The organism is Meridianimarinicoccus sp. MJW13 (assembly GCF_014901205.1).
Classification (GTDB): Bacteria; Pseudomonadota; Alphaproteobacteria; order Rhodobacterales; family Rhodobacteraceae; genus Meridianimarinicoccus.
In genome coordinates this window covers 112,658-225,317 of sequence record NZ_JACNMU010000005.1, presented here as the reverse complement: position 1 = coordinate 225,317, position 112,660 = coordinate 112,658, and the positions used below count along the sequence as shown (strand labels likewise).

109 protein-coding genes and 1 riboswitch (1 of these 110 only partly in view) are annotated in these 112,660 nt (G+C 65.5%); of the genes, 55 read left to right on the top strand and 54 right to left on the bottom strand.

What is annotated here, in order from left to right; all coding sequences use genetic code 11:
- The 6 genes in view from H8B03_RS10825 to H8B03_RS10800 are tightly spaced (at most 46 nt apart) and all read left to right on the top strand, a layout consistent with a single transcriptional unit that may run on beyond the window.
- A protein-coding gene (locus tag H8B03_RS10825; protein WP_193141758.1) for an NADH-quinone oxidoreductase subunit M crosses the window boundary here: on the top strand, positions 1–892 show its 3' portion. 653 nt of this gene lie to the left of the window's left edge; the window shows 892 of its 1,545 coding nt (coding positions 654–1,545); its start codon lies off the left edge, out of view; it ends in the stop codon at positions 890–892.
- Positions 893–901: 9 nt separating this feature from the next.
- Entirely contained in the window at positions 902–2,341 is a 1,440-nt protein-coding gene (gene nuoN, locus H8B03_RS10820) for an NADH-quinone oxidoreductase subunit NuoN (protein ID WP_193141757.1), read from the top strand.
- A gap of 1 nt (position 2,342) precedes the next feature.
- Positions 2,343–3,092: a biotin--[acetyl-CoA-carboxylase] ligase gene (locus H8B03_RS10815; protein WP_193141756.1), complete on the top strand. Its 750-nt coding sequence runs from the start codon at positions 2,343–2,345 to the stop codon at positions 3,090–3,092.
- Between the two features lie 19 nt (positions 3,093–3,111).
- The gene (locus H8B03_RS10810; RefSeq protein WP_193141755.1) at positions 3,112–3,891 is read left to right on the top strand and encodes a type III pantothenate kinase; all 780 of its coding nucleotides are present in this window, start codon (positions 3,112–3,114) and stop codon (positions 3,889–3,891) included.
- On the top strand, positions 3,888–5,558 hold the full coding sequence (locus tag H8B03_RS10805; RefSeq protein ID WP_193141754.1) for a ribonuclease J: 1,671 nt from the start codon (positions 3,888–3,890) through the stop codon (positions 5,556–5,558). The genes H8B03_RS10810 and H8B03_RS10805 overlap by 4 nt, the downstream gene beginning before the upstream one ends.
- Positions 5,559–5,604: 46 nt before the next feature.
- Positions 5,605–6,018 (top strand): VOC family protein, encoded by a 414-nt coding sequence (locus H8B03_RS10800; protein WP_193141753.1) that lies wholly within the window; start codon positions 5,605–5,607, stop codon positions 6,016–6,018.
- A 111-nt stretch (positions 6,019–6,129) separates the two neighbouring features.
- Here the strand turns inward: H8B03_RS10800 and H8B03_RS10795 are convergent, their stop codons facing one another.
- Positions 6,130–7,533, bottom strand: coding sequence for a DEAD/DEAH box helicase (locus H8B03_RS10795; RefSeq protein WP_193141752.1), 1,404 nt, complete (start codon positions 7,531–7,533; stop codon positions 6,130–6,132).
- Between the two features lie 277 nt (positions 7,534–7,810).
- On the opposite strand from H8B03_RS10795, the gene H8B03_RS10790 reads away from it, so the two are divergent.
- On the top strand, positions 7,811–8,926 hold the full coding sequence (locus H8B03_RS10790; protein WP_193141751.1) for a rhamnan synthesis F family protein: 1,116 nt from the start codon (positions 7,811–7,813) through the stop codon (positions 8,924–8,926).
- Positions 8,927–8,941: 15 nt separating this feature from the next.
- On the opposite strand, the gene H8B03_RS10785 is transcribed toward H8B03_RS10790, so the two are convergent.
- On the bottom strand, positions 8,942–10,549 hold the full coding sequence (locus tag H8B03_RS10785; RefSeq protein WP_193141750.1) for a peptide chain release factor 3: 1,608 nt from the start codon (positions 10,547–10,549) through the stop codon (positions 8,942–8,944).
- Between the two features lie 301 nt (positions 10,550–10,850).
- Here H8B03_RS10785 and H8B03_RS10780 point away from each other — a divergent pair, with 301 nt between their 5' ends.
- Both H8B03_RS10780 and H8B03_RS10775 read left to right on the top strand, forming a co-directional pair.
- On the top strand, positions 10,851–11,474 hold the full coding sequence (locus tag H8B03_RS10780; protein WP_193141749.1) for a ParA family protein: 624 nt from the start codon (positions 10,851–10,853) through the stop codon (positions 11,472–11,474).
- A gap of 80 nt (positions 11,475–11,554) precedes the next feature.
- Positions 11,555–11,944: a nuclear transport factor 2 family protein gene (locus H8B03_RS10775; RefSeq protein ID WP_319022469.1), complete on the top strand. Its 390-nt coding sequence runs from the start codon at positions 11,555–11,557 to the stop codon at positions 11,942–11,944.
- Between the two features lie 50 nt (positions 11,945–11,994).
- Here H8B03_RS10775 and H8B03_RS10770 read toward each other — a convergent pair whose 3' ends face one another.
- Both H8B03_RS10770 and H8B03_RS10765 read right to left on the bottom strand, forming a co-directional pair.
- Positions 11,995–13,104 carry a glycosyl transferase gene (locus H8B03_RS10770; RefSeq protein ID WP_193141748.1) on the bottom strand — a complete coding sequence of 370 codons (1,110 nt, stop codon included), beginning with the start codon at positions 13,102–13,104 and terminating at the stop codon, positions 11,995–11,997.
- The gene (locus H8B03_RS10765) at positions 13,101–14,108 is read right to left on the bottom strand and encodes a hypothetical protein (protein ID WP_193141747.1); all 1,008 of its coding nucleotides are present in this window, start codon (positions 14,106–14,108) and stop codon (positions 13,101–13,103) included. The genes H8B03_RS10770 and H8B03_RS10765 overlap by 4 nt, the downstream gene beginning before the upstream one ends.
- A gap of 175 nt (positions 14,109–14,283) precedes the next feature.
- Between H8B03_RS10765 and H8B03_RS10760 the strand changes: the two genes are divergently transcribed.
- From H8B03_RS10760 to H8B03_RS10725, 8 genes are all read left to right on the top strand, one after another.
- Complete coding sequence (locus tag H8B03_RS10760) at positions 14,284–16,425, top strand: hypothetical protein (protein ID WP_193141746.1); 2,142 nt, start codon at positions 14,284–14,286, stop codon at positions 16,423–16,425.
- Positions 16,422–18,668 (top strand): glycosyltransferase, encoded by a 2,247-nt coding sequence (locus tag H8B03_RS10755; RefSeq protein ID WP_193141745.1) that lies wholly within the window; start codon positions 16,422–16,424, stop codon positions 18,666–18,668. The genes H8B03_RS10760 and H8B03_RS10755 overlap by 4 nt, the downstream gene beginning before the upstream one ends.
- A 332-nt stretch (positions 18,669–19,000) precedes the next feature.
- Positions 19,001–19,780, top strand: coding sequence for an SDR family oxidoreductase (locus tag H8B03_RS10750; RefSeq protein WP_193141917.1), 780 nt, complete (start codon positions 19,001–19,003; stop codon positions 19,778–19,780).
- Between the two features lie 116 nt (positions 19,781–19,896).
- Positions 19,897–20,988, top strand: coding sequence for an ABC transporter ATP-binding protein (locus H8B03_RS10745; protein WP_193141744.1), 1,092 nt, complete (start codon positions 19,897–19,899; stop codon positions 20,986–20,988).
- A gap of 393 nt (positions 20,989–21,381) precedes the next feature.
- Positions 21,382–21,597, top strand: coding sequence for a twin-arginine translocase TatA/TatE family subunit (locus H8B03_RS10740; protein WP_193141743.1), 216 nt, complete (start codon positions 21,382–21,384; stop codon positions 21,595–21,597).
- Between the two features lie 31 nt (positions 21,598–21,628).
- Positions 21,629–22,060: a Sec-independent protein translocase protein TatB gene (tatB, locus tag H8B03_RS10735; RefSeq protein ID WP_193141742.1), complete on the top strand. Its 432-nt coding sequence runs from the start codon at positions 21,629–21,631 to the stop codon at positions 22,058–22,060.
- Entirely contained in the window at positions 22,057–22,947 is an 891-nt protein-coding gene (gene tatC, locus H8B03_RS10730; RefSeq protein ID WP_193141741.1) for a twin-arginine translocase subunit TatC, read from the top strand. The genes tatB and tatC overlap by 4 nt, the downstream gene beginning before the upstream one ends.
- Entirely contained in the window at positions 22,944–23,843 is a 900-nt protein-coding gene (locus tag H8B03_RS10725) for an ATP-binding protein (RefSeq protein ID WP_193141740.1), read from the top strand. The genes tatC and H8B03_RS10725 overlap by 4 nt, the downstream gene beginning before the upstream one ends.
- Here H8B03_RS10725 and H8B03_RS10720 read toward each other — a convergent pair.
- From H8B03_RS10720 to radA, 8 genes are all read right to left on the bottom strand, one after another.
- A complete protein-coding gene (locus H8B03_RS10720) occupies positions 23,797–24,357 on the bottom strand; it encodes a manganese efflux pump MntP family protein (RefSeq protein ID WP_193141739.1) in 561 nt (186 codons plus the stop codon). The two genes, H8B03_RS10725 and H8B03_RS10720, sit on opposite strands and share 47 nt — an antisense overlap.
- Positions 24,358–24,406: 49 nt before the next feature.
- A riboswitch (yybP-ykoY riboswitch) is annotated at positions 24,407–24,525 on the bottom strand.
- 159 nt (positions 24,526–24,684) lie between these two features.
- Positions 24,685–25,833 carry a LysM peptidoglycan-binding domain-containing protein gene (locus H8B03_RS10715; RefSeq protein WP_193141738.1) on the bottom strand — a complete coding sequence of 383 codons (1,149 nt, stop codon included), beginning with the start codon at positions 25,831–25,833 and terminating at the stop codon, positions 24,685–24,687.
- Positions 25,834–25,875: 42 nt separating this feature from the next.
- Entirely contained in the window at positions 25,876–26,517 is a 642-nt protein-coding gene (locus tag H8B03_RS10710) for a protein-L-isoaspartate(D-aspartate) O-methyltransferase (RefSeq protein ID WP_193141737.1), read from the bottom strand.
- On the bottom strand, positions 26,514–27,299 hold the full coding sequence (gene surE, locus H8B03_RS10705; RefSeq protein WP_193141736.1) for a 5'/3'-nucleotidase SurE: 786 nt from the start codon (positions 27,297–27,299) through the stop codon (positions 26,514–26,516). The genes H8B03_RS10710 and surE overlap by 4 nt, the downstream gene beginning before the upstream one ends.
- Before the next feature lie 124 nt (positions 27,300–27,423).
- Positions 27,424–28,077 (bottom strand): SDR family oxidoreductase, encoded by a 654-nt coding sequence (locus H8B03_RS10700; RefSeq protein ID WP_193141735.1) that lies wholly within the window; start codon positions 28,075–28,077, stop codon positions 27,424–27,426.
- 333 nt (positions 28,078–28,410) lie between these two features.
- Positions 28,411–29,931 (bottom strand): amidophosphoribosyltransferase, encoded by a 1,521-nt coding sequence (purF, locus tag H8B03_RS10695; protein WP_193141734.1) that lies wholly within the window; start codon positions 29,929–29,931, stop codon positions 28,411–28,413.
- 107 nt (positions 29,932–30,038) lie between these two features.
- Positions 30,039–30,599: a CvpA family protein gene (locus H8B03_RS10690; protein ID WP_193141733.1), complete on the bottom strand. Its 561-nt coding sequence runs from the start codon at positions 30,597–30,599 to the stop codon at positions 30,039–30,041.
- 20 nt (positions 30,600–30,619) lie between these two features.
- Positions 30,620–31,981, bottom strand: a complete 1,362-nt coding sequence (gene radA, locus H8B03_RS10685) for a DNA repair protein RadA (protein ID WP_193141915.1) — start codon at positions 31,979–31,981, stop codon at positions 30,620–30,622.
- 118 nt (positions 31,982–32,099) lie between these two features.
- On the opposite strand from radA, the gene H8B03_RS10680 reads away from it, so the two are divergent.
- A complete protein-coding gene (locus H8B03_RS10680) occupies positions 32,100–33,053 on the top strand; it encodes a homocysteine S-methyltransferase family protein (RefSeq protein ID WP_193141732.1) in 954 nt (317 codons plus the stop codon).
- On the opposite strand, the gene H8B03_RS10675 is transcribed toward H8B03_RS10680, so the two are convergent.
- From H8B03_RS10675 to alr, 5 genes are all read right to left on the bottom strand, one after another.
- On the bottom strand, positions 33,050–33,487 hold the full coding sequence (locus H8B03_RS10675) for a paraquat-inducible protein A (protein WP_193141731.1): 438 nt from the start codon (positions 33,485–33,487) through the stop codon (positions 33,050–33,052). The genes H8B03_RS10680 and H8B03_RS10675 overlap by 4 nt on opposite strands.
- On the bottom strand, positions 33,484–34,023 hold the full coding sequence (locus tag H8B03_RS10670; protein WP_193141730.1) for a hypothetical protein: 540 nt from the start codon (positions 34,021–34,023) through the stop codon (positions 33,484–33,486). The genes H8B03_RS10675 and H8B03_RS10670 overlap by 4 nt, the downstream gene beginning before the upstream one ends.
- Before the next feature lie 4 nt (positions 34,024–34,027).
- Positions 34,028–34,774: an ABC transporter ATP-binding protein gene (locus H8B03_RS10665; RefSeq protein ID WP_193141729.1), complete on the bottom strand. Its 747-nt coding sequence runs from the start codon at positions 34,772–34,774 to the stop codon at positions 34,028–34,030.
- Positions 34,771–35,553: an ABC transporter permease gene (locus tag H8B03_RS10660; RefSeq protein ID WP_193141728.1), complete on the bottom strand. Its 783-nt coding sequence runs from the start codon at positions 35,551–35,553 to the stop codon at positions 34,771–34,773. Before H8B03_RS10660 ends, H8B03_RS10665 begins: the two co-directional genes overlap by 4 nt.
- A 66-nt stretch (positions 35,554–35,619) precedes the next feature.
- Positions 35,620–36,663 (bottom strand): alanine racemase, encoded by a 1,044-nt coding sequence (gene alr, locus H8B03_RS10655; RefSeq protein WP_193141727.1) that lies wholly within the window; start codon positions 36,661–36,663, stop codon positions 35,620–35,622.
- A 129-nt stretch (positions 36,664–36,792) separates the two neighbouring features.
- On the opposite strand from alr, the gene cysS reads away from it, so the two are divergent.
- The 3 genes from cysS to H8B03_RS10640 are packed head-to-tail and all read left to right on the top strand — an operon-like array spanning position 36,793 to position 40,658.
- Positions 36,793–38,190 carry a cysteine--tRNA ligase gene (gene cysS / locus H8B03_RS10650; RefSeq protein ID WP_193141913.1) on the top strand — a complete coding sequence of 466 codons (1,398 nt, stop codon included), beginning with the start codon at positions 36,793–36,795 and terminating at the stop codon, positions 38,188–38,190.
- Positions 38,187–39,872, top strand: coding sequence for a citramalate synthase (gene cimA, locus H8B03_RS10645; RefSeq protein ID WP_226925855.1), 1,686 nt, complete (start codon positions 38,187–38,189; stop codon positions 39,870–39,872). Before cysS ends, cimA begins: the two co-directional genes overlap by 4 nt.
- A gap of 15 nt (positions 39,873–39,887) precedes the next feature.
- Positions 39,888–40,658 carry a squalene/phytoene synthase family protein gene (locus H8B03_RS10640; RefSeq protein ID WP_193141726.1) on the top strand — a complete coding sequence of 257 codons (771 nt, stop codon included), beginning with the start codon at positions 39,888–39,890 and terminating at the stop codon, positions 40,656–40,658.
- 58 nt (positions 40,659–40,716) lie between these two features.
- Here H8B03_RS10640 and H8B03_RS10635 read toward each other — a convergent pair whose 3' ends face one another.
- From H8B03_RS10635 to cobA, 3 genes are read right to left on the bottom strand one after another with little or no spacing between them, the layout of a single operon-like run.
- Positions 40,717–41,940 carry an MFS transporter gene (locus H8B03_RS10635; protein ID WP_193141725.1) on the bottom strand — a complete coding sequence of 408 codons (1,224 nt, stop codon included), beginning with the start codon at positions 41,938–41,940 and terminating at the stop codon, positions 40,717–40,719.
- A complete protein-coding gene (locus tag H8B03_RS10630; RefSeq protein WP_193141724.1) occupies positions 41,937–43,250 on the bottom strand; it encodes a cobyrinate a,c-diamide synthase in 1,314 nt (437 codons plus the stop codon). Before H8B03_RS10630 ends, H8B03_RS10635 begins: the two co-directional genes overlap by 4 nt.
- Positions 43,247–44,101 (bottom strand): uroporphyrinogen-III C-methyltransferase, encoded by an 855-nt coding sequence (gene cobA / locus H8B03_RS10625; RefSeq protein ID WP_193141723.1) that lies wholly within the window; start codon positions 44,099–44,101, stop codon positions 43,247–43,249. Before cobA ends, H8B03_RS10630 begins: the two co-directional genes overlap by 4 nt.
- 108 nt (positions 44,102–44,209) lie before the next feature.
- On the opposite strand from cobA, the gene H8B03_RS10620 reads away from it, so the two are divergent.
- The 5 genes from H8B03_RS10620 (at position 44,210) to H8B03_RS10600 (ending at position 48,059) form a co-directional block, all read left to right on the top strand.
- The gene (locus H8B03_RS10620; RefSeq protein ID WP_193141722.1) at positions 44,210–45,277 is read left to right on the top strand and encodes a cobalt-precorrin-5B (C(1))-methyltransferase; all 1,068 of its coding nucleotides are present in this window, start codon (positions 44,210–44,212) and stop codon (positions 45,275–45,277) included.
- Positions 45,274–46,032, top strand: a complete 759-nt coding sequence (locus H8B03_RS10615; protein WP_319022468.1) for a cobalt-precorrin-6A reductase — start codon at positions 45,274–45,276, stop codon at positions 46,030–46,032. The genes H8B03_RS10620 and H8B03_RS10615 overlap by 4 nt, the downstream gene beginning before the upstream one ends.
- The gene (locus tag H8B03_RS10610; protein WP_193141721.1) at positions 46,011–46,640 is read left to right on the top strand and encodes a DNA-3-methyladenine glycosylase; all 630 of its coding nucleotides are present in this window, start codon (positions 46,011–46,013) and stop codon (positions 46,638–46,640) included. Before H8B03_RS10615 ends, H8B03_RS10610 begins: the two co-directional genes overlap by 22 nt.
- Positions 46,637–47,311: an alpha/beta hydrolase gene (locus H8B03_RS10605; RefSeq protein ID WP_193141720.1), complete on the top strand. Its 675-nt coding sequence runs from the start codon at positions 46,637–46,639 to the stop codon at positions 47,309–47,311. Before H8B03_RS10610 ends, H8B03_RS10605 begins: the two co-directional genes overlap by 4 nt.
- Positions 47,312–47,462: 151 nt before the next feature.
- On the top strand, positions 47,463–48,059 hold the full coding sequence (locus H8B03_RS10600; protein WP_193141719.1) for an HNH endonuclease: 597 nt from the start codon (positions 47,463–47,465) through the stop codon (positions 48,057–48,059).
- Between the two features lie 16 nt (positions 48,060–48,075).
- Here H8B03_RS10600 and H8B03_RS10595 read toward each other — a convergent pair whose 3' ends face one another.
- Positions 48,076–49,167 carry an ABC transporter ATP-binding protein gene (locus tag H8B03_RS10595; protein WP_193141718.1) on the bottom strand — a complete coding sequence of 364 codons (1,092 nt, stop codon included), beginning with the start codon at positions 49,165–49,167 and terminating at the stop codon, positions 48,076–48,078.
- Between the two features lie 121 nt (positions 49,168–49,288).
- Here H8B03_RS10595 and H8B03_RS10590 point away from each other — a divergent pair, with 121 nt between their 5' ends.
- The 7 genes from H8B03_RS10590 (at position 49,289) to H8B03_RS10560 (ending at position 55,863) form a co-directional block, all read left to right on the top strand.
- Entirely contained in the window at positions 49,289–49,990 is a 702-nt protein-coding gene (locus tag H8B03_RS10590; RefSeq protein WP_193141717.1) for a GntR family transcriptional regulator, read from the top strand.
- On the top strand, positions 49,987–50,895 hold the full coding sequence (locus tag H8B03_RS10585) for an alpha/beta hydrolase (protein ID WP_193141716.1): 909 nt from the start codon (positions 49,987–49,989) through the stop codon (positions 50,893–50,895). Before H8B03_RS10590 ends, H8B03_RS10585 begins: the two co-directional genes overlap by 4 nt.
- 30 nt (positions 50,896–50,925) lie before the next feature.
- Positions 50,926–52,140 (top strand): sugar ABC transporter substrate-binding protein, encoded by a 1,215-nt coding sequence (locus tag H8B03_RS10580; protein WP_193141715.1) that lies wholly within the window; start codon positions 50,926–50,928, stop codon positions 52,138–52,140.
- Between the two features lie 69 nt (positions 52,141–52,209).
- Positions 52,210–53,136, top strand: a complete 927-nt coding sequence (locus H8B03_RS10575; RefSeq protein WP_193141714.1) for a carbohydrate ABC transporter permease — start codon at positions 52,210–52,212, stop codon at positions 53,134–53,136.
- Positions 53,136–53,969: a carbohydrate ABC transporter permease gene (locus H8B03_RS10570; protein WP_193141713.1), complete on the top strand. Its 834-nt coding sequence runs from the start codon at positions 53,136–53,138 to the stop codon at positions 53,967–53,969. The genes H8B03_RS10575 and H8B03_RS10570 overlap by 1 nt, the downstream gene beginning before the upstream one ends.
- A gap of 14 nt (positions 53,970–53,983) precedes the next feature.
- Positions 53,984–54,871 carry a sugar phosphate isomerase/epimerase gene (locus H8B03_RS10565; protein WP_193141712.1) on the top strand — a complete coding sequence of 296 codons (888 nt, stop codon included), beginning with the start codon at positions 53,984–53,986 and terminating at the stop codon, positions 54,869–54,871.
- The gene (locus tag H8B03_RS10560; protein WP_193141711.1) at positions 54,868–55,863 is read left to right on the top strand and encodes a Gfo/Idh/MocA family protein; all 996 of its coding nucleotides are present in this window, start codon (positions 54,868–54,870) and stop codon (positions 55,861–55,863) included. The genes H8B03_RS10565 and H8B03_RS10560 overlap by 4 nt, the downstream gene beginning before the upstream one ends.
- Before the next feature lie 43 nt (positions 55,864–55,906).
- Here H8B03_RS10560 and H8B03_RS10555 read toward each other — a convergent pair whose 3' ends face one another.
- Entirely contained in the window at positions 55,907–56,854 is a 948-nt protein-coding gene (locus H8B03_RS10555; protein WP_193141710.1) for a radical SAM protein, read from the bottom strand.
- Positions 56,855–57,049: 195 nt separating this feature from the next.
- Here H8B03_RS10555 and zwf point away from each other — a divergent pair, with 195 nt between their 5' ends.
- The 3 genes from zwf to pgi are packed head-to-tail and all read left to right on the top strand — an operon-like array spanning position 57,050 to position 60,786.
- Positions 57,050–58,504 carry a glucose-6-phosphate dehydrogenase gene (zwf, locus tag H8B03_RS10550; RefSeq protein WP_193141709.1) on the top strand — a complete coding sequence of 485 codons (1,455 nt, stop codon included), beginning with the start codon at positions 57,050–57,052 and terminating at the stop codon, positions 58,502–58,504.
- The gene (gene pgl / locus H8B03_RS10545; RefSeq protein ID WP_193141708.1) at positions 58,501–59,175 is read left to right on the top strand and encodes a 6-phosphogluconolactonase; all 675 of its coding nucleotides are present in this window, start codon (positions 58,501–58,503) and stop codon (positions 59,173–59,175) included. Before zwf ends, pgl begins: the two co-directional genes overlap by 4 nt.
- 6 nt (positions 59,176–59,181) lie before the next feature.
- Entirely contained in the window at positions 59,182–60,786 is a 1,605-nt protein-coding gene (gene pgi / locus H8B03_RS10540) for a glucose-6-phosphate isomerase (protein WP_193141707.1), read from the top strand.
- A 3-nt stretch (positions 60,787–60,789) separates the two neighbouring features.
- Here pgi and H8B03_RS10535 read toward each other — a convergent pair whose 3' ends face one another.
- Together H8B03_RS10535 and H8B03_RS10530 are read right to left on the bottom strand one after the other, a co-directional pair.
- Positions 60,790–61,341, bottom strand: coding sequence for a GNAT family N-acetyltransferase (locus H8B03_RS10535; protein ID WP_319022467.1), 552 nt, complete (start codon positions 61,339–61,341; stop codon positions 60,790–60,792).
- Complete coding sequence (locus tag H8B03_RS10530; RefSeq protein WP_193141908.1) at positions 61,331–61,774, bottom strand: cupin domain-containing protein; 444 nt, start codon at positions 61,772–61,774, stop codon at positions 61,331–61,333. Before H8B03_RS10530 ends, H8B03_RS10535 begins: the two co-directional genes overlap by 11 nt.
- 200 nt (positions 61,775–61,974) lie before the next feature.
- Between H8B03_RS10530 and H8B03_RS10525 the strand changes: the two genes are divergently transcribed.
- Positions 61,975–62,406 (top strand): PRC-barrel domain-containing protein, encoded by a 432-nt coding sequence (locus H8B03_RS10525; RefSeq protein WP_193141706.1) that lies wholly within the window; start codon positions 61,975–61,977, stop codon positions 62,404–62,406.
- Between the two features lie 94 nt (positions 62,407–62,500).
- On the opposite strand, the gene eno is transcribed toward H8B03_RS10525, so the two are convergent.
- From eno to mazG, 7 genes are all read right to left on the bottom strand, one after another.
- Positions 62,501–63,775 (bottom strand): phosphopyruvate hydratase, encoded by a 1,275-nt coding sequence (eno, locus tag H8B03_RS10520; protein ID WP_193141705.1) that lies wholly within the window; start codon positions 63,773–63,775, stop codon positions 62,501–62,503.
- Positions 63,776–63,872: 97 nt separating this feature from the next.
- Positions 63,873–64,766 carry a DMT family transporter gene (locus H8B03_RS10515; protein WP_193141704.1) on the bottom strand — a complete coding sequence of 298 codons (894 nt, stop codon included), beginning with the start codon at positions 64,764–64,766 and terminating at the stop codon, positions 63,873–63,875.
- A gap of 125 nt (positions 64,767–64,891) precedes the next feature.
- On the bottom strand, positions 64,892–65,308 hold the full coding sequence (locus tag H8B03_RS10510) for a Fur family transcriptional regulator (protein ID WP_193141703.1): 417 nt from the start codon (positions 65,306–65,308) through the stop codon (positions 64,892–64,894).
- Between the two features lie 111 nt (positions 65,309–65,419).
- Entirely contained in the window at positions 65,420–66,865 is a 1,446-nt protein-coding gene (locus tag H8B03_RS10505; RefSeq protein ID WP_193141702.1) for a YdiU family protein, read from the bottom strand.
- Between the two features lie 131 nt (positions 66,866–66,996).
- A complete protein-coding gene (locus H8B03_RS10500) occupies positions 66,997–67,956 on the bottom strand; it encodes a nucleoside hydrolase (protein ID WP_193141701.1) in 960 nt (319 codons plus the stop codon).
- Positions 67,957–68,038: 82 nt separating this feature from the next.
- A complete protein-coding gene (locus H8B03_RS10495) occupies positions 68,039–69,052 on the bottom strand; it encodes a Fe(3+) ABC transporter substrate-binding protein (RefSeq protein ID WP_193141700.1) in 1,014 nt (337 codons plus the stop codon).
- Positions 69,053–69,204: 152 nt separating this feature from the next.
- On the bottom strand, positions 69,205–70,029 hold the full coding sequence (gene mazG / locus H8B03_RS10490; RefSeq protein WP_193141699.1) for a nucleoside triphosphate pyrophosphohydrolase: 825 nt from the start codon (positions 70,027–70,029) through the stop codon (positions 69,205–69,207).
- Between the two features lie 145 nt (positions 70,030–70,174).
- On the opposite strand from mazG, the gene H8B03_RS10485 reads away from it, so the two are divergent.
- From H8B03_RS10485 to H8B03_RS10470, 4 genes are all read left to right on the top strand, one after another.
- Positions 70,175–70,648, top strand: a complete 474-nt coding sequence (locus H8B03_RS10485) for a DUF1499 domain-containing protein (protein ID WP_226925854.1) — start codon at positions 70,175–70,177, stop codon at positions 70,646–70,648.
- 33 nt (positions 70,649–70,681) lie between these two features.
- Entirely contained in the window at positions 70,682–71,737 is a 1,056-nt protein-coding gene (prfA, locus tag H8B03_RS10480) for a peptide chain release factor 1 (RefSeq protein WP_193141698.1), read from the top strand.
- Positions 71,734–72,564 carry a peptide chain release factor N(5)-glutamine methyltransferase gene (gene prmC / locus H8B03_RS10475; protein WP_193141697.1) on the top strand — a complete coding sequence of 277 codons (831 nt, stop codon included), beginning with the start codon at positions 71,734–71,736 and terminating at the stop codon, positions 72,562–72,564. Before prfA ends, prmC begins: the two co-directional genes overlap by 4 nt.
- 203 nt (positions 72,565–72,767) lie before the next feature.
- Positions 72,768–73,514, top strand: coding sequence for a DUF4167 domain-containing protein (locus H8B03_RS10470; protein WP_193141696.1), 747 nt, complete (start codon positions 72,768–72,770; stop codon positions 73,512–73,514).
- An 89-nt stretch (positions 73,515–73,603) separates the two neighbouring features.
- On the opposite strand, the gene rsmA is transcribed toward H8B03_RS10470, so the two are convergent.
- The 6 genes from rsmA to lptF are packed head-to-tail and all read right to left on the bottom strand — an operon-like array spanning position 73,604 to position 81,016.
- Entirely contained in the window at positions 73,604–74,446 is an 843-nt protein-coding gene (gene rsmA / locus H8B03_RS10465; protein WP_193141695.1) for a 16S rRNA (adenine(1518)-N(6)/adenine(1519)-N(6))-dimethyltransferase RsmA, read from the bottom strand.
- The gene (pdxA, locus tag H8B03_RS10460) at positions 74,443–75,420 is read right to left on the bottom strand and encodes a 4-hydroxythreonine-4-phosphate dehydrogenase PdxA (RefSeq protein ID WP_226925853.1); all 978 of its coding nucleotides are present in this window, start codon (positions 75,418–75,420) and stop codon (positions 74,443–74,445) included. The genes rsmA and pdxA overlap by 4 nt, the downstream gene beginning before the upstream one ends.
- Positions 75,420–76,616, bottom strand: a complete 1,197-nt coding sequence (locus H8B03_RS10455) for a peptidylprolyl isomerase (protein WP_193141694.1) — start codon at positions 76,614–76,616, stop codon at positions 75,420–75,422. The genes pdxA and H8B03_RS10455 overlap by 1 nt, the downstream gene beginning before the upstream one ends.
- 13 nt (positions 76,617–76,629) lie before the next feature.
- Positions 76,630–78,795: an LPS-assembly protein LptD gene (locus H8B03_RS10450; protein ID WP_193141693.1), complete on the bottom strand. Its 2,166-nt coding sequence runs from the start codon at positions 78,793–78,795 to the stop codon at positions 76,630–76,632.
- 5 nt (positions 78,796–78,800) lie between these two features.
- Entirely contained in the window at positions 78,801–79,895 is a 1,095-nt protein-coding gene (gene lptG, locus H8B03_RS10445; RefSeq protein ID WP_193141692.1) for an LPS export ABC transporter permease LptG, read from the bottom strand.
- Complete coding sequence (gene lptF / locus H8B03_RS10440) at positions 79,892–81,016, bottom strand: LPS export ABC transporter permease LptF (RefSeq protein WP_193141691.1); 1,125 nt, start codon at positions 81,014–81,016, stop codon at positions 79,892–79,894. The genes lptG and lptF overlap by 4 nt, the downstream gene beginning before the upstream one ends.
- Before the next feature lie 125 nt (positions 81,017–81,141).
- Here lptF and H8B03_RS10435 point away from each other — a divergent pair, with 125 nt between their 5' ends.
- Together H8B03_RS10435 and H8B03_RS10430 are read left to right on the top strand one after the other, a co-directional pair.
- Positions 81,142–82,611, top strand: coding sequence for a leucyl aminopeptidase (locus H8B03_RS10435; protein WP_193141690.1), 1,470 nt, complete (start codon positions 81,142–81,144; stop codon positions 82,609–82,611).
- Complete coding sequence (locus H8B03_RS10430; protein WP_193141689.1) at positions 82,611–83,063, top strand: DNA polymerase III subunit chi; 453 nt, start codon at positions 82,611–82,613, stop codon at positions 83,061–83,063. Before H8B03_RS10435 ends, H8B03_RS10430 begins: the two co-directional genes overlap by 1 nt.
- A 19-nt stretch (positions 83,064–83,082) precedes the next feature.
- On the opposite strand, the gene H8B03_RS10425 is transcribed toward H8B03_RS10430, so the two are convergent.
- The 4 genes from H8B03_RS10425 to H8B03_RS10410 are packed head-to-tail and all read right to left on the bottom strand — an operon-like array spanning position 83,083 to position 87,198.
- On the bottom strand, positions 83,083–83,664 hold the full coding sequence (locus H8B03_RS10425) for a TIGR02281 family clan AA aspartic protease (protein WP_193141688.1): 582 nt from the start codon (positions 83,662–83,664) through the stop codon (positions 83,083–83,085).
- Positions 83,665–83,712: 48 nt separating this feature from the next.
- On the bottom strand, positions 83,713–84,336 hold the full coding sequence (locus H8B03_RS10420; RefSeq protein ID WP_193141687.1) for a MarC family protein: 624 nt from the start codon (positions 84,334–84,336) through the stop codon (positions 83,713–83,715).
- Between the two features lie 39 nt (positions 84,337–84,375).
- The gene (locus H8B03_RS10415; RefSeq protein WP_193141686.1) at positions 84,376–86,238 is read right to left on the bottom strand and encodes an ABC-F family ATP-binding cassette domain-containing protein; all 1,863 of its coding nucleotides are present in this window, start codon (positions 86,236–86,238) and stop codon (positions 84,376–84,378) included.
- A gap of 42 nt (positions 86,239–86,280) precedes the next feature.
- Entirely contained in the window at positions 86,281–87,198 is a 918-nt protein-coding gene (locus H8B03_RS10410; protein WP_193141685.1) for a LysR family transcriptional regulator, read from the bottom strand.
- A gap of 256 nt (positions 87,199–87,454) precedes the next feature.
- Between H8B03_RS10410 and ndk the strand changes: the two genes are divergently transcribed.
- The gene (gene ndk, locus H8B03_RS10405; RefSeq protein ID WP_193141684.1) at positions 87,455–87,877 is read left to right on the top strand and encodes a nucleoside-diphosphate kinase; all 423 of its coding nucleotides are present in this window, start codon (positions 87,455–87,457) and stop codon (positions 87,875–87,877) included.
- Here the strand turns inward: ndk and H8B03_RS10400 are convergent.
- The 4 genes from H8B03_RS10400 to fabA form a co-directional block, all read right to left on the bottom strand.
- Entirely contained in the window at positions 87,844–88,221 is a 378-nt protein-coding gene (locus H8B03_RS10400; protein WP_193141683.1) for a TfoX/Sxy family DNA transformation protein, read from the bottom strand. The genes ndk and H8B03_RS10400 overlap by 34 nt on opposite strands.
- A gap of 861 nt (positions 88,222–89,082) precedes the next feature.
- Entirely contained in the window at positions 89,083–89,871 is a 789-nt protein-coding gene (locus H8B03_RS10395) for an enoyl-ACP reductase (RefSeq protein WP_193141682.1), read from the bottom strand.
- Positions 89,872–89,878: 7 nt separating this feature from the next.
- Entirely contained in the window at positions 89,879–91,105 is a 1,227-nt protein-coding gene (fabB, locus tag H8B03_RS10390) for a beta-ketoacyl-ACP synthase I (protein ID WP_193141681.1), read from the bottom strand.
- Between the two features lie 35 nt (positions 91,106–91,140).
- Positions 91,141–91,653 (bottom strand): bifunctional 3-hydroxydecanoyl-ACP dehydratase/trans-2-decenoyl-ACP isomerase, encoded by a 513-nt coding sequence (gene fabA, locus H8B03_RS10385; RefSeq protein ID WP_193141680.1) that lies wholly within the window; start codon positions 91,651–91,653, stop codon positions 91,141–91,143.
- A gap of 149 nt (positions 91,654–91,802) precedes the next feature.
- Between fabA and irrA the strand changes: the two genes are divergently transcribed.
- The 9 genes from irrA (at position 91,803) to aroA (ending at position 100,666) form a co-directional block, all read left to right on the top strand.
- Positions 91,803–92,240, top strand: a complete 438-nt coding sequence (gene irrA, locus H8B03_RS10380) for an iron response transcriptional regulator IrrA (RefSeq protein ID WP_193141679.1) — start codon at positions 91,803–91,805, stop codon at positions 92,238–92,240.
- A 48-nt stretch (positions 92,241–92,288) separates the two neighbouring features.
- Positions 92,289–92,882: a hypothetical protein gene (locus tag H8B03_RS10375; RefSeq protein ID WP_193141678.1), complete on the top strand. Its 594-nt coding sequence runs from the start codon at positions 92,289–92,291 to the stop codon at positions 92,880–92,882.
- A 77-nt stretch (positions 92,883–92,959) separates the two neighbouring features.
- Positions 92,960–94,285 carry a tRNA (N6-isopentenyl adenosine(37)-C2)-methylthiotransferase MiaB gene (gene miaB, locus H8B03_RS10370; protein WP_193141677.1) on the top strand — a complete coding sequence of 442 codons (1,326 nt, stop codon included), beginning with the start codon at positions 92,960–92,962 and terminating at the stop codon, positions 94,283–94,285.
- 243 nt (positions 94,286–94,528) lie between these two features.
- A complete protein-coding gene (locus H8B03_RS10365; RefSeq protein WP_394355462.1) occupies positions 94,529–95,551 on the top strand; it encodes a PhoH family protein in 1,023 nt (340 codons plus the stop codon).
- Positions 95,532–96,071 (top strand): rRNA maturation RNase YbeY, encoded by a 540-nt coding sequence (gene ybeY / locus H8B03_RS10360; protein ID WP_226925852.1) that lies wholly within the window; start codon positions 95,532–95,534, stop codon positions 96,069–96,071. Before H8B03_RS10365 ends, ybeY begins: the two co-directional genes overlap by 20 nt.
- Positions 96,072–96,192: 121 nt before the next feature.
- The gene (locus tag H8B03_RS10355; RefSeq protein ID WP_319022466.1) at positions 96,193–96,954 is read left to right on the top strand and encodes a hemolysin family protein; all 762 of its coding nucleotides are present in this window, start codon (positions 96,193–96,195) and stop codon (positions 96,952–96,954) included.
- Positions 96,944–98,461: an apolipoprotein N-acyltransferase gene (gene lnt, locus H8B03_RS10350; protein ID WP_193141674.1), complete on the top strand. Its 1,518-nt coding sequence runs from the start codon at positions 96,944–96,946 to the stop codon at positions 98,459–98,461. The genes H8B03_RS10355 and lnt overlap by 11 nt, the downstream gene beginning before the upstream one ends.
- Before the next feature lie 33 nt (positions 98,462–98,494).
- Positions 98,495–99,211 (top strand): tRNA (guanosine(46)-N7)-methyltransferase TrmB, encoded by a 717-nt coding sequence (gene trmB, locus H8B03_RS10345; protein ID WP_193141673.1) that lies wholly within the window; start codon positions 98,495–98,497, stop codon positions 99,209–99,211.
- A gap of 99 nt (positions 99,212–99,310) precedes the next feature.
- Entirely contained in the window at positions 99,311–100,666 is a 1,356-nt protein-coding gene (gene aroA / locus H8B03_RS10340) for a 3-phosphoshikimate 1-carboxyvinyltransferase (protein ID WP_193141672.1), read from the top strand.
- A gap of 202 nt (positions 100,667–100,868) precedes the next feature.
- On the opposite strand, the gene scpB is transcribed toward aroA, so the two are convergent.
- The 6 genes from scpB to H8B03_RS10310 all read right to left on the bottom strand — a co-directional run bounded on the left by scpB (position 100,869) and on the right by H8B03_RS10310 (position 107,284).
- Entirely contained in the window at positions 100,869–101,543 is a 675-nt protein-coding gene (gene scpB / locus H8B03_RS10335) for an SMC-Scp complex subunit ScpB (protein WP_193141671.1), read from the bottom strand.
- On the bottom strand, positions 101,540–102,337 hold the full coding sequence (locus H8B03_RS10330; protein ID WP_193141670.1) for a ScpA family protein: 798 nt from the start codon (positions 102,335–102,337) through the stop codon (positions 101,540–101,542). The genes scpB and H8B03_RS10330 overlap by 4 nt, the downstream gene beginning before the upstream one ends.
- A complete protein-coding gene (locus tag H8B03_RS10325) occupies positions 102,334–103,350 on the bottom strand; it encodes a glycoside hydrolase family 3 protein (protein ID WP_193141669.1) in 1,017 nt (338 codons plus the stop codon). Before H8B03_RS10325 ends, H8B03_RS10330 begins: the two co-directional genes overlap by 4 nt.
- Positions 103,351–103,393: 43 nt before the next feature.
- Complete coding sequence (locus H8B03_RS10320; protein WP_193141668.1) at positions 103,394–104,257, bottom strand: SPOR domain-containing protein; 864 nt, start codon at positions 104,255–104,257, stop codon at positions 103,394–103,396.
- Between the two features lie 74 nt (positions 104,258–104,331).
- On the bottom strand, positions 104,332–106,074 hold the full coding sequence (argS, locus tag H8B03_RS10315; protein WP_193141667.1) for an arginine--tRNA ligase: 1,743 nt from the start codon (positions 106,072–106,074) through the stop codon (positions 104,332–104,334).
- A gap of 58 nt (positions 106,075–106,132) precedes the next feature.
- Positions 106,133–107,284, bottom strand: a complete 1,152-nt coding sequence (locus H8B03_RS10310; RefSeq protein ID WP_193141666.1) for a deoxyguanosinetriphosphate triphosphohydrolase — start codon at positions 107,282–107,284, stop codon at positions 106,133–106,135.
- Between the two features lie 76 nt (positions 107,285–107,360).
- Here H8B03_RS10310 and H8B03_RS10305 point away from each other — a divergent pair, with 76 nt between their 5' ends.
- Complete coding sequence (locus H8B03_RS10305) at positions 107,361–107,693, top strand: iron-sulfur cluster assembly accessory protein (RefSeq protein WP_193141665.1); 333 nt, start codon at positions 107,361–107,363, stop codon at positions 107,691–107,693.
- A 24-nt stretch (positions 107,694–107,717) separates the two neighbouring features.
- On the opposite strand, the gene H8B03_RS10300 is transcribed toward H8B03_RS10305, so the two are convergent.
- From H8B03_RS10300 to H8B03_RS10290, 3 genes are read right to left on the bottom strand one after another with little or no spacing between them, the layout of a single operon-like run.
- Positions 107,718–108,659 (bottom strand): glucokinase, encoded by a 942-nt coding sequence (locus tag H8B03_RS10300; RefSeq protein ID WP_193141664.1) that lies wholly within the window; start codon positions 108,657–108,659, stop codon positions 107,718–107,720.
- 22 nt (positions 108,660–108,681) lie between these two features.
- Complete coding sequence (locus tag H8B03_RS10295; protein WP_193141663.1) at positions 108,682–110,010, bottom strand: GH1 family beta-glucosidase; 1,329 nt, start codon at positions 110,008–110,010, stop codon at positions 108,682–108,684.
- Complete coding sequence (locus H8B03_RS10290; protein ID WP_193141662.1) at positions 109,997–111,049, bottom strand: LacI family DNA-binding transcriptional regulator; 1,053 nt, start codon at positions 111,047–111,049, stop codon at positions 109,997–109,999. The genes H8B03_RS10295 and H8B03_RS10290 overlap by 14 nt, the downstream gene beginning before the upstream one ends.
- 258 nt (positions 111,050–111,307) lie before the next feature.
- Between H8B03_RS10290 and H8B03_RS10285 the strand changes: the two genes are divergently transcribed.
- Entirely contained in the window at positions 111,308–112,660 is a 1,353-nt protein-coding gene (locus tag H8B03_RS10285) for an ABC transporter substrate-binding protein (protein ID WP_193141661.1), read from the top strand.

Below are 112,660 nucleotides of genomic sequence, written 5' to 3'. Positions count from 1 at the left end.
GACGCTTCTGTGGCTGGCGTTCTTCGCCTCCTTCGCGGTGAAGATGCCCATGTGGCCGGTGCACACCTGGTTGCCGGACGCCCACGTTCAGGCGCCCACCGCTGGCTCGGTGGTGCTGGCGGCGATCCTGCTGAAGATGGGCGGCTACGGCTTCCTGCGGTTCTCGCTGCCGATGTTCCCGGTGGCCTCGGACATCATGGCGCCGCTGGTTCTGTGGATGTCGGCCATTGCCATCGTCTACACCTCTCTGGTGGCGCTGGTGCAGGAGGACATGAAGAAACTGATCGCCTATTCCTCGGTCGCCCACATGGGTTACGTGACCGCGGGCATCTTCGCGGCCAACCAGCAGGGCATCGACGGCGCAATTTTCCAGATGATCAGCCACGGCTTCATCTCGGGGGCGTTGTTCCTGTGTGTCGGGGTGATCTATGACCGGATGCACACCCGCGAGATCAGCGCCTATGGCGGTCTGGTGAACCGGATGCCGGCCTATGCGCTGATCTTCATGCTGTTCACCATGGCCAACGTCGGCCTGCCGGGCACCAGTGGGTTCGTGGGCGAATTCCTGACGCTGGTCGGCATCTTCCAGGCCAACACCTGGGTGGCCGTCGTGGCGACCTCGGGCGTGATCCTGTCGGCGGGCTATGCCCTGTGGCTGTACCGCCGGGTCGTCTTTGGCGAGCTGATCAAGGAAAGCCTGAAGTCCATCACCGACATGGATCGCCGCGAGCGGGTGATCTTCGCCCCGCTGGTCGCCATGACCCTGCTGCTGGGCGTCTATCCCAGCCTCGTGACCGACATCATCGGCCCATCGGTCGAGAACCTCGTGTCGAACTATCAGACAGCCGTCCTGGAGCGCGTCGACGCCACCCAGGTCGCCACGCATCACTGAGGACGCATCATGATCGGTTCCGACCTCTCTATCATCCTTCCGGAAATCGTCCTGTCGGTTTATGCCATGGCCGCGCTTCTGGCCGGGGCCTATGGCGGCAAGGACAAGCTGGCGCCGATGCTGGTCTGGCTGACCAGCGGGCTGTTCGTCCTGCTGGCCGTCTGGATCGGCCTGGGTTCCGCAACCACGCAGGAGGCCTTCGGCGGGCTGTTCATCGACGATGCCTTCGCGCGGTTCTCGAAAACCGTGATCCTGCTGGCCGCCGCCGCCGTTCTGGTGATGAGCGAGAAATACATGGCCCGGCGCGACCTGCTGCGCTTTGAATACCCGCTGCTGATCGCCCTGGCGACCGTGGGCATGATGATGATGGTCTCCGCCGGAGACCTCATGTCCCTTTACATGGGGCTGGAGTTGCAGTCGCTGGCGCTTTACGTCGTCGCCTCGCTGCGCCGCGACAGCGTGAAATCCACCGAAGCCGGCCTGAAATATTTCGTGCTGGGCGCGCTGAGCTCGGGCTTGCTGCTGTACGGTGCGTCACTGACCTATGGCTATGCCGGCACCACCGATTTCTCGGGCATCATCCAGACCGCCCACCAGGGCGAGATGTCGCTGGGTCTGCTGTTCGGGCTGGTGTTCCTGATGTCGGGGCTGGCGTTCAAGGTCTCGGCGGCACCCTTCCACATGTGGACGCCGGATGTCTACGAAGGCTCGCCGACCCCGGTCACAGCCTTCTTCGCCACCGCACCCAAGATGGCGGCCATGGGGCTGTTTGCCCGCGTCGTGCATGATGCCTTCGGCAATGCCACCGGCGACTGGCAGCAGGTGATCGCGCTGCTGTCGGTGGTGTCGATGTTCCTGGGTTCGGTCGCGGCCATCGGCCAGACCAACATCAAGCGCCTGATGGCCTATTCGTCGATCGCACACATGGGCTATGCGCTGATGGGGCTGGCGTCGGGCACGGTCTTCGGCGTGCAGGCGATGCTGATCTACATGGCGATCTATGTGACCATGAACATCGGCACCTTCGCTTTCATCATGTCCATGAGCCGCAACGGCCTGCCGGTGACCGACATCACCTCGCTCAACGACTTCTCGAACCGTGAGCCGCTGAAGGCGCTGGCGATGCTGGTGCTGCTGTTCTCGCTGGCCGGGGTGCCGCCGCTGGTGGGCTTCTTCGGCAAGTACTATGTGCTGATGGCCGCGCTGGAAGGTGGGCTGGGATGGCTGGCCGTGGCCGGTGTCATCGCCTCGGTGATCGGGGCGTTCTACTACCTGCGCATCGTGTACTACATGTACTTCGGCGAGGCGCAGGAGCCGCTGGACAAGAGCAACTCGCCGGTGCTGACCGTGTTCCTTGTCGGTTCTGCCGCCGCCATGGTGCTGGGTGTCATCAACCTGTTCGGTGTTGAAACGCTGGCCGCTTCGGCCGCCGCCGCACTGGTTCAATAGCATGGCCCCATGGCCCGATGGGGTAGGCCGCCGGGTTCTGGCAGAGGTGGACAGCACCAACGCCGAGGCCGCGCGTCTGGCCCCTGAACTTTCCGGTCCGACCTGGATACTCGGCCTGCGGCAAACCGCAGGCCGTGGCCGTCGCGGGCGTGCCTGGCAAAGTGCCGAGGGCAATTTCGCCGCAACGCTTGTGATGCGCGTGCCGGACGGTCCGGCCGCCGCCGCCCAGCGGTCTTTCGTGGCCGCCCTTGCCTTGCAGGACGCGCTGGCCGAGGCCACCCGCCGACCCGAGGCCATCCGCCTGAAATGGCCCAACGATGTGCTGCTGAACGGCGCCAAAGTGGCCGGGATCTTGCTGGAATCCTCGGGGCAGGGCGGCGCGCCGGGCCCGCTGTGCGTGGGCATTGGTGTGAACCTGGCGCAGGAACCGGACGCCGGAACGCTGGAGCCCGACGCCTTGGCGCCGACTTCGGTCCTGTCGGCCACGGGCATCCGCATCAGCCCGGAAGAGTTCCTGGATCTGCTGGCACCGACCTTTGCCACCTGGGAGACGCGGTTGACCACCTATGGGTTCGACCCGCTTCGGCGCGCCTTCCTGGATCATGCGGCCAAGCTGGGCGAGGTCATCACCGCCCGCACCGCGAAGGACAGCCTGACCGGCACCTTTACCGATATCGACGCGACGGGCGCGCTGGTTCTGACCGGTGCCAAGGGCCGGGTGGTCCTGCCCGCCGCCGACATCTTTTTCTGATCCCAGCGCGGAGGGCGCCATGCTTCTGGCCATCGACTGCGGCAATACCAACACCGTGTTCACCCTGTGGAACGGTGAAAGCTTCGTTTCGACCTGGCGGATGGCCACCAACCACACCCGCACGGCGGACGAGTATTTCGTCTGGCTCAGTTCGCTGATGTCCTCGCAGAAGCTGACCGCCAGCGTGTCCGAGGTCATCATCTCGTCCACCGTGCCACGGGTGGTGTTCAACCTGCGGGTGCTGAGTTCGCGCTATTTCGATTGCCGCCCGCTGGTCGTCGGTCGCCCTGACTGCCTGTTGCCGGTCGATGTGCGTGTGGACGCGGGCACCAAGGTCGGCCCCGACCGGCTGGTCAACACCGTGGGCGCGTTCGACCTGCATGGCGGCGACCTGGTGGTGGTCGACTTCGGCACCGCCACCACCTTCGACGTGGTGGACATGGACGGGGCCTATATCGGCGGGGTCATCTCGCCGGGGGTGAACCTCAGCCTGGAAGCCCTGCACCAGGCCGCGGCGGCCCTGCCGCATATCGACGTGACCATGCCGGGACAGGTGATCGGCAAGAATACGGTGGACTGCATGCAGTCAGGTGTGTTCTGGGGGTACATAGGTCTGGTCAAGGAAATCATCGCCCGCATCCGGGCGGAACACGGCCGGCCCATGAAAGTGATCGGCACCGGAGGGCTTGCCCCATTGTTCCAGCAAGGCGACGTGCTATTTGACGAGTTCGACGAGAGTCTCACGATGCATGGGCTCACGGTGATTAGCAATTACAATAAGGAGTTCGCTGGCCAATGAGCGCGGACCGCTTGATCTACCTGCCCCTCGGAGGGGCCGGCGAGATCGGAATGAACTGTTATGTGTATGGTTACGGCCCCAAGGGCAAGGAACGCTTCATCCTTGTCGATCTGGGGGTGACCTTTCCCGACATGGATGGCTCGCCCGGAGTCGATCTGATCTTTCCCGATATCAGCTGGCTGGCAGAACGGGCCAACCGGCTGGACGCCATTTTCATCACCCACGCGCACGAGGATCACGTCGGCGCGGTGGGTCATCTGTGGTCGAAGCTGAAGGCGCCGATCTATTGCCGCCCCTTCACCGCCAATATCGCCAAGCGCAAGATGGAGGAGCAGGGCCAGCCCGAAAACCTGGTCCGCATCGTGCAGCCTTGGCCCGAGTCCGTGAAGGCGGGACCGTTCAGCGTGTCCTTCCTGCCGATGTCGCATTCGATTCCCGAAACCTCGGCGTTGGTGATCGACAGCCCGAAGGGCCGGATCGTGCACACCGGCGACTTCAAGCTCGACAAGACCCCGCTGGTGGGCGAAGCCTTCGATCCCGAGCTTTGGGCCGAAGTGGCCAAGCCCGGCGTGCGCGCGCTGGTCTGCGACAGCACCAACGTGATGAGCCCGCATGCGGGCCGTTCCGAAGCGACGCTGCCCGAGGAAATCACCAAGCTGATCGCCTCGGCACCGGGCATGGTGGTCGCCACGACCTTTGCGTCGAACGTGGCGCGGGTGAAAACCCTGGCCGAGGCCGGAAGGGCCGCGGGCCGGTCGGTGGTTCTGCTGGGCCGGGCCATGCGGCGCATGGTGTCGGCGGCACAGGAAACCGGGGTTCTGCACGATTTTCCCAAGACCGTTCTGGTCGAGGAAGCGGGCAACATCCCGCGCGAAGGCCTGATGCTGATCGTCACCGGCAGCCAGGGCGAACGCCGGGCGGCCTCGGCGCAACTGGCGCGGGGCAAATACCTTGGGATGTCGATGAAGGAAGGGGACATGTTCCTGTTCTCGTCGAAGACCATCCCCGGCAACGAACGCGGCGTGCTGCGCATCATCAATGCCTTCAGCGAGAAGGGCGTCGATGTGGTCGACGACAGCACCGGCCAGTACCATGTGTCGGGCCATGCCAACCGTCCCGACCTGAAGGAAATGCACGCGCTGATGAAGCCGCAGTTCCTGATCCCGATGCATGGCGAACACCGGCATCTGCGCGAGCATGTGAAGCTGGGTCTTGAAACCGGGCTGAAAGGCGTCCTAGCGCCCAATGGCACCATGGTGGATCTGGCGGGCAACGAGCCCAAGGTGGTCGAATACGTCGAAACCGGCCGCACCTATCTGGACGGCACCGTGCAGATCGGCGCGCTGGATGGCGTCGTGCGCGACCGGATCCGGCTGGCGCTGAACGGCCATGTGACCGTGACCCTGATCCTCGACGAAAACGACGAGCCGCTGGGCGAACCGTGGTGCGAGATCATGGGCCTGCCGAAACAGGGCCGCTCGGGGACACCGCTGACCGAGGTGCTCGAGCACGATCTGGATCAGGTGATGGGCCGGGCCGATGATTCGATCCTGACCGATGACGACAAGCTGACCGAGGCCCTGCGCCGGGGCGCCCGCAACTCGGCCAATGCCGAGATCGGCCGCAAGCCCGAAGTGACCGTAGTCATCAGCCGCCTGGTCGACTGATCGCAAGCGATTGACCCAAGGCAGGGCAGCGCCTTAGCCTTGGGTCATGTTGCGCCCCACCGCCATTCTGGAAACCGTCCTGTACGTCGATCGGTTGGACCGGGCCGAGACCTTCTATCGAGAGGTCATCGGACTGGACCTGCTGCACACCGATCCGCGGATGCGGGCACTGGATGTGAACGGACGCGGCGTGCTGCTGCTGTTCCAGCGCGGCGCGACCACGCAAGACGTGAATACCCCTTTCGGGACCATCCCGTCCCACGACGGGCAGGGGCCGGCGCATATGGCATTTGCCGTCGGCGCCGAGGATCTTGGTCTTTGGCGGGATCGGCTGGCGGACGCGGGGATCCCGGTCGAAAGCGAGGTCGCCTGGCCGCGCGGCGGGCGCAGTCTCTATTTCCGCGATCCGGACGACCATTGCATCGAACTGGCAACGCCGGGGCTGTGGCAGGGGTACTAAGGCATCGGGCCTTGGCGCTCGGCGGCAGCACGCCCCGAAACGGATCGGGGGCGGCCAACCTGTTCAGATTGACCGCCCCCTGGAATTCTCAGTTAGATGTTTGCGCGCCACTCAGCCGGCGCGGCGTTCCTCGAAGCTCAGCGCGATGAAGCTGGGCATGTGGTCGCCCATACCCACGACCTTGCTGTCTTCGCGGTCGTCGTAGCGATCCTTGCGGTTGCGGCCGCCACGGGTCCGGCGCGGGCGATCTTCGCGCGCAGGCTTTTCCGACTTGGCGGGCTTTTCGCGGGTTTCGGTGGCTTCAACAACGGGCGTTTCGACCACTTCGGCGCGCGGTTCGCGGCGCTTGCGCTTTGGCGGCTCGGGCAGATCCGGGCCGTCGATACGCGGGATATCCTTGGCGATCAGCTTCTCGATGGCGTCGAGATTCTTTTCGTCTACAGGGGCGCAGATCATCATCGCCTTGCCATCGCGTCCGGCCCGACCGGTGCGGCCGATGCGGTGGACATAGTCCTCGGCATGGGAGGGCACGTCGTAGTTAAACACATGGCTCACGGCGGGCACGTCCAGACCACGGGCGGCCACATCCGAGGCCACAAGGAACCGCAGGTTGCCATCGCGGAAACCCTGCAGCGTCGCGGTACGCTGCGACTGATCCAGATCACCATGAATGGCGGCGGCGTCATAGCCGTGCTTCTTCAGCGACTTGGCGACGATATCGACATCGACCTTGCGGTTGCAGAAAACGATGGCGTTGGTGCATTTATCCCCTTCGCCGTCGATCATCGCGCGCAGAAGATCGCGCTTTTCCTTGTGTGCCCGGTCGCGGCGGCTGGGTTTGAACATCAGCACGCCCTGTTCGATGGTCTCGGAGGCGGTGGCCTGACGGGCCACTTCGATGCGTTCCGGGTTCGACAGGAAGGTGTTGGTGATCCGCTCGATCTCGGGCGCCATGGTGGCCGAGAAGAACAGGGTCTGCCGGGTGAAGGGCGTCAGCGAGAAGATGCGTTCGATGTCGGGGATGAACCCCATGTCGAGCATCCGGTCGGCTTCGTCCACCACCATGATCTCGATCCCGGTCAGCAGCAGCTTGCCACGTTCGAAATGATCCAGAAGGCGGCCCGGCGTGGCGATCAGAACGTCAACGCCCTTGTCGATCAGCGTGTCCTGTTCCTTGAACGACACGCCGCCGATCAGCAGCGCCTTGGTCAGCTTCAAGTGGGTCGAATAGGTGTCGAAGTTCTCGGCCACCTGGGCGGCCAGTTCCCGCGTGGGGGCCAGCACAAGGCTGCGCGGCATGCGTGCCCGGGCCCGGCCACGCGCCAGCATCGAGATCATCGGCAGCACGAAGGCCGCAGTCTTGCCGGTGCCGGTCTGGGCGATGCCCAGCACGTCGCGCCGCTCCAACGCGGGCGGAATGGCGCCGGCCTGAATGGGGGTGGGGGTCTCGTATCCGGCCTCGGCGATTGCCTTGAGCACCTTCGGCCCCAGGCTGAGGTCTGTGAATTTCGTCATATGCATCCCAGGGATGGCATCGGGCCACCCGTTTTTTTGTATAGGACGCAATGTTCCGGGCGCCCCAGCAAGCAAGGTTAAAGGCGCCCCGAGGACGCCGTGCCGCGTGGTACCCCAATTCTGGCGAGCGGTCAACTTTATGCGGATTTCAGGGATAGTGTGAGGCTTTCGGGGCTCAGGCCGCCGCACCGGCCCGCCGCGCGCCCCTGCGAAAGCTTGTTCCTTCGCGCTCCGGCCCGTACATCTTTTCCATATTTCATTCCGGGGCATCGTGTAGATGGGTCAAAAAAGCAAGCTCACGCGCGAGGGTCAACGGCTGCAACGTCAGGTGCGCAGTGGTGTCCGGGTCCTGCAAACGGCCCTGATGCGCCCGCTCTGGCCGGTTCTGGCGCGCCGAATGGTGCGCGTGCGTCCCGGCCGTCAGCCCCGCACGGATCGGATCGCACTGGTTCTGATTTATCAGCCCGGTGGCCTGCCGGCGTCGCTGTCCGAAACCTTCGATGCGCTGACACGGCACGGTTATGCGCTGTTCTTTGTGGTGAACGGGGCGCTGCCCGAACCCGACCTCGCGGCGTTGCAGGCGCGGGGCATTGCGGTGATGACTCGACCCAACATCGGCTATGACTTCGGCGGCTACCGGGACGGGATCGCCCACCTGCGCGGCAGCGGCCCGCTGCCCGCGCAATTGCTGGTGATGAATGACACGCTGTGGCTGCCGGCCATGGATGGGCCGGACACGCTGGCGGCCTTTGACGCGCTGGACGCACCCTATGCCGCCCTGTGCAACTTCCCCTATCGCCCCGGCCGCGGACGCAATCCGGCGTTGAGCGGGCAGACTTACGCGGCGTCTTTCCTGTTCCGCGTCTCGCGAGAGGTCCTGGACAGCGCCGCCTTCGCCCGCTTCTGGGCCGGTTACCCGCTGAGCGCAGCAAAGGCGCAGGTGTTGGAACGGGGTGAGGTTGGCTTCAGCAAGGCCATGTCCGACGCCGGGTTCCCGCCGCACTGCCTGCTGGATCACAACGCCATCGCAGCCCGAATCCCGGCCCTACCGCGGCCCGAACTAGAGGATTTCCTGCGCCGCCTGCCGGTTCTGAACGCCCGCCTGCGCCCGGCCCATGGCGGGCTGATGCAGCAGCTGGCGGCGGGTACGGCCGATGACAGCGACCTGCGGGCCTTTGCCCGGACGCTGGTGGCGGCGCTGAACCCCTGGGACAGTCACGCCTACTACGGCTTGTTTCGGGGGGATGTGAATTTCATCAAGAAGGCCAACCTGAAGCATCGGGCGAACGCGCGGCGGCTTCTGGATATGGCCGCCGCCGATGGGCTGGCCCTGCGCCCCTGTGTCCGGGATGAGCTTGGCGCCATCGCGGCGCGCGCAGAACCGGGCGGCTGACCGCCGCCCCGCCTGTCAGACCATCATTTCCTTGGTCGCGCTGAGGGTCAGCTCGGGATAGTCCCGCTCGATCCGGTCGATGTCCCATTGCAACCGGGTCAGATACACGTGGTCTCCGTCGTTGTCGGTAGCCATGTGCCCCTTGTTGGTCGAGATGAACTTGTCGAGCGCCGCCTGCGGCCCCGACACCCAGCGGGCCGAGGTGAACTGTGAGCCTTCGAAACGCACCGGAAGCCCGTATTCCAGCTCGATCCGGCTGGCCAGAACCTCGAATTGCAACGCGCCGACGACGCCGACGATGAAGCCCGAGCCGATCATCGGCTTGAATATCTTGGCGGCCCCTTCCTCGGCGAATTGCATCAGTGCCTTGTCCAGATGCTTGGCCTTCAGCGGGTCCAGCGCCCGCACCGATTGCAGCAATTCCGGCGCAAAGGACGGGATGCCGGTGACACGCAGCGCTTCACCCTCGGTCAGCGTATCGCCGATGCGCAATTGCCCGTGGTTCGGGATGCCGATGATGTCGCCGGCCCAGGCCTCTTCGGCCAGTTCCCGGTCGGACGCCAAAAACATCACCGGGTTCGAGATCGCCATGGGCTTCTTGCTGCGCACATGGGTCAGCTTCATGCCGCGCTTGAAGTGGCCCGAGGCCATGCGCAGGAAGGCCACCCGGTCGCGGTGCTTTGGGTCCATGTTGGCCTGCACCTTGAAGACAAAGCCGGTGACTTTCTTCTCATCGGGCGAGATCTGGCGCGGTTGCGCCGACTGCGGCTGCGGCTCGGGGCCGTAGCTGGCGATCCCGTCCATCAGTTCCTTGACCCCGAACGAGTTGATCGCCGAGCCGAACCAGATCGGCGACATGGTGCCATCCATGATCGCCTGCGGATCGAGGCGCGGCAGCAGTTCGCGCGCCATCTCGACCTCCTCGCGCAACTGCTCCAGCTGACCTGCCGGGATGTGCTGCTCCAGCAGCGGATCGTCCAGCCCGTTGATCTCGATGCTCTCGGCGACCTTGTTGCGGTCGGCGCGATCCATCAGTTCCAGCCGGTCGTTGATCAGGTCGTAACAGCCCAGGAAATCCCGGCCCATGCCGATGGGCCAGCTGGCGGGCGTCACGTCGATGGCCAGGTTTTCCTGGATCTCGTCGACGATATCGAAAGTGTCGCGGCTTTCGCGGTCCATCTTGTTGCAGAAGGTCAGGATCGGCAGGTCGCGCAACCGACAGACCTCGAACAGCTTGCGGGTCTGGCTTTCCACCCCCTTGGCGCCATCGATCACCATGATCGCCGCATCCACAGCCGTCAGGGTGCGATAGGTGTCCTCGGAGAAATCCGAGTGGCCCGGCGTGTCCACCAGGTTGAACCGATAGGTCTTGAAATCAAAGGACATGGCCGAGGCCGAGACCGAAATGCCCCGATCCTGCTCCATCTTCATGAAGTCCGACCGGGTGCGCCGTGCCTCCCCCTTGGCCCGCACCTGACCGGCCATCTGGATGGCGCCGCCATAAAGCAGGAATTTCTCGGTCAGCGTGGTTTTCCCCGCATCCGGATGCGAGATGATCGCGAAGGTACGGCGCCGCGCCACTTCGGGCGGCAGGTCTGGGGCATTTTGAGATCGGTCCAACATGGGCGCGATATAGCGAGGCTCGCAGGGCGGGGCAATCAGCAGCGGTTGCCAGCGCCATGAAAAACGCTGCCACCGCGCGCAGCAGCCCGAAACCGGTATCCGCCAAACCCCGGTGCATTCATTCAAAGGGGGGAAGGGTGCCACGGCCACCAGATTTCTTCTTGGCAAAAATACTAAAAAAAAAAGCACCACGCAGTGGTGCCTTCCCCAACCGCCTGCGTTGTCGTCCGGATCCCGCGACCCGTTGCACACCTCAACGGCCCGCGTCTACGATCCCACACGGGGCAGGGAGAGCGACCGGATGAAGACGGTGTTGATTGCCAATCGCAAGGGCGGCTGCGGCAAGACGACGGTGGCCATTACCCTGTCTGCGGCGCTGGCCAATGGCGGCGCGCGGGTGGCGCTTGCGGACGCCGATCCGCAGAAATCGGCGACACGATGGCTGAAACGCCGACCGCCCGAAGCCGCCCCGGTCACCCGGCTGAACTGGAGTGCCGCGAAATCGGTTGGAACGGCCCCGAAAAAGACGGACTGGCTGATCGTCGATGCGCCCGGCGCGATGCAGAGGGACGGGGCGCAGGCCCTGGTGGCAGAAGCCCATTTGGTGCTGATCCCGGTGCAGCCGTCGCTGTTTGATGCCGACAGCACCCGGCGGTTTCTCGACAAGCTGGCAGAGGTCAAGCGCATCCGGAAGGGAAAGGTGCGAATCAGCCTCGTGGCGATGCGGTTGCGGCCCAGAACCCGCGCGGCGGTGCGACTGGAGGCCTTCTTCCAGACCCTTGGCGTGACCCCGCTGGCCCGCATCGGCGAACGGGCCGCCTATGGTGATCTGGCCGAAGCGGGGTTGAGCATCTTCGACATGCCGCAAGCGGTCTACAAGCCTCTGCAGATGCAATGGCAGCCCATCCTGGAGGCGCTGGAATGACCCGTGCCGGGGCCTTCACACAAACGTGAGTCTAATATCTTGAAATTGTCCCGACGCAACGTCATGCTTGGGAACACATCATGAACATCAGGGAGGGATTGCAGATGGATATGAATGACGTTGCCAGAGAACTTGTGGCCGGCTGCCGCGAAGGCCGCGCGGCTGAAAACCTGGACAAGCTTTACGCTCCCGACGCGGTTTCGGTCGAGGCCATGGACAATGGCAACGGGCGCGAAGCGGTCGGAGTCGAGGCGATCCGTGGCAAGCACGCCTGGTGGACCGAGAATTTCGAGGTCCATGGCGGCTCGGTCAGCGATCCCATGCCGCACGGCGACAACAAGTTCGCGGTGATCTTCGAAATGGATGCCACCATGAAAGCCACCGGAGAGCGCAACGAAATGAAGGAAGTGGCTGTCTACACGGTGACCGACGGCAAGATCTCGCACGAAGAGTTTTACTACGGCAGTTGATCGTCATCCGTCGGGCGGGGCTTTCAGCACGCAGCCCGACGGGGATCCTTTTATAGGCCGAGCTTGCGTTTCAGCCGGCTGAGGGCCGATTTCTTCTTTTTCTTCTTGGCGGGCGCCGGTTCGGTCGGCGCAGTTGCCATCCTTGCGCGCAAGGTTTCCCCGCCTTCGAACGGGTTCGGGAAAGCGGCCCGCAGGTCCGGTGACACCCGATAGGCCGTGCGATGCCGCGGCGGGATTTCCACGCCGTCCGCGTAAAGCCCCAGCCCCCAGGGGGCTGACATTTCGGGCCGCGCCTGATCTGCCGCCAGGCGGTTGGCATAGTCCTCTGACAAGGCATCCAGCACCTCGATCTCGGCGCACCACTGGGCTGATTGCGCGTCATAAAGGCCGCGCACGTAACTGCCCTTCTTCAGAAATCCCGAGAAATGGATGAAATCCAGCGGCTCGCCATCCACCAGCACGGTGCCATCCTCGCCACGGGTCAGCTTGCGCTGGAACGTGTTCCACCGGGCCACGTTGTAGGTCGGCCGCCGCAGCACCCGGACGCTGTCGAAGTAGACCGGCACCAGGTCGATCCATTTCTGATCGGTAAACAGGTGCCGCGATTCATCGATCAGGCAGAAGTTACGCAAACGGTGGCGCCACCAGCGAGCGAACTGGCGGCCCTCTTCGTCGTTGCGCACCCCGAAGAAGCCCAGGTTGAACGCCCCGACCTTGAGAAGGCTCAACTCGAAGAACACCCAGGGGTCCTCTTCATGGGGCAGGCAGGCGTGCGGGGTCAGGGTGATGGAGTTCTCTGACAGGCTTTGCCGGATCTCGGTGCAGGGGGAATGCACTTCGCAGTCAGGATCGAAGAACAGAACGCCATCGCAATCGTCGCGCTCCAGCAGCGCGTGCAGGACGAAGGGCTTCGACGCGGTCGCCATCTCCATGACCGTGTGCTGGAAGATCCATTGTTCCAGATCCGGGATCTGCGGGCGCAGGTCTTCCAGCGTCCAGTATTCGTCGAAGCCTTCCTGGGTCGCGTCAAACCCCTCGGGTGCGGCGTCTGTCAGGCAGAAGACAAGCCGCACGTCGGGCATGTGCCTGCGGACAGACTGCGCCAGGATACGGGCGTTCGGGAAATAGTTCAGGGCGCAGGTTGTAAAGACATAGATCACCGGTTTGTCACCTTCTCGACGAAGTCGCGGTATTTTTTCTTGCGCATGAAGTAGAGGCTGAATGGCGGTCGGGAGATCTTCTCGGCCACCGCCTTGGCGCCTTTCAGAACGCTCAAGTCGCCGATCGGCGATTTGTAGATTTCAGCCAATTGCACGTCCGCCATGCCGGCGCGGGTCTTCAGGCCGGTGGGATCATGCACCAGTGCCGAGGCGATCTCTTCGCGCGGATGCCCTTGCGCGGTGGCCCAATCGGCGTCCTCCAGCTTTTGCCAGATGTCCAGAACCGGGGCGATCAGGGTGCTGTCGCACACCGGCAGAACAGGTTCTTTCTTCGACAGGGCCGTGTGGTCGATGGTCGTGGTCGCCGTATCGGCTCCCAGCGACAGGCCCAGCCGGTCTTCGGCCACCTGAAGCGGGTTGATGCCCGCCAGAATGTGATGATGGCCCAGCACGACGCAATCGTCGGGATATTCGGCCAGAAGATCCAGCAGGTGCAGGTTGTGTTCGATCCACAGCTTCAGGGCCAGGTCGGGATCATGGTAGAACCGCCGCGCGATGTTGTCGGTGTTGTGGCTGCGCGCCATCCACAGGGCAGACCGGCGGTTCAGCGACTGCGAGGTTGCCACCGGGTGCCGGTAGACGACAAGGAATTTCAGGCCGGGAACTTCGGCCCGCCACTGGCGCATGAACCGGCACATGCGGGGATCCTTGACCGCCCAGACCGGCTCCTTGGCGTCGCGCGCCGCGCAATAGTCGCGCGCCCATTGCGCCTCTTCCGGGGTGAAGTCGATCGGGCCGTCGGGAACACGGGCCCAATCCGCATCGTTGCGGGCCAGGATGGCATCGTGAAACCGCACAACGGGCCAGTCTTCAAAATGACCGAAGCGGTTGAATTCATTTGCCCCGATCAGGTCGTCGCCCAGCGACAAGCCGCAATTGGCCAGTTGCTGCGCAACCGAGGAAGTTCCGCTTCGGTGAAATCCGGCGACGATCAGACCTGTCATGAAATATCGGGATGCCTTTGTTGGAACATGGGGCCGTTCTGGCGGGTATCCCGACAAGTTACCCACTTTCCCAAATTGCGTAAACACGATACTCAGCAGAGGTGGGAATTGCGAGCCAATGCCGCAGTGCGGTCCTGGGCCGTATCTGACAAGATGCTGAAAACGTGTCAAAAACATGACGATCGGATGTGCCGTGGAAGAGCTGGACACCAGGCAGGATTTGCAAGCCAAAGGCACCGCGCCCAGCCTGGCCTTTTCCTGTGTCGTGGATCGCAATCCGGTGATCGAACGGTCGGCGCTGATCTGGGTCACCTGTTTGCTGGACCTTGAAAACATCGCGCCCGAGAGAATTTTCGTCCACACGGTCGAGACCGATCTGGATGTCCTGCCGCAGCTTGCGGCGCGCGGGGTCAACATCGTCCCGGTGGCGCGTTTCGGTGATGGCAAGTACTGCAACAAGCTGGTGCAGCCGCTCAGCCCGGCGGACTTCGGCGCCGACATCCTCGTGATGAACGACTGCGATATTGCTGCCACGGGGCGGTTCGGCGCAGCTCTTGCGGCCGAAGCGGTGCAGGCCCGGCAGGTCAGCGGGCGTTTTGCCCTGGGCAAGACCGCCGATTTCCCCAACCCGCCGCTGGACAAGATCCGCGCCCTGATGGAGGCGTTCAAGGTCGCCCCGCCCGAGGCGCTGGCGCATGACTCGCTGTTTCATCACGCGCTGCCGCTGGGGTACTTCAATGGCGGGCTGTATGCCCTGCCGGTGGCCCTCTGTGCAGAGTTCGGCGCGGCCTGGCAGGACTGGGCGCTGCGTCTTTTGGGCGATCCGCGCACGGCAAAAATCCTTGAGCAACACGCGCATCATGTGGACCAGATTTCCTTTTACCTGGCCCTGCGCGATCTGAAGCTGCATGCCCATTGCCTGGACGAGCGGTTCAATTTTCCCACCCATTTTCTGCATCCGGAAAGCCGGAATGCCAGCGTCGAACCGGCGCTGGCGATCCATTTCCACAACAATCTCGACGACAAGGGTCTGCTTGGCCTCAGTGGAATCCGGGCCATCGACAGGGATGTGATGCGGGTGAACGACCGGCTGTCCGCGCTCGGGCTGGAAACGGACTGGGACCCGGGGGAAGACAAGCGCTTCCGTTCGTGGCGGTCGCTGGAGACAGGGGTTTCGATGACCACAAGGAACGCGCCACAATTGAAAACGCTGTTGCAGGCAGCGGGGATCGAAACCGCCGAGACCGTGACGGATGTCTGTTGCGGATCGGCGGCGCATCTGGAGGGCCTGACCCCGCGCAGCTATCGCGGGTTCGACCGGCGCGCCCGGATGGTCGAGGTCGCCGGACAGCGCCTGCCAGAGGCCCGTTTCACCACGGGCGCCGCGGATGCGCCAGGGGATCTGGTGCTGTGCCTTGACTTCGCCGAATACGCAGCAGGGTTCGACGCGCCGGATCAGGCGGTGCGGATGCTGGCGGAGCTGACCGGCGACAAACTGTTGCTGTTGGGCGAGCCGCGTTCGTCGGATCAAGGCGATCTGGCGGATCTATTGCGCCAGGACGGGGTGTTTCGCGATGTCCTGCATCTTGGCCAGTTTACCGGCCGCCCCGTGTACCTGGCGCTGAAACGCGCCGGGCTGCCGGAATCCAACCTGCTGGACCTGTCGCGGCCCGAGGCCACGCGCCTGCTGCACTATCTGTACGGGGACAGGGCGACCATTCCGGCGCGGTTCGGGGCCGAACTGGACGCTCTTTCGCGGTTGCCATCGTGGCTTGATGCCGCGCGTGTCGCGGTGGTCGGCGGCGGTTCGGATTGTGCGTTTACCATGGCCGTTGCCTTGCGCGGCGCAACGCTTGTTTCAGCCGCGAACCTTGTCCTGACCGCGGACAGTGCCGCATCAAAGCGGGCCGTCGCCAAGCTCAAGCCGGTAGACTTCCTGTTCGTGTTCTCCGGTTTTGGCGATGACGAACAGACGGGCACGGGCTTGCAACAGGTTGCGCGCAATCTGGTGCCGGGTGGACGGGGGATTGTTCTGGCTGCAACTGCGAAACGGTCCGATGCCCTGCAGCCGGGCAGCGAGGGGGCCGAAACGGGGGCCAAGGTGATCCGCCTGCTGGAAAAGCAGAACCTTGTCCTGACCCATGAGGCGCGGGTGCCCACGCCCTTCGGCACCGAGTTGGACGGGCTGGTGATCGAGGTGCTGAAGCCCCGCGATGGCACGGTTAGCAAGGCCAGAAAATCCCGCACGCCGAAGTTCCTGCGCGATTTCGAACGCAACCTGCGCCATCGGATCAAGGGAAAGAAACCCAAGTCATGACGGATACCCCGCTTCCGGTCACCCTCCGGTTCGAGATCACGCAGGGGGCCGGTGATCTCTATCTGGCCACCGTCAGCATCACGGCCTTGCGCCGGTTTCTGACAGGATCCGTGACCCGGATCGAAGTGGTGATCCCCGATCCCGCCTTGCGGGAGGATGCGCAGAAAAACTGGACTCTGGCCAAGGACGCGCAAGTGAAGTTGGTCGCGGACGCGACCGCCGCCGCCGATGCCGGCGGGATCACCATATCTGGGGCGCCCATCGTGATGCTGACCCGCCCGGTGACGCTGGATGCGGGTTTCGTGATCGAAGGGGGCGGACGCCGTCTGGTCTGCGACGTGGCGGGCACGGGGCAGGGGGATATTCCGGACGGTGTGCAGTCCCTGCCGCAACTGCTGGGCCCTTCGGGTCAGATTCAACCGGCGCAGTTTCCCGATCTCGACGCGCAGGAGATTGCCGATCTGAGCGCCGAGATCCGGCGCTTGCATCACAACGGGTATTTCTGGGACTACCGGTATCGGACCAATCCCGATCTGGGCAGCGGCGTCGGCTCGCGCGGTGTGTTTCAAAGCATCAAGCGCGAGCTTCTGAACCGCAACGTGGTCGCACCGGGCCTGTCGGTGGTGGATATCGGCTGCGGCGATCTTGAGGTCGTCCGCCTGCTGAACTTCAGCCGCTATATCGGGGTGGACGAGGCGCCGCGTGCACTTGAACTGGGGCGGGAAAAGCGCCCGGACTGGGAGTTTCGGCAGGCGCCGCTGGATGTCTCCGGCGGATCCGTGGCCGAGGCTGCCCTGTGTTTCGAGGTTCTGATCCACGCGCCCACGGCGCAAGCCGCCGAGAAACTGATCGACACGCTGGCCCGCGCCGCCAGCAAGCGGATCGTGATTTCGGGCTACGACCACCCGGTGCCGCAAAGCCCCATCGTCTATTTCCATGCCCCGCTGAAAGACATGTTGGGCGCGCTGGAAGGCTGGAAAGCCCCGGTGCTGATCGCCCGCTATGAGAATCTGTCGGTCTATGTGGTGGATCGTGACGACAGCGGCCTGCCGCCGCCGGTTCCCTTCGAGCCCCGCGAGTTGGAGCCCTTCACCTGGGATATGCTGGGTGCGCTGGGGAACAAGCTGGACGGTCTGACCGCGCAGGTTTCGCGTCTTGCTGCGACGGCGCATGCGGCGCAGGCGCCGGCCGCTTCGAATGACGGCGGGACGGGTCAACCAACCGATGCCACGGCCCGAAACCTGAACATGCCTGCGCTGAGGCAAGGTCAGCCGCTGATATCCGTCATCGTGAGTTGCTACAACGAGGCCGCATTCGTCGAGCGGTTGATCGACTCGCTTCGCGCCCAGACCGAGCCCAATTTCGAAGTGCTGTTTCTGGATGACGGATCGCAAGACGAAACCGTCAGCATCATTACATCCCACTGTCGGAAAGATCCCCGGCTGAAGGTGTCTCAGGATGGGCGCAATCTGGGGCCATCCGCACGCCGAAACCAGGGGCTGGATGCGGCGCAGGGGCGCTATGTCTATTTCGCCGATGGCGACGACTACGTCGAAGAAACCGCGCTGGAACGGCTGCTGAACCTGCTGTTGGAAACCGATGCCGAGGTGTCGCGCGGCGCACATTTGTTCTGCACGCCCGACGGTCACAGCCAGATCAACCAGATGGACCAGTACCACCAGCCCGAGGTGTATAGCGTCAGCTATGCCCAGATGCCCAGTCTGGTCTTTCTGTACTCTGCCGCCAACACACTCATCGACCGCCACCTTCTTGTGCGCCACGACCTGCGGTTCGACAGTTCCCTGCGGCTGGGCGAGGACCGGCTGTTCCTGCAACAGGTGTTCGCGGTGGCGCGCGGCATCTCGCTGACCAAGGACATCACCTATCGCTGGATCCGCCAGGCCGAGGGCGGGGCGCATCTGTCGTTCTCGCGCTCGGTCGAGGAACGTCTGGCCTCGGTGCAGGGCTATCTGAGCGGGATCGCCGCCCTGGAGGGCGCAGGGCCGCGCCATCTGGCCTATTCGCAAGCCGCGATGTTCTGGGAACTTTACATCCGCCTGATCGAAACCCCGGATTTGGACGCCCTGACCCCCGAAGCGCGCCAGACCCTTGCAGGGATCGCCGGGACACTGGATTTCTCCGAAGATCTGCTGGGCGACCGCTGCATCAAGGGCTGGGCCGAGCGCCGGGAACCCCGCGCGCGGGAGGTCTATCGGAAATTGCGGCGCAACGGCGGGTTCTGACGGCGGTTGTTGCCGCCGCCGCCGCCCGCGCCAACCCAGCAGCCCAAGCGCCGTCAACAGACCTAGACCGGCACCGGGCAGGGGCACCGCCGTCGATCCGCCGCCGAACAGATTGCGGGTGCGGGGATTGGAATAGGTTTGATCCAGCCCAAGAAAGCCGCGGGTCCGCAGACTTCAGTCCCGGAAGGCCACGCCATCCTTGTCGTTGTCCTGCCCGCCACCGATTTGGGGGCGGTGGCTACCCCTGCCCGGGGCAATCGGGGTCAGCTGTGTGTTGCACCGCTGCGCAGGGCTGCTACCTGTAGGGCGACATCATGAAGGAGTGCGACACCATGGATCTGGGAATTGCGGGCAAACGGGCACTGGTCACGGCAAGCTCGAAAGGGCTGGGGCGCGGCTGTGCCGAGGCGCTGGCCGCGGCCGGCGTGAACCTGGTGCTGAACGCGCGCGGCGCCGAAGCGCTGGAGGCCACGGCAGCGGCGATCCGCGCGGCCCATGGCGTCGAGGTCATCGCGGTGGCCGCCGACATCACCGACGAAGCGGGCCGCGCCGAGGTTCTGGACGCGGCCGGGCAGATTGACATCCTTGTGACCAATGCCGGGGGGCCGCCGCCGGGCCTGTGGTCGGACTGGACCCGCGATGATTTCATTGCCGCCGTGGATGCCAACATGCTGGCGCCCATCGCACTGATGCAAGCCGCCCTGCCGGGCATGATCGATCGGGGCTGGGGCCGGGTGGTCAACATCACCTCCGGTTCGGTCAAGGCGCCGATCCCGCAGCTGGGCCTGTCCAACACCGCGCGCGCCGGGCTGACCGGATTCGTGGCGGGCACCGCGCGGCAGGTCGCCCAGCACGGGGTGACGATCAACAACATGCTGCCGGGCATCCACGCCACCGACCGCGCGCAATCGCTGGACAGCGGGGTCAGCAAGGCCGAAGGCATCGACATGGAGGCCGCCCGCAAGAAACGCGAGGCGACCATCCCGGCGCGCAGGTATGGCACCGCCGGTGAATTCGGCGCCATGTGCGCCTTCCTGTGCTCGCAGCATTCCGGGTTCATCGTCGGCCAGAACATCGTGCTGGACGGCGGCGCAATCAACGCCACCATCTGACGGCGGCCTCGCGTCCCTGAAACAGCCCCGCGGCGCGGCAATGCGGCGGGGTTGCGAAGGGGAAGGCGGGGTGCTAGCCGAAGGGCTCTTGAGGGTTTTGATCGGATTTCGCATCCATGACAGCAGTGCATCAAAGGCTTGAAGCCGAGGGGCTGTATCGCCGGTTCGCGGGCCGCGCGGTGGTCAATGATGTCTCGCTGAGCCTGAATGCCGGTGAGATTCTGTGCCTGCTGGGGCCGTCGGGCTGCGGCAAGTCAACCACCCTGCGGATGCTGGCCGGTGTCGAGACGCCCGAGCGCGGGGTGATCCGCGTCGACGGGGTCGAGGTCGAGGGGCCGCTGGTCTCGGTGCCGCCCGAGGGGCGGTCGGTCGGGCTGATGTTTCAGGATTTCGCGCTGTTCCCGCATTTGTCCGTGGCCGCCAACGTGGCCTTCGGGCTGCGCGGCAGCAGGGATGACAAGCACGCCCGCGTCAAGGAACTGCTGGACCGGGTGCATCTGGCGCAGCACATCGACAGCTATCCGCACGAGTTGTCGGGCGGCGAGCAGCAGCGGGTGGCGCTGGCCCGCGCGCTGGCGCCCCGGCCGCTGGTGATGCTGATGGACGAGCCGTTCTCGGGGCTGGACAACCGGCTGCGCGACGGCATCCGCGACGAAACCCTGGCGCTGCTGAAGGAAGAAGGCACCGCGGTGGTCATGGTGACCCACGAGCCGGAAGAGGCCATGCGCATGGCCGACCGCATCGCGCTGATGCGCGACGGGCGGATCGTGCAGCAGGGGGTGCCCTACAACCTGTACAACGCCCCGGTGGACAAGGCCGCGGCGGCGTTCTTTTCCGATGTCAACGTGATCCGGGGCACGGTGACGGGCGGGCTGACCCGTACCGCCTTTGGCGAGTTCCTCGCCCCCGGGCATGCCGATGGCTCGAAAGTGGAAATCATCATCCGTCCGCAGCACCTGAAGCTGGACTTCGACCGCAACGGGCACGGGCCGGCGCCGACCCCGGTCAATGGCGTTCCGGCGCGCGGATCGGTGGTGCGGGCGCGCTATCTGGGCCGCGAAAGCCTTGTGGAATTCGAGATGGAATTCGATGGCACCCATCTGTCGGCGGTGGTGCCGGGGGTGTTCCTGCCCAATGCCGGCACGCCGCTGTGGCTGATGATGCGCCGCGATCGCTGTCACGTCTTCCCGGCCCACGCGGAGAGCTGACCCGAAAGGGGGGCTCCCGCCCTCTGCCCCGGCACAGCCGGGGCGCCGGTTGGGCCCGGCGCGGCTGCGCCGCGCGGGCGTGATCCGGGGCAGGGGGTGGCCTTGGATGGCGGCTGTCATGACAGTGCTGAGAGGCGTTTCAGGGCCAAGTCTGCCCTGAAAGCGCCGGTTCAAGGGTGAGGGCCGCCAGAGCCGCCTCAAGGCCAGGCCGCGCGTTGCGCGGGCGCCTGCGGCGCGCCTTGACCCGGCTCTGCCGTCCGCGCCCTGCGACATCGTGATGGGAAAAGCCCTTGCGGGGGGTTTTGGGGCTTTGATCCCGTGCTTATCTTATTTAGACACGATCCATCACAAGAAGGGCGCCCGAAACGACCGGGTGCCAAGGGAGACTGACAAATGCTGAACAATATCGGCCTGCCCGGCCTGCTGCTGATTGCCGTCGTGGTACTGGTCCTGTTCGGACGCGGCAAGATCTCGTCCCTGATGGGCGAAGTCGGCAAGGGCATCACCGCCTTCAAGCGCGGCGTGAAAGATGGCTCGGAAGAGATCGAGAACGCGGATGACACCGTGGCCCGCGACATCACCCCCGAGACGGAAAAAGACAAGGTCTGAGGGCCGGTGGCCCGAGCGGGACGTGTGACGCATGTTTGACATCGGCTGGACCGAGCTATTGGTTGTCGGGATCGTGGCGCTGATCGTGGTGGGGCCCAAGGATCTGCCGATCCTGTTCCGCCGCATGGGCGAATTCACCGGCAAGGCCAAGGCCATGGCGCGCGAGTTTTCCCGCGCGATGGATGACGCTGCCGATCAGGCCGGGGTCAAGGATATCCAGACCAGCCTGAAGGCCGCGACCAACCCCAAGCAATTCGGATTGGACGCGATCAACAAGGCGGCCAAGGATCTGGAGCTTCCCGACGACCCGTTGGCGGACACGCCGGCCGCAAAGTCGTCTGGCGCGAAGAAGCCCGCCGCGACCGGAACGCCCAAGACGCCGCCCGCGGACACTGCGACCCCCCCCGAAGAAACGCCTGCGGTTGCTGCGGCCGATGAGACGACGGACACCAAACCCGCATGACAGACGACCAGATCGAAGACACCTCGGCCCCGCTGATCGAACATCTTGCGGAGCTGCGCACACGGCTGATCCGCTCGGTCATCGCGTTTCTCGTGGGCATGGTCCTGTGCTTCATCGTGGCAGAGCCGCTGCTTGAATTCCTGTCCGAACCCATCGCCGATGTGCTGCGCGCCCGAGGCGAGGATCCCCGGCTGATCTTTACCGCGCCGCAGGAAAAGTTCTTTGTCTTGATCCGGATCTCGCTGATCGGCGGCTTTGCCCTGTCGTTCCCGGTCATCGCCCACCAGCTGTGGCGATTCGTGGCACCGGGGCTGTACCGGTCCGAAAAGGACGCCTTCCTGCCGTTCATGATCGCCTCGCCGGTGCTGTTCCTGCTGGGCGCGGCCTTTGCCCATTACGTGGTCACCCCGCTGGCGATGAACTTCTTCATCGGGTTTTCCGACGCCATTCCGGCGCTGGCCAATCTGGTGGCGGGTCAGGGCGATTTCTCGGCGCCCGACCCGAACGAAGAACTGAAGACCGTCTTCCTGGGCTCGGTGCGTGAAAGCCTCGACCTGTCGCTGAAGTTCATCTTCGCCTTCGGCCTGTGCTTCCAACTGCCGGTGCTGTTGACACTGATGGGCAAGGCCGGGCTGGTTTCGGCGCGCGGCCTGAAGGACATGCGCAAATACGCGGTTGTGGGCATCCTGGTGCTGGCAGCCTTGGTCACGCCGCCCGATGTCATCACCCAGGTGATCCTGTTCACGGTGGTCTACGGGCTGTACGAGATCTCGATCCAACTGGTCAAACACGTCGAGAAACGCCGCGAGGCGGACTTGCGGGCGCAGGGCCTGTGGGACGACGAGGACGACGCCGACGCAGCCCCGGAAGACGGCGCGCGGTCATGAGCAAGAAGGCCGCGCTGACCCGCATCGCCGCCGCGCTGGAGCGGATGAGCCCGCCGCCGGGGGCTGTGCCCGACCTGTCCGCCGAGGCTTTCGTCTGGCACGTGGCGCCAGACCGGCTGGTGCCGGTCGCCAAGGTCGCCCGCGTGGCGCTGCCGCTGCTGCAGGGCATCGACCGGTCGCGCGACACCCTGCTGGCCAACACCCTGCAATTCGCCCGCGGCCTGCCCGCCAACAACGCGCTGCTCTGGGGCGCGCGGGGGATGGGGAAATCCTCGCTGGTCAAGGCGGTCCATGCCGAGGTGCGCACCCAGGGCCATGACCTGAAGATCGTCGAGGTCCAGCGCGAGGATCTGCCCAGCATCACCCGTCTTATGGCGATCCTGCGCGGCTCGGACGCGCGCTTCGTGCTGTTCTGCGATGACCTGTCGTTCAGCCATGATGACGAGCATTACAAGAGCCTGAAAGCGGTGCTGGATGGCGGGATCGAGGGGCGGCCGTCGAACGTGGTGTTCTATGCCACCTCGAACCGGCGCCACCTGATGCCGCGCGACATGATCGAGAACGAACGCTCGTCGGCGATCAATCCCAGCGAGGCTACCGAGGAAAAGGTCTCGCTGTCTGATCGCTTCGGCCTGTGGCTGGGGTTCCACCCGTGCAGCCAGGACGAATACCTGTCCATGATCCGGGGCTATTGCGATGCTTTTGGCATTGCTATCGACGACGACACGCTGCGGGCCGAGGCCATCGAATGGCAAGCCACGCGCGGCGCGCGCTCGGGCCGGGTGGCCTGGCAATTCGTCACCGATCTGGCGGGTCGCAAGGGCGTGGCGCTGACCTGCGGGCGACGGCTCAGGCCGCGCCGGACAGATGCTGCCACAGGATCGTCGTGCCGATAGCAACAAGGGCGACCCCGCCCAGGGTTTCGGCGATGCGTCCGAACCGCGCGCAGATCAACCGGCCTAGAAGCACCCCCGTCGAACTCATCACCATGGTGGTCGCGCCGATCGCGAGGGCGATCCAAAGGATGTTCACCTGCAGAAACGAGAGCGAGACCCCGACCGCCATCGCGTCGACCGAGGTGCCCATCGCGGTCACCACCGTCGCCCAGACGGACCGGATTCGCGGGGTGTGTTCGGTGTCGCGCCAGGCTTGCAGCGCCATATGCGCGCCGACCCCGGCCAGCAGGAGGAAGGCGATCCAGTGATCGATCACAGCGATGTGCCGGGCTGCCGCCATGCCTGCCGCCCAGCCGATCAGCGGGGTGAGCGCCTCGACCAGGCCGAAGATCACCCCGGTCCGCAGGGTCATTGCGAAACTGGGACGCGGCTCGGATGTGCCCTGTCCCAGCGAAGCGACGAAAGCATCCATGGACATAGAGACGGCAAGCACGCCGATGGCAGTCGGGGACATGTAACGGTTCCTCGGGGCTGATCCGGGCGTTGGATGGACTCCGCCCGCAGAGCCATTACGCCACAGTCTCGCGAAATCCCATGGATCAGGCGCGCCACGCGGTCTCTCCGCGAGCATGTTGACGCGCCTCCGCCGTGGTGGCGGACGCTACTCCCCGATGCGCGCTGTATCTCGCGGCGTTTTGGAAATGTCAAATAAAAACATCACCTTAGAATGAAACGCAGTCGCAGGTTCGCGCACTGGCTGAAACCGGGAGCAGCCGTCAACTGTCCCATGGTGCTGCGTCGGCGTGCCTCTGGCGCGGCACCTGCCCGGCGCCGCGAGGACTCAATTGGACAGATACGGCACCGGATCGACGCTTTCGAAGCCCTTGCGCACCTCGAAATGCAGGAAGGGCTGGTCGCCGTCGCGGACCTTGGCGATCTTCTGGCCGCGGGTCACGCGGGTGCCCTTTTCCACCACGATGTCATCGACATTGGCATAGACCGTCAGCAGGTTGCTGTCGTGGCGCAACACCAGGATCGGCACCTCGTCGGTGTCGCGGGTGATGGCGGCCACGGTGCCCGCATCGGCGGCCCGCACCGAGGCGCCGGCGGCGGTGCCGAAATCCAGCCCTTCGTTCTTGCCCGGAGCATAGCCTCGGATGATCCGCCCGGTCACCGGTTGCAGAAGTGCGGCGGTGTCCGAGGCCGAGGTCTGCTGCTGCGCTGCCGGGGCCGGGGTGCTGTCCACACTGCTGGTGGCAATCGGGGCGCTGGCCACCGGGGCCAGGTCCTTTTCGGGCTGCGGGGTCGCGGCACTGGGCGGCACCGGGGTGGGGCTGCCGCTGCCGGGGGTGGCCACGGCATTGGCCTCAGGCTGCGGCGCCGGGCCGGTGGCGGGCGGGATCAGCAGGATCTGCCCGACGCGCACCGTCAGGTTCGAATCCAGCCCGTTCCAGTCCGACAGCGCCTGCGCCGACACATTGTAGCTGCGGGCGATCGAGAAGGCGGTTTCGCCCGCAACCACCGTGTGGCGGCGCGGTTCCGGACCGGCGGCGGTGATCGAGGAACTTTGCGCCGCCGGTTTGCCCTCGGCCCGGTCCAGCGCGGAACCGGCCAGCGTGGCCACATCGACGCTGCCAGATGCGCTTTCGGGCACACGGCTGGACAGGATCACGATCTCGCCCGGATCAAGCTCGGCGGTCTCGGGCAGGCCGTTCTTGCGGGCCAGCGCCGTGGCATCCAGCCCCAGACGCTGGGCGATGCTGGCGACCGTGTCGCCATTGCGGGCCACGGCGACCTGATAGCCGGGATAAGAGATGACGCCGCGCGCATCGGGCGCCGGGCGTGGCGCGGTTGGCGTCGTGGCCGAACCGTTGTTCAGAACGTCGCCGGCGCCGGGCACCGACAGGGTGCTGCAAGCGCCAAGTCCCGCGCACAGCAGCAGCGTGGCGGTCAATCGCGTGAAGTGTCGGGCCGTGGTGACCTTGATCATGCTCGTATCCTCTGGAACCGCCCCGTTCTGGTGCGGGCGCGTTCAGTCTTCACCAAGTCCTTCGACCAGCGGTACGAACCGCACCGGGCCAAGTTCGTCGTACTCAAGACCCTCGGGGGTGCGGGTCACCTTGATCAGCGTCTGCACCGCGTCGGACTGCCCCACGGGCACCACCATGATACCGCCCTCGCGCAGTTGCGCCAAGAGCGGGCCGGGAGGATCCTCGGCGGCCGCAGTCACCAGGATGCGGTCAAAGGGCGCCTGCGCGGGAAGCCCGTGCGATCCATCGCCGACAAACACCGTGACATTGGACAGATCAAGGTCGCGAAACCGGGCTTTGGCGGCCTCGGCCAGGTGGCGATGCCGCTCGACCGTATAGACCCGCCGCGCCATGCGTGCCAGCACGGCGGCCTGGTAGCCCGAGCCGGTGCCGATCTCCAGCACCGTATCGCGCGGGCCCACCTTCAGCGCCTGGGTCATGGCGGCCACCACCGAAGGCTGCGAGATCGTCTGCCCGCAGGGGATCGGCAGCGGCATGTCCTCATAGGCACGATGGGCGAAGGTGCCGCGCAAAAAGACCGAACGGTCGGTGCGCTCCATCGCGGTCAGCACGCGCGGATCGGTTACCCCCTTGCTGCGCAGGGTGTAGATGAACTGCAGGATGCGCTCGTCCGCGCCGGTCATTCCAGCCGATCCCTCAGCGCGCCCAGGGTGTCATGGGCGGTCAGATCGGCGCGCAGCGGCGTGACCGAGATATGGCCCGCGATGTTGGCCGACACATCGGTGCCCGCGCCGGTTTCTACCGCCTGCGGTCCGCCTTTGGCCCACAGGAACCGGCGGCCCGAGGGGGCCTGGTGCGGCTCGACCGAGAACCTTGTGTTGGGGCGGAAACCCTGTGCGGCGACCTTCATCCCCTTGACCCTGGCAGCGGGCAAGGGCGGGAAATTGACGTTGTAGAACAGCCGGTAGGCCGCGTCGTCCCACAGGCCGTTGTTCAGAAGTGCGCGCACGGTGGCGGCGCCATGCTGTGCGGCGGCGTCGAACGGATCGTCCAGTTCCGCGTTCTCGGGGCCATAGAATTGCGACAGGGCGACGGCGGGCAGCCCTTGCAGAGCCGCCTCCATCGCGGCGCCGATGGTGCCGGAATACAGCACGTTCTCGCCCGCGTTGTTGCCCCGGTTCACGCCCGACAGCACCAGTTCCGGCCCGGCCCCGGCCATCACGTCGTAGATGCCCGCCAGCACGCAATCGGCGGGCGAACCTTCGGCGGCGAAGCGGCGCGGACCCATCTGCGCGATCATCGTGGGATGGGTATAGGAAATCTTGTGTCCGACCCCGGATTGCTCGAACGCCGGTGCCACCACCCAGACCTCGCCCTGCGGTCCGGCGATTTCGACGGCGATGGCTTCCATCACTTGCAGGCCAGGGGCGTTGATGCCGTCATCATTGGTGACAAGGATACGCATGCGAAGACTCCAGAAACCGGACGCGTCGGGGAAACGCACCCTGTGCTTAGGGGAAGGCCGCTGCCGGGTAAAGCCGTCGCGCGTTCGGGGCGGTCCGACCGGGCGCAGGCGTGGTCACGCGGCCTCAGATTTCAGCCAGGATATCCATGGCTGCCTGCGCGGGCGGCGTGAGCCCTGCACGATCCTCGCCGGGGAAGAACCGGGCCCGGGTCGCGGTGGCCAGCGGCGGCGGCGTCACGATGCGCACCTGCGGGCCGGTCTTCGGGGTTTCGGCCGCCCAGGAGTGCGCCAGCGCCATTTGTGCGGCCTTGGTGGCGCCATAAGCTCCGAAGAACTTTTGTCCGGCCCGCGGATCGTCGAAGAACAGCGCCTTGCCGGTCTCGCCCAGCAGCGGGCTGACATAGCAGATCAGGCGGCGGGTGGCGTCGACATTGACGGCGAGACTGCGGTCCCAGTCCTTGGTGGTGATGAAATGCGCCGGGCTCAGCGGTGCGGCGTGCAGGGCGGTGTGCACCCAGATGTCCAACCCGCCCCAGCGGTCGTGGATCGACCGGCACAGATGCTGCATGGCGCCGTCATTGGTCACATCCAGCGGCGCCAGGGTCGCCGCACCGCCCGCGGCCTTGATCTTGTCGTCCAGTTCTTCCAGCCCGCCCACGGTGCGGGCCACGGCGATGACATGATGACCGCGCTTGGCCAGTTCCAGGGCAAGGGCGGCGCCCAGCCCCCGCGAGGCGCCGGTGACCAGCACCGGCTTGAGATCACTGTGGTGTTCCATGCCCCCCATTTGCCCCCGCCGCCGGGCAAGCGCAAGACCAACCACATGTCGCAGCCTCTTTGAGCTTGGGTCAGGGCGCGCCGCAGGTGCCCGATCGCAGATCGGCTTGGCCTTGAGGCGGGGGCACGGTGACGATCCCAGGGCAGGGGCCGCAGGGGCACATGGGCCCCTTAGGGCCTCTGAGCGGAATATCCGCCATCGACATCCCCGCGCATCGCGTGCCGTGCGGAACCGACCGCGCGGCGCCGCCGCGCGCGGCCCAACCGGGGAAGATGCATTGCATCGACACAGGGCGGGAGCGCCCCCTTTTGCCGTTTGCGAACCCTTGCGAAGCTACTCGGCGGCCTTCAGTTCAAAGCCCTTGGCGATCATGTCCGCCGGGCGCACCGGGTAGTCGCCCGAGAAGCAGGCGTCGCAATACTGCGGGCAGGCGTTGTCGCGGCCCGAGGTCTCGCCCACGGCGCGATAGAGTCCGTCCAGCGAGATGAACTTCAGACTGTCCACCTGCAGATGCCGGGTCATTTCCTCTTCGCTCATGGTCGCCGCCAGCAGCTTTTCGCGCTGCGGGGTGTCCACGCCGTAGAAACACGGCCAGGCGGTGGGCGGCGAGGCGATGCGGAAATGCACCTCGGCGGCGCCGGCATCCAGGACCATTTCCTTGATCTTGCGCGAGGTCGTGCCGCGCACCACCGAATCATCGACCAGGATCACCCGCTTGCCCGCGATCAGGGCGCGGTTGACGTTCAGCTTCAGACGCACCCCCATGTTGCGGATCTGCTCGGTCGGTTCGATGAAGGTGCGGCCCATGTACTGGTTGCGCACGATCCCCATGGCGAAGGGAATGCCGCTTTCCTGGCTATAGCCGATGGCCGCAGGCGTGCCGCTGTCGGGCACCGCGCAGACCAGATCGGCATCGACCGGGTTTTCGCGGGCCAGTTCCACGCCGATCTGGCGGCGGGTCTCATAGACCGACTGGCCGCCGATGATCGAATCGGGACGCGAGAAATAGACATGCTCGAAGACACAGAACTTCGATGGGCGCTGGCGGAAGGGGAAATGGCTTTCCACGCCGTTTTCTGCGGTGATGACCACCATTTCGCCGGGGGCGATCTCGCGCACCAGTTCGGCGCCGATGATGTCCAGCGCGCAGGTTTCCGACGACAGCACCCAGCCCTCGCCGACCTTGCCCAGAACCAGCGGCCGCACGCCCATGGGATCACGCACGCCGATCAGCTTGGTGCGGGTCATCGCCACGATCGAGAAGGCACCTTCGACCCGGCGCAGGGCATCTTCCATGCGTTCGGGGATGTTGCGCTGCAACGAGCGTGCCATCAGGTGAATGATGCATTCGCTGTCCGAGGAGGACTGGAAGATCGAGCCGCGCTCGATCAGTTCCTTGCGCAGGGCTTCGGCGTTGGTGATGTTGCCATTGTGGGCAATCGCCGCGCCGCCCATGGAAAACTCGCCGAAGAACGGCTGCACATCGCGGATCACCGCGCCCTTGGAGCCGGCCGTCGAATAGCGCACATGGCCGATGGCCAGTGGCCCCGGCAGGGTTTCCATCAATGACGCCTTAGTGAAGTTGTCGCGCACATAGCCGAAGCGGCGGGCGCTGTTGAAGCCCTCTACCGGGTGATGGCAGACGATGCCGCCGGCTTCCTGACCGCGGTGCTGCAGGGCGTGCAGCCCCAAAGCCACGAAATTCGCTGCGTCGGCCAGACCGACCACGCCGAACACACCGCATTCTTCCCGAAGCTTGTCGCCATCAACCGGGTCAAAAGGGTGGGCAGGAAATTCGATATCTCGGGACAAGGGCGTCTGCCCTTCGGTCCCGGTCGAAGGTTCGTCACGCATCTCGGCGCTGGCTCCGATTCCGTTGAACAATGGGCGTCGTTTAAACCGATTGGTGCCGGGTGTCACGAAAGGATCACAGACAAGACAGTTCGCAAGATGCCCGAATATCACGCATCCACGCCACAGCTTCCGACAAGCTGTTCATAGCGCATCAGAATCCAGCCCGGCGCGTCCTCGGGAATCATTCCGTCCACGTCTTCGCGCATGCCGGAAAAGACCCGTGCGGTGCGGCTGTCGTCGACCATGGGGATTTCCTGCGCGACCACCACGCGGTCGTAGACCACCAGTGCCACCGCCACCAGAAGGATGCCGCGCAGGGCGCCAAAGACGAAGCCCGCTGCCTGGTCCAGCCCGCCCAGGGCCGAACGTTGGACGACGGTGGAAAACAGTGGCGTGAACAGCGACACCACCACCAGCGCCAGCGCGAAGACCGCGGCGAAAGCGGCGATGATCGACAATTCGCACGAACTGCGCAGGAAGTCGCCCATATAGGGGATTTCCTTGATCAGTGGTTCGGCCTGCCCGGCAAACAGAAAGGCCACGATCGCGGCGGCAACCCAGCCGACAATCGCCATGGCCTCGCGCACGAAGCCGCGGGAATAGGCCAGTATGGCAGAGACGACGATAACGGCGGCCACGACCCCGTCGACAATGGTGAACCCGTCCATACCGTTACTCCCTCTTGCCGCTATCCGGCTCCGAAAACATCGCCGACGAACCCGGTCAGATCCGCCATCGGGCGCAGTGCGACGCCGCTGTCTGCCAGCCGCTTGCCGCCGCCCGGCACGATAGCCTTGGAAAAACCAAGTTTCAGGGCTTCTTTCAACCTGTTTTCGGTCTGTGTCACCGGACGTATGGCCCCAGAGAGACTGATTTCCCCGAAAACCACGGTTTCCGGCGGCAATGCCACGTCCTCGCGCGCCGACAGAAGCGCGGCGGCGACGGCCAGATCGGCAGCAGGTTCCGCCACCCGCAGCCCGCCGGCCACGTTCAGATAGACGTCCAGCCCGGCAAAGGGGATGCCACAGCGGGATTCGAGCACAGCCAGAATCATCGCCAGCCGCCCGCCATCCCAGCCCACCACCGACCGGCGCGGGGTGCCGTGGGGGGCGGGTGCGATCAGCGCCTGAAACTCGCACAGGACCGGTCGCGTGCCTTCGATCCCGGCAAACACGGCCGAGCCTGCCGCCGGTTCGCCGCGATCCTGCAGGAACAAGGCCGAGGGGTTGGGCACCTGCGCCAGCCCCTTGCCGGTCATCTCGAAGACGCCGATCTCGTCGGCGGGTCCGAAGCGGTTCTTGACGGCGCGCAGGATGCGGAACTGGTGGCCGCGCTCGCCTTCGAAATACAGCACCGTGTCGACCATATGCTCGACCACGCGCGGCCCGGCGATCTGGCCTTCCTTGGTGACATGGCCGACCAGAATGACGGCGACACCGTGGCGTTTGGCAAAGCTGGTCAATTCGTGTGCCGCAGCGCGCACCTGGCTGACCGAGCCGGGGGCGCTGTCGACCGTGTCCAGCCACATGGTCTGGATCGAATCGACGATCACCAGATCGGGCTTTTCCGCCTCCAGCGTGGTCAGGATATCGCGCAGCCCGGTTTCGGCGGCCAGACGCACGTTCGCCTTGCCCAGTCCCAGACGGCGGGCGCGCATCCGCACCTGGGCGGTGGCTTCCTCGCCCGAGACATAGACACAGGACAGGCCGCGCCGGGCAAAGGCCGCCGCCGCCTGCAGCAGCAGCGTCGATTTGCCGATGCCCGGATCACCGCCCACCAGCGTGGCCGAGGCCGGAACCAGCCCGCCGCCCAGCACCCGGTCCAGTTCCGCGACCTGCGACTGGGTGCGCGGCGGCGGCGCTTCCTCGGTGTCCAGATCGACCAGCGGCACGCTGCGCCCGCGCTTGCCGCCCAGTCCCTTGCCGGGACCGGTGGACAGCGGTTTTTCCTCGACGATGGTATTCCACGCCCCGCAGCCATCGCAGTGCCCGGACCATTTGCTGAAGCTCGCCCCGCAGTCGGAGCAGTGAAAGGAAAGGGATTTCGCCATGCACAGGGTTTGGCCCAGTCCCACGCCCGCGTCCAGAGCGAAGGCTGGCCCAGGTGCACAGGGTGACGGGATCGCGCGGATGTGCCATGCTGGTCGCACATCGCCCGGAGGCAATCGCATGACGAGATCCAAGGGCCTGCCCCGCCGGGCCGACGGTGGCATCTACCTGACCGAAGGCGGCACCGAAACCGAGATCATGTACCGGCACGGGTTCGAATTGCCCGAGTTCTCCATGCTGCCGTTGCTCGACAACCCCAAGGCCATGGGCGTGCTGTCGGGCATGTACCGCGCCTTGCTGGACGTGGCCGCCGAGCGACAAACGGCGGTGTACCTGACCGGTCTGGACTACCGCGCCAGCCCGGATTGGGGGACCAAACTGGGCTATTCTTCGGACGCCTTGGCCGATGCCAATCTCGCCTGCATCGCGTTCCTGCGCGAGGTTTCGGCCCCTTACGCCGACAGTCTGCCCGACATCCGCATTGGCGGTATCGTGGGGCCGCGCGGCGATGCCTATTCCCTGAACGCGGAAATCACCGAAGCCAGCGCCGAGGACTATCATTCGGTGCAGATGGCCACGCTGAAGCGGGCGGGCGTCGACATGGCCTGTGCCATGACCTTCAACAGCGTGCCCGAGGCGATTGGCGTGGCCCGCGCCGCTGCTGCCCACGATGTACCGCTGTGCGTAATGCTGACGCTGGACAGCACCGCGCGCCTGAAATCCGGGCCCAGCCTGGGTGAGGCGATCCCGGCCATCGATGCGGCCACCGACAATTCGATCGAATTCTACGCCATCAACTGTTCGCACCCCTTGGAGTTCGAACCGGCGCTGGATGGCGGCGACTGGATCCAGCGCCTGCGTGGCGTGCGGCCCAATGCCTCGAAGATGGAAAAGATTGCCCTGTGCAAGCTGAACCATCTTGAGGAAGGCGATCCGGTGGATCTGGGCGCGCGGATGGGCGATCTGGCGCGGCGGTATCCGCACATGGATGTCTGGGGCGGTTGCTGCGGCACCTGGGAAAAGCATCTCGATCAGATCGCCGGGCAGGTGCTGGCGGTGCGCGCGGCGGGTTAGCGGGCTTTCGGGGTCATCCAGCTTGTCATCAACGACAGGCCGACACAGCCGGTGAACAGCCACAACCCCCAGGCGGTCTCGATCCGGCCAACGCCGACGCCCTTGGCCACCACCACATACAGCGCGATCAGGAACACATCCGCCATCGCCAGCCGGCTGAGCTGTTTGACCAGTGGCAGGGCGCGGCGCGACAGGTAGCCCCATTGGATGCCCGCCAGCGTCAGGATCTTCAGGTAGGGTGCCACCATCGCCAGCGCCGCCACCAGCGCCGCCAGCGCCGGATCGGTTCCCCAAAGCGCGCGGATGCCGGACAGGATCGACACCTCGGACATGCCGAAGAACGGCAGCAGCCCGGCCCGCAACAGCGGCGCGGCCCAGGCTACGGGAAAGGCGACCAGAAGCGCCAGGTTTACGGCGGCCAGAAGGCGGATCACTTGAGGTGCGAGAGCGGGGGCGGGAGGTTTTCAGTCAACTTTACAAGCCGCCACAACGCTGGCACGAGGACTAGAGTATCAAGTACCTTCTTGGCGCCTTTTGTTGGATAGCGCGTGTCGAAAGGGCGATCATACCTCGCATTGACGATCTTGATTTGATTGATGAATGAGTGAACTTCATCATCTTCACTGGACGAGATGTTGTACCTTCTTTTTATCTCCCTGCGTACATCGTCGTCCAGCGACCGAGATATTTGCGTTCCGTGAATCTTAAAGAATTGTGCCGAAAGTGCGTCGAGATTGTGCGTGCGTGATGCCTTTTCTCCCGTTACCTCGATAGCCGCCTTCAAGATGAGTTCTGTGGCTTGCCCGCAGAGTTGAGTCTCAGGACCTTTTGCCACTGCTAGGTCACGAAATTTGCTTCCAAATGTACTGTCGGCCTGCCTGTTGCCTTTTGCAAGGATTTCAAGCGCTCGCAGATAGGCTTTGCCACTGCGAACAAGAAAAAGATAATCGAAACCTGTTCTTCCTCCCATCAAGCTAGCGCACCGCCTCGATCGGTCCCTCGGCAGAGCCGTTGATGAACTGTTGCATGTAGGGATCGCCGGTGTTGTCCAGCTCGCTGACCGGGCCGGTCCACTGGATCACCCCGTCGTGCAGCATCGCCACCTTGTCGGCGATGGCCCGGACCGAGGTCATGTCGTGGGTGATGGTCATGGCGGTTGCCCCCATTTCCACCACGATTTCACGGATCAGGTCGTTGATGACGCCCGACATGATCGGGTCGAGCCCGGTTGTCGGCTCGTCGAAAAAGATGATCTGCGGTTCGGCGGCGATGGCACGGGCCAGGCCCACACGCTTTTGCATGCCGCCCGACAGTTCTGCCGGAAACTGATCGGCGACGCTGGCACGCAGGCCGACGCGGCGCAGCTTCTCGATGGCGATCTCGCGGGCTTCCTCGCGCGGTTTCTTCAGGCGGCCGCGCAGCAGGCGGAAGGCCACGTTTTCCCAGACATGCATGGAATCGAACAGCGCGCCGCCCTGAAACAGCATGCCGAAATGCGACAGGAACTCGTCCCGGTCTGCGCGGGTGATGTCCTCGCCATCGACGCGGATCACGCCCTTGTCGGGCCGGACCAGCCCCAGAACGCATTTCAGCGCCACCGATTTGCCGGTGCCCGAGCCGCCGATGATGACCATGCTCTCGCCCTTGGGCACCTCAAGGTTCACCCCACGCAGCACGGCGTTGTTGCCAAAGGATTTATGGACGTTTTCAAGCTGGATCATGACGAGAAGAACGCCTCGGTCAGAAGGTAATTGGAGGCCAGGATCAGCACCGACGCTGACACCACGGCGGCCTTGGTGGCCTTGCCCACGCCCTGCGCGCCGCGGCTGGAGTTCATGCCGTAGTAGCAGCCCATCAGCGCGATGATGAAGCCGAAGACTGCGCCCTTCACAAGGCCCGAGCCGATGTCCCAGAATTCCAGGAAGTTCACGGTGTTCTTGAGGTAGTTGATCTCGTTGAAGCCCAGCCGCGTGGTGCCCACCAGATAGCCACCGAAAATGCCGATGGCATCGCCCACCGCCACCAGCAGCGGCACCGTCAGGGTGGCGGCCAGCACGCGCGGAGCGGTCAGGTATTTCATCGGGTTGGTGGACAGGGTCACCAGCGCGTCGATCTGCTCGGTCACCTTCATGGTGCCGATCTCGGCGGCGATGGACGACGCCACGCGCGCGGCCACCATCAGGCTGCCCAGAACCGGGCCAAGTTCGCGCACCATGCCGATGGCGACGATCTGCGGCACAACCGCCTCGGCCGAGAACCGGGCCGAGCCGTCGAAGATCTGCAGCGCCAGGGCTGCGCCGGTAAACACGGCGGTCAGGCCCACCACCGGCAGGCTGAGCCAGCCGATGGCGATCACAGCCGTCCAGAATTCGCGCGGATAGAAAGGTGGCGTCACAATATGGCGCAGGGTCTGGGCGATGAAGATCGACACCCGCCCAAGGCTGGCCACGGTGGCCAGCGTGCTGCGTCCGATCCCGGCAACGGGGGCCAGTGCGTTCATGATGGAGGCTTTCGGTCAGGGCGGGCCATGGCAACGGGGGTGTCCCCATATCCCCGGCGCGGCGGCTCAGAAACGGTTGTAACGCCGGTCATAGCGGGCTCCCAGCGAGGTCAGGATTTCATAGCCGATGGTGCCCGCCACGTCGGCCAGAGAATCGACGCCCTGATAGGGACCGAGGATTTCCAGCGTTTCGGGGTCTTCTTTCAGATCGGTCACATCGATGGTCAGCAGATCCATCGACACCCGACCCACCAGCGGGCAGGGCGTGGACCGGGCAAAAAGCGTGGCCTTGCCCGACAGCGACCGCAGCAGCCCGTCGGCATAACCCGCGGCAATCGTCGCGATGCGTGAGGGGCGCGAGGCGATCCAGGAATTGCCGTAGCCCACGGTTTCGCCCAGGGCGACATCGCGGCACTGGATCACCGGGATGCTCAATTGCACCGCCGGGACCGCGGCCGAGAACGGCGCGCCACCATAGAGGCCGATGCCGGGGCGGGTCAGGTCAAAGTGATAATCCGGCCCCAGCAGGATGCCGCCGGTGGCCGCCAGCGACCGGCGCAGGCCCAGACCGTCGGTCATTGCCCGGAAGGCCGCCAGTTGCTGGGCGTTCATCGGATGATCGGGCTCGTCGGCGCAGGCCAGATGCGACATCACCAGCCACGGCCCGCGGTCCAGCAGGCGGGCTTTCTGGCTGTCCCATTCGGCGGGCTCCATCCCCAGCCGGTTCATGCCGCTGTCCAGTTGCACGCCGAAGCGTGCGTCGGGCAGGGCGTCCAGATGGCGGTCTACCTGGGCGGCGCTGTTCAGCATCGGGATCAGGTCGTTGGCGCGGATCAGGTCGGTGTCGCCGTCCATATGCCCCGAGAACACCGCGATGGCGGGCACCTCGCCCACGGTCTGGCGGACCCGCGCGCCTTCGGCGGCAGTGGCCACGAAATAGGTGCGCGCGCCGGTTGCGGCCAGCCGGGCGGCCACGCGCTCGGCCCCAAGGCCATAGCCATCGGCCTTGACCACGGCGGCGGTTTCGGTGTCCGGCCCGGTCCGGGCGTCCAGCGCCCGCCAGTTGTCGGCCACGGCGTCGAGGTTGATTGTCAGGTTTGCTTGAGCCATGGGGCCGTTTGTGGCAGCGCCTGTGAAAAGGTCAAGGTGGCGCGAATGCCTCGTGGCTTTTCTTTCACGCTCGGCTCCGGTAATCCCGCACGGAAACTCGCGCCACCAGCCGCCGGAAGCAAGACGACCATGGTCCAGATTAGCCTATACAACACCAAGTCGCGGAAGCAGGAGCCTTTTGTTCCGCAGGACCCCCGGAACGTGCGCATGTATGTCTGCGGGCCGACGGTCTATGACCGCGCCCATCTGGGCAATGCGCGCCCGGTGGTGGTCTTCGACGTGCTGTTTCGGCTGCTGCGCCAGGAATATGGTGCTGAACACGTGACCTATGTGCGCAATTTCACTGACGTGGATGACAAGATCAACACGCGCGCTGCGCAAACCGGCCGTTCGATCACCGAGATCACCGACGAAACCATCGGCTGGTTCCTGGAAGACATGGGCGCGTTGGGAGCGTTGGAGCCGACCCACGCGCCGCGCGCCACCGACTACATCGGCCAGATGGTCACCATCTGCGCGGAACTGATCGCCAGGGGCCACGCCTACGAGGCCGAGGGCCATGTGCTGTTCGCCGTGGAAAGCTATGCCGATTACGGCGCGCTGTCGGGCCGCTCGGTCGACGACATGATCGCCGGCGCGCGGGTCGAGGTCGCGCCCTACAAGCGCAATCCGATGGATTTCGTGCTGTGGAAGCCGTCCAGCGACGATCTGCCGGGCTGGGACAGCCCGTGGGGCCGGGGCCGTCCGGGCTGGCACATCGAATGCTCGGCCATGGCGCAGGAACTGCTGGGCGCCACCTTCGACATTCACGGCGGCGGCAACGATCTGCAATTCCCGCACCACGAGAACGAGATCGCCCAAAGCCGCTGCGCCCATCCCGAGGGCGATTTCGCCCGCGTCTGGATGCACAACGAGATGCTGCAGGTCGAAGGCAGGAAGATGTCCAAGTCGCTGGGCAATTTCTTCACCGTGCGCGATCTGCTGGATCAGGGCGTGCCGGGCGAGGTGATCCGCTTCGTCTTCCTGTCCACCCACTACCGCAAGCCGATGGACTGGACCGCGAAGAAGGCCACTGCTGCCGTACAGACACTTAAGGGATGGTACGCCGCAACGGACAACGTGAGTCCATCAGAGACTGCTCCTGACGCTGTAGTGAATTCGTTGGCAAAAGACCTAAACACTGCAGGTGCCATCGCTGAAATGCATGGCCTGCAGAGAGCAGGAAAAGTTCATGAACTGAAAGCGGCAATGCTGCTTTTGGGATTTCCTGCCGCGGAGGACGTTGACTGGTTCCGAACCAAATCAATCATGGCCAGCATTTCTGATGCTCCAGAACATGCTAACCGGATCGGGGAATTGTTGCGAGTTTGGCAAGATCTGCGAAGCCAAAAAAGATTTGCAGAAGCTGACAAACTGAAGGGAAGACTCGAGAGTGTAGGTTTGAAGGTCAGTATCCAAGCGGGTGGTATACCAAGTGCTGAGCCAACAATTGATTTCGATCCAGCCAAGCTGGAGGCCCTGTCATGACCATGTCGACCCACCGCACATGGACCGCGCCGCGCGAACGGCTGTACCTGTTCGACACCACCCTGCGCGACGGCCAGCAGACCCAGGGGGTGCAATTCCAGACCCCCGAGAAGATCCGCATCGCCAAGGCGCTGGACGATCTTGGCATCGACTATATCGAAGGCGGCTGGCCCGGCGCGAACCCTACTGACAGCGAGTTCTTCGCCGCCCCGCCGCAGACCCGCGCCACCCTGACCGCCTTTGGCATGACCAAGCGGGCGGGACGCTCGGCCGAGAATGACGAGGTTCTGGCCGGGGTTCTGAACGCCAATACTCCGGCGGTCTGTCTGGTGGGCAAGACCCATGACTTCCACGTCACCACCGCGCTTGGCATCGAGTTGGAGGAGAACCTCGACAACATCAGCCGCTCGATCGCGCATATCGTGGCGCAGGGGCGCGAGGCGCTGTTCGATGCCGAGCATTTCTTCGACGGCTACAAGTCCAACCCGGAATACGCGCTGAACTGCCTGCGGGCGGCCTATGAGGCCGGGGCACGCTGGATCGTGCTGTGCGACACCAACGGCGGCTCGCTGCCCGGCGAAGTGGGGCGGATCACCGGGCTGGTGATCGACGCGGGCATTCCCGGCGACCGGCTGGGCATTCACACCCATGACGACACCGGCAACGCGGTGGCAAACTCGCTGGCGGCCATCGACGCCGGTGCGCGACAGGTGCAGGGCACGCTGAACGGGCTGGGCGAACGCTGCGGCAATGCCAACCTGGTGTCGCTGATCCCGACCCTGCTGATGAAGGATCCCTATCGCTCGCGGTTTGACACCGGGGTGAGCCTTGACGGGCTGAAAAGCCTGACACGGGTGTCGCGGTTGCTGGATGACATCCTGAACCGGGTGCCGCAGAAATCCGCGCCATACGTGGGGGCGTCGGCCTTTGCCCATAAGGCGGGGCTGCACGCCTCGGCCATCCTGAAAGACCCCACCACCTATGAACATGTCGAGCCGGGCACCGTCGGCAATGCCCGCGTGATCCCGATGTCGAACCAGGCGGGGCAGTCGAACCTGCGCCGCCGGCTGGCCGAGGCCGGGTTCGACGTGGCACCCGGCACGCCGGCCCTGGGCCGCATTCTGGACCGGATCAAGGAGCAGGAATCGGCGGGCTATTCCTATGACACCGCGCAGGCCAGTTTCGAGCTGATCGCCCGGCAGGAGTTGGGCGGCGTGACGGATTACTTCAGCGTCGACTGGTACCGCGTGGTGATCGCGCGGCGGCGGACCGACAGCGGGGTCGAGCATTCCTCGGAAGCTTCGGTTCAGGTGCGGGTCGGAGACGAGGCGCTGCGCCTGCACGCCTTCGGCAGCGACAGCCTTGGCCGCGACAGCGGGCCGGTCAGCGCGCTTTATTCGGCGCTGGTGCAGGGCCTGTCGCCTTATCGGTCGTCGATCGAGGACATGCGGCTGGTCGATTTCCGCGTGCGCATCATCGGCGCAGGCACCGAGGCCGTGACCCGCGTCATCATCGACAGCGTGGATCGCAGCGGCAACAGCTGGTCGACGGTGGGGGTTTCGGCCAACATCATCGACGCGTCCTTCGATGCGCTGCTGGACGCGATCAACTGGAAGCTGGCCCATGACGGGGCCGCGGTGGCGGCAGCGTCCAAGGCGGTGCCGGATGCCGCGCCGGTCTGATCGGCAGGGCCGGGGATGAGCCTGCAAGCCTGCGCCGATGTGCTGGAACGCGGCGATCCCGACCGGTTTCGCGCGGTTCTGGCGGCCCCCGTGGCGGCGCGCCCGGTGCTGCTGCCGCTCTATGCCTTCAACCTTGAGGTCGCCCGCGCGCCCTGGGTCAGCGCCGAGGTGATGATCGGCGAGATGCGCTTGCAATGGTGGCGTGACCTTCTGGACGAGATCGTGGCGGGCGGTACCGTGCGCAAGCATGAGGTCGCCACCCCCCTGAGCGGTGTGCTGGATGCAGACGGGGCAAAGGTTCTGATCCCGCTGGTCGAGGCGCGACGGCTGGACCTGCAGCGCGACCCTTTCGAAGATCGCGCGGCTTTTGACCAGTATCTGCAGGACACCTCGGGCGCGCTGTTCTGGACCGCGGGCCGGGCGCTGGGGGCGCAGGCCGCGGCGGAACCGGTGTTTCGGGATGCCGGGCAGGCCTCGGGGCTGGCGGCATGGCTGCTGGCGGTGCCCGAGTTGGAAGCCCGTGGCCGTGTGCCGCTGCCGGATGGACGTGCCGCGGCCGTGCAGGCGCTGGCCCGCGACGGGCTGGGCTGGCTGGTCCGCGCGCGGCAGGGATTTGGTGCTGTGGATCGACTGGCCCGGTCCGCGCTGCTCAGCGGGTGGCGCGCATCGGTGGTGTTGGGTCGGGCCGCACAGGTGCCGGGCCGGGTCGCCGACGGCCAGCTTGCCGAAAGCGAAGCGGCACGGCGGCTGGCCCTGCTGCGGGCCTCCATGACACGGCGCATCTAGCGGCCGCGCGGCCTGTCCTGCCCGTCTGGGGCAGGCCCCTTGCAGCGGTTGTGCGGCGTCAGTCCTGCGGTCTGAGGGTCAGCCAGATCAGAGCGCCGCCGGCCAGGGTCAGGAAGGGCACCATGGCCAGGTTGACCGCGCTCCACCCGGCCTCGGCCGTGCCGCCCGAGCAGTTCATCAACCCGCCCGAGGCCAGCGAGGCCAGAACCACGCCGCCGAAAACCAGCGCGTCGTTCATGCCCTGCACCCGCCCGCGTTCATGCGGTTCATGGGCGCTGGCCAGCATGGTGGTGGCGCCGATGAAGCCGAAGTTCCAGCCGATGCCCAGCAGGACCAGCGCCAGGAAGAAGTTCTCCAACTCTACCCCTTGCAGGGCGACCACGCCGGCGATGCCGAGGATCACGAGACCCAGGGCAACGATGCGCGTGGCACCGAAGCGCGCGATCAGGTGGCCGGTGAAGAACGACGGCGCGAACATGGCCAGCACATGGCCGGTGACAATGTCGGCGGCATTGCCTTCCGTGAAGCCACAGCCCACCACGGCCAGCGGGGTCGAGGTCATCACCAGGTTCATCAGCGCGTAGGAAACCATGGCGCAGATGACGGCCACCGCGATGGTCGGCTGGGACAGAAGCTCCAGCCAGCTGCGCGCCGGGGCATCGGTGGCGCGGCGTGGCGGTGCCTTGGGAATGTCGAGCAGGAAGAACAGCGCCATGCCGACAAGGTTCAGGCCGATGACCAGCGCATAGGTGCCCATGAAGGGAATCGCCGTGGCATTGGTCGTCACCTTCACCAGTTGCGGACCCAGCACCGCCGACAGCAACCCGCCCGCCATGACATAGCTGATGGCCTTGGGCCGGAACGCCTCGCTGGCGGTATCGGCGGCGGCAAAACGGTAGAACCCCTGCGCCGACATGTAGATCCCGGTCAGATACGAGCCCAGCAGGAACAGCGCGAAAGAGCCCTGCGACAGCGCCAGCACGCAGATCAGCGCCCCGATCATGCCGCCCATGGCGCCGATCAGGAAACCCGTGCGACGGCCCATCCGCTGCATCAGCGGGCTGAGCCAGGGCGCCGTGGTCATCGAGCCGAAGACGATCAGCGAAATGGGCAGCGTCGCGAGGCAGGCGTTGGGGGCCAGCATCTGCCCCGCCAGCCCGCCGATCACGAAGATCATCGGCATCTGGCTGCCAAGGATGGCCTGTGCGGCCACCAGAACCGCCACGTTGCGTTTGGCGCGGCGGTCGCTATCAGGGCTGGCGATGGGGATATCGGTGCTCATGCGTCGGGGATTACACCTTGCGCCGGGGCGGGAAAAGCCCGGTCGATCAGATGGGCGAAGGAGCCGCAGACAGCGCCCTGCACCAGCCCCATGTCGGGCAGGGGCGTGCCTTCGGCATCTCTGGCCGTGAACAGCGGCGCGCCTTCGGCCTTCACGGTGGTGGCGTAGTGAAATTCATGCGCGGCCCAGATGCCGGACATCGGCCCTTGGGAGGCCTGTACCGTGCGATAGCCCAGATGCAGCTTGCGGTGGGCAAAGCTGGTTTCAAGCCGCAGCAACCCGGCCATTTCGTGACGCGCACCCTGGGCATCGATCAGCCCGTCGCCCAGCACCATGTAGCCGCCGCATTCGCCATAGATCGGTGTGCCTGCCTGCGCCGCGGTCCTGAGACCGGACAGAAAGCGGGTATTGGCCGCCAGTCGCCCGGCGTGCAGTTCGGGGTAACCGCCGGGCAGAAAGACAAACCCCGCCTCGGGCACAGGGTCATCGGCCAGCGGGGAAAACGGGCGGATCTCGGCCCCTTGTGCGCGCCAGTCGGCCAGAAGATGCGGATAGGCAAAGGCAAAGGCCACATCCTGTGCCACCGCGATTGTCTGCGCTGGCGGTGAAAGGCGCGGCGCGGGGCTTGCGGATGGCAAAGGCGCGGACAGGGCCACAAGCGCCTCAAGGTCGCAATGGCTGGACACGGTGTCGGCGGCGCGGTCGAGGAAGCTTTCCAGATCACCGTGTTCCGCCGCCTGCACCAGCCCAAGGTGGCGCGAGGGGGTTTCCAGCCCCGGCAATCTTGGCAGCGCGCCCAGCACCGGCAGACCGAGCGGAGCCAGCGCTCGGCGCAACAGCGATTCGTGCCGGGGGCTGCCGACGCGGTTCAGGATAATTCCGGCCAGACGCACCTCGGGGTCATGACCTGCGAAGCCGGCCACAAGCGGCGCCACCGATTGTGCCATGCGGCCGGCATCGACGATCAGCACCACCGGCAGGCCAAGGTGCCGGGCCAGATCGGCACAGGCACCGCGCCCGTCTGGGGGCGCACCATCAAACAGCCCCATGGCCCCTTCGATCAACAGCAGCCCCGGTCCGGCGGCCAGCGCCCGCAGGCGTGCAGGCGACATCGCCCAGGCATCGAGGTTGACACAGGGCTGGCCCGTGGCGGCTTCGTGAAAGCGGGGGTCGATGTAGTCGGGGCCGGATTTGGCGCTGCGCACCGGCAGGTCCTGCCGCGACAGTGCCCGCAACAGGCCCAGCGTCACCGTGGTCTTGCCCGCGCCCGAGGAGGAGGCGGCCAGGATCAGGCCGGTGCCGCCGGTCACGACATCTCGGCAGGGCGTCCGCGTCCCAATGGATCCAGGTTGCGGGGTGTCTCACCCGCGGCCAGTGCCTGCCAGTCCAGCACCTGCCGCATCAATACCGACCGGCCGATGCAGATGACCGCGGGCGGGGTCATCTCGGCAGCGGCAATATCGTCCGCGGCGGTCTGAAGGGTGGTTTCCAGCACACGCTGGTCGGGCAGGCTGGCGGCGGTGATCACCGCGACGGGTTCGTCCGGCGCGCGTCCACCCGCCATCAACTCGTCGGCAATGGCGCGGATGTGCTTCATGCCCATGTAGATCACGATGACCTGCGCCGCTTTCGCCAGCGATGGCCAATCGACCGACCCGGGGGCCAGCCCCTGCCGGTCATGGCCGGTGACGAAGGCCACGGTCTGGTTCACATCGCGATGAGTCACCGGGATGCCGGCATAGGCCATCCCGCCGATCCCGGCGGTGATGCCGGGCACGATGCGCACCGGCACCTGGTGCTGGATCAGGGTCTGCGCCTCTTCCCCGCCGCGCCCGAAAACGAAGGGGTCGCCGCCTTTCAGCCGCAGCACGCGCTTGCCTGCGCGGGCCAGTTCGACCAGTTGCAGCGAGATGTCGCGCTGCTGGGCCGAGGGTTTGCCGCCGCGCTTGCCTGCATAGATACGCTCGGCCTCGGGCCGCGCCCAGGTCAGGATCTCGGGGTTCATCAAGGCGTCGTAGACGATCACATCGGCTTGGCGCAGCGCGTTCACTGCATGCAGGGTCATCAGGCCCGGATCGCCCGGACCCGTGCCGCACAGCCAGACCCAGCCGGGCAGAAGCTCGGGCCAGGGGCCATCGGGGAATTGAAGCGAGTCGGTCATGGCCTGCTTATGCCGTCCCTTGCGCCGCTGGGAAAGTCCGTCGCGGCCCCGGTGTTGCGAAACGCCGTCGATTGCGCGCAGGCCTGCCTTTCTTGTAGGCACGTTGGCATGACCGCTCGCACACCTCCCGCGCTGCGCCGTGGCTGGACCACGGGCGCCTGTGCCACCGCCGCCACCCTGGGCGCGCTGGAACGGCTGTGGGGCGGGGCGTTTCCGCCGACGGTGCGGATCGTGCTGCCCAAGGGCGAAACCCCGCTGTTCGACCTACAGGACTGCGCGACGGGGCCGGATTGGGCGGAATGCGGGGTCATGAAGGACGCGGGCGACGATCCGGATGTGACCCATGGCGCGGTGATCCGCGTGCGCGCGCGGGCGTTGGCGCCGGGGGCGGGGGTGGTTTTCCGTGCGGGTGCGGGGGTTGGCGTGGTCACCATGCCCGGCCTGCCGGTGGCAGTGGGCGAGCCTGCGATCAACCCGGTGCCCCGGACCATGATGCAGGGCGTGGTGGCCGAGCAGGCCGCGCGCTTTGGCCAGCGAGGCGATGTGGAACTGACCGTCTCGATCCCCGGCGGGGCGGAACTGGCGCAAAAGACGTGGAACCCGCGGCTGGGTATCAAGGGCGGGCTGTCGGTGCTGGGCACCACGGGCATCGTGCGACCGTTTTCCTGCGCGGCCTGGATCGCCTCGATCCATCGCGGCATCGATGTGGCGCGAGCCGATGGGCTGACCCATGTGGCGGGCTGCACCGGGGCCACCAGCGAGACAACGGTGCAGCGCCTGTACGGTCTGCCGGATCACGCCATGCTGGACATGGGCGATTTCGCGGGCGGGTTGTTGAAATACCTCGCACGGCACCCGGTGGCGCGCATCACAATCGGCGGCGGCATCGGCAAGCTGACCAAGCTGGGGCAGGGGGCGCGGGACCTGCATTCGGGCCGCAGCCAGGTGGACTTCGCGGTGCTGAACGGCTGGGCGCAGCAGGCCGGACTGGCCGATGTGTCCGCCGCCAATACCGCATTGCAGGCGCTGGAGATTGCCGGTCCGGGGCTGGCACAGGTGGTGGCCGACCGGGCGCTGGACACCGTGTTTGCGCTGCTGCGCGACGCGCCGGTGCAGGCTGATGTGGTGGTGATTGACCGCAAAGGCACGATCCTTGGTCGGGCCGGGGCGACATGAGCCTGCGCTTGCTGCTGCTGGCCGGTACCACCGAGGCTCGGCAGGTCGCCCGCGCACTGGCCGGGATGCCTGAGATCGCGGCGACCGCCTCGCTGGCAGGAACCACTGCGCGCCCTGCGGACCTTGGGCTGCCGACACGGGTCGGGGGGTTTGGTGGGGATGCGGGGTTTGCCGATTATCTGGCGCGGCACCGGGTGCAGGCGGTGCTGGATGCCACCCATCCCTTCGCGCACCGGATCGCGGCCCGCACCGCGCGCCTGTGCCGCCAGCACGGCGTCGCCCATGCGCGGGTTCTGCGCCCTGCATGGCAGGCCGGACCGGGTGACCGCTGGACCGAGGTGGCCAGCGAAGCCGAGGTCGCCGCGCAGGTGCCCGAGGGTGCGCGGGTGTTCATGGCGACGGGGCCAGAGCATCTGGACGCCTATACCGGGATGGACCGGCATCAAGTCATCTGCCGCCGCATCGATCTGTCCCCCGCGCCCTTCCCCTGGCCGCGGGGTGACTACGTGGTCGGACGCCCGCCCTTCACCCGTGACGCCGAGATCGCGCTTTTCCGCAGGTTCCGGGTCGACCTGCTGGTGACCAAGAACGCAGGAGGGGCGGCAGGCCGGGCCAAACTGGAAGCGGCCCGCGCGTTGGGCCTGCCGGTCGTCATGGTCGCGCGCCCGCCGCAGCCAGAAGGCCGGGTGCTGGCCTCGGTCACGCAGGCATTGGATTGGATCAGGGAGCAGACATGGACGAACGTATCATCATGACGCCCGCTTGCGTGGCAGAAGGCGCCGCGCATCTGGCCCGGATCGAACCGCGCTTTGCCGACGCGCTGGCCCTGACCGGCCCGTTGCCGCTGCGCCGCCGCAAGGACGGGTTCGAGGCGCTGCTGGGCGCCATCGTCAGCCAGCAGGTCTCGGTCGCGGCGGCGGATGCGATCTGGGGCCGGTTGAAGGCGGCGCGATTGACCGGGCCGCGCAAGATCCTCTGGGCCAGCGAGGAAGACTTGAGGGCCTGCGGGCTGTCGCGCCAGAAGATCCGCTATGCCAGGGCGCTGGCCGAGGCGCGCATCCGCTATGCCGCCCTGCGCGACTGCCCCTGTGATGAGGTGATCGCCACGCTGGTCGAGGTGCCGGGCATCGGCCGCTGGACCGCCGAGATCTACGCCATGTTCTCGCTGGGCCGGGCGGATGTCTTTGCACCGGGGGATCTGGCGCTGCAGGAAAGCGCGCGCCTGCTGTTCGGTCTGGAGGATCGCCCCAGCGAAAAGGCCCTGCGCGAGATGGCCGCGCCCTGGACGCCATGGCGGTCGGTTGCCGCCCGGCTTCTGTGGGCCTACTACCGGGTGGCAAAGGATCGCGAGGGGATCAGATGACACGGGTACTGGAATTTGGCCGCAAGGACGCGGCATCGGGCACAGCCGATTCGATCGTGGTGTTCCTGCACGGCTATGGCGCCGACGGAAACGATCTGCTGGGCCTGTCCGAGCCGCTGGCGCAGCATCTGCCCAACGCCGTGTTCCTGGCGCCCAACGCGCCCGAGGTCTGCCCGATGAATCCGGCGGGCTTCCAGTGGTTCCCGATCCCCTGGATCGACGGCTCCAGCGAGGAAGCGGCGATGCAGGGCATGGGCCGCGCCATCGAGGATCTGAACGCCTTTCTCGACCAGGTGCTGGTCGACGAAGGCCTGCCGGCCAACCGCATGATCCTTGTGGGCTTTTCGCAAGGCACGATGATGAGCCTGCATGTGGCCCCCCGGCGAACCGAAGAACTGGCCGGCGTCGTGGGGTTCTCGGGCCGCCTGGTCGAGCCTGAAATGCTGGCCGCCGAGGTGGTGAGCCGCCCGCCGGTGCTGCTGCTGCACGGCGATCAGGACGACGTGGTGCCGCCACAATCCCTGCCCGAAGCCGCAAATGCGCTGACGGCCGCGGGATTCGAAGTCTACGCCCATGTCATGAAAGGCACCGGCCACGGGATTTCGCCTGACGGTCTGGGCGTGTCGCTGTCCTTCATCCGCAAGCAACTGGGTCTGGAACTGCCTGAATAGGCGTCACATTCGCGTTACAGCGACCCTCTATCCCGAAAGCGACCTCTACAGCATCTAGCGGGGGTTGTCGGATGGCGAACGCCATATATAGTCATGGTGCCGAAGGGGCGTTGGCGCCGTCCCGCCGGTCAGGCTAGGGATCAGCGCACAGATGAACGTGGAATTCAGGACCAACTTCGTTCGGGAACCTCAGAACCTCAAGCACCACCCGGCGCTTGTGCTGAACGCGGACTACCGTCCGCTGTCCTATTACCCGCTGTCGCTGTGGCCCTGGCAGGAGGCGGTGAAGGCGGCTTACCTGGATCGGGTGGACATCATTGCCGAATACGACACGGTGGTCCGAAGCCCCACGACCGAGATCAAGATCCCTTCGGTTGTTGTCCTCAGAGATTTCGTCAAACCTCAAAAGCGCGTGGCCTTCACGCGCTTTAATTTGTTTCTGAGGGATGAATTTTCATGCCAGTACTGCGGCGACAAGGGCGACCTGACCTTCGATCACGTGATCCCACGCGCCCGTGGTGGCATCACAAGCTGGGAAAACGTGGTTGCGGCCTGCGGGCGGTGCAACCTTCGCAAGGGCTCCAAGACACTCAAACAAGTGGGCTTTTCCCTGCGCAAGCCGGTGCGCGCGCCCACTGCGATGGAATTGCGCAACCTGGGCCGAAAATTCCCGCCCAACCATCTGCATCACACCTGGATGGACTTCCTGTACTGGGATGCCGAACTGGACACCGAGTTGGACGGCTGATCCGAACGGGCAGGGGTCAGGCGACCGGCGCAGGTTCGGAGGTCAGCCGAGCGCCGGTAGAGCCGTCGAAATAATGCAGATCCGCCGGATCATAACCCAGGGAAATCCGCTGCCGCGGGGCCAGCGGAATATGCGGGTCCAGTCGGGCGGTCAGTTCATGCCCGTCCAGTTGACAGATCGCCAGCGTGTCCGATCCCAAGGGTTCATAGACATCCACCGTCGGCGCGATCCGCCCCTTGCCCGCCTCGGCCCATGTGAAATGCTCAGGCCGCAGGCCCACGTCGATCCGGTCGCCGTCTTGCGCGGCCACCGCGCCCAATTCCAGCGCCGTCTCGCCGAACCGCAGTTTCGGGCGGTCGCCGCTGCGATCCACCTTGCCGGAAAAGATGTTCATCTGCGGCGAGCCGATGAATTCGCCGACAAAGCGGCAATTGGGGCGGGCGTATAGCTCCATCGGCGGGCCTTCCTGCACGATGTGGCCGCCCTTCAGAACCACCACCCGGTCCGACAGGGTCATCGCCTCGGTCTGATCGTGGGTCACATAGATCATAGTGGTGCCAAGCATCGCATGTAACCGCTTGATCTGGGTGCGCATTTCCACCCGCAGCTTGGCGTCGAGGTTGGACAGCGGCTCGTCGAACAGGAACACCGCGGGTTCCCGCACGATGGCGCGGCCCATGGCGACGCGCTGGCGCTGACCGCCGGACAATTGGCCCGGCTTGCGGTCAAGATAGTCATCGATCTTCAGGATGCGGGCGGCCTCGGCCACACGCGCGGCGATCTCGGCGGGTTTCCAGCCGCGCATCTTCAGGCCGAAGCCGATGTTGTCGCGAATCGTCATGTGCGGGTACAGCGCGTAATCCTGAAAGACCATCGCCACATCACGGCCCTTTGGTTCGATCTCGTTCACGATGCGGCCGCCGATTCGCAGGATCCCGCCCGAGATTTCCTCAAGCCCCGCGATCATCCGTAACATGGTGGACTTGCCGCAACCGGACGGGCCGACGAAAGCGACGAATTCGCCATCGTTTACAGACAGGTCGACGCCGTGAATGGCGCGGACAGCGCCGTAGTCCTTCACGATCCCCTCCAGCCGGATGTCCGCCATGTGCTGTCTCCTTCCGGGTGCAAGCCAACTGCAACCTTGCGTTATCGATAATAAGGATGTTATCGATAATGAGATGCACGAACAAGCCCGTTGACCGGGCGACGGGGAGCGCACGCAGGCCATGGCCATCGAAAGCTTTGACACATCCGCGGTCCCGACGCTGGTGCCGCGCCAGTCCAGCCGCCGCAGCCATGCGCTGTTCGTGGCGCTGCAAAAGGACATCGTGCTGGGCGATCTGGCGCCCGGAAAGGCCCTGACCGAGCTGGATCTGGCGCAGCGGTTTCAATGCAGCCAAAGCACGGTGCGCGAGGCGCTGATGCAGTTGCACGAGGAGGGGCTGGTGATCCGCCAACCCAATCGCGGCACTCATGTGGCGCCCTGCAATGCCGACGATGCCGCCGCACTGCTGAGGATCCGGCACGAGGTGGAATGCAGCACGCTGGACCGCGTTGTCGCGCGCACCGACGAACCATTGCTGGCCGATCTGCGCAATCTGCTGAATGCCATGCGCAATGCCGCGCGGGATGCGGATGAATACCTGCTTTCGGTCTATGACCGGGCCTTTCACCTGCGCCTGTTCGAAACCGCCGATCTGCCGCTGGTGACGCCGATCCTGACCCGCTGCCTGATCCACAACCACCGTTACAAGATCCAGCGGTCCCAGCCCAACCGCGCGCTGGAGGAAACCGCCGAACGCCATGTGCCGATCATCGAGGCGCTGGCAGCGCGGGATGCGCCCGCACTGCACCGGCTGCTGTCGCATCATATCCTGACCATCGTGGATTTCGGTCCCGACCTGACCCTGCAGGGAGTGTCCACATGACCCAGCCCAGCCCCTCGATGCGGCGGGTGCTTGACCGCCTGGCCCGCGAGGATGCGGACCTTGGCGATCCGACCCGGATGGCGCCGCAGCACGGGCGCACGATGGCCGCCCTGTGCAACCTGCGCTGGAACGATCCGCTGCCCGAAATGGCCGAGGCGCGCAATGTGCTTCATGCGGGTCTGCCGGCGCGCTGGGTGGTGCCCGCCAATGACAAGGGCACCCATGCGCTGCTGCATGTGCATGGCGGTGGATGGGCGTTCTGCTCGCCGATCACGCACGAAGGCGCGGCCCGGCGTCTGGCGCTGGCCTGTGCCTGCCCGGTTCTGACGGTGGACTACCGGCTGGCCCCGGAAAACCCCTATCCGGCGGGTCTTGAGGATGTTCTGGCGGCCTGGCGGGGGCGAGACAGCGCGCGTGTCTGGGGCATTTGCGGCGACAGTGCCGGCGCGAACCTGGCCTTCGCGGCGATGCTGCGCATGATCGACGCGGCAGAGTATCTGCCCGTCGCGGCCTTGCTGTTCTACGGCGTCTACGACGCGGATTTCGATACCGAAAGCTATGTCGCGCATGGCGAAGGGCCGGGCCTGACGCGGGACAAGATGAATCGCTATTGGAACTGGTACGCCGATCCCGATATGCGCGCCGATGCCTGTGTCGCCCCGCTGCGGGCAAGCGATGCGCAACTGGCCGCGCTGCCGTCGCTTTATCTCAATGCCGCCGAACTCGACCCGCTGCTGTCGGACACCGAACAGTTGGTTGCCCGCCTGCGCGGGCTGGGGCGGGACGATCGATATGACCGGATCGATGGCGTTGTGCACGGCTTCATGCAGATGGGGCAGGCGCTGCCGGAAGCGCGGGGCGCTTTCGACCGCGCCGGGCAGATCTTTCAGGACATCACCGCCTGAGAAGGGCGGACTAGCAAGGGAGGACTTCGAATGAAACTCGCGAAAACACTGGGGTTTGCCTCGGCACTGGCGCTGGTGGCCGGTCTGGCGCAGGCCGACAGCACGGTTCGGTTCTGGTATCACTTCGACAATGCCGACAACCCGATGGATGCGCTGATCGCAGCCTTTGAAGAGGCCAATCCCGGCATCAAGATCGAAGCCGACAACGTGCCATGGAACAGCTATTACGACCAGTTGTACACGGCGATCATCGGCGGCAACGCGCCCGATGCGGCCATGGTCAAGGCCTTCGCCCAGCCCCGACTGGTGGAAATGGGCGCGCTGGCTCCGATCGACGACGAACTGGCAAGCTGGGACGGGCGGGACCAGCTTCTGGACAACCTGCTGGAGCTGGCCAAGGGACCGGATGGCAAGCAGTACTACCTGCCGGTGCAATACGTGGTGCTGTACCTGTATTACCGCCCCGACATGTTCGAGGAACTGGGGCTGGCGGTGCCCACCACCTGCGAGGAATTCCGCGATGCGGCCAAGGCGCTGACCCGCGACACCGACGGCGATGGCCAGATCGATGTCTATGGCTTCGGGTTTCGCGGTGCCAAGGGCGGGCACGACCATTGGGCCAGCTTCACGTTGGGTCGCGAGGGCGTCAGCCTGACCGATGGGCTGACCTCCGAAGCGGGGGTGGCTGGCACGCAATTCGTAGCCGACCTGTTCCAGACCGACGAGGCCTTCCCGCCATCCGCGCCCAACGACGGCTTTCAGGAGATCATTGGTGGCTTCAAGGCCGGCAAGACGGCCATGACGATCCATCACATCGGCTCGGCCAACGGCATGGTCGAAGCCCTGGGCGACAAGGTGTCGGCCGCGCCGGTGCCGGAATGCGGCGGCGGACGCTGGACCGCCTTCGGGGACGAAAGCACCGCCGTCCTGGCCAACGCCGAAGACAAGGAGGCCGCCTGGAAATGGATCAGCTTCCTGTCCTCGGCAGGCAACAATTCCATGTTCAACGCGGCCACCGGGCAGCTTCCCGTGGTCAAGGCCGACAGCCAAAGCTGGTCGCTGCATCCGCAGCGCTTCGTGCAAGCCACCGTCGACAGTCTGCCGTTCGCGCAGATGTTGCCCAACAGCTCGGCTACGGCGGACTTCGTGAACACGGTCTGGCCGACCTCGATGCAACGGGTGCTGATCGGGGACATCACACCCGCCGAGATGAATGCCGAGATTGCCGAGCTTTTCGGCAAATAGGGTCCTCCCCTGGCCGGGGCGCCTGTCGCGCCCCGGCCGCTTGTCTTCCTTTCCCGAACGCCGCAGGTCATGACAGACGCATCCTTGCCCCCCGTCCAGAACGCCGATGTCCCGCCCGCGCGGGCCCTGTCGCGGCGGATCCTGCCCTATGCCATGCTGTCGCCTGCGGTGATCGTCACCCTTGCGATCGTGTTCTTTCCGATGGTGCAGACCGCCTGGATGAGCCTGCATGACTATGTCCTGTTCCGTCCCAATGACTTCGAATGGGTGGGCTTGGGCAACTTCAAGGCCGCCCTTCAGGACGAGGTGTTCTGGATTTCGCTGCGCCACACCATCATCTGGATGACCACCACCATCCCCGCGCAATTGCTGCTGGGACTGGTCACCGCGCTGTTGCTGAACCAGCCGTTCCCGTGGCGGCCCGTCGCGCGTGCGCTGATCATCATTCCCTGGGCGTTGCCCTCGGTGGTGATCGCGCTGATGTGGGTCTGGATCTATGACAGCAACTACGGCATCGCCAACGAGTTCCTACTGCGGCTGGGCCTGATCCAGCGCGCCATCCCGTGGCTGGCCGATCCCGATACCGCGCTGGCGGCGATCATCCTGACCCTGACCTGGCAGGGCTTTCCCTTCTTCGCGGTGATGATCCTGGCCGGGCTGCAATCCATCCCGCGCAGCTATTACGAGGCGGCGTCGATCGATGGCGCCAGCACCTGGAACCAGTTTCGCTACATCACCCTGCCGGGCATCTCGGGGGTGATGATGACCGCCGTGCTGCTGCGGATGATCTGGGTCGCCAACAGTTTCGACGTGATCTTCGTGATGACCGGCGGCGGGCCGGGCTATGCCACCTACACGCTGCCGCTCTATGCCTTCGTGAAGGCGCGCACCAATCTGGACTTCGGCTATGGCTCGGCCATCGCGGTGCTGTTCACCCTGCTGTTGATGGTGGTCGTGGTGTTCTATCTGAAGCGGACCGGAAAGGCGGTGTCCTGATGGCGCTGCACAAACCGTCGCTGGGCAAGCGCCTGCTGACCGTCGATCTGCCGATGCTGGCGATCCTGACCTTTACGCTGGGCCCGTACCTGTGGATGTTCCTGACCTCGATCAGCCGCGAAAGCACCCTGTTCACAGAAGGCCCGTCGATCTGGAATGCCACCATCGAGAATTACACCCGCCTGTTCAATACGGTCGGCTTCGGTGACAACCTGCTGGACAGCCTGATCGTGGCCAGCGGCACCGTTCTGGTTGGCCTGTCGCTGAGCGTCACCGCCGCCTATGCGTTCTCGCGCTTCAACTTTCCGGGCAAGCGGCTGCTGATGCTGCAATTCCTGCTGATCAACATGTTTCCGCTGGTGTTGCTGATCTTGCCGCTGTTCGTGCTGATGCGGGTGCTGGGGCTGCTGGACACGCATCTGGCGCTGATCATCGCCAATTCCACCATCGCGATCCCGTTCTCGATCTGGATGATGGTCAGCTACATGAACGGCATCCCGCGATCGCTGGACGAAGCCGCGATGACCGACGGCTGTACCCGGATGCAGGCGCTGGTGCGGGTGGTGCTGCCGCTGTGTCTGCCGGGGATCATCGCCACCGGCATCTACATCTTCATCACCTCGTGGAACGAATACCTTTATGCGCTCACGCTGGGCGGGCGCAACGTGCGCACCATCACCGTCGCGGTGCAGACGCTGATCGGCGAATACGAAGTGCAATGGGGCTTGCTGACCGCAGGCGGCATCGTCGGGGCCATGCCCGCCACGGTGCTGTTCCTGCTGGTACAGAAGCGCCTGATCTCGGGGCTGACGCAGGGCGCGGTCAAGGGCTAGGAAAGGACAAGGCTTTGGACAATCCCATCGGCATCATCTCCATGCAGTTCACGCGTCCGTTCACCGGCCGCGACCTGCACTATTTCAAGACGGCCGCCGGGCTTGGCTTCGACTTCATCGAACTGCTGGTGCCCGAGCCGGAGGATGCGTTGCCTCTGGCCGATGTGAAGGCCGCCGCAGCCGAGGCGGGCGTGTTTCTTGTACTGGCCGCACGGGTGACGCCGCAACGTTCCATCGCTTCCGACGATCCGGCGCAGCGGCAGGGCGGGCTGGACTACCTGAAGCACTGTGTCGAGGTGGCGGCGGAACTGGGCGTGTCCATCGTCGGCGGGCCGCTGTATGGCGAACCGATGGTCTTTGCCGGTCGACCCCCGGTGCCGCGCACAGATGCCGAGATTGCGGCCCGTGCTGCCCACACGGTCGAAGGGCTGGCGCAGGTGGCGCCGATTGCCCGCGCCGCCGGGATCACCTTCGCGGTCGAGGCGCTGAACCGGTTCGAGACCGACATCCTGTCCACCACCCGGCAAGCCGTCGAGGTGGTGCAGGCCGTCAACGATCCGGGGCTGGGCGTGCTGCTGGACACCTTTCACATGAACATCGAGGATCGCTCGATCCCCGACGCCATCCGGCTGGCCGGGGGTCACATCGTGCATTTTCAGGCCAACGAGAACCATCGCGGCCATCCCGGCACCGGCCACATGGACTGGCCGGCCATCATGCGGGCGCTGCACCAGGTGGGCTATTCCGGGCCGATCTCGCTGGAGCCGTTCCGCCGTGCCGATGACCGCGTCGCCCTGCCCATCGCCCATTGGCGCGCCCCGCGCGAGGATGAAAGCGCCAAGCTGCGCGCCGGGCTGGGGGTGATCCGACATGCGCTCACACTGGCAGGGGTGGACCAATGATCAATATCGGCTGGATCGGGTGCGGCCGTCACGCACGGCAGATGCTGCTGCCGCAACTGGGGCGCAACGACATTCGCATCGCCGCCCTTTGTGATCGCGACGCGGCGGCGCTGCGCCGCACGGCCCTGGAATACGGGGTCACCGCCTGTCACAGCGGTTATCGCGACCTGATCGCCACGCCCGGTCTGGATGCCATCGGCATGGCGGTCGGCCCCGACCTGCATCAGGCCGCGGCCATCGCCGCGCTGGAGGCCGGGCTGCCGGTGTTCATGGAAAAGCCGCCCGCCGCCACCGCCCAGGGCGCGCGCGCTGTGGCCCGTGCCGCCGAAGCGGCCGGAAAACCGGTGATCGTGGGGTTCATGAAACGCTATTCCACCGGAAACCGCATCGCCCGTAACGTCTTGCAAGGCGGTGAATTCGGCGCGATTCTGGGCCTTGGCGGCACCTATATGACCGCGCCCACCTATTTCGAGGGCGCGCCGGATTACACCGGCTTCTATCTGCATCACTGCGTGCACTACATGGATCTGATCCCGTGGTTCATAGGCGAAGACTTTGGCGACATGCAGGTGCGCAGCGTTTCTCCCCAGCCCGGAAAACTGCTGCTGCACCTCAACTTCACCACCGGCGCCGGGGTGATCGGCAATGTGGTGATGGGCACGGTCCAGTCGCGCGGCACCCCGATGGAGGAATTGCGGATCATCGGCGATCACGCCCGCCTGCACGTGGACAATATCATCAATGTCGCCCTCTACCGCGATCCGCCCTTCAAGGCCGAAGATCCCGGTGCCACCCTGAACCCGGCCTGCGATACCCTGTCATGGACGCCGAATTTCACGGCCGCGGCGAACGAGGATCACAAGGGTTATGCCGCGTTGCTGCGCGATGCGGCGGCGGTCCTGCGCGGCGAGGCGCGCGATGTGCCGGAGATTGCCGATGGCGTGCGTGCGATGGAGCGTCTGGAACGCATGGTGGCCCAGATCGACGCCTGAGGCATTTTGGCTGGCCGGTCCTGTGGCCGTGTCGGCTGCGGGATCAGGCCGAGCAGCTGGCGCCGCCCAGCACGCAGAATTTCGCGCAATGGGGGTGGTTCAATTGCACCGGCTGTTCGGCCTCTTCCAGCGTGCGGCCCAATTCAAACTCTGGATCATAGGCCAGCAGCGTGCAGGCCAGCACCGTGGCATGATCCGACCCCTTGCGGCGCACCACCATCCGGCTTGAGGCGCACATCACGTCGTCGGGGCTTTTGCCAAGGATGTCCCAGCAGTCGGTCGTGATCTCGGGCACATCGACGCTGGCGTCCATCTCGGGAAACAGGATCAGGCGTCCGGGGTCAGTGGCGTCGATGTCGAAACCATGGGCATCGAACAGCCGGGCAAAGCCGTCCCGTGCTTCGGCTTCGGCCTCGCCCCACATGGTGCGCCCGGCCACATCCATCGCGATGCCTTGCTCGCGCAGCCAGATCATGCCCTCAAGGGTCTTGTCGAAACTGCCCGTGCCGCGTTCCTCGTCGTGGTGCGCGGGCGACCAGTGGTCAAGCGAGATGCGCAGGGTCAGCTTGTTGCCAAACGTCTCTTGCAGCCGTGTCAGACCGGCCCGGACCGTCGGGCGCATCATCGGGCGCATGGCATTGGTCAGGATCAGTACGGAAAAGCCGCGACCAAGGGCATCCTCGGCCATGGCGATCATCTGCGGGTTCATGAACGGCTCACCGCCGGTAAAGCCGATCTCGCGCACCGGCCAGCCGCGCGTGGCGATCTGGTCAAGGTATTCCGCGACCTCTTCGGCGGTCAGATAGACCAGTTGATCATTGGTGGGAGAGCTGTCGATGTAGCAGTTCACGCATTCGATGTTGCACAGGGTGCCGGTGTTGAACCACAGCGTCTGCGGATCGCGCAGCGCCACCGAAGCGCGCGTTTCGCCTTTCGCCGTGACGAACGGATCGGAGAACTTACCCGGTACCTGCGCTGCAACGTCTTTCATCCACTCGCCCCACGACTTTTTCGAATGACCGTTGTATTGCTGTGTCAGTCATATGGGAAGCATTGCAGCGATAGAGTGACACGCTTGTGATAATCTCAGGTTCTGCTAGTAACCGCTGGAATGGAAATGTTTGCGCTATCAGGGCGCGGATGCTCTGCTGCCCGACAAGGGCTTTCCAGGGAGGGAAAGGGTACCATGGTTTCTCGCACGATACCGGTCGACAGCTTCGACCTGGTGATTTTCGGCGCCACAGGCGATCTGGCGCGCCGCAAGATCCTGCCAGGTCTGTTTCGCCGCTTTGCCTCGGGACAGATGCCCGAGGATGCCAAGCTGATCGGGGCCGCGCGATCCCAAATGGATGTGACCGCCTATCGACAAGTGGTGCGCGAAGCCCTGTTGGAGTTCGCCGATCTGGAATCCAAGCCCGATGATGTGATCGAAGGCTTCCTGCGGCACCTGGAATTCGTCACCGTCGATGCCACCGGCGATGACGGCTGGGCGGAATTGCGCGGGCTGTTGCGCGACGGCGTGGTGCGGGCCTTCTATTTCTCGGTTGCACCGTCGCTGTTCGGGGATATCGCGGAACGGCTGAAAACCAAGGGCCTTGCCGATGAGGACAGCCGTATCGTGGTGGAAAAGCCCTTTGGCCGCGATCTGAAGTCTGCCAAGGCGCTGAACGCCGCGCTGGCGACCTATTTCGACGAAGGTCAGATTTACCGGATCGACCATTATCTCGGTAAGGAAACGGTGCAGAACCTGATGGCCGTGCGCTTTGCCAACATCCTGTTCGAACCGCTGTGGAACGCCCAGTTTATCGACCACGTTCAGATCACTGTGGCCGAAACCGTCGGTGTTGGCGGGCGGGGCAGCTATTATGACAAATCCGGGGCCATGCGCGACATGGTCCAGAACCACCTGATGCAGCTTTTGTGCCTGATCGCGATGGAGCCGCCGTCGCGGTTTGAGCCCGACGCGGTCCGCGACGAGAAGCTGAAGGTGATCCGGGCGCTGGACCCGGTGCCGCCTACGGACGTGGTGCGCGGCCAGTATCGCGCCGGCAAGGATCTGACCGGTTATCTGGAAGACGTGGAGGATCCCGACAGCATCACCGAAAGCTTCGTGGCGATGAAGGTGCAGATCTCGAACTGGCGCTGGCAAGGCACGCCGTTCTACATGCGCACCGGCAAACGCCTGCGCAACCGCACCTCGGAAATCGTCATCCGGTTCAAGGAAACCCCGCATTCGATCTTCGGGCCGAACAGCGGCAGTGCGGCAAACGAGATGTCGATCCGCCTGCAGCCCAACGAAGGCATCGACCTGCGCCTGACCATCAAGGAACCGGGGCCGGGCGGCATGCGCCTGGTGGATGTGCCCCTCGACATGACGTTCTCTGAAATCCTGGGCGTCAAGCTGAAGGACATCCCGGACGCCTACGAACGGCTGATCATGGATGTGATCCGGGGCAACCAGACCCTGTTCATGCGCGGCGACGAGGTCGAGGCGGCCTGGGCCTGGTCCGATCCGATCATCGAAGCCTGGGAAAACGGGGATCAGCAGCCCGACGGTTATGATTCCGGCAGCGCCGGTCCCGAAAGCGCGCTGGAACTGATCCACCGTGACGGGCGCAGATGGAGGGAGCTGAGGGGATGAACCTGGAAGACTATCCCGATCGGGAATTTCTGATGATCGAGCTGGCCCACAAGCTGGCCGGCGATCTGAATACCGCGCTGATGACCCATGACACCGTGACCTTCGCGGTGCCCGGCGGCACCACGCCGGGTCCGGCCTTCGACGCGCTCAGTGCGGCGGACCTGGACTGGAGCCGCGTGCAGGTGTTGCTGACCGACGAACGCTGGGTGCCGGAAACCTCGGACCGCTCCAACGCCCGGCTGATCCGCGAACGGCTGTTGCAGGACAAGGCGGCAAAGGCCCGGTTCATCGGCTATTACGACGGCAGCGACCTGTCCGACGCCGGTGTTGCCAAGGCGGCGGATCGCATCGCGCCGCTGCTGCCCATTTCGGTGCTGTTGCTGGGGATGGGCGCAGACATGCACACCGCTTCGCTGTTTCCCGGCTCGGACCAGCTTGCCGCGGCCCTGGACGATGACGCGCCTGCGCTGATGGCGGTGACCGCCCCCGGTGCGCCCGAGCCACGCGTTACCCTGACCGCACCGGCGCTGAAATCGGCACTGGCGGTTCATGTGCTGATTACCGGGCGCGACAAACGCGACGCGCTGGAAAAGGCCGTGGCGCTTGATGATCCGATGCAGGCACCGGTATCTGTCATTCTTGGGGCCGCTTCGGTCCATTGGGCGGAGTAACAAGTCATGTCGTATAACTGGAACGCACTGGCACAGCATCGTGCCGCAACCGAATCCCGGCCGATCCTGTCGCTGTTTGACGGCAATGGCCGGGCAGCGGAGTATTCCGTCCGCCTGGGCAATCTTCTGTTCGACTATTCCAAGACCAACATCGACGCCACCGCGCGCGGCCTGCTGCTGGACCTGGCACAAGAGGCCGAGATCGAGGCCCGCCGCGATGCCATGTTCGCCGGCGCAAAGATCAACGAGACCGAGGGCCGCGCGGTGTTGCACACGGCGCTGCGCAATCTCGATGGCGCCCTGATGGTCGATGGCGCCGATATCATGCCGGAAATTCGCACCACGCTGGCGCGGATGGACGCCTTTGCCGAGGATGTGCGCAACGGCGTGATGCTGGGGCAGGGCGGGCCGATCACCGATGTGGTCAACATCGGTATCGGCGGCTCGGATCTGGGACCGGCCATGGCGGCCATCGCGCTCAGCCCCTATTCTGACGGTCCGCGGCTGCACTTCGTGTCGAACGTGGATGGCGCCCAGATTACCGAAACGCTGGCCGGGCTGAACCCCGCCACCACGCTGGTGATCGTCGCCTCCAAGACCTTCACCACCATCGAGACCATGACCAACGCCGAAACCGCGCGCCGCTGGATGGCCGAAACCGTCAGCGACCCGGCGGCACAGTTCTGCGCGGTCTCCACCTCGGCCGAGCGTACCGCCGCTTTCGGCATCCCGCCCGAGCGGGTATTCGGTTTCGCCGATTGGGTCGGCGGGCGCTATTCCATGTGGGGGCCGGTGGGGCTGGCCCTGATGCTGGGCATCGGCCCGTCGAACTTCCGCCGCTTTCTGGCCGGCGGGGCGGCGATGGACACCCATTTCCGCGAAGCACCTTTGAACGCCAACATGCCGGTGCTGCTGGCGCTGGTGGGGCTGTGGCACCACCAGGTCTGCGGTCACGGCAGCCGCGCCGTGCTGCCCTACGATCAGCGCCTGTCGCGCCTGCCGGCCTATCTTCAGCAGCTTGAGATGGAGAGCAACGGCAAGCGGGTCAGCATGGACGGGCAGGACCTGACGCGGGTCTCCGGCCCCGTCGTCTGGGGCGAACCCGGCACCAACGGCCAGCACGCCTTCTATCAGTTGATCCACCAGGGCACCGCCGTTGTGCCTTGCGAGTTCATCCTGGGCGCCAAGGGGCATGAGCCCGATCTGGCGCATCACCAGACCCTGCTGGTGGCCAACTGCCTGGCCCAGTCCGAAGCCCTGCTGCGCGGCCGGACGCTGGAGGAAGCACGCGCCATGATGGCCGCCGCCGGTCTGCAAGGGGCCGAGCTTGACCGCCAGGCCCGGCACCGGGTGTTCCCGGGCAACCGGCCCTCGACAACGCTGATCTACCCGCAACTCACCCCCGAGGTGCTGGGCCAGATCATCGCGCTCTATGAACACCGGGTGTATGTCGAAGGGGTGATCCTGGGGATCAACAGCTTCGATCAATGGGGTGTGGAACTGGGCAAGGAACTGGCCAACGCCCTGCAACCGGTGCTGGAAGGCCATGCCACCACCGAAGGCAAGGACGGCTCCACCACCCAGCTTGTAGAGTATGTGCGCGGGGCCTGAGGCTCAGTCCAACGACTTGCGCATGATGGGCCGCGTCCGAGACCGGCGCGCGATTTCGGTAAAGCCGGCGCTGCGATAGGCGCCGGCGAACCCCGTCCAGCCATAGACCGGCGGGTATTTGTCTTTCCCGTCGATGGGATAGCCCTCGATCGCCGGGGCACCGCGTTCAGACGCGAAGGCGCAGGCGGCCTGCAGCAGGTGTACGGACAGCCCCTGCCGCCGATAGGGCGGCATGACCAGAAAACACGACACGCTCCACACCGGCAGATCGTCCACCGGCTGCAGGATCCGCGAGGCCTTGAGCCCGGGAAACTCCGTCCGGGGGGCGACCGAAATCCAGCCCACCGGCGTTGCTCCGTCCATGGCCAGCAGACCCGGCACCGCGCCGCTGTCGAAGAGGGCGCGCATGGCGTCGCGGTTGCCGTCGCCCTTGTCGGCGTCATGGACTTTCTTCGGCACCCGCCACAATCGGCACCAGCAGCCGCCGCAACCGCCCTTGGGGCCCATCACGGTCTGGAACCCGGACCAGTCGGCAGGGGTGATCTCAAACGTCACTTGCGGCCCCGCGCGGAATGTCGAAGCCCGCAGGTGCCAGTTCGAATCCGGCGAAATCGAACCCCGGCGAAACGGTGCATCCCACCAGCGTCCAACCGCCTTGGCTTTCCGCCGCCTGCCACCAGTGCGGCGGCACGATCCCCTGCGGCCTGTGCCCGGCGCCCAGATCGGGGCCCAGGGTCTGCGCGGTCGCCGGGCCAGCCTCGGATTCCGCCAGGTGCAGGGTCAGCGGCGCGCCCGCGTAGTGGTGCCAGATCTCTGTTGCATCCACCCGGTGCCAATGGCTGCGCTCGCTCGCTTTCAGAAGAAAATAGATCGCCGTTCCGGTCGGCCTCTGACCCGGCCCGCTGGCCGCACGCCAGGTTTCGGCATACCAACCGCCTTCGGGATGCGGCGACAGGTTCAACGCGGCGATGATCTGGTCGGCGGTCATCTGATCCATGCGATATTTTCCCTAGCTGGCCGGACACATCACGGCGTTGCCGCCCGGTCCCGTGCCCCCGATATCTTGGCCAAGCCTGACCCTTGGTCAACAGTATCCCCTGCGGCCCCTTGAAAACAAAAAAGAATTTTTTCGGAACCTTTTGCCGGTGTCTTCCGTTGTCAGCCTGTACAAAGCGAAAGGAGTACACGATGAAAAAGTTTACCGTTTCCGCCCTGGCCCTTGCTGCTTTTGCCCTGCCGGTCGTTGCCGACACCAAATCGACCATGGAAATCGACCCGTCGACGATGATCGTCGCCGATGACATCACCGGCGGCAATATCTACACCGACCTGTCGGATGTGCCGTGGAAGGACGATGGCCCCATCGACGCTGCGGTCCAAAGCTGGAAGGCCATTGGCGAGATCGAGGATATCGTTCTGAACTCCAGCGGCCAGATGGTCGGCATCGTCGCAGATGTGGGCGGCTTCCTGGGCATCGGCGACAAGCATGTGCTGCTGCCGATGGAAAATGTGCGCATCGTTCCGCTGGTGGATGGCGATGACGACTATGCGCTGGTCACACGCCACACCGAAGAGTCGCTGATGGGTCTGCCCGAGGTTGAAAAGGGCTGGTTCGAATAACCGCCCGTCCCGCTGCCTGTCTGCCAACCTGCCTTTCCCACACATGCAAAAGGGGGCCATTGCGGCCCCCTTCGTGGTGCCATGTCGGCAAGGATTACTTCAGGATCGACCGCCCGGCATATTCGGCGGTTTCGCCCAGCATCTCTTCGATGCGGATCAACTGGTTGTATTTGGCCAGCCGGTCCGAGCGCGACAGCGAGCCGGTCTTGATCTGGCCGCAATTAGTGGCAACCGCCAGATCGGCGATGGTCGCGTCCTCGGTCTCGCCCGAACGGTGCGACATCACGTTTGTATAGCGCGCGCGATGCGCCATATCGACGGCCTTGAGGGTCTCGGTCAGCGAGCCGATCTGGTTGACCTTCACCAGCATCGAGTTCGCCACGCCCTGCTTGATGCCATCCGCCAAACGCACCGGGTTGGTCACGAACAGGTCGTCGCCCACCAGTTGCACCTTGTCTCCGATGGCGTCGGTCAGGGCCTTCCAGCCGTCCCAGTCATCCTCGGCCATGCCGTCCTCGATCGAGATGATCGGGTAGTTGGCGCAAAGATCGGCCAGATAGGCGACGTTTTCAGCCGAGCTGAGAACCTTGCCCTCGCCCTTCATGTCGTATTTGCCGTCGCGGTAGTATTCGGTCGAGGCGCAGTCGAGCGCGAGATAGATGTCTTCGGCGGGCTTGTAGCCGGCCTTCTCGATCGACCGCAGGATGAAGTCCAGCGCCTCGTTGGTCGACGACAGCCCCGGTGCGAAGCCGCCCTCATCGCCGATGCCGGTGTTATAGCCCGCGCCCGACAGTTCCTTCTTCAGGGTGTGGAACACTTCCGACCCCATGCGCACCGCGTCGCGGATGTTGGTCGCGCTGACCGGCATGATCATGAATTCCTGGATGTCGATCGGGTTGTCGGCATGCTCGCCGCCGTTGATGATGTTCATCATCGGCACCGGCAGGACCCGGGCCGAGGTGCCGCCGACATAGCGATACAGCGGCTGGCCGGTGTAATCCGCCGCAGCCTTGGCAGCGGCCAGCGACACGCCGAGGATGGCATTTGCGCCCAATCGGCCCTTGTTGGGGGTGCCGTCCAGTTCGATCATGGTGCCGTCGATGGCGACCTGCTCGGTCGCATCCATGCCCACCAGGCTTTCGGCAATCTCGCCATTGACGGCGGCGGCGGCGTCCAGCACGCCCTTGCCGGAATAGCGGGACTTGTCGCCGTCGCGCTTTTCCACGGCCTCATGGGCGCCGGTCGAGGCCCCCGAGGGCACGGCGGCGCGGCCCAGGGTGCCGTCCTCCAGGATCACGTCCACTTCCACGGTCGGGTTGCCCCGGCTGTCCAGGATTTCGCGGCCGACGATGTCGATGATGATGCTCATGAAGACGGTTCCTTCGCTGTGCGCAAGTTGATCTGCGCGTTGTTTACCCTGCTGCCCCTGCCGGGGGAAGCGTCAGTTGTGGGGCATGTTAGCGCAATCAAGGCGTCCGCCCAGCCAACGCCCGCTGCGCGGCCCGGCGGCGCATCTGTTCCCGCATCAAGGTGTACAGCCCCGACCCGATGATCACGGCCGATCCGATCAGCGTCCACAGGTCAGGCCGTTCGCCGAAAACCAGCATCCCGATGATGACCGCGAAGATCAGGCGGGAATAGCGAAACGGGGTCACAACCGCCACATCGCCCACCCGCATCGCCAGCGTGATGGCGTAATACGCCGCGACACCGCAGCCCAGGGCGCCGCCCAGCATCAGCCAGTGATCCGGCGCAGGCCAGCGCGGCGCGCCTGACACCGGGATCAGCACCAGACCGGCCACACCGGCGGCGACAAAGCCCCAGCAGGACAACACCGGCGAGGACAGATGCGCCGGGGCCGCGCGCGTGGCCAGATCCCGCGCCGCAAGGCAGAAGACCGCGCCAACGGCCAGCAACGACGCCGGATCGAACCCGGCCAGACCGGGGCGGACCACCATCAGCACCCCGGCGAATCCCACAAGGATTGCCGACCAGCGCCGCCAGCCGACCTCGGCCCCCATGAACAGCGCCGCGCCCAGCGTCACCGCCAGCGGCGTGGCCTGCAGGATGGCCGAGGCCGTGGCCAGCGGGATCAGCACGATGGCATTTACGAACATCACGGTGCCGATCATCTCGCCAAGGTTGCGCAGGATCATCAGGGGGTTCTTGATTTCCGGCGGCAGAAGACGCTCGCCGCGCAGTTTGGCCCAGATGCCGAAGATCAGGGCGCCCGCGAATCCCAGCAGGATCAGGATCTGGCTGACCGGCAGCCCGTCCGCCACCGATTTGACGAACATGTCTTCCAGCGCGAAGCCCGCCATCGAGGCGACCATCAGCACGATGCCGCGGATGTTTTCCATTGCCGTCACATGTTGTTAGGAGCGGCGCCATCGCGACCCTTGCCGCGCGCGCCGAATGCCTGTCCGACATCGCCGAAAGGCGACGGCGCTGCAAGCCACCGGATCGGGGGACGGCGGCGGACCGCTCAGCCGGGGCGCTTTTTGGGCACGCCGTACAGTTCCAGCCGATGGCCCTTCAACTCGTAGCCCAGCTTGGCGGCAATGCGTTCCTGAAGCTCCTCGATCTCGGCATCGACGAATTCGATGACCTCGCCCGAGTTCATGTCGATCAGGTGATCGTGGTGATCGCGGTCGGCACTTTCATAGCGCGCCCGGCCATCGCCGAATTCATGCTTTTCGAGGATGCCGGCCTCCTCGAACAGTTTGACCGTGCGATAGACCGTGGCGATCGAAATGCGCGGATCCACCGCCGAGGCGCGGGTGTAGAGCTCTTCCACATCGGGGTGATCCGAGGTCCGCTCCAGAACCATGGCAATGGTCCGGCGCTGCTCGGTCATGCGCAGGCCCTTTTCTTCGCAGCGGGCTGTGATGGTGTCGGTCATCGCGTCGTCTCGTGGCTTCGATGGGCACTGACTTACGGGATTTGTGCCGCCGTCTCCACCTCTAAACCTGCGGCACCGGCGCTCAGGCGAAGACGTGCGCTGGACCCCCGCTCAGGTGCCGCAGAAGGTCTGGCGCACTTCCTCGTCCGGTTCGGGCGGGCGGGTGAAGCTTTCGGGTGCGGCGTCAAAGGGCCGGGTGACGGTTTCCAGCAGGGCGCGAAAGGGGGCGAGGTCGCCCTCGACGCCACTGGAGATCATCGCCTCGATCATATGGTTGCGCGGAATGACCTGCGGGTTGGCGGCACCCATCGCCGCGGTGTCGGCACCGCCCTGCTGCGCCAGCCGGGCGGTATGGCGCGCTTGCCACGGGGCCAGCGGGGCGGGGTCGGCAAAGGCCTGCTCGGCGGTGCCGGTGGCCAGACCGGCGAAGGTGTTGGTGAAATCGGCGCGCCCGGTTTCCATCGTGGACAGCAGGTCGTTGATCAGATGGCTGTCAGCCTCGGCCAGATCCCCGTCGTCGGGATCGGCGGTCAGCCCCAGCTTGGCACGGAACACCGCCAGCCATTCCTGCGCGAACACCTCCGGGAAGCGGTGCACGGCCTTTGTGGCGATCTCGACCGCGCGATCCTGATCCGGGTCGATCAGCGGCAGTAGGCAGGTGGCCAGCTGCGCGATGTTCCACACCGCGATGTCGGGCTGGCGGTTGTAGGCATAGCGGCCGAACTGGTCGATGGAACTGAAGACCTTGCCGGACTCGAACCGATCCATGAAGGCGCAGGGGCCATAGTCGATGGTCTCGCCCGAGATCGTCATGTTGTCGGTATTCATCACCCCGTGGATGAAGCCCACGCCCAGCCATTTCGCGATCAGCCGGGCCTGCGCGTCGATCACCGCGTTCAGCAGGTCCAGCGCGGTTTCGGCCTGCGGGTAGTGGCGGGTCCGCGCGTGGTCGGCCAACAGCCGCACGGCCTCCTCATCGCCACGAGCGGCGAAATACTGGAAGGTGCCGACGCGGATATGGCTGGCGGCCACGCGGGTCAGCACCGCGCCGGGCATTGCGCCGCCTTCGCGGAACACCCGGTCGCCGGTGGTGACGGCGGCCAGCGCGCGGGTGCTGGGGATGCCCATGGCGTGCATCGTTTCCGAGACCACGTATTCGCGCAGCACCGGGCCAAGCCAGGCGCGGCCATCGCCCATGCGCGAAAACGGCGTGCGGCCCGAACCCTTGAGCTGGATGTCGCGGCGGTTGCCGTTTCGGTCCAGAACCTCGCCCAGCAGCAGCGCCCGGCCATCGCCCAGTTGCGGCGACCAGCCGCCGAACTGGTGCCCGGCATAGGCCTGCGCCAGCGGAGCCGCACCCTCGGGCACGGCGTTGCCAGCGAGAACGGCGAGACCCGCCTCGCTGGCCAGGGCTTCGGCCTCGATCCCCAGATCCGCCGCAAGGGCGGCGTTGATCACGATCAGGCCGGGACGGGTCACCGGATCGGCGGGTTGCCGGACATAGAATCGGTCCGGCAGGCGGGCGTAGCTGTTGTCGAATGGGATCTGGAGCGTCATGGCGAGCCTCTAAGGGATACAGAAGATATAGGTTCTGCGGCCCCCGGATGCCATGCGCCTTTGGCAGGGGGCGGGACGCCTTCGGCGAGAGTATTTAGGCCAAGAAGAAGTTGGGCCCCGGAAATGTGCGCCTAGAGCCGCGCGATGCGGTCGATCAGCAGTTTGAAGAAGCCGTCGGCATCCACATCTCCGATGAACAGGGCGTTGGGCGCCCGGTCGGTGACGCCCCACCAGTCGGCGACGGTCATGCCACGGGTCAACGCGCTTTGGGTCTCGATCTCGACATTGATGAAGCGTCCTGAAAAGAGTTCGGGCCGGATCAGCCAGGCGATGACGCAAGGGTCGTGCAGGGGGGCACCGGGGCTGTCGTATTTCTCCATGTCGAAGCGTTCGAAGAAATCGGTCCATTCGGCCACGGCGCGGCCCACCGGGGTGCCCATGTTGCGGAAGGCCTCGACCCGCGGTTCGGTGGTCAGCGCCTTGTGGGTCACATCCAGCGGCATCACCGTGAGCGGCACGCCGGACGAAAAGACGATCTGCGCCGCTTCGGGATCGACGTAGATGTTGAATTCCGCCGCCGGGGTGATGTTGCCGACCTCGAAATAGGCGCCGCCCATCAGCACGATCCCGGCAATGCGGGGGGCGATGTCGGGCGCCTGTTGCAGCGCCATGGCGATGTTGGTGAGCGGGCCGAGGGGGCACAGGGTGACGCTGCCCGCGGGTTCGCGCCGCAGCGTGTCGACAATGAAATCCACCGCGGAGGTGTCCTGCAGCGGCATCACCGGATCGGGCAGGGCAGGGCCGTTCAGCCCGGTGTCGCCGTGGACATGTTCTGCCGTGCGCAGGAGGCGTTCGAGTGGTGCCTCGGCCCCGGCATAGATCTTCACGTCGCTGCGCCCGACCAGTTCGCAGATGATGCGGGCGTTCTTCGAGGTCAGTGCCAGCGGCACATTGCCGGCCACGGTGGTGATGCCAAGCAGATCGATCTCTTCCGGCGACGCCAGTGCCAGCAGGATGGCGACGGCATCGTCCTGTCCGGGATCGGTGTCGATGATGATCTTGCGCGGGGTGGGGGCGTTGTCTGTGCTCATGTGCGCAGTCTTGTCAGGTTGGGAGAAAAAGAAAAGCCCCGGCGGTGGGGACGCCGGGGCATATCGCGGGTCAGGTCCGCGATCAGCCGTCGAAATCGACGGTTTCGGTCAGGCGCAGGGCGGCCGGGCGCAGTTTGGCGAGATCCATGAGGTTCACGTCATCGGCGGTGAAGCTGCCCCACGAGGAGACCAACTCCGAGGACGGAACGCTCGGGTCGACAGGATATTCGTTGTTGATCTCGGAATAGAGTTCCTGGCCTGCGGTCGAGGACAGGAATTCCATCAGCTTGATGGCATTCTCGCGGTTGGGCGCGGATTTGGTCATTGCCATGCCCGAGACGTTCACATGGGTGCCGCCGTCCTCGAAGGTGGGGAAGACGATGCGCACGCTGTCGGCCCAGGCCTTCTGTTCGTCGTCCTTCAGCATCAGGCCCATGTAGTAGGTGTTGCCGATGGCGATGTCACATTCGCCGGCCCAGATTGCCTTGACCTGTGCGCGGTCATTGCCCTGGGGCTTGCGGGCCAGGTTGGATTTGACCCCTTCCAGCCATTCGGTGGCCCCGTCTTCGCCGTGATGCGCCAGCACCGCCGCCGTCAGTGCGACGTTATAGGCGTTGGTGCCCGAACGGGTGCAGATGCGGCCTTCCCATTTGTCCGAGGCCAGGTCTTCATAGGTGGTCACCTCGCCATCGGCGACACGGTCTTTCGAGGCATAGACGACCCGCGCGCGGCTGGTCAGGCCAAACCACTGGTTGCCGGGATCACGGAACAGCGCCGGGATCTGGGCCTCGAGCGTGGCGTTTTCGACCGGCTGGGTGACGCCTTCTTCCACCAGTTGCGACAGGCGCGAGATGTCGGTGGTCAGCACCAGGTCGGCGGGGGAGCGGTCGCCTTCGGATTTCAGACGCTCGACCAGACCCTTGCTGAGGAACACCGAATTGACGGAGATGCCGGTTTCCTCGGTGAAGGCGTCGAACAGCGGTTCCACCAGTTCGGGCTGGCGGTAGGAATACACGTTGACCTCATCCGCGAAGGCGGGAACTGCGGCAACGACCAGAAAGGCGGCGCTCAGGCCATGGTTCAGACGGGTCAGCATCAGGAAACTCCGGTTTTAGCTTGACTGTTTTTGTCGTGTTTGGCGGAGATAAATCGAAACTTGCGGGGCCGGTCAAGGCCCCGATCGGGATAACTGACAAAAAAAGTCGGAATGTCGCGCCGCGGATCTGTGCCGGGGCGATTGCCGGGCGCTCAGCCCTGGCGCGCGGCCTTTTCCGCGGCCTTGGTCGCGTTCCAGATGGCGTCCATTTCCTCCAGCGAGGAGTCCTCGGGGGCGCGGCCCTGCGCGGCCAGCGCGGCCTCGATGGCTTCGAATCGGCGGGTAAACTTGGCGTTGGCGGCGCGCAGGGCCGTTTCAGTGTCCACGCCCAGATGTCGGCCCAGGTTGATAACCACGAACAGCAGGTCGCCGAATTCCTCGGTAATCTCGGCGGCCCCCAGGGTGTCGCGGGCTTCGACCAACTCGCGGCTTTCCTCGGCCAGCTTGTCCAGAACCATGCTGGTGTCGGGCCAGTCGAAACCGACGCGGGCGGCACGGTTCTGCAGCTTTTGCGCCCGCATCGCCGCCGGCAGTCCCAGGGCCACATCGGCCAGCACACCGGCGCGTTGTCGGGACGCCCGTTCGCGCGCCTTCTGGGTTTCCCAGTCCAGCGTCTGTTGTTCCGCCGACTTGTCGCGGCTTTCATCGCCGAACACATGGGGGTGGCGGTCCACCATCTTGTCCGAGATGCCGTTGGCAATGGCGTCGAAATCGAAATGCCCGGCCTCGGTGCCGATCTCGGCGTGATAGACCACTTGCAACAGCAGATCGCCCAATTCGCCCTTCAACTCGCCCATGGCGCCGCGTTCGATGGCGTCGGCGACCTCATAGGCTTCCTCGATGGTATAGGGGGCGATGGTGTCGAAGGTCTGCTCGATGTCCCAGGGGCAGCCGCTGTCGGGGTCGCGCAGGCGGCGCATGATTTCCAGCAGGCGGGGCATGCCGCCCTTGGGGTCATGGATCAGGTCGTCGGTCATCGGGATCTCCACGGCAGGGGTTGCCGCAGATGGGCAGAGCCGGGCGGGCTTGTCCAGCCGGTTGCCCGATCCGCGCCGGAATGGGACGGGGTTGCGCAGGGCGGCGCAAGGCCTACCTGAATGTCAGGATCAGGAAAGCAGGCAGATGCGCGTGATGGTTTGGATTGCAATCGGATTGGCGATGCTGGTCGCCGCGGCGATGCTCTATGTCCGGCTGGCGCCGTCGGATCCGGCGGTCTGGCATGTGGACCCGCTGACGGTGACGCGTCCTCAGGACAAGGCACATGTTCTGTATCGTCCGGGCGATGGCGATCAGCCGGGTGTGGTGGTGGCCGCTGCACCGGATCAGGCGCTTGCAGCCCTGACCGAAGTGGCGTTGCAGACACCACGCGTGCGGGTTCTGGCCGAAAGCCCGGACCGCGTGACCTTTGTTGCCCGCTCGGCCCTCTGGGGGTTTCCCGACTATATTTCGGTGCGGGCGATACGTGAAGGCGAGGGCACGCGGCTTGTCCTATTCTCACGCCAGAGGTTCGGCCGCGATGATCTGGGGATCAACGCGGCGCGGGTCACCGCCTGGATGCAGGCCTTGCAGTCCCGGTCTCTGCCCAATCCCTCTTGACCCGATGGCTTGGGTCGGACAGATGCCACAGGCATGGTACCTGAAGACAAGCTAGAGCAGATCACGGCCCGGTTCGAATACCTCGAAGCCAGAATGGCCGACGGCACGGCGGGCGAGGATATCGCCGCGCTGGCCAAGGAATATTCCGACCTGCGCCCGGTGGTGACCCAGATCCACCGCTATCGCCAATTGCGCAAGGACATCGCCGAGGCGGAATCGATGCTGGACGATCCCGAGCTGAAGGAGCTGGCCGAGGACGAACTGCCCGAGCTGACCGCGCAATTGCCCGAGGTCGAACACGCGCTGCAACTGGCGCTGTTGCCCAAGGATGCCGCCGACGAACGCGCCGCCCTGATCGAGATCCGCCCTGGTACCGGCGGCGACGAGGCGGCGCTGTTCGCGGGCGATTTGCTGCGCATGTACCAGCGCTATGCCGAGGCGCGCGGCTGGCGCTTTGAAATCCTGGAAGAAACCGGCACCGAATTGGGCGGCATATCCAAGGTTGTCGCCCGCATCGACGGCGCCGGGGTGTTTGCCCGGATGAAGTTCGAAAGCGGCGTGCACCGGGTGCAGCGGGTGCCAACGACTGAATCCGGGGGGCGGGTGCATACATCGGCAGCGACCGTGGCGGTGCTGCCGGAAGCCGAGGATGTGGACATCCACATAGATCCCGGCGATTTGCGCATCGACACCATGCGCGCCAGCGGCGCCGGTGGCCAGCACGTGAACACCACCGATTCGGCGGTGCGGATCACCCATGTGCCCACCGGAATCGTCGTCACCAGTTCCGAGAAGTCGCAGCATCAGAACCGCGCCATCGCCATGCAGGTGCTGAAGACGCGTCTTTATGATGAAGAACGCCAGCGGCTGGCCGATGAACGCGCGGCGGATCGCAAGGGGCAGGTGGGGTCGGGCGACCGTTCGGAACGCATCCGCACCTATAATTTTCCGCAAGGGCGGGTCAGCGATCACCGCATCAACCTGACGCTTTACAAGCTGGATCAGGTGCTGGCCGGCGATCTGGATGACTTCATCGACGCGCTGATATCCGATGCGCAGGCCGCGCAACTGGCGGATATGCAGGCATGACCGGCGCCCAGGCGCTGCAGGCCGCTCTGCCGCGTCTGAAAGCGGCGGGGATAGTGGCCCCCATGGGCGATGCCCGCCGCCTTCTGGCCCATGCGATGCAGGTGCCGCCGGGCCGCCTGACCCTGCTGCTGCACGATCCGCTGCCCGAGACGGCGCAGACCCGATTCGAGGCCGCCATTGCCGCACGCGCGACCCGCCAGCCTGTGTCACAGATCACCGGCACCCGGGCTTTCTTCGGGCGCGATTTCCACGTCACCCCCGATGTGCTGGATCCGCGCCCCGAGACCGAGGCGCTGGTGCTGGCGGCCCTGGACCGGCCCGCCGCGCGCCTGTTGGATCTGGGCACCGGCAGCGGCTGTATCCTGTTGACCCTTCTGGCGGAATGGCCCAAGGCAACGGGGCTGGGCATTGACGCCTCCGAGGCCGCGCTGGCGGTGGCGGCGCGCAACGCGCGTGCATTGGGCGTGCGGGACCGCGCCGACCTGCGCAAGGGCGACTGGCTGACCGGCGTGGCCGGCCCCTTCGACCTGATCGTATCGAACCCGCCTTATATCACCGAAGCCGACCACGCGACCCTGTCGCCGGAAGTGCGCGATTGGGAACCGCGCGGTGCGCTGACGCCGGGCGGTGACGGGCTGGACGCCTATCGCCGCATCCTGCCGGGGGTGCCCGCGCTGCTGGCCGAGGGCGGGCGCGTCCTGCTTGAGATCGGGGTGGGGCAGGAAGACGACGTGGGCCGGATAGCCCGCGACGCCGGATTTGCCCGCGTGGCCTGCCTGCCGGACCTTGACGGCCGGGGCCGGGTCATGACCCTGTCGTGCGGTTGAGGCCGCCAAAGGGTTCACCTTGTGCCCAATTTTTGCTTGTCTTGCCCCGCCGTGCATGGTTTACACCGAGAAGTCGGATGCTTGGAGCGCCAACGAAGGCTGTTCCCCCGACGCTAAGCCGTAAAATAGACAGCGCTGTATCGAGACCGGGCAGAATTGCCTCGCCGCGCTGAAGGCAGAAACTAAGGCCGAGAAAACTACGTATGAGATCTTCCAAGTCACGATCGCGGTCGAAGTCGAACCGCAACCGGTCGTCGGTCGGCAATATTGTCAATCGCGTTTTCGACAGCTCTGGCCCCGAGGGCAAGGTCCGTGGCACGCCGCAACAGATCATCGAGAAATACAACCAGCTGGCCCGCGACGCGCAGTTGAGCAACGATCGCGTGGCCACCGAGAACTTCCAGCAGCACGCCGAGCATTATACCCGCCTTGTGGGCGAGGCGCAGCGCGAAGCCGATGCCAAGCGCGAGCAGCAGGAACAGCAGAACCGTGATCGCCAGCGCGACCGGGACGAGCCGCGCCAGAATCAGCAGCCCGCGCAGGGCGACAATCGTGGCGACGACACCGGCGACAGGTCGCGGGACGCTGCCGCGCAGGACAACAACAGCAACAATACCAATACCAACAATACCAACAGCGACAACGTCGCCGTCGCACCCGAGCCGCAGAAGACCACCAGCAACGATGTGCTGGATCTGGCGCCCGCCGACAGCCAGGACAGCGGCCTGGTGGAGACGCCCGAAAGCGCTCCGGCCAAGCCCAAGCCGAAGCCCCGCCGCGCCCGCAAGCCCAAGGCCAAGGATCCCAAAGACGCCGCCCCCGGCGACGCCGTCGCCCCCGAGTCCGCCGCCAGTGATGCCGCGCCCAACGATGGTGCTGCAACCGACGCGGACAACGGCAATTCAGCCCCCGCCGCCGCGACCGAAGAGCCGCCGAAAGCCGCCGAATAGGCCCGCGATCGCCGCGAACTTGCCACAACGTTTTCAAGGCCATGCAGTCCGCTGCGTGGCCTTTTGCATGTGCGTAGGGCGTGGGGACTCTAGCTGCCGTCCAACTGCCGGGCCAGCGCGCAGAACCCTTCCAGCGAGATTTCCTCGGCCCGTGCGGTGGGGTCCAGTCCGGCAGCGCGCAGCTGATCTTCGATATCCGGGGCCATCCCCTTGAGGGCCGCGCGCAGCATCTTGCGGCGCTGGTTGAAGGCCGTGGCCACCACATGCGACAGGGTCTTTGGGTTGGCCTCGAACCGCGGCGCGTCCAGACGGGTCAGATGCACCACCGCCGAGCTGACCTTGGGCGGCGGCGTGAAGGCCTGCGGCGGCAGGTCCAGCACGATTTTCGCATCGCAGCGCCATTGCGCCAGCAAGGCCAGCCGCCCGTAGGTTTTCGAGCCGGGCTTGGCCACGATTCGCTGCGCCACCTCGCGCTGGAACATCAGGGTCAGGCTTTCCCAGAAAGGCGGCCAGCTGTCCGGGGTCAGCCAGCGCACCAGTAACTCGGTGCCGACGTTATAGGGCAGGTTGGCGGCGACCCGCACCGGGCCGGTCAGATGGCCCGACAGGTCCACCTCCAGCGCGTCACCCTCGATGATCTCCAACCGGCCGGGGTAGGCATCGGCAATCTCCTGCAAGGCGAGCAGGCAACGGCGATCCTTCTCGACGGCGACGACCTTGCGCGCGCCTTCGGCCAGAAGGCCCCGCGTCAGTCCTCCGGGGCCGGGGCCGATCTCCAGCACGTCACAGCCAGTCAGATCACCGGCCTTGCGGGCGATCTTGGCGGTCAGGTTCAGATCCAGCAGGAAGTTCTGGCCCAGCGACTTGCGCGCGCTCAACCCGTGGTTTGCGATGACCTCGCGCAGGGGCGGCAGGGTGTCGATGGCGCTCATGCGGTGGCCTGGGCACGGAAGCGGGCCATGCGGTCGGCCTGGATCAGCGCCTCGATCAGGCTGGTGGGATCGGCCTGCCCCTGACCGGCGATGTCAAAGGCGGTGCCATGGTCGGGCGAGGTGCGGATGAACGGCAGCCCGAGCGTGATGTTGACGCCGGTGTCGAAACCGATGGTCTTGATCGGGATCAGCGCCTGATCGTGGTACATGGCCACCGCCACGTCATAGTTCCGCCGCGCGGCCGCATGGAACATCGTGTCGGCCGAGGCCGGACCCTTCAGATCCAGCCCCTCGGCGCGCAGCGCCTCCAGCACCGGCGAGATGATCGTGATTTCTTCGTGACCCATGGCCCCGCCTTCGCCCGCATGGGGGTTCAGCCCGGCCACGGCGATGCGCGGTGCCTGGATGCCAAAGTCGCTTTGCAGGGCGCGATGGGTCAGGCGCAGGGTGTCGCGCAACAGGTCCGCGGTCAGGGTGCGGGGCACGTCGCCAAGGGCGATGTGGATGGTGGTGGGAACCACCCGCAGCCCCTCGCAGGCCAGCATCATGACGACCCGTTCCACCCCGGCCAGCGCGGCCAGGTATTCGGTATGGCCGGGATAGGCGAACCCGGCGCCATCCTTCAGCGCCTTCTTGTGGATCGGTGCGGTGCACAGCGCCGCCGCACTGCCACGCTGCACCAGGTCGACGCCGCGCGCGATCACCTCGATCACCTGCGCCGCGTTGGCGGGCGAGGGCACGCCGGGATGGGCATGTTCGGGAAAGCGATGGGTCAGCACCGGCAGCGCGCGCTTGCAGGCGGTGAGGGCCTCCATCGGATCGGCGATCTCGGTCACCGGCGTGCCCGAGGGCAGATGCCGGGGATCGCCGATGTAGAAGAACGGCAACCGGGTGCGCAGGGCATCCCAGGCCTTGGCGGCGATCTCGGGGCCGACCCCCGCCGGTTCTCCGCAGGTCAGCGCCACCGGCAGCATTATCGCACGATCTCGATGAACGCGTCGGCGCGCAGCTCTTCAAGGTAGCTTTCGCCATAGCTGTCCAGGCGCCGCGCCAGCAGTTGCACCTGCACGTCCTCGCGGCTCAGGTCCTCGTTCGGAATGCCGGTGCGGGCACAGAGCATCACGATGCCGCTGCCCAGCGGCGCCATTTCGCCCTCGTCCAGAATATCCAGCGTACGGGTGATGTCGCCCGGAACCTTGGCGCGCGCTTCGGTGGTGCGTTGCAACTGCTCGGGCGGGCCGTTGAAGTACACCCCGTACAAATCTTCGCAACGATCGACCTCGGGCCGGATCCGGGCGATCTCGGCGGTCGGGCTGGTGCCGAGGGGCAGGGCGACCCGGATGAAATCCAGTGTCACATTGCCAGTCAGCGACGGCCGCGCGTCCTGCAGCGCGCGGAACTGGAACAGCACCAGTCCGCCATTGGTCATCAGCGGTTCGGTCACCTCACCGGGTTGCATGGACAGAAACAGCGGCGCGATCTGCGGCGGCAGTTCCGACAGTGGCCGCCAGGGCATCTCGCCGCCATTGACCCGCGACGGCGACACCGAATACTGCCGCGCCGCGTTCGAGAACTGCGAAAAGCTGGTCATCTTCTGGAAGGCCTCGGCGCGCACTTCGTTGATCTCGGCCACCTGAGGGTTCATCGGCAGCACGATCTCGGCCAGCTTGACCTGGGTCGAGCGATCCCCGGTGCCAAGCGCCATGGCGCGGTCGACTTCTTCCTCGGTCGGGCGGGCGCGGCTGGCGAACCGTTCACGCACCACGTCGCCCCAGGCCAGCAGGGCGCGCACATAGTCGCGGAAGGTCTGCTCCTGAATGCCCACATCGGCAATCGCGGCGACGAATTCTTCCTTGCTGACATTAGCGCGGCCCGCAAAATTCTCCATCGCGAATTCCAGCTCGTCGGTGGTCGGCAGAATCCCGGCGGTGGCGGCGGCGTCCAGCTTCAGACGATCCTCGATCAGCGACTCCAGCGCGACCTCGCGATCCGCGGCCAGAATGCTGAGAACGTTCAGGAACAACTCGCGCTGCTCGACCTCGAACCGGGTCACCACGCCATCGTTGACCCGCGCCACCGTGTCGAACGGCGATTGCGCCGCGGCCGCGACGGGCGCGAGGGCAAGGGAAGCAGCCAGGATCGATCGGCGCAGCAGGGGCAGGATGGCCATGGGTCTGTGGTCCTCAACTGGTGCAGCGGCGGCGGCGCGCAGCGGTCTCGTTGCTGCCGAACCCGGGCAGGCTGACGGACAGGCCGTAGCTGAGCGTGGGTTCGACATCTGTGGTTGCTCTAAATCTGCGGCGGGCGAAAAGATCAACCCTGACGCATTCGTTTTCATAGGCCAGGCCAAGCTCGGCAAAGTTTGTCCGTTTCGCGGTATAGTCCCGCCGGATGACCAGTTCGCTCGACCATCTTTCGTTGATCTGGTAGTCGAGATTGGCGGCGATTTCGTTCAGATCCTTGGTCTGGTCGCTGCTGCGATCTTCGCGCTGCCAGATGTAGCTGGAACTGAGATCAAGGTCGCCATAGGCCAACGACAGCCGGGTTTGCGACAGCGCCGGTTCAAAGTCGTTGTCCAGCAGCGTCAGGGTGCGCAGCGCCAGGTTGTTCGCAAAATCGATGTCCACTTGCGCCAGCCAGTCCGAGCGTGGCCCGCTCAGCCCCGATCCGTCGGGGAAGATGTCCCAGTCGTCATAGCGATAGATACGCCCGCCGGTCAGTGCCAGCGTCAGGCCTTCGGTGGACTGGCGGCTCCAGCGCAGGGCCAGGTTGACCCGGCCGCCGTCCTCGTAACGATCCAGCCCCGGAAAGCGGTTCAGGCGGAACAGGTTGCCCGTGTCCAGCGTCACCGCCCGGCTGTCGTCGTTGGGCGACCTGATCTGGCCCGCATCGGACCAGGCGAACTGGGCGACCGGTTCCAGCATGTAGGACACGCCGTCATTGGTCGGGCTGATCATCGGCCACGACAGGGTCACGGCGGCTTCGGGGATCAGCGCGGTCTGAAAGGTGGGGTAGCGATCGTCGTTGGTGATCTGCTTGGCCTCGGCGTTGAGCCGGGTGCGCGCCTGCATCCGCAACCCGTTCCACCCGGTCCAATCCCGCGCCCAGTCGACCCGGCCGCGCAACTGCGCCATGTCGCGGCCGATGATGTTCTGATCTGAATCACGCACGTGAAAATGGCCGATCAGATCCGAGTCCAGCCACCCACCGAAGGATGCGGGCTGATAGCGGCGGTTCCAACGCAGATCGCCCGAAAGCACGGGTTCGTATTCATCCTCGTTGGTCGTGTCGGCGCGCAGCGACTGGTAGTGGGTGATATTGGCCCAGATCCGCTCGTCCTCGCGGGTGCGCAGCAGCGAGATAGCGCTGTCCAGGCGGTCCTTCGCGGAATAGCCGTAGTCGCGCAAATAGGGGTCGTCCGACGTCGTCTCAAGATCGAAATTCAGCGAGAAGTCATAGGGCACCCGGAACGCCCCGTTGACGAACAGATAGCCACGGGTCTCTCCCGGCTCGATGGAATCCTGCGAAACCGCACCTTCGACGGTGATGTTCCCCTTGGCAAACGCCTGCCGGTACCGCGCCTCCAGCGTCGTGGTATGGTCGGTGGCGACATAGGGTGTCAGCTTCAGGTCGGAATGCTCGTTGATGACATAGAAATACGGCAGCTTGATGCCGTTGCCGAATTCCGTCGTCGAATAGAACGACGGGGTCAGGAAGCCCGACACCCGGTCTTCGGTGCCATCGGGCACGCGCAGGGTGGGCAGGTAGAACACCGGCACGCCCCAGATGCGAAAGCGCGCGTGATAGAAGTAGATCTGTTTCAGTTCTTCATCATGGACGACACGCTTGGCACGGATTTCCCACAGCGGGGCGCGGCCATCCTCGCAGGTTTCGCAGCTTGAGGCCGCCACCTGCCGCAGATCGGAATAGCGGCCCTGGCGACGGGCCATTTCCGCACCGGTGATCTGCAATTGCCGGTCCAGGATCAGGCGCACGCCACTAAGCAGGCCGGTTTCCAGATCGGCTTGCAGTTCGGCCTGATCGGCCAGAAGGATGGTGCCGTCGGGATCGATGATGGTGATCGGACCGGAGACGAAAATCCGATCCTTGGCCCGGTCATAGCGCAGGCTGTCGGCGCGCAACTGGGTGTCGCCGTGGAAGATCTCGACGTTGCCGGTGGCCACCAGCACATCCTCGCCTTCGATCCGCACCAGGTCGGCGGCCAGCGCGGTCAGTACCGGGGCCTCCGCTGCGTCCTGCTGCGCCCAGGCAGGCGCGGCCAGCACCAGACCGGTCAGGGTCACGACCAGCAGGGTCAGCAGGGCAGGTAGAAGGGGGCGTCGCGACACGATGCTCAACCGTCCTCGAAATGCAGCAATGTGGCCAGCGCCATGCAGATGGCGGCGGCGGGTGGGGCCCAGATGGCCACCATTACCGGCAACTGTCCACTGTCGCCCATGACCTGCGCCAGATTGCCGACGAAATGGACCCCGAAGCCACACAGCACCGCGGCCAGGACCATCAGCCCGGTGCGACCGAAACGCGTGTGGCGCAAGGTGAACATGGCCCCCACCAGAACCATCGCCAGAAAGCTGATCGGTTTGGACAGTTCCGCCTGGAACCACACCCGGTGCGACCGTGCCGAGAACCCGGCGGAGTCCAGCCGGGCGATGAATTCGGGCAATTCCCAGATCGGGATCGCCGAGGGGGTGCCGAAGCTGTCGCGGATCTGGTTGCGGGTCAGATCGGTAGGCACCGTGGTCGCCTGGATGATCTGGGCCCTGGCCTCGGGATTGCCCTCGGTGTCGAAATCCCAGCGCTTGGCCTGCATCAGCACCCACGCGCCATTGCCCAGTTCCGCCGAGGCCGCGTCGATCCGGTACAGCGGCCGATCCTCGCCGTCGAAGCTGAAGAAGGACACGCCAAACAGCTTGGTGCCGTCCATGTTGGCGCTTTCGGCATGGATGGCGACCTGTTCGCCGGGGCGGCCCTGGCGCAGCCACAGGCCTTCGCGGCTGACCGAGACGACCCGTTCCGAGCCGCGGATGCGGTTCTCGGTTTCGTTGTATTCCTTTGAAATCGTGGCCACCACCGGGTTGCCGATGGCCACCACCACGCAGCCCAGCAGCATCGCCGCCAGTGCCGGGGCCACAAGGCTGCGGATCGCCGAGCGCCCGGTGGCGCGGGTGATGACCAGTTCCGACGTGCGCGCCAGCGAGATGAACATGGTCACAGCCGTCAGCAGCACGATCAGCGACAGGATCTGGTACAGCACCTCGGGCAGATGCAGCAGCGCCATATAGGCCAGCATCCCGAAACTGACCTCGCCGGTGTCGAAGCGGCGGATATGCTCCAGCAGTTCCACCAGCCACATGAACAGGGTGAACCCGCCCAGGATCACCGCGAAGGTGGTCAGGAACTTGCGGGCGAAATACAGGTGCAGGATCATGCGCGCCCCCGCCGTCGCAGCCGTGCGCCCAGGGTGCTGTCGGCCACTGCCAGCAGCAGCAGGCACAGCGCCGCCGCCATCAGGCAGGGCACATAGACCAGCGGCCATTTCGACGGATCGGTCTTGGCCACGTCGATGGCGGCATTGTCCACCAGCTTGACCAGCACCACCAGCACGATGGCAAAGGCCACCTGCCGCCACAGGCCGAAGCGGCTGAAGCCGCCCAGCATCAGGGCCGCGAAGCCCACCACGGCGGCGGTGGCCGACAGCAGCGCCTGGGTGATCCGCAGATGCGCCTCGCGTTGCAGGTAGGCGGCGCTGCGGCGGGTCCGTTCCTCGATCTCGGGGGTGGGGTTCAGCAGGGTCAGGGTCGACAGTTGCCGCTGATCCAGCCGCCGCTGCGCAGGGGTGGTGGCCAGATCGCCGATGGCGACGGTGAAATCGTCGAACACCGTGGTGGCCAGCCGTCCGGTGCTGTGGGTCAGGGTCTGGGCCATGCCGTCGAACATTACCAGCCGTGGTCCGTCTTCGTGCCGGACCAGCAGGGCCTGATGAGCGCTGTAGGTGGTCTCGCGCACCGGCTCGCGGCGATCGGTGACCAGCAGCCCCTCCAGCGTGCCATCCTGCGAGATGTCGCGGACATAGACGGTGACGCCGCGTGTCGGGCTCTGGAAGGTGCCGGGCACCAGCAGCCTCGACGAGATCGCATCGGCCAACTGGGCCTCCAGACGGTTCAGCTCGCGGGCGGCGGCGGGCACCACCAGATGCGCCAGCAGGGACATCAGCAGCAGCACGATCACCCCGAACATCGCAAACGGCCGCACCAGCCGGAAGGCGGAATAGCCGGTCGCCTGCACCACCACCAACTCGCTGTCCGCATGCAGACGGTTGGTGGTATAGGCGGCGGCCACGAAGCCCGCCACCGGCAGCACGATCAGCATGATGCCGGGCACGCTGAGCAGCGTCAGTTGCAGCACAAGCCCGCCGCCCTGGCCTTCGGCCAGATAGCGGTCCAGCAGGATCACCGCGCGGTTGACCCAATAGATCCCGACCAGCACCAGTGCAAAGAAGCCGAAGACCCGCATCAGCTGGGACAGGATATACCGGTCGAAACGCCCCACTCACCACCCTTTCCGTGTTCGTGACCCCGGTCTTAACCGATCCCGCCGCAATGGAAAACTGGTCTCTGGCCATCGCGGCGCGGCACGATTACTGAAAAGGGGCAGACAACGCTGGAGATTGCCCCATGACCACCCCCGTCGCCATCCGGTTCGAAGAGCTTGATCTGGACAGGATCGCCCAGGCCGAAGGCCGTGTCGTCGTTCTGGTGGGCGCCGAGGCCAAACTGGATCCGGCCGCGCGCCGGGTCAACAAGCTGACCCGCGGGGCCTTGCTGCGCGCGGTGGAAAGTGCGGGCTTTGCCGATCTGAAGGCCGGGCAGGCGTTGGAGATGGGCTTTCCCGCCAATATGGCCGCCACGGCGGTGCAGGTGATCAAGCTGGACCGCAAGGCCGATGCGCTGTCGGTGCGCAAGGCCGGGGCCACCATTGCCGGGGCCAAGGATGGCAAGCCGCTGCTGGTGCTGGCCGGCGCTCATCCGCGCGCCGCAGATCTGTCCTTCGGGCTGGCGCTGCGCACCTATGCCTTCACCGATCACAAGTCCGAGGCCGCGCCGGTCGAAGGCGGGGTTTCGGTGATGGTCACACGCCCCGAGGCTGTGGCCGCCGCCGCCCGCGACATGGCCGCCCGCGCCGAGGGCGTGTTCTTCACCCGCGACCTGATCAACGCGCCCGCCAACATCCTGACCACCGACGATTTCGCCGCCCGCCTTGCCGCCATGCAGGAGATCGGGCTGGACGTGGAGATTCTGGAAGAACCCGAGCTGGAAAAGCTGGGGATGCGCACCCTGCTGGCGGTGGGGCAGGGCTCGGAAAGCCCGTCCAAGGTGGTGGTGATGCGCTGGAACGGCGGTGCCGAGGGCGAACCGCCGCTGGCGCTGGTCGGCAAAGGCGTGGTCTTCGACACCGGCGGCATCAGCATCAAGCCTGCCGGCGGTATGGAAGAGATGACCGCCGACATGGGCGGCGCGGGCGTCGTGGCGGGTGTGATGCGCACCCTGGCCCTGCGCAAGGCGCGCGCCAATGTGGTGGGTCTGGTCGGGCTGGTCGAGAACATGCCCGACGGCAAGGCCATCCGTCCCGGCGATGTCATCACCTCGATGAAGGGCGACACGGTCGAAGTCATCAACACCGATGCCGAGGGGCGGCTCGTTCTGGCCGATGTGCTGTGGTACGCGCAGCAGCGGTTCGAGCCGCGCGGCGTGATTGATCTGGCCACCCTGACCGGGGCGGTCATCATCGGGCTGGGCCATGCCAGGGCTGGGGTGTTTGCCAATGACGACGCGCTGGCGGGCGCCTTCCTGAAAGCCGCCGAGGCCGAGGGCGAGGGCGCCTGGCGGATGCCGCTGGACCCGGCCTATGACAAGCAGCTGAAATCCCAGATCGCCGACATGAAGAACGTCGGCGGCCGTCCGGCGGGATCGATCACCGCCGCGCAGTTCCTGCAACGGTTCATCAAGGACGGCACGCCTTGGGTGCATCTGGACATTGCCGGGGTCGCACGCACCCCCGAGGCCACCGCCTTTGCCCCCAAGGGTGCCAGCGGCTGGGGCGTTCTGGCGCTGGACCGGCTGGTGCAGGACATGCTGGAAGACTGATGGGCGTCGTGCGCTTCTACCACCTGACCAAAAGCCCGGTCGAAAACGCGCTGGCCCGTCTGCTGGAACGCGCCATCGGCGCCGGGCTGCGGGTCGAGGTGCGCGGGCGCAGCGCCGAAAAGCTCGACTGGCTGGATCAGAAGCTCTGGCTGGGAGATGAGGCCGCCTTTCTGCCGCATGGCATCGCGGGCGGGCCGCAGGACGATCTGCAACCGGTGCTGCTGACCCTGTCCGAAACCCTATCGCCCACCACCCGCTGCCTGATGAGCATCGAGGGCGCCCCGGTAGGGGAGGGGGAGGCCGCCGTGCTGGATCGGGCGTTTATCCTGTTCGATGGCGGCGATGCCGATGCGCTTGGCCATGCTCGTGGACAATGGAAGGCGCTGACCGCCGCCGGGGCCGAGGCCGAATACTGGAGCGAGGAAAGCGGCCGCTGGGAACGCAAGCGCTGAGCGCGCGGGCAGGGGGCCGTCAGCGGGTCAGCACCATGCGGTCGCCGTTGATGGTGATCTGCTCGAACCGCGACAGATAGGACATGCCCAGAAGCGAGCCCGGCATCTCGCCCCGGCTGACCTGTGCGGGCACCTTGGTTTCCACCTGTCCGGCCAATTCGACCCGGTCCAGCCAGACCCGCGCGGTTTCGATCTGGCCGTTGGCGGTGCGGGCGCGCCCCAGGAAGGCCAGCTTGCCGGTGTCGATCCCGACCTTCTCGGCATCCTCAAGGCTCAGCACGATCTCGGTGGCGCCGGTGTCCACCAGGAAGTTGACCGGCGCGCCGTTGATCTTCAGCGCCATGTGGAAATGCCCGTCGCGTAGCCGGTTCAGGGTGATGGTCTCGCCCTCGGCCTGTACGCTTTGCTGCAGGGCGCTGCCCTGCCGGATGTCCTGCCACAGCCCGGCCCCCACGGCGATGCCCAGAAAAATCAGCCCCCAAAGCACCGCGTGCCGGGTCATCTGTCCCAGGTTGCGCCGGTTCGCCACCAGCACATAGCTGCCCACCAGCAACCCCAGAAGAATGAGATAGATCAGCGATCCGATCTGGTCAGAACCCATATGCGCCTCCAAGCCTGCCTTTTCAGATAGGTACTGCCGGGGCCGAAGTCACGTCAGGCTCAGCACCCCGAGGTCGCGCAGCCCGTCCAGCACGAATTGCACCGCCAGTGCGGCCAGCAGCATCCCCAGCAGGCGGGTGACCACCAGAATGCCGGTGCGGCCCAGGATATGCTCGATCACACCCGAGATCAGGAACAGCAGCAGCACCAGCCCGATGACGGCGGCCAGCACCAGATGAACCTCGAGAATGCCCAGCCAGCCCGGTGTGCCGCTGCCGGTCAGCAGGACCATCGCCGCCATCGAGCCGGGCCCGGCAATCAGCGGCGTGGCCAGCGGAAACACCGACGGATCGTGATCGGCATCGGTGGTGCGTCCCTCGCGACGTTCGGTCCGGCGTTCGAACAGCATGTCCACGGCAATCAGGAACAGCATCAGCCCGCCCGAGATCCGGAAGGCGGCCAGTGAAATGCCCAGCCCTTCCAGCACCGCGTTGCCGAACAGGCCGAAGATCGTCAGCACCACGAAGGCGATGGCGCAGGCGCGGAAAGCGATGCTGCGGCGGCGCGCCTTGTCCATGCCACTGGTCAGCGCCAGAAACAGGGGCGACATGCCGATCGGGTCGATGACCAGAAACAGCGTCACGAAAGTACTGAGCGCAAAGGCAAGATCCATCCGGTCCTCCGGCGTTGTGGCAAGGCTGGGCGCGCCGGGTCAGCCTCCGGCCTTTTCCAGTTTGTCCTGTGCATCCAGCCACAGGCTTTCGGCGCGGTCCAGCGCCTCCATCACCTCGGCGTATTTCTTTTGCCAGACCTCGGCTTCGTTGATGCGCGGCGCGTCGTACAGTTCCGGGTCGGCCAGCTTGCCGGCCAGCCGGTCACGCATCGCGTTCAGCTTGCCCAGACGCTCCTCGCATTTGCGGACCTCGGCCCGCAACGCAAGGATGCGGTCGCGCGACGGTTTCTTCGGCGCCGGTTTCGCTGCCGCAGCGGCCCTGGCCCTGGACTCGGGCTTGGGTTCGCCCGCCAGCAGCATCTTGCGATAGGCTTCCAGGTCGTCCTCATAGGGCGTCACGCGGCCATCCTTGACCAGCCACAGGCGATCGGCCACCAGACTGAGCAGATGCATGTCATGGCTGACAAGGATCACCGCGCCGGAATAGGCGGCCAGCGCTTCGACCAGCGCCTCGCGGCTTTCCATGTCCAGGTGGTTGGTCGGTTCGTCGAGGATCAGCATATGCGGCGCATCCAGCGTCGCCAGCAGCAGCGATAGCCGCGCCTTCTGACCGCCCGACAGCCGGGCGACCGCCGTGTCGGCCTGATCCGCGCCCAGCCCGAACCCCGCCAGTTGTGCCCGCAGCTTCGCCGGCGGGCTGCCGGGACGCTCGCGGCGCAGGTGGTCCAGCGGGGTTTCGTCGATCTCCAGCTCGTCCAGCTGGTGTTGCGCGAAATAGCCGATGCGCAGCTTCGACGCCCGCACGATGCGCCCCGACATGGCCGGCAGGCGGTCCGACAGCAGCTTGGCCAGCGTCGACTTGCCCTGACCGTTCTTGCCCAGCAGCGCGATGCGATCATCCTGGTCGATGCGCAGCGACAGTTTGCGCAGCACCGGTGTGTCGCCATAGCCGACCTCGGTGCCTTCCATGTTGATGATCGGCGGCGACAGTTCTTCGGGGGCGGGGAAGGAGAACGCCCGGCTTTTGGCTTCCTCGGGCGAGGCGATGGGCGTCATCTTCTCCAGCATCTTGACCCGGCTTTGCGCCTGTTTGGCCTTGCTGGCCTTGGCCTTGAAGCGATCCACGAAGGCTTGCAGATGGGCGCGCCGTGCGTCCTGTTTCTTGGATTGGGCCGCCAGCACCGCGCGCTGTTCGGCGCGCTGGCGCACGAACTGGTCATAGGGACCCTGGTAGAAGGTCAGCTTGCGGTTTTCCAGGTGCAGGATCGCGCCCACGGCCCGGTTCAGCAGCCCGCGGTCGTGGCTGATGATGATGACCGAATGGGGATAACGCGCCAGATAGCTTTCCAGCCAGACCGCGCCTTCCAGGTCCAGATAGTTGGTCGGTTCGTCCAGCAGCAACAGGTCGGGTTGGGAGAACAGCACCGCCGCCAGCGCCACCCGCATCCGCCAGCCGCCCGAAAAGGCCGAACACGGCATCCGCTGTTCGGCATCGTCAAAGCCCAACCCCTTGAGGATGGCCGAGGCGCGGCCTTCGGCTGACCAGGCGTCGATATCGGCCAGCCGGGTCTGGATGTCGGCGATGCGGGTCGGATCGCTGGCGGTCTCGGCCTCGGCCAGCAGGGCGGCGCGCTCGGTATCGGCGGCCAGCACCGTGTCCAGCAGCGAGGTTTCGGAAGACGGCACCTCTTGGGCGACGCCGCCGATGCGGGCGCGCTCGGGCAGGCTGATGCGCCCGCCTTCCAGCACCAGTTCGCCGCGGATCAGTCGGAACAGCGTGGTCTTGCCGGTGCCGTTCCGGCCGACAAGGCCAACCTTGTGGCCAGTGGGTATGACGGCGCTGGCCCCTTCAAGCAGGGGACGGCCTTCGACGGAATACGAGATATCTTCGATGCGCAACATGAGGGGCGGTTATCACCCCGGACGGCGCGGCAAAAGGGGGGATCAGCCCCAATCCTCGGTTCCGGGCACATGGCGCACCTCGCCCAGGGCATGAGCGACGAAGCCGGGGATGCGGCCGGGCAGGATCTCGGCCTCGGACCACAGCGCGGTCAGCGGTGCCAGATCGAAACGATGATCCGCCAGCACCGGCACCAGTTGGCCGCGATCCAGCGCCGGGGCCAGCGCCCATTCCGGCCCGAACAGCACGCCTTCGCCGCTGCAAGCGGCCTCGACCGCCGTGGACAGGGCACCCAGGCTGAGCGCGCCGTTGCGGCGGACCGAATGGCGGCGCCCGTCACGCCCGGTCAGGCGCAGCTGCGCGGTCATCTCGCTGCGGTGGCGGAACACATGCTGGTGGCCCGCCAGATCGGCGGCCTCGCGCGGGGTGCCGTGGCGCGACAGATAGCCGGGGGCGGCGACCAGCATTTGCCGACATTGGGCCAGTTTCTGTCGCCCCAGCCCCAGCCGCCGCGCCACCGGATCGCAGGTCAGCACCAGATCGGCGCCGGTCTGGTCCGGGGCCGGTGTCGGATCGCCCAGCACCAGGTCGATCTCAAGCCCCGGATGCCGGGCGCGGAACGACAGCAGCCAGGCCGCCACATGGGCACGGCCGAAATCGGCCGGCGCCGCCACCCGCAACAGCCCCTTCAGGCGCTCGGGCTGCCGGGCGATGCCGGCTTCCAGCATGTCGATCTGGGCCAGCAGGCGGCGCAGCGCCTCGTAATACTGCCGGCCGGCCTCGGTCGGTTCGGTCGCCCCGGTGCCGCGTTCCAGCAGGCGCACGCCCAGCCGGGTTTCCAGCCGTGTCAGCCGCCGCGAGACCGAAGAAGCCTCCAGATCCGCCTCCCGCGCAACTGCGCGCAGGGAGCCAAGTTCGATGACCCTCAGAAACAGGCGTTGATCGAGATATCCGCGGGTCATTCTGCCAAACTGTTGCAATTTAAACAACAAACTGCGTCTGACTGCATGATTTTGCAAGAAAATATGCAACACTCGGCGGTTCCGGCGGACTCTGGCCCAAACTCTGCTCCGGCCCGGAATCCGACCGCACAATGAAAGCCCGCCGTCGCCATCACAACAGGTGACTTTTCAACCGCCCGCGCGCGTGTTAGCAGACGCGCGATTTCGTCCGGACACGGCGTCCGGCACGATCCAATCTTCTGAAGGATTTTCCAACATGGCGACCGAACGCACCCTGTCGATCATCAAACCCGATGCCACCAAGCGCAACCTGACCGGCAAGATCAACGCCAAGTTCGAAGACGCGGGCCTGCGCATCGTCGCGCAGAAGCGCATTCACCTGACCAAGGCGCAGGCCGGCCAGTTCTATTCGGTACACGCCGAACGCCCGTTCTATGACGAACTGTGCGAGTTCATGGCCTCCGAGCCGGTGGTCGTGCAGGTGCTGGAAGGGGAAAGCGCCATTGCCAAGAACCGCGAAGTCATGGGCGCCACCAACCCCGCCGATGCCGCCCCCGGCACCATCCGCGCCGAATTCGCGGAATCGGTCGGCGAGAACTCGGTCCACGGTTCCGACGCGCCGGAAACCGCGGCCGAGGAAATCGCCTATTTCTTCTCGGGTCTTGAACTGGTCGGCTGATCGGTCCGCCTGATCACCCCGATTTCGGCAAGGGCCGCGTCCATCCGGGCGTGGCCCTTTTGCTGTGCGGGGGGCGCGCTGGCCGCCGCTTTCAAGGCGTCGAATCGCGCGCGCAGGGCGGTTTTCTCGGCGCCCTGGCAATCGTTCCACGGGCGGCCCTGCAGGCCCATCACCATGGCATAATAGGCAATGAAATGGGGGCGGTGGCCCTGGGCCAGCAGACGGCCATAGGCGGCGTCTGGGCCCAGTTCATGCAGGTCCTCGGCGGACTGGATGCCCACCTTGGCAAAAGCCTCGGCCATGGCCGGACCAAGATTGCGGATCTGGTCAATCGGGGTGGGCATGAGCGCGTCCTTTTACGCAGGGCATAGCCCGGACGCGCCCACAAGGGAAAGGGTCAGATCATGGCCCAGTCGGTGAAGACAAAACCGGGGCGCCGGCTTTCCTGGCCGGGTTTCTGCGCAGGGGTCGGGCGGGTCGGCGCGGCTGTCTTTTTCATGTCGTGTCCTTTCGATCACTCACGGTCACTGAAGCCTCAACGCCGACGACGCGGGGATGTTCCCCGGCCTCGGGTCAGGCCGCGCCTGAGATAAGCAGAGCAGACGCCACTCCAAGGGGCACGGGGCGAAAAAGGTTCAGATTGACGCCCAGTCACGAAATTGAACCGGCGGGTTTTGCACGGGCGCAGAGGGTGCCTGCGAAGTTGTCGGTCGTTGCGGGTCAGGCTGTGTGACGGGCGTTGGCATTGGAACCTTCCTTGATCCTTTTGTCCCATTCAATAATTACAGAGTAATATAATTACAAAATCAATGTCAATTTAGACTAATGGTTACCGTTAAGATTTCCAGTCGGGAAAGCCTCACTGTCATCCAACGGCAACAGGTTGCGCCAAGGCACTGACATCTATGTGTTTTCAGAGGGGGTGTCGAGCGGAGCGTGGCGGTGGACCAGGGAGGAGCAATGGGACATGCCACCTCCGCTTGACAGGACCAGTCTGCCAGATTCGGGGGCGTGCACACAACGCGCTTGCAGCATTGTTCGGGGTCGGCGCGTTCACAATGCCGTAAAACGGGCGTGCACATGCCCATATGATGAAGTTTCAGGCGGTGCCGGTGCCGGGATTTGGCCCGCCCTGAACGTCGGGGCAAGAACGGAAAGACCCGGCGCGATGGCCGGGTCCGGTCTGTGAGCCCTGGTCCGTGGTCCTACAGGTTTTCCGGCTGCGCCATGCCCAGAACGTGGAAGCCGCCATCAACGCGGACGATCTCGCCGGTGGTGCAGGCGCCGTAATCCGACGCCAGGTAGACCGCGGTGCCGCCCACGGCCTCCAGCGTTGCGTTGCCGCGCAGCGGCGCGTTCATCTCGGTGTTGCGATAGGTCTTGCGTGCCCCGCCGATGGCGGCGCCGGCCAGGGTTTTCATCGGGCCGGGCGACACCGCGTTGACGCGAATCCCGTCCGGGCCCAGGTCATTGGCCAGATAGCGCACCGAGCTTTCCAGCGCCGCCTTGGCCACGCCCATCACGTTGTAGAACGGCGTCACCCGGTTCGACCCCTGGTAGGTCAGGGTCAGGATGGTGCCGCCGTCGGTCATCATCGGCTTGGCGCGCCGCGCCAGTTCGATCAGCGAATAGCACGAGATGTTCAGGGAGTTCAGGAAGTTGGCACGCGAGGTGTCGGAAAACCGGCCGTTCAACTCGGCCTTGTCCGAAAACGCCACCGCATGAACCAGGAAATCCAGCCGATCCCAGCGCGCCGACAACTGCTCGAAACAGCGATCCATCGACGCGTCGTCGGTCACATCCACATCGACCAGAAAGTCGGATCCCACCGACTCGGCCAGCGGCGCCACGCGTTTTCCAAAGGCCTCGCCCTGATAGGTGAAAGCCAGTTCCGCGCCCTCGGCGGCCATGGCCCGGGCAATGCCCCAGGCGATGGAACGTTCGTTGGCAACCCCCAGGATGAGGCCGCGCTTTCCGGTCATCAGATCCGCCATGATCGCGTTACCCGTGATATTTGCTCATGATGAGAGTTGCGTTGGTGCCACCGAAACCGAAGCTGTTGGACAGAACCGTGTCCAGGTCGACGTTGTCGCGCCGCTCGGTCACGATCTCTTCGGGTTTCAGGGCAGGGTCCAGTTCGGTCACATTGGCCGAGGCTGCGATGAAGTTGTTCTCCATCATGATCAGGCTGTAGATCGCCTCATGCACGCCGGTCGCGCCCAGCGAATGGCCGGTCAGCGACTTGGTCGAGGCGATGGGCGGGGTGTTGCCTTCGCCAAAGACCCGGCGCACCGCTTCCACCTCGGTCACATCGCCCGCGGGGGTCGAGGTGCCATGGGCGTTGATGTAGTCGATCTTGCGATCGCCGACGGTGGCCAGCGCCTGCCGCATCGACCGTTCGCCGCCCTCGCCGGACGGGGCCACCATGTCGTGGCCATCCGAGGTGGCGCCATAGCCGGTGATCTCGGCATAGATCTTGGCGCCGCGCGCCTTGGCGTGCTCCAGTTCTTCCAGAACCACCATGCCGCCGCCGCCGCCGATGACGAAGCCGTCGCGGGTGGCATCGAAGGGGCGCGAGGCGGTTTCGGGGGTGTCATTGTACTTCGACGACATGGCGCCCATGGCGTCGAACAGGCACGACAGGGTCCAGTCGACTTCCTCGCCGCCGCCGGCAAAGACCACGTCCTGCTTGCCCATCTGGATCAGCTCTGCACCGTTGCCGATGCAATGGGCCGAGGTCGAGCAGGCCGAGGTGATGGAATAGTTCACGCCCTTGATCTTGAACGGCGTCGCCAGGCACGCCGACACGGTGGACGACATGCAGCGGGTGACCATGAACGGCCCCATCCGCTTGGGCGCGCCCTTTTCGATCACGGTCTTGTGGGCCGAGAAGAAGTTCGACGTGGAGGGCCCGCCAGACCCGGCCACCAGGCCGGCGCGCTCGTTGCTGACCTGTTCGTCGGTCAGGCCGCTGTCGGCGATGGCCTGCTGCATCGCCAGAAAGGCATAGGCGGCGGTCGGCCCCATGAAGCGCAGCTGGCGCTTGTCGATGGCTTCGGTCAGGTCGATCTGCGGGATGCCCGCAACCTGGCTGCGGAACCCGTGTTCGGCATAGACCTCTTCTTTGCGGATGCCGGATTTGCCGTGGTACAGGCTGTCCTTGACCTCTTCCACGGTGTTGCCGATGGGCGAGATGATCCCGATCCCGGTGATGACGACGCGGCGCATGGCGGTCTCCTTGTGGTCGGTTGTGGGCGGGTGGCTCAGCCTTCGGCGGCGGCCAGGCCCACTTTCATGTTGGTGACGGCACAGACCAGTTCACCATCGGCCAGAACCCGGCCATCCGCCACACCCATTTTCAGGCGGCGGTCGATGACGCGGGTGAAATCCACCTCATAGGTGACCAGCGTGCGATCGGGACGGATCATGCCCGACAGTTTCACCTCTCCGGCCCCCAGGGCAAAGCCCTGGCCCTGCCAGCCGCGCCAGCCCAGGTTGAAGCCGGTCAACTGCCACAGCCCGTCCAGCATCAGGCAGCCGGGCATCACCGGGTTGCCGGGGAAATGGCAGGGGAAGAACCACAGGTCGTCGGTGATATCCAGCTCGGCGCGGATATGGCCCTTGCCGTGTTCGCCCCGGCCCGCGGACACATCGGTGATGCGGTCCATCATCAACATCGGGGGTTCAGGCAGTTGCGCGTTGCCGGGGCCGAAAAGCTCTCCCCGCGCGCAGGCGATCAGCGCATCCTTGTCAAACGTGGTCGGATAGTCGGCCATGGAAGCCTGCCCCTTCGTCGTTTTTATCGGTTGGTTCCCATTAGCATCTGCTTTCGCCGGGATTCAAGGGCGGCGCGACGGAGCGCCGGCCCCCGCAGGTTTGCGATTTCAATTGAAAATAACTCGCAACGCCCTTTATAAAGGCAGTGATGACACAGACGCCATTTCCCTCGACCACATCCCCGGCTGCACGGGCTTCCGACTGGCTCAAGACCGCCGGGCTGCGCCCGACGCGGCAGCGCCTGATCCTGGCCGACCTTCTGGTCGGCGACGGGCAGGACCGCCATGTGTCCGCCGAAAGCCTGTTTGCCGAGGTTCTGGGCCGGGGCGAGCGTGTGGCGCTGGCCACGGTCTACAACACCCTGCGCGCCTTTTGCGAGGCCGGGCTGCTTCAGGAAATCACCGTCGATGGCTCGAAAAGCTACTTCGACACGCGCACCGACGATCACCCGCATTTCTACTGGGAAGACACCGCCGAACTGACGGATGCCCCCAGCGGAGAGCTGGAGATCACGCGCCTGCCCACGCTGCCCGAAGGGGCGCGTATCGCCAAGGTGGATGTGGTCATCCGTCTGCGGCGCGGCTGACCTTCCCCCCGGTTCTTCGATGATCCATCGCGCGGGGCCGAGCCGCTGATGATGTCCGGCCTTCTGGATGAAATGGTGACGCTGCTGGCGGCGGGGCTGGCGATCACGCTGGGCACCAATCTGGACAATATTGTCGTGCTGACCGCACTTGCCGGCACGCTGGCCGATGGCGCGCGGCAGGGGCGGCGGGCATTGTGGATTGCCGCGGCGCTGGTTCTGGCCGCGGCCTGGGTCCTGTCGCTGCTGGCCGCAGGTCTTCCGGCGCATCATTCCCGCTGGATGGGGCTGGTGCCGCTGGGGCTGGGGCTGTTTGCCGGATGGCGCGCGCTGCGTGGCGGCGCGTCCGCAGACGAGGCGCCGGTTGCGGCGGGCGGCTCCATGGTGGCGCTGTTGCTGGTCAACAGCACCGATACGCTGGCCACGCTGACGCCGCTGCTGGCCGAAACCGCCAGCCCGCTGCGGCTGGCCATCGTCGTGGGCATGGCCATGGGCACGGCGGTTCTGGCGGCGGTGTTGGGCCGGGTTCTGGGCCACGATCGGCTGCGCGCGGCGCTGGAACGGCATGGCGCCTGGCTGGCGCCGCTCATCATGATCTGCGTAGGCCTGTATATCCTTGCCGACACCGGCACCGACCTGGTCTGACCCGCCGGTCATTGCGTCGCAGGCCGGCTTTCGCTACACCGCGCCAATCCCGCATCCCCGCCAAAGGCCCGCATCCCATGTCCGACCCCCGGAAGCTTTTCATCAAGACCTACGGCTGTCAGATGAACGTCTATGACAGCGAGCGTATGGCCGAGGCCCTTGGCCCCTCGGGTTATGTCACCACCGACACGCCCGACGATGCGGACATGATCCTGCTCAACACCTGCCACATCCGCGAAAAGGCCGCCGAGAAGGTCTATTCCGAACTGGGCCGGCTGAAGGCGCTCAAGGTCGACAACCCGGATCTGAAGATCGGCGTCGCCGGGTGCGTCGCCCAGGCCGAGGGGGCCGAGATCCTGCGCCGTCAGCCCTCGGTTGATCTGGTGGTCGGCCCGCAAAGCTATCACCGCCTGCCGGATCTGGAAGCCCGCGCCCGCAAGGGCGAGGCGGCGCTGGACACCGATTTCCCCGAGGAAGACAAGTTCGACAAGCTGGCGGACCGCCCCAAGGCCAAGCGCGGAGCGACCGCCTTCCTGACCGTGCAGGAAGGCTGCGACAAGTTCTGTGCCTTCTGCGTGGTGCCCTATACGCGCGGCGCCGAGGTGTCCCGCCCGGCATCCCGCCTGATCGCCGAGGCCGAGGATCTGGTGGCGCGCGGCGTGGCCGAGATCACCCTGCTGGGCCAGAACGTCAACGCCTACCACGGGCCGGGGCCGGATGGCGGCGAATGGGGGCTGGCCCGGCTGATCCGCCGCCTGGCCGAGATCGACGGGCTGGAGCGTATCCGCTTCACCACCTCGCATCCCAACGACATGGAAGACGACCTGATCGCCGCCCATGGCGATTGCCCCAAGCTGATGCCCTATCTGCATCTGCCGGTGCAGTCCGGCTCGGACCGCATCCTGAAGGCGATGAACCGCAAGCATACGGCGGCGGACTATATCGCGCTGATCGACCGCATCCGCGCCGCGCGTCCCGATCTGCTGCTGTCGGGCGATTTCATCGTCGGCTTCCCCGGCGAGACCGATCAGGACTTCGAGGACACGATGGATCTGGTCCGCACCGTCGGCTACGGGCAGGCCTATTCGTTCAAGTATTCGCCGCGCCCCGGCACCCCCGCCGCCGAACGCAAGGGGCAGGTGCCCGCCGAGGTCGCCTCGGACCGCCTGCAACGGCTTCAGGCGCTGCTGACCGAGCAGCAGAAAGCCCGGCAGGATGCGATGGTCGGGCAAGTGGTCGGCGTTCTGTTCGAAAAGCCCGGACGTCTGGACGGCCAGCTTGTCGGCAAATCCGACCATCTGCACGCGGTCCATGCGCTGGCCCCGGCGGACCTGATCGGCAAGGTCGCCCGCGTCCGTATCGTCGAAAGCGCGCCGAACTCGCTGAAGGGCGAGTTGATCTGACCGGGCGGCTGGCGCGGGTTTCTGCGCCTGCACTGCCATACGCCGGCCATACCTTTTCCAGACGCTTGCCAACCGGCGGGTTTGCCGCCAATGCTGCGCCCGCATCCGCGCCGCCCGCCGCAGGGGGCTCTGGCGCCGGAGGTGGGGAAAACCATGGCGTTGTCGTGACAAATCGCGCACCGCGCTTGCCTTGCCGCCGGGGAGTTGGCAGGCTGGCCTCAAGCCCCCTGCAAGGAGACGTCTTTGACCACCAGCATGCTGACCCCGCCCACGGAAGGGGCGGAAGTTCCCGAGGTCCAGGTCGAGTTTCAGGACAACCGTCTGCTCATTGATCTTTGCGGCGAATATGATCGCAACCTCACCCAGATCGAAACCGCCCTGGGTGTTCAGATCCTCCGACGTGGCAACCAGCTTGCTCTGTATGGTCCCAAGGACGCGCAGTCGCGCGGGATCGAGGTTCTTGGCGCACTCTATCACCGTCTGGAATCGGGCCGAACCGTCGGCCCCGGCGACATCGACGGCGAATTGCGAATGACCAACACGCCGGTGCCGCCCGAAGAGGGCGACGGCGATCAGCTTGAGATGTTCCGCCGCGAAGAGGTCGAGATCAAGACCCGCAAGAAGACCGTCGAGCCGCGCACAGACGCCCAGAAAGCCTACGTCAAGTCCTTGTTCGACAACGAACTTGCTTTCGGCATCGGCCCGGCGGGCACCGGCAAGACCTATCTGGCCGTGGCGGTGGGCGTGTCGATGTTCATCGGCGGTCATGTGGACCGGATCGTGCTCAGCCGCCCGGCGGTCGAGGCCGGCGAAAAGCTGGGCCATCTGCCCGGCGACATGAAGGACAAGGTCGATCCCTTCATGCAGCCGCTGTATGACGCGCTGAACGATTTTCTGCCCGGCAAGCAGGTCACCAAGCTGATCGAGGAAAAGAAGATCGAGATCGCGCCGCTGGCCTTCATGCGCGGCCGCACCCTGTCCAATGCCTTCGTGGTGCTGGACGAGGCGCAGAACGCCACCACCATGCAGATGAAGATGTTCCTGACCCGTCTGGGCGAAGGGTCGCGCATGGTGGTCACCGGCGACCGCAGCCAGGTCGATCTGCCGCGCGGGGTAAAAAGCGGGCTGCGCGATGCCGAAAGCCTGCTCAGCGGCGTCAAGGGAATCTCGTTCAACTACTTCACCGCCAAGGATGTGGTCCGCCACCCGCTTGTGGCCCGGATCATCGAGGCCTATGACGCTGCGGATGCCAGAAAAACCGGTTGAAACCACCCTCGACGCTGACGGCTGGAGCGCCCTCGATCTCGACGCCCGCGCCAATGCGGCGGTGCGCGCCGTGCTGTCGCATCTGGGCCATGACCCGGCAGGGTTCGAGATCAGCCTGCTGGGTTGCGACGACGCCCGTATCGCCGATCTGAATGCCGAGTTTCGCGGCAAGCCCGCACCCACCAACGTGTTGTCGTGGCCCTCGGACGAACGCGCCGCCGATGTGCCGGGCGGCGCACCGCAACCGCCACAGGGATTGTTTCCCGATGAGCCGATCGAATTGGGCGATGTGGCCATCGCCCTGGAAACCTGCCTGCGCGAGGCCGAAGCCGTCGGCCGCAGTGCCGACGATCACGTCACACACCTTCTCGTGCATGGCATCCTGCATCTTTTGGGGTACGATCATGAAACCGATGCAGATGCAGCCTTGATGGAAGGGCTCGAGACCACGATACTTGCGAAGCTTGGGATCGCAGACCCATATGCCGAGCAGGGTGGATTCCCTGATCAAAACGGATGAGACAATGAACGACGGAGACGGGTCCAGTCCGGAGACGGCCGACTCGCAAGACGACCAAACCAGCCGATGGGGCCTTCTGGGGCGCGTGTTCAGTCGCGCCGACCGGGCCTCGGACCCTCACGTGAAAAACGGCCACGCCATCGACGCAGGCGATCAGAAGGAACGGCCCGGCCTGTCCAACTTGCGGGGCATGCAGATCTCGGATGTGGCGGTGCCCAAAGCCGAGATCACCGCCGTGACGATGGAATGCCCGCTCACCGATCTGGTGGACCTGTTCCGAACCAGCGGCTATTCGCGGCTGCCGGTCTATGACGGCACGCTCGACAGCCCCATTGGCATGGTGCACCTGAAAGACGTGGCGCTGAAGCACGGCTTCGATCACGACAACAACGGGTTTGACCTGCGCGATCTGGTGCGTCCGCTGATCTATGCGCCGCCCTCGATGCCCATCGGCGTGCTGCTGCAGAAAATGCAGACCCAGCGCACCCATATGGCGCTGGTGATCGACGAATACGGCGGCACCGATGGGCTGGTGACGCTGGAGGACCTGATCGAACAGGTCATCGGCGAGATCGAGGACGAGCACGACGAAGAAGAAGTTCAGCCCTGGACCGAAGAGGCGCCGGGCACCTTCGTCGCATTGGCGCGGGCCCCGCTGGACGAGTTCTCGGAGGCCATCGGCGTTGATCTGCACATGCCGGGTGTGGACGAGGATATCGATACCCTGGGCGGCGTCGTTTTCCTGCTCATGGGCCGGGTGCCGGCACGGGGCGAAGTTCTGAAGCATCCCGCCGGGGTCGAGATCGAGGTTGTCGATGCCGACCCGCGCCGGATCAAGCGGTTGCGCATTCGCACACCCAACAGCAAACCGGATGCGGGCTGAGCTTTCGGGCCGCAGGCTCTGGCTGGCACTGACGCTCTGCGGGGCGGCGGCGGCGCTGGGGCAGGCGCCCTTCGGCTGGCCGCTGGTGGCGCTGCTGGTGCTGGCCGTGGGGCTGGGGCTGGCCTTGCCCGCGCCGACCCCGCGCGCCGGGTTCTGGCGCGGTTGGGGACTGGCGTTGGGCTATTTCCTGGCCACCCTGCATTGGATCGTCGAGCCGTTCCTTGTGGACATCGCCCGCCACGGCTGGATGGCGCCCTTCGCGCTGGTGCTGCTGGCCGGCGGCATGGCGTTGTTCTGGGGTGTGGCGATGGCGGCTGCGGTCTGGTTGGGGCGCGGGGCAGGGCTGGGCCTGCGGGTGCTGGCACTGGCCGCCACCCTGCCGCTGGCCGAGATGATCCGCGCGGTGCTGTTCACCGGCTTTCCCTGGGGCATGGTGGCCAGCTTCTGGATCGACACGCCGGTGCGCATGGGCGCGGCCTGGGGCGGGCCCTACGCCCTTGTGGCACTGACTGTTCTGGCCGCAGGCGGCATTGCGGTGCTGCTGTTCGGGCAAGGGGCCGGACGCTGGCGCGGGGCCGCGGGCCCGGTGCTGCTGCTGGCGGTCTGGGTCGGCGGGACGGCCAGCTTGCCCGCTGAGTCACCCGTGGCGCCCGAAGGCCCGGTGGTGCGGGTGGTGCAGCCCAACGCGCCCCAACACCAGAAATGGCAGCCCGACATGATCCCGGTGTTCTGGCGACGCAAGCTGGAGTTGACCGGCCAGCCCGGCACGCTGACCCCGGATGTGGTGGTCTGGCCCGAGGTGACGCTTCCCTACCTCTGGGGCGGCGAGACCGAGGGCAATGCCCAGATCGCCCGCGCGGCAGGTGGGGCGGTGACGCTGGTGGGCGCGCAGCGGTTCGAAGGATCTGAACTGCGCAATGCGGTCGGGGTGCTGGATGGCGATGGCAAGCCTCTTGCGGTTTACGACAAGTTCCATCTGGTGCCCTTTGGCGAGTATTTTCCCGGCGGCGCGCTGGCGGCCCGTCTGGGGCTGGCGGGGCTGGCCACCGACATGCTGGGCGGTTTTACCTCTGGTCCGGGCCCGCAGGTGTTGGACCTGCGCGGGCAGGGGCTGGGCCGGGTGCTGCCGCTGATCTGCTATGAAGCCATCTTCCCGCGCCACGGCTTCGCGCCCGGCCCCCGCGCCGACTGGATCGTGCAACTCACCAATGACGCCTGGTTTGGCGAGTTCGCGGGCCCGCAGCAGCATCTGGCGCAGGCGCGGATGCGGGCAGTGGAACAGGGCGTGCCGCTGGTACGCGCCGCCAACACCGGCATATCGGCGGTGATCGGTCCGGCAGGCCGGATGCTGGCCGAGATTCCGCTGGGGGTGGCCGGGGTGATCGATGTGGCGCTGCCCGCGCCGCTGCCGCCGACGCTCTATTCCCGCACCGGGAACTGGCCGGTGCTGATCGCGGCCCTGGTCCTGATCGCCGGTCTGGGGCTGCGCCGCGTGCGAGGGGCTTGACCTTTCGTTGCCAGCCGCGCACATCCCCGGCCCATGACCGACAGCAATTCTCCCTCCGGCGCCCCGTGGCGCAATTTTTATGGCCGCCGTCGTGGCAAGGGCCTGCGGGATAGCCAGAAAGGCTATCTGAACGAAGACCTCGTGGCGCTTTCGCCGGGCAAGGTGGACTGGGACGCCAACCCCGAACGCGTGCCACTGGATCTGGACGCCATGTTCGGCGGCAAACCGGTCTGGCTGGAGATCGGTTTCGGCGGCGGCGAGCACATGGTGCATCAGGCGGCCCAAAACCCCGATGTCGGCATCATCGGTTGCGAGCCCTATATCAACGGCGTCGCGATGCTGCTGGGCAAGATCCGCCGCGCCGGGGTCGAGAACCTGAAGGTGCATCCGGGCGACGTGCGCGACATGTTCGATGTTCTGCCCGAGGCCAGCATCTCGCGCGCCTTCCTACTGTACCCCGATCCCTGGCCGAAAAAGCGCCACCACCGCCGCCGGTTCGTGACGCCCGAGCATCTGGATCCGCTGGCGCGGGTGCTGAAGCCCGGTGCCATCTTCCGCATCGCCACCGACATTCCCGACTATGTGCGGCAGGCGCTGGAACAACTGATGGCGCGGCCCGATTTCGAATGGCTGGCCGAAGGCCCCGAGGATTGGCGCGCGCCCTGGGACGACTGGATTTCGACCCGCTATGAACAAAAGGCGCTGCGCGAGGGGCGCACGCCGCATTACCTGACCTTCCGCAAGATCTGACCGCAGCGGGACCGCCGTCTGCCCAATCGTTAGCGCCCCCATGGACCTTGCCGCAGCAGGCCGCTAACAGATGGCCGACCCATTCAAGAGGAGCCCCCGATGTCGTCCCATGGACCCGCCGCCCCGATGACCGCGCACCGCGCGGGCCCACTGACCGGAACCGCACATGTCCCGGGTGACAAGTCGATCTCGCATCGGTCGCTGATCCTTGGGGCCATGGCCGTGGGCGAAACCTGCGTGACCGGTCTGCTGGAAGGGCAGGACGTGCTGGACACCGCCAAGGCCATGCGCGCTTTCGGCGCCGATGTGGCCCGCGATGCCGATGGCACCTGGCGGGTGCATGGCGTCGGCGTTGGTGGGTTTTCCGAACCCGAGGATGTGATCGATTGCGGCAACTCCGGCACCGGGGTGCGGCTGATCATGGGCTGCATGGCGACCACGCCGATCTCGGCCACCTTCACCGGCGATGCCTCGCTGCGCAGCCGTCCCATGGGGCGGATCACCGATCCCATCGCCCTTTTCGGGGCACAAAGCCATGGCCGCAAGGGCGGGCGTCTACCGATGACCATCGTCGGGGCTGCCGCCCCGGTGCCGGTGCGCTATGTCACGCCGATGCCTTCGGCACAGGTCAAATCGGCGGTTCTGCTGGCCGGCCTGAATGCGCCGGGCCAGACCGTGGTGATCGAAAAGGAAGCCACCCGCGATCATTCCGAGCGGATGCTGGCGGGGTTCGGGGCGGTGGTGACGACCGAGGACACCGACGAGGGCCGGGTCATCACCCTGACCGGCCAGCCAGAGTTGAAACCGCAGACCATCGTGGTGCCGCGCGATCCCTCCTCGGCGGCCTTCCCGGTCTGTGCGGCGCTGATCACCGAAGGCTCGGACGTGCTGATCCCCAATATCGGGCTGAACCCGACGCGGGCCGGGCTGTTCGCCACCCTGCGCGAGATGGGCGCGGATCTGACCTATGAGAACGAACGCACCGAGGGCGGCGAGCCGGTAGCCGATCTGCGCGCCAGATTCTCGGACAGCATGCAGGGCATCGAGGTGCCGCCCGAGCGCGCCCCGTCGATGATCGATGAATACCCGATCCTGTCGGTGGTGGCGGCGCTGTCCACGGGCAAGACCGTCATGCGCGGGGTAAAGGAACTGCGGGTCAAGGAAAGCGACCGGATCGACGCCATGGCGCGCGGTCTGGAAGCCTGTGGCGTGACCATCGAGGAAGATGAGGACACCTTCATCGTGCACGGCATGGGTGCGGGCGGGGTACCGGGCGGGGCCACGGCGGCCGCGCGGCTGGACCACCGGATTGCCATGTCCTTCCTGTGCCTTGGCATGGCCGCGCAGAAGCCGGTGACGGTGGATGACGCTGGGCCCATCGCAACGTCCTTCCCGATCTTCGTGCCCCTGATGCGGGAGTTGGGCGCGCGGTTGGAGGATGAAGCGGCGCGCTGACGCGCGGATTTCATGCCTCCGGCGGGAGTATTTTCGCCAAGAAGAATGAGCGCCGTCTCGGAAACGCTCCGGGGGAGCGGTTCAGGCGCGAATGGGCGGAGCCTCAGCCGTCTCGGAAACGCTCCGGGGGAGCGGTTCAGGCGCGAATGGGCAGAGCCTCAGCCGACCCCGCGTCCGGTCGTGGGCGCGTTTCTGCCAGCCGTCAGGGCGCCTCGGGGCCCGGAGAGTCATCGTTCCCGCTTTCGAACAATTCGGATTGATCGGTGTCGCCGGTGTCTTGATCAGGCAGGTCCGCGCCCGGCGGCGGGCGGTTGTCGAGCAGGCCGGCGGCGCGCAATTCCTTGAGGCCGGGCAGGTCGCGTGCGCATTCCAGGCTGAAGTGATCGAGGAAGGTTTCCGTGACCACGAAGGTCACCGGCCGGCCCGGGGTCATGCGGCGGCGGCCGAGCCGGATCCATTCCATCTCGAGCAACTGGTCGATGGTGCCGCGGCTGACGCCGACGCCGCGGATTTCCTCGATCTCGGCGCGGGTGACCGGCTGGTGGTAGGCGATGATCGCCAGGGTTTCGATGGCCGCGCGCGACAGCTTGCGGGTTTCCAGCGTCTCGCGGCTCATCAGGAAGGCAAGGTCCGGCGCGGTGCGGAAGGCCCAGGCCTCGCCCAGTTTCAGCAATTGCACCCCCCGGCCTTCGTAGCGTTTTTGCAGATGCACCAAGGCGGTGACCGGGTCGGAGCCATGGGGCAGGCGGCCGTACAACTCCTTCAGGGTTACCGGCGCGGCAGAGGCAAAGAGCACCGCTTCGACCATCCGCTCCTGCTCGCCCATGGGCGGGGCCGTGAACAGGCTGGGGTCGTCCTTCGGGGCGTCCTCGGTCATGGGTCATCCTTTCGGCGGCGCAGGCGGATGGGGGCGAATGTGTCGGACTGGTCCAACTCGACCTGGCCGCGTTTGACCAGCTCCAGCGAGGCGGCAAAGGTGGCGGCCAGTGCCGAGCGGCGTTTCTTGGGATCCTCCAGCCAGCCGTCGGGCAGATAGCTGGACAGATCGGTCCAGTCGCCGGCGAAGGCGACCAGCGGGCGCAGACGGTCCAGCGCCTCTTCCATGGTCAGCACCGGGCCGCGATCCAGCACGAAGGGGCGGAAGTCGTCCTTGGTGCGCAGGCGGGCATAGGCCTGCATCAGGTCCAGCAGCGAGGCGGTGAAGCGGGTACGGCGCAGGCGGGCCACGCTTTCTTCCTCGCCACGGGCAAAGACATCGCGGCCCAGCCGGTCGCGACCCATCAGCTTGGCGGCAGCCTCGCGCATGGCTTCCAGCCGCTGCAACTGGAAGGCCAGATGGGCGGCCATATCCTCGCCCGAGGGGCCGTCGTCCTCGGGGTCGGGGGGCAACAGCAGGCGCGATTTCAGGAAGGCAAGCCAGGCGGCCATGACCAGATAGTCGGCGGCCAGTTCGATGCGCAACTCCTTGGCCTTGTCGACAAAGACCAGGTATTGCTCGGCCAGTGCCAGCACCGAGATCTTGCGCAGGTCCACCTTCTGGGTGCGCGACAGGGTCAGCAGCAGGTCGAGCGGGCCTTCGAACCCATCCACATCGACGATCAGCGCCTCGGAGGCGAGGCGGGCTTCCAGCGGCGTGACGTTGTCGTCCGACGATGTGCCCGTGGGCGTCATGCGGCCGGGTCCAGCAGGGCGGTCATCTGCGCGGTCAGGGCGTCCGCATCGGCCTCCTCGGGGGGGCGGCGCAGGGCCAATGCATCCTCGGCGCGGGTCTGTCCCTTTGCCGAGAGGGTGCCGGAGGCTGCGGCGACCGTCTGCATTTCGGCCATTTCGCCGTTGCAGTGCAGGATGGCGTCGCAGCCGGCGGACAGGGCGGCGGTGCAGCGGTCAGCCAGCGCGCCGCCAAGGGCGCCCATGCAGATGTCGTCGGTCATCAGCAAGCCGTCAAAGCCGATCTCGTCGCGTATCAGGCGGATCAACCGGGGCGACAGGGTGGCGGGCAGGTCGGGATCGATGTTGGGAAACAGCAGATGCGCGGTCATCGCCAGGGGCAGATCCGCCAGTGGCTTGAAGGCCGCGAAATCGGTGGTGGCGAGTGTCGCCTTCGGCGTGTCCACCCGTGGCAGCGCCTTGTGGCTGTCCAGCGTGGCGCGGCCGTGGCCGGGCAGGTGCTTGAGCACCGGCAGCACGCCACCCTGAAGAAAGCCTTCGGCCATGGCGCGGGCATTGGCGGCGACCTGCGCGGCCTCGGTGCCCAGACAGCGGTTGCGCAGGAAGGGATGGGTGTCGTCGGTGGCGACATCGGCAGCGGGCGCACAGTTCACATCGATGCCAACCGCGCGAAGCTCCTGCGCGATGACGCGGGCGCGCAGGGTCAGGCTGGCGGCGGCATGGGGACCGGCCCGGTCCACCTGGTCCAGCGGCGGCAGCCATTGCCGCCAATGCGGCGGCACCATGCGCTGCACGCGTCCGCCTTCCTGGTCGATCAGCACCGGGGCATCGCGGCCCACAGCCGCGCGCAGGTCGGCGGTCAGGGCGCGGACCTGATCGGGGGTGTCGATGTTGCGGGCAAACAGGATGAAGCCCCACGGGTCGGCCTCGCGATAGAACGCCGCCTCGGAGCGGGTCAGGGCAAGCCCCGAACAGCCGAATATCGTTGCCCCCTGGGCCATGATCGCCTCCGTCATTCTGCCCGGCAGGATTGCCTGTTCAGGGCCGGGATGCAATCGCTCAGCGCATCCGCACCGGGATGCATTCGGCGCGTTCGGCCAGAAGGGCGGCGCAGAAGTTGCGGGCGTCGGCCAGGCCGACAAAGCCATAGGCGCGCAGGCGGTAACGGGTGGTACCGGCCAGGGTGACGGGTTCGATCACCCGCGCCTTGGGCGCCAGGAAATCTGAAAACCGCAGGCCCAGGCGATCCCAGGCGGCGGCGGCTTCGGCCTCGGTGTCGTAGTCGCCCAGTTGCACCAACCGGGTGCCCGAGGCGATCAGGATCGGGTCAACTTCGTTGGTGGTGGCGACGGCGGTCAGCAGCAGAGGCGGAGAGGTGTCGGTGGCGGCCCGTGTTGCCACGTCCTGATCGGGGCGCTGCAACGGACGCGGCCCGCCGGGGGTCGGGTCGGCCTGCGGCACGGCCAGACCTTCCAGATCGGGCAGGGGGGCGTCGGCCTCCAGCCCCAGAACCTCGCTCAGCGCGCCTTGTACCGCGTCGCGCATCGAGGCGAGGGGATCGGCGGGCTCGCCGGGGGCCTTGTCCTCGGGTGTGGGGCCAACGGCTTCGGGTGCCAGCACCAGCCGTTCGGCCAGCGGTTCCTCGACATCCTCGGAGGCGATCGCGTTGACCGAGTAGCCCTGATGCGCGGCTTCAAACCCGCCGGGTTCCTCGGGGGACACGCGCGGCGGGCCGTCCATGGCCTGGATCACCGGCACCCGGGTGATGTCGCGGGTGGCCAGGTCGTAGACCCAGTATCCAAGCCCCGCGACCAGCGCGACCGAGGTCGCAGCCCCCAGCCAGCCCACGATTGCCGAAACACCGGGTCCCTGCGGATGCGAGTCCGCCGGCCCCGAACCATAGCTGTCCGAATACGCCATCATTTGCCCCAATATCCTGTCCGGGTCCCGAAAGCCCCGGCCTGTGCCTGCTCGCGACCCGTGGGGCGGCCGTTATCTCAGCGCATTTCCTCCACGGGCGTCACGCCAAGAATACCAAGACCGGTCGAAATAACAACGGCAACCGCCCGAGGCAGCACGATTTTTGCAGCCGTTGCTTGCGGGTCATCCTGCAAGAAGCGCAGCGCCGGGTTGTCGTTGCCGCGGTTCCACAGCGCGTGGAATTCCGAGGCGAGGTCATAGAGGTAGAAGGCGACGCGGTGCGGCTCGCTGCCCGAGGCGGCGATCTCGACCAGGCGCGGCCATTCGGCCAGCTTGCGGATCACGGCCAGTTCCGCCGGATCGGTCAGCACCGAAAGGTCCTGTTGCGCCAGATTGGCGTCGGACACATCCACGCCCATTTCAACCGCCTTGCGCAGCACCGAACAGACGCGGGCATGGGCGTACTGCACGTAGAAAACCGGGTTGTCCTTGGACTGTTCCAGCACCTTGTCGAAGTCGAATTCCAGCGGCGCGTCGTTCTTGCGGGTCAGCATCACGAAACGGGTCACGTCGGCGCCCACCTGATCGACCACGTCGCGCAGGGTCACGAAGGTGCCGGCGCGTTTCGACATTTTCACCGGCTCGCCATTCTGGGTCAGCTTGACCAACTGGATCAACTTGACGTCCAGCGGCACATTGCCATCCGACAGGGCAGACACGGCGGCCTTCATGCGTTTGACATAGCCGCCGTGATCGGCACCAAACACATCAACAAGCGCGTCGAAGCCCCTGGAAACCTTGTCATAATGATAGGCGATATCTGGCGCAAAATAGGTCCAGCTGCCATCGGATTTCTTCACCGGGCGGTCCACGTCATCGCCATGGGCGGTGGATTTGAACAGGGTCTGCTCGCGCGGCTCCCAATCCTCGGGGGTCTTGCCCTTGGGCGGTTCCAGCACGCCTTCGTAGATCAGGCCCTTGGCAGTGAGCGTCGCCAGGGCGGTCTCGATCTTGCCGGTGCCATACAGCGCCTTTTCCGAATAGAAATTGTCCATGGTCACGCCAAGGGCGGCCAGATCGGCGCGGATCAGATCCATCATCGCCTCGGTGGCGAAGCTGCGCACCTCGTCAAGCCAGACCTCCTCGCCCTTGTCGAGGTAAGCATCGCCGACCTTGTCCTTCAGAGCCTGACCCACGGCGATCAGGTAATCGCCGGGATAGGTGCCATCGGGAAAGGCCACCTCCTGACCGAAGGCTTCGAGGTAGCGCAGATAGACCGAGCGGGCGAGTACATCGACCTGAGCGCCACCGTCGTTGATGTAGTATTCGCGGGTCACATCGTAGCCAGCGAAGGCCAGAAGGCTGGCCAATGCATCGCCAAAGACCGCGCCGCGAGTGTGGCCCACATGCATCGGTCCGGTGGGGTTGGCCGAGACATATTCGACGTTCACCCGCTTGCCGGTGCCGAGGGTCGAGCGTCCATAGGCGTCGCCCGCTTCGATGATCCCGGTGACCAGACCTTGCCACTGCCCGGCGGCCAGCCGCAGGTTCAGGAACCCCGGTCCAGCCACTTCGGCGGTGTCGATGCGCGGATCTTCGATCAGCAGGGCGGCCAGAGCATCGGCAATGTCGCGCGGCTTCATCTTCGCCGGTTTTGCCAGCACCATCGCCGCGTTGGTGGCCATGTCCCCATGCGCCGCATCGCGCGGCGGCTCGACCGAGACCGCGCGGCGCTCCAGTCCCTGTGGCAGAACGCCGTCGCGCTCCAGCGCGTCGAGGCTGTCCAGAACAAGGCTGCGGATCTCGTCAAAAAGGTTCATGGCTCTTCTTCCCGTCGTTTGCGCGGGGTTTAGCACGGCTGGCGCGAGGCGCAATCCGTCATTGGCTGGCCGGACCGCCCAGGTACTTCGCGTGGACCTGCCGGGCGAAGCGATCGGTCATCCCGGCGATGTAGTCGGCCACGATGCGGGCCAGCTGGATTTCGGTCTCTGCCTCGGCCACATCCTTGCGCCACTGGCGCGGCATCAGTTCGGGGGTGTTCATCAGCAGCGGGAACAGATCCATCACCACCTGGGTGACCTTCTCGCGGACCTCAACCACCGAAGGCGCGCGATACATGCGGTGGAACAGGAACTGGCGAATCACGGTCAGATCCTTCCAGATCCCGTCCGAGAACACGACCATGGGCCGCCCGGCATCGCGAATGTCCTGTGCGGTGGCGGGGTCCAGTTCGGTCAGGCGGCCACGCGCCTGTGCGATCACATCTTCGACCAGAATGCCGAAGAACCGGCGCAGCGCCTCGTGCCGCCGTCGGTAATAGTTCAGGTCGGAAAACCTGCGATCCACCTCGGCGAAGCAGTCCTTCAGGATCGGCATGTCGGCCAGTTCGTCGGTGGAAAACAGCTCGGCCCGCAGCCCGTCGTGCAGATCGTGGTTGTTATAGGCGATATCGTCCGACAGGGCCGCCACCTGCGCCTCGGCACTAGCATAGGTGTGCAGTTCCAGATCGTGGCGGGCGTTATAGTCGGCCAACGCGTAATGCAACTCGCCGGTGACCGGGCCGTTGTGCTTGGCCAGCCCTTCCAGCGTCTCCCATGTCAGGTTCAGTCCGTCGAATTCGGCATAGTGGCGTTCCAGGCTGGTGACGATGCGCACCGCCTGCGCGTTGTGATCGAAGCCGCCATAGGGCGCCATCAGCACGTTCAGCGCGTCCTCGCCGGTGTGGCCGAAGGGCGGGTGGCCCAGATCATGGGCCAGCGCCACCGCCTCGGTCAGGTCAGTGTCCAGACCCAGCACCCCGGCGATGGTGCGCGCCACCTGTGCGACCTCGATGGAATGGGTCAGCCGCGTGCGAAAGTAATCGCCCTCGTGTTCGACAAAAACCTGCGTCTTGTGCTTGAGCCGCCGGAACGCGCTGGAATGGATGATCCGATCCCGATCCCGCTGGTAGGGCGACCGGAATGTGCTCAGCCCCTCGGGGTAGAGTCGCCCCCGGCTGTGGGCCGGGTCAGAGGCATAGCTTTGGCGCATTTGGGCCCTTCATCTTGTGGCATCCCTTGGGCGTGCATATATTTCCCATCAACCGAAGCAAATCCCCCGTGACGATATGGACCTTTCCTTGCCTCCCAAAGTGACCGACCGGGCGTTTGCGCGTCTGGCCGAGATCAACGAAACCAGCGAGGCGCCCAAGGCGCTGCGGGTGGCCGTCGAAGGCGGCGGCTGCTCGGGCTTTCAGTACGAGATCAAGCTGGATGAACCGGCCGAGGATGACTTGGTGATCGAAAGCAGCGGTCAGCGCGTGGTGGTCGACAGGGTGTCGCTGCCCTTCCTTGAAAACGCCGTGATCGACTTTTCAGAAGAGTTGATCGGCGCCCGCTTCATAATCGAGAACCCGAATGCCACGGCCAGTTGCGGCTGCGGCACCTCGTTCTCCATGTAGCCCAGCGTCTGGCGGGCAGATCCCTCAGATCTGCCGCCCGACGTAGCGTGCGCAACCGGTCAGGGCGGCGTAATCGTCTTCCACAAGATACAGGCTGAAATCCGCCATGAACTCGCGGAACCGGCCCTTGTCGGCGAAAGCCTCGGGCAGGGTGCCTTCGACGAAGAAGGGGCTGACCGCGCGGGCAAGACCGCCGATCAGGTAAATGCCGCCGAAGGGAAGGTGCACCAGCGCCAGATCGCCCAGAACCCGGCCCAGCAATTGGCAGAACAGCCGCATGGTGTCGCAATCGACATCGCGCACTTCCAGCCCCTGCAAGGCTTCGATCAGTTCCACCGTGGTGGCCCAGGCGGCCTCGCCCGCCACATGGGCGTGCACGGCCATCAGCCCGCGCCCGGACAGCGCCTCTTCGACCGAGGCGAATTCATGCACCGCCGCCAGTTCCATCGCCAGCGCCATCGAGGTCTCGTCCCAGACCGGCAGGCTGATATGGCCGCATTCCGACGGTACCACGGTGTATTGTGCGCCTTCGCCGGCGTGCACGGGGGCGGCGTTGAAGCCGGTGCCAAGGCCCACTACCAGGCGCGTTTCGTCGGTTTCCTGCGGCATCGGTGTGCCCATCAGGCAGCGCGTGGGCACGTTTTCCAGCGCATGACCCTGCGCTTCCAGATCATTGATGACATAGCCGCGCGCCGCCCCGGTGGCCGCGCACAGGCGTTCGCTGTCCATCTCCCAGGCCAGGTTGGTCATGCGCCCGACGCCATTGCGTACCGGACCCGCCACCGCCACGCAGGCGGCCGTGCAGGGCGGGCGGCCCAGATCGGTCAGGTAGCGATCCAGCACCGCCTCAAGCGAGGAAAACTCGGCATTGCGGAAGCGCGCCACGCTGTGCGGCGCGGTGGCGTCCTCTTTGACAAGGGCGACGCGCGTGTTGGTTCCGCCGATATCGGCGACAAGAATGGTCATGACAAGCGGTCCCGGCTGAGTATCATGTTTGCGCCCCAACAAGCAGGTTCCGCATCCAGTGCCAAGACTGTTTCGGGGTGCGGGTCAGGGTTTCGAAATCCACATGCACCATCCCGAAGCGCTTTTCATAGCCCAGGGCCCATTCGTAGTTGTCCAGCAACGACCAGACAAAATAGCCCTTCAGCGGCACGCCTTCGGCAATTGCGGTTGCGGCGCGATCCATGTGCTGGGTCAGATAGTCGATGCGTTCGGGATCCTCGACCGCGCCATCGCGCAGCACGTCCGGGTTGGCCATGCCATTCTCGGTGACATAAAGCGGCAGGTCGCCGGTATAGTCGCGCGCCGTGGCGGTCAGGAAATGCGACAGCCCGTCGGGGCAGATCTCCCAGCCCATCTGGGTCTTGGGCAGCGGGCCGTCCAACTCGTCACAGGCTGGCCACGGGCCGTCGTTCGCGCCGATGCGCTTGCAGGTGTAGTAGTTCAGCCCCAGCCAGTCGAGCGGCGCCTGTATCGTGGCGAAATCGTCCTGCCAGCCTTTCGGCAGATGCGGTTCCAGTCCTTCCAGCACCAGTTCGGGATAGGTCTCTCTGAACAGGCCCGACAGGAAGAATTGGTTGTAGATTGCATCATAGCGCGCGGTGGCGGCTGCAGCCTCGGGGGTGGTGTTGGCGGGCAGGGCGTATTCGAAATTGCACACCGCGCCAAGGTTGGTCATCCCGTGGTCGCGCATCACCGAAATGGCGGTGCCATGGGACACCAGAACATGATGCATGGCGCGGGCGGCGGCGCGGATGTCGCGCAGACCGGGGGCGTGGTGCCCCATGAAATGTGACAGCCAGGCCACGCACCAGGGTTCGTTGATCGGGGCCACGCTCCACAACCGGTCACCCAGTCGGCGGGCGATCACATCGGCAAATTCGCCAAACCATTTCGGCATGTCGCTGTTGCGCCAGCCGCCCTGATCGGCCAGCGCCTGTGGCAGTTCCCAATGGTACAGGGTGGCGGCGGGTTTGATGCCGCGTTCCAGCATGGCGTCGACCAGCCGGTCATAGAAATCCAACCCCTCGCCATTGGGCGTGCCGCGCCCCTCGGGCAGCACCCGCGCCCAGGAGGTCGAGAACCGGTAGGCATCGAACCCCGCTGCGGCCACGAGGTCAAGATCGGCTTCATAGCGGTGATAGTGATCGCAGGCCCGCGCGCCATCTTCGGCGCGCACGACATTGCCGGGGGTGGCGGCGAAACTGTCCCAATGGGTCGGGCCGGCGCCGCCCTGGGCATGGCCTTCGATCTGATAGGCCGAGGTGGCAGTGCCGAAGATGAAATCTTCGGGAAACTGGCTACGTTTCAGCATGCGCACGGGTTTCCTTGTTCAGGACGGGGCCGGACGAGGTGCCTTGCACCAGTTCCGCCTCCATCAGCGTGTGAAGCGGACCGCAGTCCGGCGTGTCGATCAGTTGCAACAGCATTTCCAGCGCCTGCTCTCCGGCCTGCCGGACTGACGAGCGCGTCGCCGTGAACATCGGCGGGCTGCCGGTGTTGGGCAGATAGGTCAGTACGTCGTCATGGGTCACGATGGAGATGTCGCGCCCGACCTTCAGCCCTTTCGCCTCGATCGCACGGCGGGCGCCGAAGGCCACCAGCACCGATGCGGTCAGGATCGCGGTAGGCGCATCCTCGGCCTCCAGAAGGGCGGTGGTGGCGGCATAGCCGAAGTCCTCGGTCATCGGGGCGTTCTGGATGTGTCGGGTCAGGGGGGACAGGCCGCGCGCGGCCATGCCCTGCAAGAACCCATCCTCGCGCCGATGCGCGAAATCCATGTCCCGCAGCCCGTTCAGCAGGGCAATGCGGGTGTGTCCAAGGTCCAGCAGGTGATCGGTGGCCTTTCGGAAGGCGCGGCGGTTGTCCATGTCGATCCAGGAATAGGCCGCGTCCTCGCCCGAGATGCGGCCATGCACCACGAAGGGCAGGCCCAGGTCGCGCAGCATCTTGATCCGCCAATCGCGGATCAGCGGCGCCTGCACGATCACCCCGTCGACACGCCCACGTGCGGCCAGCGAACGATAGGTTCCGGCCTCATCCTCGCCCGAAGCCAGCGACAGCATGATGTCATAGCCGCGGGCCGACAGGATATCGCCAGCGCCAGCAATGAAATCGGCGAAGATCGGGTTCACGCGTTCGTGGCGCGAATTCACCGGCACGACCAGACCCACGGCCATGGCGCGCCCGGTGGCCAGCGACCGGGCGCGGCTGTCGGGGCGGTAGCCATGGGCGGCGGCGGCTTCCAGCACCCGCGCGCGGGTGGCTTCCGAAACCTCCGGATAGCCGTTCAGGGCGCGGCTGACCGTGGTCGGGCTGAGGCCGAGAAGGCTGGAGAGATCTTTCAGGTTCATCGCGGCGTCCGTGCTATGGTCGACGGCAAGACTAGCCGCAGTTTTCAAATTCGTCAAAGCGCTTTGAATCTCCAGTGGAATTATTCGATAACGCTAACAAACCTTTGTTTTATGGATCAAACCGGAAGCTGCTGCCGTTGACAGATTGTGAAACTGCTCTATGACTATCTGATATCCAAAGCGCTTTGGGGTTCGATTCGAACGCAGCCCTGAAATTGCACATAGGGTGCGGCGCTTTATGACCTTGGGAGGGTTGGAATGAAGAACCGTTATTTGGCCACTGTGGCCGCTGTCGCCTTGTGCGCAGGCGCGGCCGGGGCACAGGACCTGAAGTTCCCTGTGGGAGAGGGCGACTTCAACTGGTCCAGTTACGAGAGCTTCGCCGACGCACATGACTATTCCGGCCAGGAAATGTCGATGACCGGCCCGTGGACCGGTCTGGACAAGGAGCTGGTGGAAAGCGTCATCGCCTATTTCGAGGCTGCGACCGGGGCCACGGTGAACTACTCTGGCTCGGAGAGCTTCGAACAGGACATCGTGGTCAGCGCGCAGGCCAATTCGGCCCCCAACATCGCGATCTTCCCGCAGCCGGGTCTGGCAGCGGATCTGGCGGCGCGGGGCTATCTGTCGGCATTGGATGACGACACCGTGTCGTGGATCGGCGAGAATTACGCGGCTGGTCAGTCCTGGATCGATCTGGGTACCTATAACAATGCTGATGGCGCTCCCGAAACCTTCGGCTTCTTCTACAAGATCGATGTGAAATCGCTGATCTGGTACGTGCCGGAAGCCTTCGAAGAAGCGGGCTATGATGTTCCGGAAAGCCTGGAAGACCTCAAAGCCCTGACCGACCAGATCGTCGCCGACGGCGGCACCCCCTGGTGCATCGGCCTGGGGTCCGGCGCGGCAACCGGCTGGCCGGCGACCGACTGGGTCGAGGACATGATGCTGCGCACGCAGTCTCCGGAAACCTATGACGCGTGGGTCAGCAACGAGATCCCGTTCAATGATCCCGCCGTCGTCGGCGCGATCGAAGAATACGGCCATTTCGCCAGGAATGATGCCTATGTGAAGGGCGGCGCCGCCTCTGTCGCCAACACCGACTTCCGCGACAGCCCCGGTGGTCTCTTCACCTTCCCGCCGGAATGCTACATGCACAAGCAGGCCAGCTTCATCCCGACCTTCTTCCCGGAAGGCACCGAAGTGGGCGAGGACGTCGATTTCTTCTACTTCCCGGCCTATGAGGGCAAGGATCTGGGCAAGCCGGTTCTGGGGGCAGGCACGCTGTTTGCCATCACCCAGGACAGCGATGTGACCCGCGGCTTCATCGACTTCCTGAAGACCCCCATCGCGCACGAAGTGTGGATGGCCCAGTCGGGCTTCCTGACCCCGTTCAAGGGCGCCAACTCGGAGCTTTATGCCAACGATACGCTGAAAGCTCTGGGCGAGGTTCTGCTGAATGCCACCACCTTCCGCTTCGACGCCTCTGACCTGATGCCGGGCGAGATCGGGGCCGATGCCTTCTGGAAAGGCATGGTGGCCTACACCGGTGGCGAGGACGCGACCTCGGTGGCGGATGGTATCCAGGGACGCTGGGACTCCATCAAGTAA

Coding starts and splice junctions, on each gene's coding strand:
- H8B03_RS10790 (WP_193141751.1), top strand. CDS start 7,811: ATGGGTCAAAAAAGCAAGCTCACGCGCGAGGGTCAACGGCTGCAACGT.
- H8B03_RS10330 (WP_193141670.1), bottom strand. CDS start 102,337: ATGACGCCCACGGGCACATCGTCGGACGACAACGTCACGCCGCTGGAA.
- H8B03_RS10720 (WP_193141739.1), bottom strand. CDS start 24,357: ATGTCCCCGACTGCCATCGGCGTGCTTGCCGTCTCTATGTCCATGGAT.
- H8B03_RS10580 (WP_193141715.1), top strand. CDS start 50,926: ATGAAACTCGCGAAAACACTGGGGTTTGCCTCGGCACTGGCGCTGGTG.
- alr (WP_193141727.1), bottom strand. CDS start 36,663: ATGGCTCAAGCAAACCTGACAATCAACCTCGACGCCGTGGCCGACAAC.
- H8B03_RS10470 (WP_193141696.1), top strand. CDS start 72,768: ATGAGATCTTCCAAGTCACGATCGCGGTCGAAGTCGAACCGCAACCGG.
- miaB (WP_193141677.1), top strand. CDS start 92,960: ATGTCCGACCCCCGGAAGCTTTTCATCAAGACCTACGGCTGTCAGATG.
- H8B03_RS10310 (WP_193141666.1), bottom strand. CDS start 107,284: ATGCGCCAAAGCTATGCCTCTGACCCGGCCCACAGCCGGGGGCGACTC.
- H8B03_RS10525 (WP_193141706.1), top strand. CDS start 61,975: ATGAAAAAGTTTACCGTTTCCGCCCTGGCCCTTGCTGCTTTTGCCCTG.
- H8B03_RS10780 (WP_193141749.1), top strand. CDS start 10,851: ATGAAGACGGTGTTGATTGCCAATCGCAAGGGCGGCTGCGGCAAGACG.
- H8B03_RS10295 (WP_193141663.1), bottom strand. CDS start 110,010: ATGCTGAAACGTAGCCAGTTTCCCGAAGATTTCATCTTCGGCACTGCC.
- H8B03_RS10495 (WP_193141700.1), bottom strand. CDS start 69,052: ATGCTGACCCGTCTGAACCATGGCCTGAGCGCCGCCTTTCTGGTCGTT.
- H8B03_RS10555 (WP_193141710.1), bottom strand. CDS start 56,854: ATGAAAGACGTTGCAGCGCAGGTACCGGGTAAGTTCTCCGATCCGTTC.
- H8B03_RS10635 (WP_193141725.1), bottom strand. CDS start 41,940: ATGAGCACCGATATCCCCATCGCCAGCCCTGATAGCGACCGCCGCGCC.
- H8B03_RS10710 (WP_193141737.1), bottom strand. CDS start 26,517: ATGACCGGCGCGGACGAGCGCATCCTGCAGTTCATCTACACCCTGCGC.
- H8B03_RS10805 (WP_193141754.1), top strand. CDS start 3,888: ATGAGCGCGGACCGCTTGATCTACCTGCCCCTCGGAGGGGCCGGCGAG.
- H8B03_RS10415 (WP_193141686.1), bottom strand. CDS start 86,238: ATGTTGCGCATCGAAGATATCTCGTATTCCGTCGAAGGCCGTCCCCTG.
- H8B03_RS10435 (WP_193141690.1), top strand. CDS start 81,142: ATGACCACCCCCGTCGCCATCCGGTTCGAAGAGCTTGATCTGGACAGG.
- H8B03_RS10750 (WP_193141917.1), top strand. CDS start 19,001: ATGGATCTGGGAATTGCGGGCAAACGGGCACTGGTCACGGCAAGCTCG.
- pdxA (WP_226925853.1), bottom strand. CDS start 75,420: ATGCTGCCGGTGGCGCTGACCTGCGGAGAACCGGCGGGGGTCGGCCCC.
- H8B03_RS10290 (WP_193141662.1), bottom strand. CDS start 111,049: ATGAACCTGAAAGATCTCTCCAGCCTTCTCGGCCTCAGCCCGACCACG.
- H8B03_RS10285 (WP_193141661.1), top strand. CDS start 111,308: ATGAAGAACCGTTATTTGGCCACTGTGGCCGCTGTCGCCTTGTGCGCA.
- aroA (WP_193141672.1), top strand. CDS start 99,311: ATGTCGTCCCATGGACCCGCCGCCCCGATGACCGCGCACCGCGCGGGC.
- H8B03_RS10615 (WP_319022468.1), top strand. CDS start 45,274: ATGAGCCTGCGCTTGCTGCTGCTGGCCGGTACCACCGAGGCTCGGCAG.
- H8B03_RS10810 (WP_193141755.1), top strand. CDS start 3,112: ATGCTTCTGGCCATCGACTGCGGCAATACCAACACCGTGTTCACCCTG.
- lnt (WP_193141674.1), top strand. CDS start 96,944: ATGCGGGCTGAGCTTTCGGGCCGCAGGCTCTGGCTGGCACTGACGCTC.
- fabA (WP_193141680.1), bottom strand. CDS start 91,653: ATGGCCGACTATCCGACCACGTTTGACAAGGATGCGCTGATCGCCTGC.
- H8B03_RS10560 (WP_193141711.1), top strand. CDS start 54,868: ATGATCAATATCGGCTGGATCGGGTGCGGCCGTCACGCACGGCAGATG.
- radA (WP_193141915.1), bottom strand. CDS start 31,981: ATGGCGAAATCCCTTTCCTTTCACTGCTCCGACTGCGGGGCGAGCTTC.
- H8B03_RS10715 (WP_193141738.1), bottom strand. CDS start 25,833: ATGATCAAGGTCACCACGGCCCGACACTTCACGCGATTGACCGCCACG.
- H8B03_RS10725 (WP_193141740.1), top strand. CDS start 22,944: ATGAGCAAGAAGGCCGCGCTGACCCGCATCGCCGCCGCGCTGGAGCGG.
- ybeY (WP_226925852.1), top strand. CDS start 95,532: ATGCCAGAAAAACCGGTTGAAACCACCCTCGACGCTGACGGCTGGAGC.
- H8B03_RS10740 (WP_193141743.1), top strand. CDS start 21,382: ATGCTGAACAATATCGGCCTGCCCGGCCTGCTGCTGATTGCCGTCGTG.
- purF (WP_193141734.1), bottom strand. CDS start 29,931: ATGCGTGACGAACCTTCGACCGGGACCGAAGGGCAGACGCCCTTGTCC.
- H8B03_RS10800 (WP_193141753.1), top strand. CDS start 5,605: ATGTTGCGCCCCACCGCCATTCTGGAAACCGTCCTGTACGTCGATCGG.
- H8B03_RS10795 (WP_193141752.1), bottom strand. CDS start 7,533: ATGACGAAATTCACAGACCTCAGCCTGGGGCCGAAGGTGCTCAAGGCA.
- H8B03_RS10410 (WP_193141685.1), bottom strand. CDS start 87,198: ATGACCCGCGGATATCTCGATCAACGCCTGTTTCTGAGGGTCATCGAA.
- cysS (WP_193141913.1), top strand. CDS start 36,793: ATGGTCCAGATTAGCCTATACAACACCAAGTCGCGGAAGCAGGAGCCT.
- argS (WP_193141667.1), bottom strand. CDS start 106,074: ATGAACCTTTTTGACGAGATCCGCAGCCTTGTTCTGGACAGCCTCGAC.
- trmB (WP_193141673.1), top strand. CDS start 98,495: ATGACCGACAGCAATTCTCCCTCCGGCGCCCCGTGGCGCAATTTTTAT.
- cimA (WP_226925855.1), top strand. CDS start 38,187: ATGACCATGTCGACCCACCGCACATGGACCGCGCCGCGCGAACGGCTG.
- H8B03_RS10300 (WP_193141664.1), bottom strand. CDS start 108,659: ATGACCATTCTTGTCGCCGATATCGGCGGAACCAACACGCGCGTCGCC.
- H8B03_RS10775 (WP_319022469.1), top strand. CDS start 11,555: ATGAACATCAGGGAGGGATTGCAGATGGATATGAATGACGTTGCCAGA.
- H8B03_RS10420 (WP_193141687.1), bottom strand. CDS start 84,336: ATGGATCTTGCCTTTGCGCTCAGTACTTTCGTGACGCTGTTTCTGGTC.
- irrA (WP_193141679.1), top strand. CDS start 91,803: ATGACACAGACGCCATTTCCCTCGACCACATCCCCGGCTGCACGGGCT.
- H8B03_RS10320 (WP_193141668.1), bottom strand. CDS start 104,257: ATGATGGCGTATTCGGACAGCTATGGTTCGGGGCCGGCGGACTCGCAT.
- H8B03_RS10590 (WP_193141717.1), top strand. CDS start 49,289: ATGGCCATCGAAAGCTTTGACACATCCGCGGTCCCGACGCTGGTGCCG.
- H8B03_RS10500 (WP_193141701.1), bottom strand. CDS start 67,956: ATGAGCACAGACAACGCCCCCACCCCGCGCAAGATCATCATCGACACC.
- H8B03_RS10455 (WP_193141694.1), bottom strand. CDS start 76,616: ATGGCCATCCTGCCCCTGCTGCGCCGATCGATCCTGGCTGCTTCCCTT.
- H8B03_RS10620 (WP_193141722.1), top strand. CDS start 44,210: ATGACCGCTCGCACACCTCCCGCGCTGCGCCGTGGCTGGACCACGGGC.
- mazG (WP_193141699.1), bottom strand. CDS start 70,029: ATGACCGACGACCTGATCCATGACCCCAAGGGCGGCATGCCCCGCCTG.
- H8B03_RS10755 (WP_193141745.1), top strand. CDS start 16,422: ATGACGGATACCCCGCTTCCGGTCACCCTCCGGTTCGAGATCACGCAG.
- H8B03_RS10670 (WP_193141730.1), bottom strand. CDS start 34,023: ATGGGAGGAAGAACAGGTTTCGATTATCTTTTTCTTGTTCGCAGTGGC.
- pgi (WP_193141707.1), top strand. CDS start 59,182: ATGTCGTATAACTGGAACGCACTGGCACAGCATCGTGCCGCAACCGAA.
- H8B03_RS10605 (WP_193141720.1), top strand. CDS start 46,637: ATGACACGGGTACTGGAATTTGGCCGCAAGGACGCGGCATCGGGCACA.
- H8B03_RS10815 (WP_193141756.1), top strand. CDS start 2,343: ATGGCCCCATGGCCCGATGGGGTAGGCCGCCGGGTTCTGGCAGAGGTG.
- H8B03_RS10610 (WP_193141721.1), top strand. CDS start 46,011: ATGGACGAACGTATCATCATGACGCCCGCTTGCGTGGCAGAAGGCGCC.
- H8B03_RS10395 (WP_193141682.1), bottom strand. CDS start 89,871: ATGGCGGATCTGATGACCGGAAAGCGCGGCCTCATCCTGGGGGTTGCC.
- H8B03_RS10400 (WP_193141683.1), bottom strand. CDS start 88,221: ATGCCCACCCCGATTGACCAGATCCGCAATCTTGGTCCGGCCATGGCC.
- nuoN (WP_193141757.1), top strand. CDS start 902: ATGATCGGTTCCGACCTCTCTATCATCCTTCCGGAAATCGTCCTGTCG.
- H8B03_RS10680 (WP_193141732.1), top strand. CDS start 32,100: ATGACGAGATCCAAGGGCCTGCCCCGCCGGGCCGACGGTGGCATCTAC.
- H8B03_RS10505 (WP_193141702.1), bottom strand. CDS start 66,865: ATGACGCTCCAGATCCCATTCGACAACAGCTACGCCCGCCTGCCGGAC.
- cobA (WP_193141723.1), bottom strand. CDS start 44,101: ATGACCGACTCGCTTCAATTCCCCGATGGCCCCTGGCCCGAGCTTCTG.
- H8B03_RS10305 (WP_193141665.1), top strand. CDS start 107,361: ATGGACCTTTCCTTGCCTCCCAAAGTGACCGACCGGGCGTTTGCGCGT.
- rsmA (WP_193141695.1), bottom strand. CDS start 74,446: ATGAGCGCCATCGACACCCTGCCGCCCCTGCGCGAGGTCATCGCAAAC.
- H8B03_RS10325 (WP_193141669.1), bottom strand. CDS start 103,350: ATGACGGAGGCGATCATGGCCCAGGGGGCAACGATATTCGGCTGTTCG.
- zwf (WP_193141709.1), top strand. CDS start 57,050: ATGGTTTCTCGCACGATACCGGTCGACAGCTTCGACCTGGTGATTTTC.
- H8B03_RS10595 (WP_193141718.1), bottom strand. CDS start 49,167: ATGGCGGACATCCGGCTGGAGGGGATCGTGAAGGACTACGGCGCTGTC.
- H8B03_RS10485 (WP_226925854.1), top strand. CDS start 70,175: ATGCGCGTGATGGTTTGGATTGCAATCGGATTGGCGATGCTGGTCGCC.
- H8B03_RS10430 (WP_193141689.1), top strand. CDS start 82,611: ATGGGCGTCGTGCGCTTCTACCACCTGACCAAAAGCCCGGTCGAAAAC.
- tatC (WP_193141741.1), top strand. CDS start 22,057: ATGACAGACGACCAGATCGAAGACACCTCGGCCCCGCTGATCGAACAT.
- eno (WP_193141705.1), bottom strand. CDS start 63,775: ATGAGCATCATCATCGACATCGTCGGCCGCGAAATCCTGGACAGCCGG.
- H8B03_RS10575 (WP_193141714.1), top strand. CDS start 52,210: ATGACAGACGCATCCTTGCCCCCCGTCCAGAACGCCGATGTCCCGCCC.
- H8B03_RS10510 (WP_193141703.1), bottom strand. CDS start 65,308: ATGACCGACACCATCACAGCCCGCTGCGAAGAAAAGGGCCTGCGCATG.
- ndk (WP_193141684.1), top strand. CDS start 87,455: ATGGCGACCGAACGCACCCTGTCGATCATCAAACCCGATGCCACCAAG.
- H8B03_RS10700 (WP_193141735.1), bottom strand. CDS start 28,077: ATGGAACACCACAGTGATCTCAAGCCGGTGCTGGTCACCGGCGCCTCG.
- H8B03_RS10760 (WP_193141746.1), top strand. CDS start 14,284: ATGACGATCGGATGTGCCGTGGAAGAGCTGGACACCAGGCAGGATTTG.
- H8B03_RS10600 (WP_193141719.1), top strand. CDS start 47,463: ATGAACGTGGAATTCAGGACCAACTTCGTTCGGGAACCTCAGAACCTC.
- H8B03_RS10690 (WP_193141733.1), bottom strand. CDS start 30,599: ATGGACGGGTTCACCATTGTCGACGGGGTCGTGGCCGCCGTTATCGTC.
- H8B03_RS10530 (WP_193141908.1), bottom strand. CDS start 61,774: ATGACCGCCGACCAGATCATCGCCGCGTTGAACCTGTCGCCGCATCCC.
- fabB (WP_193141681.1), bottom strand. CDS start 91,105: ATGCGCCGCGTCGTCATCACCGGGATCGGGATCATCTCGCCCATCGGC.
- prfA (WP_193141698.1), top strand. CDS start 70,682: ATGGTACCTGAAGACAAGCTAGAGCAGATCACGGCCCGGTTCGAATAC.
- pgl (WP_193141708.1), top strand. CDS start 58,501: ATGAACCTGGAAGACTATCCCGATCGGGAATTTCTGATGATCGAGCTG.
- H8B03_RS10515 (WP_193141704.1), bottom strand. CDS start 64,766: ATGGAAAACATCCGCGGCATCGTGCTGATGGTCGCCTCGATGGCGGGC.
- H8B03_RS10585 (WP_193141716.1), top strand. CDS start 49,987: ATGACCCAGCCCAGCCCCTCGATGCGGCGGGTGCTTGACCGCCTGGCC.
- H8B03_RS10425 (WP_193141688.1), bottom strand. CDS start 83,664: ATGGGTTCTGACCAGATCGGATCGCTGATCTATCTCATTCTTCTGGGG.
- prmC (WP_193141697.1), top strand. CDS start 71,734: ATGACCGGCGCCCAGGCGCTGCAGGCCGCTCTGCCGCGTCTGAAAGCG.
- H8B03_RS10375 (WP_193141678.1), top strand. CDS start 92,289: ATGATGTCCGGCCTTCTGGATGAAATGGTGACGCTGCTGGCGGCGGGG.
- H8B03_RS10665 (WP_193141729.1), bottom strand. CDS start 34,774: ATGATCCAGCTTGAAAACGTCCATAAATCCTTTGGCAACAACGCCGTG.
- H8B03_RS10765 (WP_193141747.1), bottom strand. CDS start 14,108: ATGACAGGTCTGATCGTCGCCGGATTTCACCGAAGCGGAACTTCCTCG.
- surE (WP_193141736.1), bottom strand. CDS start 27,299: ATGCGTATCCTTGTCACCAATGATGACGGCATCAACGCCCCTGGCCTG.
- H8B03_RS10570 (WP_193141713.1), top strand. CDS start 53,136: ATGGCGCTGCACAAACCGTCGCTGGGCAAGCGCCTGCTGACCGTCGAT.
- H8B03_RS10640 (WP_193141726.1), top strand. CDS start 39,888: ATGAGCCTGCAAGCCTGCGCCGATGTGCTGGAACGCGGCGATCCCGAC.
- scpB (WP_193141671.1), bottom strand. CDS start 101,543: ATGACCGAGGACGCCCCGAAGGACGACCCCAGCCTGTTCACGGCCCCG.
- tatB (WP_193141742.1), top strand. CDS start 21,629: ATGTTTGACATCGGCTGGACCGAGCTATTGGTTGTCGGGATCGTGGCG.
- H8B03_RS10785 (WP_193141750.1), bottom strand. CDS start 10,549: ATGTTGGACCGATCTCAAAATGCCCCAGACCTGCCGCCCGAAGTGGCG.
- H8B03_RS10745 (WP_193141744.1), top strand. CDS start 19,897: ATGACAGCAGTGCATCAAAGGCTTGAAGCCGAGGGGCTGTATCGCCGG.
- lptG (WP_193141692.1), bottom strand. CDS start 79,895: ATGATCCTGCACCTGTATTTCGCCCGCAAGTTCCTGACCACCTTCGCG.
- H8B03_RS10660 (WP_193141728.1), bottom strand. CDS start 35,553: ATGAACGCACTGGCCCCCGTTGCCGGGATCGGACGCAGCACGCTGGCC.